81 protein-coding genes, 1 tRNA gene and 1 pseudogene (2 of these 83 cut by a window edge) are annotated in these 115,343 nt (G+C 63.2%); 24 read left to right on the top strand and 59 right to left on the bottom strand.

Annotated elements, in window-relative coordinates; all coding sequences use genetic code 11:
* The 3 genes in view from AD664_RS19745 to AD664_RS19755 are tightly spaced (each overlapping or abutting the next) and all read right to left on the bottom strand, a layout consistent with a single transcriptional unit that may run on beyond the window.
* Nucleotides 1-566, bottom strand: partial view of an efflux RND transporter permease subunit gene (locus AD664_RS19745; protein WP_053148891.1) — the 5' portion only. 2,482 nt of this gene lie to the left of the window's left edge; 566 of the gene's 3,048 nt are visible here — the first part of the coding sequence; the start codon lies at nt 564-566; the stop codon falls past the left edge of the window.
* On the bottom strand, nt 563-1,627 hold the full coding sequence (locus tag AD664_RS19750) for an efflux RND transporter periplasmic adaptor subunit (protein WP_053148893.1): 1,065 nt from the start codon (nt 1,625-1,627) through the stop codon (nt 563-565). Before AD664_RS19750 ends, AD664_RS19745 begins: the two co-directional genes overlap by 4 nt.
* On the bottom strand, nt 1,624-2,727 hold the full coding sequence (locus AD664_RS19755) for an efflux RND transporter periplasmic adaptor subunit (protein ID WP_053148896.1): 1,104 nt from the start codon (nt 2,725-2,727) through the stop codon (nt 1,624-1,626). Before AD664_RS19755 ends, AD664_RS19750 begins: the two co-directional genes overlap by 4 nt.
* Nucleotides 2,728-2,832: 105 nt before the next feature.
* Between AD664_RS19755 and AD664_RS19760 the strand changes: the two genes are divergently transcribed.
* Nucleotides 2,833-3,993, top strand: coding sequence for an AAA family ATPase (locus AD664_RS19760; RefSeq protein WP_042730285.1), 1,161 nt, complete (start codon nt 2,833-2,835; stop codon nt 3,991-3,993).
* Between the two features lie 294 nt (nt 3,994-4,287).
* Here the strand turns inward: AD664_RS19760 and AD664_RS19765 are convergent, their stop codons facing one another.
* The 4 genes from AD664_RS19765 to AD664_RS19780 form a co-directional block, all read right to left on the bottom strand.
* On the bottom strand, nt 4,288-5,070 hold the full coding sequence (locus AD664_RS19765) for a MetQ/NlpA family ABC transporter substrate-binding protein (protein WP_042730286.1): 783 nt from the start codon (nt 5,068-5,070) through the stop codon (nt 4,288-4,290).
* Nucleotides 5,071-5,350: 280 nt separating this feature from the next.
* On the bottom strand, nt 5,351-6,286 hold the full coding sequence (locus tag AD664_RS19770; RefSeq protein WP_053148900.1) for a sigma 54-interacting transcriptional regulator: 936 nt from the start codon (nt 6,284-6,286) through the stop codon (nt 5,351-5,353).
* 70 nt (nt 6,287-6,356) lie between these two features.
* Entirely contained in the window at nt 6,357-6,938 is a 582-nt protein-coding gene (locus AD664_RS19775) for an alpha/beta hydrolase (RefSeq protein WP_053148902.1), read from the bottom strand.
* 126 nt (nt 6,939-7,064) lie between these two features.
* Nucleotides 7,065-7,310 carry a DUF2789 domain-containing protein gene (locus AD664_RS19780; protein ID WP_042730289.1) on the bottom strand — a complete coding sequence of 82 codons (246 nt, stop codon included), beginning with the start codon at nt 7,308-7,310 and terminating at the stop codon, nt 7,065-7,067.
* A gap of 148 nt (nt 7,311-7,458) precedes the next feature.
* Between AD664_RS19780 and AD664_RS19785 the strand changes: the two genes are divergently transcribed.
* Nucleotides 7,459-7,983, top strand: a complete 525-nt coding sequence (locus tag AD664_RS19785; protein WP_053148905.1) for an NfeD family protein — start codon at nt 7,459-7,461, stop codon at nt 7,981-7,983.
* 1 nt (nt 7,984) lies between these two features.
* Nucleotides 7,985-8,746 carry a slipin family protein gene (locus AD664_RS19790; protein ID WP_042730291.1) on the top strand — a complete coding sequence of 254 codons (762 nt, stop codon included), beginning with the start codon at nt 7,985-7,987 and terminating at the stop codon, nt 8,744-8,746.
* 130 nt (nt 8,747-8,876) lie between these two features.
* Here the strand turns inward: AD664_RS19790 and AD664_RS19795 are convergent, their stop codons facing one another.
* Genes AD664_RS19795 through AD664_RS19815 form a run of 5 tightly spaced genes read right to left on the bottom strand, consistent with a single transcriptional unit; the run spans nt 8,877 to nt 20,292 of the window.
* The gene (locus tag AD664_RS19795) at nt 8,877-9,818 is read right to left on the bottom strand and encodes an aspartyl beta-hydroxylase (protein WP_053148908.1); all 942 of its coding nucleotides are present in this window, start codon (nt 9,816-9,818) and stop codon (nt 8,877-8,879) included.
* The gene (locus AD664_RS19800) at nt 9,806-10,588 is read right to left on the bottom strand and encodes an aspartyl/asparaginyl beta-hydroxylase domain-containing protein (protein WP_053148911.1); all 783 of its coding nucleotides are present in this window, start codon (nt 10,586-10,588) and stop codon (nt 9,806-9,808) included. The genes AD664_RS19795 and AD664_RS19800 overlap by 13 nt, the downstream gene beginning before the upstream one ends.
* 15 nt (nt 10,589-10,603) lie before the next feature.
* Complete coding sequence (locus AD664_RS19805) at nt 10,604-12,115, bottom strand: TolC family protein (RefSeq protein ID WP_042731897.1); 1,512 nt, start codon at nt 12,113-12,115, stop codon at nt 10,604-10,606.
* Between the two features lie 40 nt (nt 12,116-12,155).
* Nucleotides 12,156-19,394 (bottom strand): Ig-like domain-containing protein, encoded by a 7,239-nt coding sequence (locus AD664_RS19810; protein ID WP_053148914.1) that lies wholly within the window; start codon nt 19,392-19,394, stop codon nt 12,156-12,158.
* A 52-nt stretch (nt 19,395-19,446) separates the two neighbouring features.
* Nucleotides 19,447-20,292 (bottom strand): sulfotransferase, encoded by an 846-nt coding sequence (locus AD664_RS19815; protein WP_053148917.1) that lies wholly within the window; start codon nt 20,290-20,292, stop codon nt 19,447-19,449.
* A gap of 299 nt (nt 20,293-20,591) precedes the next feature.
* Between AD664_RS19815 and AD664_RS19820 the strand changes: the two genes are divergently transcribed.
* The 3 genes from AD664_RS19820 to AD664_RS19830 all read left to right on the top strand — a co-directional run bounded on the left by AD664_RS19820 (nt 20,592) and on the right by AD664_RS19830 (nt 22,303).
* Complete coding sequence (locus AD664_RS19820) at nt 20,592-21,179, top strand: phage tail protein (RefSeq protein ID WP_053148919.1); 588 nt, start codon at nt 20,592-20,594, stop codon at nt 21,177-21,179.
* Nucleotides 21,180-21,225: 46 nt separating this feature from the next.
* Nucleotides 21,226-21,537, top strand: a complete 312-nt coding sequence (locus AD664_RS19825; RefSeq protein ID WP_053148922.1) for a hypothetical protein — start codon at nt 21,226-21,228, stop codon at nt 21,535-21,537.
* Between the two features lie 178 nt (nt 21,538-21,715).
* Complete coding sequence (locus AD664_RS19830; RefSeq protein ID WP_053148925.1) at nt 21,716-22,303, top strand: phage tail protein; 588 nt, start codon at nt 21,716-21,718, stop codon at nt 22,301-22,303.
* 127 nt (nt 22,304-22,430) lie between these two features.
* On the opposite strand, the gene AD664_RS19835 is transcribed toward AD664_RS19830, so the two are convergent.
* The 4 genes from AD664_RS19835 to AD664_RS19850 are packed head-to-tail and all read right to left on the bottom strand — an operon-like array spanning nt 22,431 to nt 27,125.
* Nucleotides 22,431-22,922, bottom strand: a complete 492-nt coding sequence (locus AD664_RS19835; RefSeq protein WP_042732400.1) for a GNAT family N-acetyltransferase — start codon at nt 22,920-22,922, stop codon at nt 22,431-22,433.
* Nucleotides 22,923-22,931: 9 nt separating this feature from the next.
* Nucleotides 22,932-25,028, bottom strand: coding sequence for a biotin/lipoyl-binding protein (locus tag AD664_RS19840; protein ID WP_053148928.1), 2,097 nt, complete (start codon nt 25,026-25,028; stop codon nt 22,932-22,934).
* A gap of 1 nt (nt 25,029) precedes the next feature.
* On the bottom strand, nt 25,030-26,349 hold the full coding sequence (locus AD664_RS19845; RefSeq protein ID WP_042729565.1) for an efflux RND transporter periplasmic adaptor subunit: 1,320 nt from the start codon (nt 26,347-26,349) through the stop codon (nt 25,030-25,032).
* Nucleotides 26,346-27,125 carry an efflux RND transporter periplasmic adaptor subunit gene (locus AD664_RS19850; protein ID WP_053148931.1) on the bottom strand — a complete coding sequence of 260 codons (780 nt, stop codon included), beginning with the start codon at nt 27,123-27,125 and terminating at the stop codon, nt 26,346-26,348. The genes AD664_RS19845 and AD664_RS19850 overlap by 4 nt, the downstream gene beginning before the upstream one ends.
* A gap of 467 nt (nt 27,126-27,592) precedes the next feature.
* Between AD664_RS19850 and AD664_RS27220 the strand changes: the two genes are divergently transcribed.
* On the top strand, nt 27,593-28,282 hold the full coding sequence (locus tag AD664_RS27220) for an NYN domain-containing protein (protein WP_083454225.1): 690 nt from the start codon (nt 27,593-27,595) through the stop codon (nt 28,280-28,282).
* On the opposite strand, the gene AD664_RS19860 is transcribed toward AD664_RS27220, so the two are convergent.
* From AD664_RS19860 to AD664_RS19920, 13 genes are all read right to left on the bottom strand, one after another.
* Complete coding sequence (locus AD664_RS19860) at nt 28,263-29,756, bottom strand: efflux transporter outer membrane subunit (protein WP_083454226.1); 1,494 nt, start codon at nt 29,754-29,756, stop codon at nt 28,263-28,265. The genes AD664_RS27220 and AD664_RS19860 overlap by 20 nt on opposite strands.
* A complete protein-coding gene (locus AD664_RS19865) occupies nt 29,753-30,823 on the bottom strand; it encodes an HlyD family secretion protein (protein ID WP_053148937.1) in 1,071 nt (356 codons plus the stop codon). Before AD664_RS19865 ends, AD664_RS19860 begins: the two co-directional genes overlap by 4 nt.
* A gap of 15 nt (nt 30,824-30,838) precedes the next feature.
* The gene (locus AD664_RS19870) at nt 30,839-32,362 is read right to left on the bottom strand and encodes an MFS transporter (RefSeq protein WP_053148940.1); all 1,524 of its coding nucleotides are present in this window, start codon (nt 32,360-32,362) and stop codon (nt 30,839-30,841) included.
* A gap of 138 nt (nt 32,363-32,500) precedes the next feature.
* Nucleotides 32,501-33,421, bottom strand: a complete 921-nt coding sequence (locus AD664_RS19875) for a LysR family transcriptional regulator (RefSeq protein WP_042729571.1) — start codon at nt 33,419-33,421, stop codon at nt 32,501-32,503.
* Between the two features lie 50 nt (nt 33,422-33,471).
* On the bottom strand, nt 33,472-35,946 hold the full coding sequence (locus AD664_RS19880) for an alpha/beta hydrolase (protein ID WP_053148943.1): 2,475 nt from the start codon (nt 35,944-35,946) through the stop codon (nt 33,472-33,474).
* Nucleotides 35,939-36,415, bottom strand: a complete 477-nt coding sequence (locus AD664_RS19885) for a hypothetical protein (RefSeq protein WP_042729573.1) — start codon at nt 36,413-36,415, stop codon at nt 35,939-35,941. Before AD664_RS19885 ends, AD664_RS19880 begins: the two co-directional genes overlap by 8 nt.
* A gap of 150 nt (nt 36,416-36,565) precedes the next feature.
* Complete coding sequence (locus AD664_RS19890) at nt 36,566-37,432, bottom strand: ABC transporter permease (protein ID WP_042729574.1); 867 nt, start codon at nt 37,430-37,432, stop codon at nt 36,566-36,568.
* Nucleotides 37,433-37,443: 11 nt separating this feature from the next.
* Nucleotides 37,444-38,304, bottom strand: coding sequence for an ABC transporter ATP-binding protein (locus AD664_RS19895; protein ID WP_053149083.1), 861 nt, complete (start codon nt 38,302-38,304; stop codon nt 37,444-37,446).
* 5 nt (nt 38,305-38,309) lie between these two features.
* Nucleotides 38,310-39,335: an ABC transporter substrate-binding protein gene (locus tag AD664_RS19900; RefSeq protein ID WP_047736247.1), complete on the bottom strand. Its 1,026-nt coding sequence runs from the start codon at nt 39,333-39,335 to the stop codon at nt 38,310-38,312.
* 37 nt (nt 39,336-39,372) lie between these two features.
* A complete protein-coding gene (locus tag AD664_RS19905) occupies nt 39,373-40,284 on the bottom strand; it encodes a TauD/TfdA family dioxygenase (RefSeq protein WP_053148946.1) in 912 nt (303 codons plus the stop codon).
* Between the two features lie 462 nt (nt 40,285-40,746).
* Complete coding sequence (locus AD664_RS19910) at nt 40,747-42,114, bottom strand: HlyD family type I secretion periplasmic adaptor subunit (RefSeq protein WP_053148949.1); 1,368 nt, start codon at nt 42,112-42,114, stop codon at nt 40,747-40,749.
* Nucleotides 42,104-44,260: a type I secretion system permease/ATPase gene (locus tag AD664_RS19915; protein ID WP_053148952.1), complete on the bottom strand. Its 2,157-nt coding sequence runs from the start codon at nt 44,258-44,260 to the stop codon at nt 42,104-42,106. Before AD664_RS19915 ends, AD664_RS19910 begins: the two co-directional genes overlap by 11 nt.
* A gap of 36 nt (nt 44,261-44,296) precedes the next feature.
* Nucleotides 44,297-45,646 (bottom strand): TolC family outer membrane protein, encoded by a 1,350-nt coding sequence (locus tag AD664_RS19920; RefSeq protein WP_047736250.1) that lies wholly within the window; start codon nt 45,644-45,646, stop codon nt 44,297-44,299.
* A gap of 361 nt (nt 45,647-46,007) precedes the next feature.
* Between AD664_RS19920 and AD664_RS19925 the strand changes: the two genes are divergently transcribed.
* Nucleotides 46,008-60,149 carry a retention module-containing protein gene (locus AD664_RS19925; protein ID WP_053148955.1) on the top strand — a complete coding sequence of 4,714 codons (14,142 nt, stop codon included), beginning with the start codon at nt 46,008-46,010 and terminating at the stop codon, nt 60,147-60,149.
* A gap of 118 nt (nt 60,150-60,267) precedes the next feature.
* Nucleotides 60,268-60,606, top strand: a complete 339-nt coding sequence (locus AD664_RS19930) for a hypothetical protein (protein ID WP_042730632.1) — start codon at nt 60,268-60,270, stop codon at nt 60,604-60,606.
* A 220-nt stretch (nt 60,607-60,826) separates the two neighbouring features.
* Here the strand turns inward: AD664_RS19930 and AD664_RS19935 are convergent, their stop codons facing one another.
* The 3 genes from AD664_RS19935 to lapG all read right to left on the bottom strand — a co-directional run bounded on the left by AD664_RS19935 (nt 60,827) and on the right by lapG (nt 64,527).
* Nucleotides 60,827-61,198, bottom strand: coding sequence for a DUF6124 family protein (locus tag AD664_RS19935; RefSeq protein ID WP_053148958.1), 372 nt, complete (start codon nt 61,196-61,198; stop codon nt 60,827-60,829).
* Nucleotides 61,199-61,939: 741 nt separating this feature from the next.
* Nucleotides 61,940-63,889: a cyclic di-GMP receptor LapD gene (lapD, locus tag AD664_RS19940; protein ID WP_053148960.1), complete on the bottom strand. Its 1,950-nt coding sequence runs from the start codon at nt 63,887-63,889 to the stop codon at nt 61,940-61,942.
* Nucleotides 63,890-63,903: 14 nt separating this feature from the next.
* Nucleotides 63,904-64,527, bottom strand: coding sequence for a cysteine protease LapG (lapG, locus tag AD664_RS19945; RefSeq protein ID WP_371260973.1), 624 nt, complete (start codon nt 64,525-64,527; stop codon nt 63,904-63,906).
* Between the two features lie 269 nt (nt 64,528-64,796).
* Between lapG and AD664_RS19950 the strand changes: the two genes are divergently transcribed.
* The 5 genes from AD664_RS19950 to AD664_RS19970 all read left to right on the top strand — a co-directional run bounded on the left by AD664_RS19950 (nt 64,797) and on the right by AD664_RS19970 (nt 71,923).
* Nucleotides 64,797-65,489, top strand: coding sequence for a GntR family transcriptional regulator (locus AD664_RS19950; protein WP_053148963.1), 693 nt, complete (start codon nt 64,797-64,799; stop codon nt 65,487-65,489).
* Nucleotides 65,490-66,176: 687 nt separating this feature from the next.
* The gene (locus tag AD664_RS19955; RefSeq protein WP_042730636.1) at nt 66,177-66,953 is read left to right on the top strand and encodes a DUF3050 domain-containing protein; all 777 of its coding nucleotides are present in this window, start codon (nt 66,177-66,179) and stop codon (nt 66,951-66,953) included.
* Complete coding sequence (locus AD664_RS19960) at nt 66,950-67,882, top strand: diiron oxygenase (protein WP_053148966.1); 933 nt, start codon at nt 66,950-66,952, stop codon at nt 67,880-67,882. The genes AD664_RS19955 and AD664_RS19960 overlap by 4 nt, the downstream gene beginning before the upstream one ends.
* Nucleotides 67,883-67,892: 10 nt before the next feature.
* On the top strand, nt 67,893-71,429 hold the full coding sequence (locus AD664_RS19965; RefSeq protein WP_053148970.1) for a non-ribosomal peptide synthetase: 3,537 nt from the start codon (nt 67,893-67,895) through the stop codon (nt 71,427-71,429).
* 29 nt (nt 71,430-71,458) lie between these two features.
* Nucleotides 71,459-71,923, top strand: a complete 465-nt coding sequence (locus AD664_RS19970) for an SRPBCC family protein (protein WP_053148973.1) — start codon at nt 71,459-71,461, stop codon at nt 71,921-71,923.
* A 199-nt stretch (nt 71,924-72,122) separates the two neighbouring features.
* On the opposite strand, the gene AD664_RS19975 is transcribed toward AD664_RS19970, so the two are convergent.
* Nucleotides 72,123-74,003, bottom strand: a complete 1,881-nt coding sequence (locus AD664_RS19975; protein WP_053148974.1) for a methyl-accepting chemotaxis protein — start codon at nt 74,001-74,003, stop codon at nt 72,123-72,125.
* 254 nt (nt 74,004-74,257) lie between these two features.
* Between AD664_RS19975 and AD664_RS19980 the strand changes: the two genes are divergently transcribed.
* The 3 genes from AD664_RS19980 (at nt 74,258) to AD664_RS19990 (ending at nt 78,333) form a co-directional block, all read left to right on the top strand.
* Entirely contained in the window at nt 74,258-74,758 is a 501-nt protein-coding gene (locus AD664_RS19980; RefSeq protein WP_053148977.1) for a sigma-70 family RNA polymerase sigma factor, read from the top strand.
* Complete coding sequence (locus AD664_RS19985) at nt 74,748-75,743, top strand: FecR domain-containing protein (protein WP_053148979.1); 996 nt, start codon at nt 74,748-74,750, stop codon at nt 75,741-75,743. Before AD664_RS19980 ends, AD664_RS19985 begins: the two co-directional genes overlap by 11 nt.
* Before the next feature lie 85 nt (nt 75,744-75,828).
* Nucleotides 75,829-78,333 carry a TonB-dependent siderophore receptor gene (locus AD664_RS19990; RefSeq protein WP_053148980.1) on the top strand — a complete coding sequence of 835 codons (2,505 nt, stop codon included), beginning with the start codon at nt 75,829-75,831 and terminating at the stop codon, nt 78,331-78,333.
* Between the two features lie 141 nt (nt 78,334-78,474).
* Here AD664_RS19990 and AD664_RS19995 read toward each other — a convergent pair whose 3' ends face one another.
* Nucleotides 78,475-79,548 carry a fatty acid desaturase gene (locus tag AD664_RS19995; protein WP_053148981.1) on the bottom strand — a complete coding sequence of 358 codons (1,074 nt, stop codon included), beginning with the start codon at nt 79,546-79,548 and terminating at the stop codon, nt 78,475-78,477.
* Between the two features lie 101 nt (nt 79,549-79,649).
* On the opposite strand from AD664_RS19995, the gene AD664_RS20000 reads away from it, so the two are divergent.
* Nucleotides 79,650-80,654 carry an AraC family transcriptional regulator gene (locus AD664_RS20000; RefSeq protein WP_042732003.1) on the top strand — a complete coding sequence of 335 codons (1,005 nt, stop codon included), beginning with the start codon at nt 79,650-79,652 and terminating at the stop codon, nt 80,652-80,654.
* Between the two features lie 133 nt (nt 80,655-80,787).
* Here AD664_RS20000 and AD664_RS20005 read toward each other — a convergent pair whose 3' ends face one another.
* Nucleotides 80,788-81,474, bottom strand: a complete 687-nt coding sequence (locus AD664_RS20005; protein WP_042732004.1) for a Crp/Fnr family transcriptional regulator — start codon at nt 81,472-81,474, stop codon at nt 80,788-80,790.
* An 87-nt stretch (nt 81,475-81,561) separates the two neighbouring features.
* On the opposite strand from AD664_RS20005, the gene AD664_RS20010 reads away from it, so the two are divergent.
* A complete protein-coding gene (locus AD664_RS20010) occupies nt 81,562-82,086 on the top strand; it encodes a DUF962 domain-containing protein (protein ID WP_042732005.1) in 525 nt (174 codons plus the stop codon).
* A 10-nt stretch (nt 82,087-82,096) separates the two neighbouring features.
* Here the strand turns inward: AD664_RS20010 and AD664_RS20015 are convergent, their stop codons facing one another.
* The 7 genes from AD664_RS20015 to dibA form a co-directional block, all read right to left on the bottom strand.
* Nucleotides 82,097-82,615, bottom strand: coding sequence for a sorbitol dehydrogenase (locus AD664_RS20015; protein ID WP_256207113.1), 519 nt, complete (start codon nt 82,613-82,615; stop codon nt 82,097-82,099).
* A gap of 271 nt (nt 82,616-82,886) precedes the next feature.
* Nucleotides 82,887-83,876, bottom strand: coding sequence for a sulfate/molybdate ABC transporter ATP-binding protein (locus AD664_RS20020; protein WP_042732007.1), 990 nt, complete (start codon nt 83,874-83,876; stop codon nt 82,887-82,889).
* A 3-nt stretch (nt 83,877-83,879) separates the two neighbouring features.
* Nucleotides 83,880-84,749, bottom strand: a complete 870-nt coding sequence (gene cysW, locus AD664_RS20025; RefSeq protein ID WP_053148982.1) for a sulfate ABC transporter permease subunit CysW — start codon at nt 84,747-84,749, stop codon at nt 83,880-83,882.
* Nucleotides 84,750-84,761: 12 nt separating this feature from the next.
* Entirely contained in the window at nt 84,762-85,580 is an 819-nt protein-coding gene (cysT, locus tag AD664_RS20030; protein ID WP_013692011.1) for a sulfate ABC transporter permease subunit CysT, read from the bottom strand.
* Nucleotides 85,581-85,759: 179 nt separating this feature from the next.
* Nucleotides 85,760-86,773, bottom strand: a complete 1,014-nt coding sequence (locus tag AD664_RS20035; protein ID WP_042732573.1) for a sulfate ABC transporter substrate-binding protein — start codon at nt 86,771-86,773, stop codon at nt 85,760-85,762.
* A 108-nt stretch (nt 86,774-86,881) separates the two neighbouring features.
* Nucleotides 86,882-87,064: a sulfur starvation response protein OscA gene (oscA, locus tag AD664_RS20040; RefSeq protein WP_042732574.1), complete on the bottom strand. Its 183-nt coding sequence runs from the start codon at nt 87,062-87,064 to the stop codon at nt 86,882-86,884.
* Between the two features lie 238 nt (nt 87,065-87,302).
* Nucleotides 87,303-89,210, bottom strand: a complete 1,908-nt coding sequence (gene dibA, locus AD664_RS20045) for a phosphodiesterase DibA (RefSeq protein WP_053148984.1) — start codon at nt 89,208-89,210, stop codon at nt 87,303-87,305.
* Nucleotides 89,211-89,356: 146 nt separating this feature from the next.
* Between dibA and desA the strand changes: the two genes are divergently transcribed.
* Complete coding sequence (desA, locus tag AD664_RS20050; protein ID WP_053148986.1) at nt 89,357-90,541, top strand: delta-9 fatty acid desaturase DesA; 1,185 nt, start codon at nt 89,357-89,359, stop codon at nt 90,539-90,541.
* Between the two features lie 298 nt (nt 90,542-90,839).
* Nucleotides 90,840-91,829 (top strand): sensor domain-containing diguanylate cyclase, encoded by a 990-nt coding sequence (locus tag AD664_RS20055; RefSeq protein WP_053148988.1) that lies wholly within the window; start codon nt 90,840-90,842, stop codon nt 91,827-91,829.
* 23 nt (nt 91,830-91,852) lie between these two features.
* Here AD664_RS20055 and AD664_RS20060 read toward each other — a convergent pair whose 3' ends face one another.
* From AD664_RS20060 to gabD, 3 genes are all read right to left on the bottom strand, one after another.
* Nucleotides 91,853-93,067, bottom strand: coding sequence for an HDOD domain-containing protein (locus AD664_RS20060; RefSeq protein ID WP_053148990.1), 1,215 nt, complete (start codon nt 93,065-93,067; stop codon nt 91,853-91,855).
* A 129-nt stretch (nt 93,068-93,196) separates the two neighbouring features.
* On the bottom strand, nt 93,197-94,474 hold the full coding sequence (gene gabT / locus AD664_RS20065; protein ID WP_042731651.1) for a 4-aminobutyrate--2-oxoglutarate transaminase: 1,278 nt from the start codon (nt 94,472-94,474) through the stop codon (nt 93,197-93,199).
* Between the two features lie 171 nt (nt 94,475-94,645).
* The gene (gabD, locus tag AD664_RS20070; RefSeq protein WP_042731650.1) at nt 94,646-96,088 is read right to left on the bottom strand and encodes an NADP-dependent succinate-semialdehyde dehydrogenase; all 1,443 of its coding nucleotides are present in this window, start codon (nt 96,086-96,088) and stop codon (nt 94,646-94,648) included.
* A gap of 349 nt (nt 96,089-96,437) precedes the next feature.
* Here gabD and AD664_RS20075 point away from each other — a divergent pair.
* Nucleotides 96,438-96,514 (top strand) — tRNA-Arg (locus AD664_RS20075).
* 64 nt (nt 96,515-96,578) lie between these two features.
* Here AD664_RS20075 and AD664_RS20080 read toward each other — a convergent pair.
* From AD664_RS20080 to AD664_RS20100, 5 genes and pseudogenes are all read right to left on the bottom strand, one after another.
* Nucleotides 96,579-97,193 (bottom strand): hypothetical protein, encoded by a 615-nt coding sequence (locus AD664_RS20080; protein WP_053148992.1) that lies wholly within the window; start codon nt 97,191-97,193, stop codon nt 96,579-96,581.
* On the bottom strand, nt 97,190-97,762 hold the full coding sequence (locus AD664_RS20085) for an RNA polymerase sigma factor (protein WP_053148994.1): 573 nt from the start codon (nt 97,760-97,762) through the stop codon (nt 97,190-97,192). Before AD664_RS20085 ends, AD664_RS20080 begins: the two co-directional genes overlap by 4 nt.
* A gap of 104 nt (nt 97,763-97,866) precedes the next feature.
* Complete coding sequence (locus AD664_RS20090) at nt 97,867-99,537, bottom strand: VWA domain-containing protein (RefSeq protein ID WP_053148996.1); 1,671 nt, start codon at nt 99,535-99,537, stop codon at nt 97,867-97,869.
* 140 nt (nt 99,538-99,677) lie between these two features.
* Complete coding sequence (locus AD664_RS20095; RefSeq protein ID WP_053148997.1) at nt 99,678-100,259, bottom strand: hypothetical protein; 582 nt, start codon at nt 100,257-100,259, stop codon at nt 99,678-99,680.
* 176 nt (nt 100,260-100,435) lie between these two features.
* Nucleotides 100,436-101,436 (bottom strand): annotated as a pseudogene (locus tag AD664_RS20100) (zinc-dependent alcohol dehydrogenase family protein).
* Nucleotides 101,437-101,543: 107 nt separating this feature from the next.
* Between AD664_RS20100 and AD664_RS20105 the strand changes: the two are divergent.
* Nucleotides 101,544-102,422, top strand: coding sequence for a LysR family transcriptional regulator (locus tag AD664_RS20105; protein ID WP_053148999.1), 879 nt, complete (start codon nt 101,544-101,546; stop codon nt 102,420-102,422).
* A 38-nt stretch (nt 102,423-102,460) separates the two neighbouring features.
* Here the strand turns inward: AD664_RS20105 and AD664_RS20110 are convergent, their stop codons facing one another.
* The 3 genes from AD664_RS20110 to AD664_RS20115 form a co-directional block, all read right to left on the bottom strand.
* The gene (locus AD664_RS20110; RefSeq protein ID WP_053149047.1) at nt 102,461-103,774 is read right to left on the bottom strand and encodes an MFS transporter; all 1,314 of its coding nucleotides are present in this window, start codon (nt 103,772-103,774) and stop codon (nt 102,461-102,463) included.
* A 34-nt stretch (nt 103,775-103,808) separates the two neighbouring features.
* The gene (locus tag AD664_RS27695; protein WP_172679743.1) at nt 103,809-103,976 is read right to left on the bottom strand and encodes a hypothetical protein; all 168 of its coding nucleotides are present in this window, start codon (nt 103,974-103,976) and stop codon (nt 103,809-103,811) included.
* Between the two features lie 121 nt (nt 103,977-104,097).
* The gene (locus tag AD664_RS20115) at nt 104,098-104,658 is read right to left on the bottom strand and encodes a YbhB/YbcL family Raf kinase inhibitor-like protein (RefSeq protein ID WP_053149050.1); all 561 of its coding nucleotides are present in this window, start codon (nt 104,656-104,658) and stop codon (nt 104,098-104,100) included.
* A gap of 138 nt (nt 104,659-104,796) precedes the next feature.
* Between AD664_RS20115 and AD664_RS20120 the strand changes: the two genes are divergently transcribed.
* Nucleotides 104,797-106,329, top strand: a complete 1,533-nt coding sequence (locus AD664_RS20120) for an FAD-dependent oxidoreductase (RefSeq protein WP_053149053.1) — start codon at nt 104,797-104,799, stop codon at nt 106,327-106,329.
* 130 nt (nt 106,330-106,459) lie between these two features.
* Here the strand turns inward: AD664_RS20120 and pgaD are convergent, their stop codons facing one another.
* The 6 genes from pgaD to AD664_RS20150 form a co-directional block, all read right to left on the bottom strand.
* Nucleotides 106,460-106,966, bottom strand: coding sequence for a poly-beta-1,6-N-acetyl-D-glucosamine biosynthesis protein PgaD (gene pgaD, locus AD664_RS20125; protein ID WP_053149056.1), 507 nt, complete (start codon nt 106,964-106,966; stop codon nt 106,460-106,462).
* Entirely contained in the window at nt 106,963-108,318 is a 1,356-nt protein-coding gene (pgaC, locus tag AD664_RS20130) for a poly-beta-1,6-N-acetyl-D-glucosamine synthase (RefSeq protein WP_047736263.1), read from the bottom strand. Before pgaC ends, pgaD begins: the two co-directional genes overlap by 4 nt.
* Before the next feature lies 1 nt (nt 108,319).
* Nucleotides 108,320-110,317, bottom strand: coding sequence for a poly-beta-1,6-N-acetyl-D-glucosamine N-deacetylase PgaB (gene pgaB, locus AD664_RS20135; RefSeq protein ID WP_053149059.1), 1,998 nt, complete (start codon nt 110,315-110,317; stop codon nt 108,320-108,322).
* A gap of 12 nt (nt 110,318-110,329) precedes the next feature.
* Entirely contained in the window at nt 110,330-112,810 is a 2,481-nt protein-coding gene (gene pgaA / locus AD664_RS20140) for a poly-beta-1,6 N-acetyl-D-glucosamine export porin PgaA (protein ID WP_053149062.1), read from the bottom strand.
* A 240-nt stretch (nt 112,811-113,050) separates the two neighbouring features.
* Nucleotides 113,051-114,556 carry a YdgA family protein gene (locus AD664_RS20145; RefSeq protein ID WP_053149065.1) on the bottom strand — a complete coding sequence of 502 codons (1,506 nt, stop codon included), beginning with the start codon at nt 114,554-114,556 and terminating at the stop codon, nt 113,051-113,053.
* A gap of 159 nt (nt 114,557-114,715) precedes the next feature.
* A protein-coding gene (locus AD664_RS20150) for a hypothetical protein (protein ID WP_053149068.1) crosses the window boundary here: on the bottom strand, nt 114,716-115,343 show its 3' portion. 8 nt of this gene lie beyond the right edge of the window; 628 of the gene's 636 nt are visible here — the last part of the coding sequence; its start codon lies beyond the right edge, outside the window; its stop codon occupies nt 114,716-114,718.

The raw sequence follows: 115,343 nt of genomic DNA on the forward strand, positions 1-115,343 counted from the left end.
AGCACTTCGTCCTGCTCGCCGATCATCTCCACCTTGCCCAGGCCTGGCACGTCGCGGATTTCGGCGCGGACCTGCTCCACGTAGTCGCGCAACTGGCGCATCGACAAGCCGTCGCCGGTGAAGGCATACACCGAACCGTACACGTCACCGAACTCGTCGTTGAACCCCGGCCCTTGCAGGCCTTCGGGGAAGTCGCCACGAATGTCGTTGATCTTCTTGCGCACCTGGTACCAGATCTCGGGAATGTCCTTGGCACTGGTGGTATCGCGCAGGTACACGAACACCGTCGACTCCCCCGGACGGGTGTAGCTCTTGACGTAGTCGAGGGAGTCGAGCTCTTCGAGTTTCTTCTCGATGCGGTCGGTGACCTGCTTGAGGGTTTCCTCCTGGGTCGCACCGGGCCAACGGGTCTGGATGACCATGGTCTTGATGGTGAACGAAGGGTCTTCTTCGCGCCCCAGGTTAAGGTAGGAAAACACCCCCATCAGCAACGCGACGAACATCAGGTACCAGACGAACGACTGATGCCGCAGGGCCCATTCGGATAAGTTGAAAGGCCCTTTCATCGTGCGTCCTCGTCGAGTTTCACTTTCTGCCCCGGCTTGAGGCTGTTCACGCCGGCGCTGACCACGCGATCGCCCGGTTTGATGCCATTGGCGACCAGCACCGAGTCCGCCGAACGCTCGATGATCCGCACGTCGCGAGGCGAGACCGTTTGGTTCTGCGGGTCGATCAGCCAGATCCGGGCCTTGCCATCGACCTCTTGCAGCGCACTGAGGGGCAGCTCGATCCGCGGTTCAATGGCCGAACTCAGGGTGACGCTGATGGCCGTGCCCAGGCGAAAGCCCGGCGGCGTCTCGGCCAGCGTCAGTCGCGCGCGACGCGTGCGCGTTGCACTCTGGGCCTGGGGTTCGATCTCGCGGACGGTGGCGGTGGTGTGGGTGGCCGGATCCAGCTGCGCGGCAACTTCGAATACCACGCCGGTGGGCAGCCGGTCGACCAGGTCGGCCGGCAGGTCGATCACCGCTTCCTTGATGTCCGGGCGAGCCAGGGTCACCACTTGCTGGCCGGCGGTGACCACCTGCCCGGCTTCGGCATTCCAGGCCGTGACCACCGCATCGTGATCGGTGTGCAGCTCGCTGTAGTTGAGTTGGTCCCGGGCCTGTTGCACCGCTGCCTTGGCCTGTTCAAGCGAGGCTCCGGTGGTCTTCAGGTCGGTCTGGGCGATGTCCAGTTGTGCCTGGGCACCGACGCCACGGTCGAACAATTGCTGCTGGCGGCGGGCATTGGCCTGGGCATTGATGTACTGCGCCTCGATCCGCGCCAGGTCGCCCTGGGCGGCAAGCAACTGGTTCTGCTGGTCGGTGGGGTCGAGGGTGGCGAGCAGGTCGCCCTTCTTCACTTCGGCGCCGACATCGACATTGCGCCTGGCGATTCGCCCGGGCACGCGGAAACCCACGTTGGTCTCGTAGCGCGCCTGGATGTTCCCGGCAAAGCGTCCGAGGGCCTGTTGGTCCAGGGCCTGCACTTCAACGAACAGCACCGGGCGTACCGGCTCGGGCGGGGCTTCTTCCTTCGAACAGGCGACCAGCAGCAGCGCCATCAGGAGCGTCCATGGACCTTTCATGGCTGGGCTCCCGTCGGGGTTTTCGCGGCGGTGTTTTCAGCGATCTCGACGCGTACGCCGGGGTGCAGCAACTGCCCGCCGGCAGTGACGACTTTCTCGCCGCCCTTGAGCCCGTCGCTGACGATGACCTTGCCGGTCAGGTAGCGACCGACGGTGACCGAATGCAGTTGCGCCTTGCCCTCGCCGTCCACCAGCCACACGGCCGGCTCGCTGAGGTTCTTGGTCAATGCCGACCAGGGCAGCTCGACGGCGGTCTGACCCGCGGATTTGGCCGTTGCGCTGACCACCGACCCCAGGCGCATGCCTTCGGGCAGGTCATCGAGGGTGACCTTGACCTGCACCGTGCCGGTCTGGGCGGACACCGCCGGGGTGATTTCGCGCACCTTGCCCGTGGTCTGGACGGCCGGGTTGTCCAGCAGGCTGATGACAATCGCCGGATCCGAGGGTGGTTCACGCAACAGCGATTCGTAGATGTTGAACACCGCGTCGCGCGCGCCGTCCTGGGCCAGGCTGAAAATCGGCTCGGTGGCCTGCACCACCTGCCCCACCTCGGCTTGGCGCGCCGTGATGATGCCCGGCGCCTCGGCGACCAGTGCGGTGTAGCTCAACTGTTCGCGGGCGTTGGCCAACTGGGCCTGGGCCGCGGTCAAGGCACTCTGGCTGCTGCGCAACTGCGCCTGGGCCGCGTCGTATTCGCTCTGGCTGGTGTAGCCCTTGGGCAAGAGTTTCTGCTGGCGCACGAACGCTGCCGCACTCTGCTTGACCCGCGCCTGCTCGGCGGCCACCTGGGCCTCGGCGGAGTCGACGTTGGTCTGCAAGTCCCGCGGATCGAGGCGGGCGAGCACTTGTCGTGCCGAAACCCGGTCGCCGACATCCACCTTGCGCTCGATGATCTTGCCGCCCACGCGAAACGAAAGGTCGGTCTGCACCCGCGCCTGGACATCACCGGTCAGCGTCACCGAGGCCGCATATTCGCTGGGCACGACCTGCTGCACGAAGACCCGTGGCAAGGCTTTTTCAACAGGTTTTTCATCACCGCATCCCGCCAACAACGCACACAAGGCCAAGCCAACAACCCGTTTGATTCGAGGACCAGCCATGCAGACTCCTTGCATTGCACGAACGTGCCAGTGACGATACGACTGTGAGCTTAGAACAGGGTTCCACGGATGCACAGACGCTAACCCGACAGCAGGAAATCGCCCATGCTCAGAACACTCGCGGTGGCCAACTACCGCTCCATCAACAAGCTGGTGATCCCCTTGGGGCGGCTGAACCTGATCACTGGCCCCAATGGCAGCGGCAAGTCCAATCTGTACCGCGCCCTGCGCCTGCTGGCTGAAACCGCGCAGGGTGGCGTGGTCAACGCCCTGGCCCGCGAAGGTGGCCTGGACTCGACCTTCTGGGCCGGGCCGGAGGAAATCAGCCGACGCATGCGCAGCGGCGATGTGCCTGTGCAGGGCATCGTGCGCCAGGGCACCAAGCGCCTGCGCCTGGGCTTTGCCGGGGAAGACTTCAGCTATTCGATCGCCCTGGGCCTGCCGGAGCCCAGCCTCTCGGCGTTTTCACTGGACCCTGAAATCAAGCGCGAATGCATCTGGGCCGGCCCGGTCTTTCGTCCCGCCAGCCTGCTGGTGGACCGCAACGGGCCAATGATCCGTGCCCGCGAAGGCCGCGCCTGGGATGTACTGGCCCAGCACACGCCCACCTTCGACAGCCTGTTCGACCAGGTCGGCAGCTTGCGCTCCTCGCCGGAGGTGTTCCAGATGCGCGAATTCATCCGACGCTGGCGCTTCTACGACCACTTTCGCAGCGACGCCGACGCCCCGGTACGCCAGCCACAACTGGGCACTCGCACGCCGGTGCTGCACCACGACGGCCGCGACCTGGCCGCCGCCCTGCAGACCATCCTTGAGATCGGCGACGTCGAGGCGTTGCACGCCACCATTGGCGATGCGTTCCCTGGCGCCCGGCTGCACATCGAAAAACTCCAAGGTGGGCGTTTCGCGATCGCATTCCAGCAGCACGGCCTGCTGCGTCCGCTGTCCGCCGCCGAACTGTCGGACGGCACCCTGCGCTACCTGTTGCTGGTCGCCGCCCTGCTCACACCGCGACCGCCGTCGCTGATGGTGCTCAACGAACCTGAAACCAGCCTGCACCCCGATCTGCTACCGGCCTTGGCACGCTTGATCATCCGCGCCTCGGCCAATTGCCAGATCTGGGTGGTGTCCCATGCCACGCGCCTGATCGCCGCCTTGCAACAAGACGAGGACTGCAATTGCATCGTGCTGGAAAAAGACCTGGGACAGACCGCGGTGGTGGGCCAGGGAATGCTGGATATGCCGGCCTGGAACTGGCCGGATTGACCGGCAGGATTTGCACAAGCCTTGCAGGAGGACTATTTTCCTTGCGCTGCAGGACGGGTTTGATCGCCCGCCAAGGAAACGCAGCCAACCGCCAGCCTCTCTGGCGACACACACAAGGAGAATTGAATGGCCAACGTGAAAGCCCCCCAACCACTCGCCCCGCAAGACGTGGTCAAACTGCTCGTGGCCCTGCGCCGAGCGCTGAAGAACAGAGCTGCGTAGCGCAGCAGAATCGATGTGCCATTGTGGCGAGCGGATCAATCCCCTCGCCACAAACGCGTCAGCTTGGCTCGATCAGAACGCCGGCAATACCGCGCCACTGTATTTCTGCTCGATGAACGCCTTCACTTCAGGGCTGGTCAGGGCCTTGGCCAGTTTCTGGATGGCCGGGCTGTCCTTGTTGTCAGGACGTGCCACCAGGAAGTTCACGTAAGGCGAATCCGAACCTTCGATCACCAAAGCATCCTTGGCAGGGTTCAGACCCGCTTCCAGGGCGTAGTTGGTGTTGATCATGTCCAGGTCGACCTGGTCCAGCACACGCGGCAGCATGGCCGATTCCAGCTCCTTGAACTTGAAGTTGTGCGGGTTCTTGGCGATGTCTTTCGGCGTGGCCAGGGCGTTCTTCGGATCCTTGAGCTCGATCAGGCCCGCCTTCTGCAGCAGGATCAGGGCGCGACCGCTGTTGCTGCCTTCGTTGGGGATGGCAATGGTGGCGCCGTCTTTGAGCTCGGCCAGGCTTTTGACTTTCTTCGAGTAGCCGCCGAAGGGTTCGACGTGCACGCCGATAACGGTCACCAGGTTGGTGCCTTTGCCTTCGTTGAAGCTCTTGAGGTACGGCAGGGTCTGGAAGTAGTTGGCGTCCAGGCGCTTCTGGTCGACCTGTACGTTGGGTTGCACGTAGTCGGTGAAGACCTTGATTTGCAGGTCCACGCCTTCCTTGGCCAGGGCCGGCTTGATCAGTTCGAGGATCTCGGCGTGGGGCACCGGGGTGGCGGCCACGACCAGTTTTTCCGCCGCCTGGGCCAGGCCCGAAGTCAGGGCTGCCGCCAATGCGGTAAACAACAGAACCTTTTTCATGCAGTGTCCTTATCGAGAATCACCGTCGCCCGCGGCGACAGCCAGAAAGTGAGAGTGCCAGCGAAGTGCTATCGCTGGCGTGAGACGGACAATACCGATATTTTTTATGCCTTAACAATATCTTTTATTCAAGTTCATATTCATTTTGCTCATATAAATAACCGACCGTGGCGAGGGAGCTTGTTCCCGCTGGGACGGTCCGACGTCTCGGGCGAAGCGGCCCTGAAAATATTATGGCTGCTGCGCAACCGAGCGGGCGCCAGCGCCCTCGCCACAGGTTTTATAACGCTTGGTCCAGCCGGGCGAGCAGCGCTTTGAGCGCCGTGCGTTCAGTGTCGGTACCACGAGCAATGACCTGCGCCACCTGCTGCTCGATCAGCGCCAGCACCGATGGCTGCGCCGGCAGGTTCAAATGTTCCGGCAGGATCTCCTCCCCGGTGCTGACCAGCAGCGCAAAATGAATGACGTTCTCCAGCTCGCGGGTGTTCCCCGGCCAACTGTGTCGCTCCAACGCACGCTGGGCTGCCTCGCTGATCAGCGGCACCGCCAGGCCAAGGCGCTGGCTGTAGATGCCCAGGAAGTACTCGGCCAGGGACAGGATATCGCCCACCCGTTCGCGCAGGGCCGGCAGTTCCAGGTGCCCTTCACTGAGGTAATGGTAGAGCCGCTGATGAAACTTCCCGGCCTCCACCGCCTGCGCCAGGTCGATGCTGGTGGCCGCGACCAGGCGTACGTCCACCGGGCTGGGTTGGTGCGCACCGACGCGAGTGACTTCATGGTTTTCCAGGGCGGCGAGCAACTTGACCTGGATCGGCAGCGGCAAATCGCCGATCTCATCCAGGTACAGGGTGCCGCCGTTGGCCGAACCGAACCAACCGGCCCGGCTGCTGGCCGAACCGCTGTAGCTGCCGGCGGCATAGCCGAACAGTTCGGCATCGGCGTAGGTCGGGCTGATGGCGCCGCAGTTGACGGACACGAACAACCCGCCGCGCTCGCTTTCTCGATGGATGTGCCGGGCCAGCAACTCCTTGCCGGTGCCGGTTTCACCGCGTATCAGCACCGAGATCGCCCGCGGCGCCAGTTGCTCCAGGGCCTGGCGCAACTGGCGCGAACGTGGATCGACGAACACCAGCGCCTTGGCACGGATGCTCAGGGGGCTTTTTTCCGCCTCGGGAAAGGTCAGCAATGGCTGACCGAAGGTTTCATGCAAACTCATGGCAATCTCCGCGCCATACCGCCGGCAGACGGAGGGGCACTCTTGAATTCAGGGCAGATACAACGCAGCGTCAGGCGCGACGCAGGGCGTGATGCTCCATGCGGTTCTGCAGGCGATAGAGATAGGCGAAACCCTGCTCCCAGCGCTGGTGGCCGGACTTCACATTGATGTGCCCGGCCCCGCCCAGGATCCCGGCTTCGGCGCCCCAGTGGCGCGCCAGTTCCAGGGCCCGCGAGGCACTCACGGCAGGGTCGTTGTCAGAGCCCACCACCTGGCTGGGAAACGGCAGCAGGTCCATGGGGATCGGCGCGAAATTGCGCAACGCCGGGGTGCAGGCCGGCCGCTCGACATCCGCCGGGGCCACCAGCAACGCCCCGCGCACTTGCCGCAGGTACTGCGCTGGCGCGGTGGCGGCCCAATGGGCGACCGTGATGCAGCCCAGGCTATGGGCAATCAGGATGACCGGCGTACTGTCGCTGGCGATGGCCTCGGCCAGCGCCGCGACCCAGTCCTCGCGCCGAGGCGTCAACCAATCGGCCTGCTCGACCCTGACGCTGTTGGGCAGGCTGTTCTGCCAGTGGGTTTGCCAATGTTTTTCCGGCGATCCTTGCCAGCCCGGCACAATCAGGTAGCGAATCGATTCGTTGCGCATGGGGATGCTCTCCTGCGTGTCTGTTCCCGGACGAGTATAGGGAGGAGAGTTATATTATTTAAGGAATAAGAAGCTATTTATTAATAACCATAAAGAATAATTGTCATTTCCCACAGGTTTTCTGCATCACTCGCTGCGCCCCTTGCGCAACAACACATCCAACTGGTCTATCACTTCCGCCCAGTCCGCATCCTCGAGGAGCTCGTCGCGCAGCATCTGCCGCTGACCCTCGCTCCAGAAGAACGCATCGGCCAGGTGCAGCTCAGGCTTGAGGGGTGAATGGCTGGTTATAAATTGATCAATACCCTGAGCGTCATCGGGCAAGCCCAGTTGCTTGAATAATGAGGAAAGAGGGTGAATTGGGGTGTGCATACGGGCCTCCTGAACATCATGGGGATGGCGGGGTGTTTCTTCGCAGTCTAGCCCCTCGCCGACCGCCAGACTGATCAAAATTCAATCAGCCCCGACTAGACTAGACTTTGAATAAACATCCCGACAACGACACGTTGCGGAGGATCCCGTGAACATTCACTGGTTGACGGTTGCGCTGCTGGCGATCAGCGGGCCCGCGTTCGGTGCCGATGGCCTGGTGCCGTCGGGGGTCGATCCACTGGGCTTCTGGCTGATCGCAGTGGGCGTGGCCTTGCTGGCCGCCGAGGCGGCGCTGCCCAACTACGGCATTGCAGGACTGGGCGGGATTGTCTTGTGCGTGATCGGCGCAGTGATCCTGACCAACGCCGAGGTCCCGGTGCCCTTGATGATGGGCCTGGGCGTGATCAGCGCCCTGCTCTTGGTGGCGCTGGTGATCCGGGCGCTGAAAACCCGACCACGCCAAGCGGTCACCGGCGATGCTGCGCTGCTGGGCAACGTCACGACGGTGACCGCGTTGCAGGCCGGCAACCACCATCATGGCTGGGTCCAGCTGGAAGGCGAACGCTGGCAGGTGAACTGCGTCACGCCGCTGCGAACCGGGCAGGCGGTGCGGGTCATGGCCCGCAAAGGCCTGCTGCTGGAAGTGGCCCCGGCTGATTCACAAGGAGCATGAGATGGGTATGCAGATCGGTTTTACGCTGCTGCTGTTGCTGGTCATCGCACTGGCGGCCTCGACCTTCCGGATCCTGCGCGAATACGAACGCGCAGTGGTGTTCCAACTGGGCCGGTTCTGGCAGGTCAAGGGGCCGGGGCTGATCCTGCTGATTCCGGTGGTGCAGCAGATGATCCGCGTCGACTTGCGCACGATTGTGCTCGACGTGCCGCCCCAGGATGTGATCACCCGGGACAACGTGTCGGTGAAGGTCAACGCGGTGCTGTACTTCCGCGTGCTCGACCCACAGAAGGCAATCATCCAGGTCGAGAATTTCCTCATGGCCACCAGCCAACTGGCCCAGACCACGTTGCGCGCGGTCCTTGGTAAACACGACCTGGACCAGTTGCTGGCTGAGCGCGAGCAGTTGAACAGCGACATCCAGCAAGTGCTCGATGCCCAGACCGACGCCTGGGGCATCAAGGTGGCGAACGTCGAGATCAAGCACGTGGACCTCAATGAGTCGATGATCCGCGCCATTGCCCGCCAGGCCGAGGCCGAACGGGAACGCCGGGCCAAGGTGATCCATGCCGAAGGTGAGCTGCAAGCCTCGGAAAAACTCATGCAGGCCGCTGAAATGCTCGGGCGCCAACCGGGCGCCATGCAACTGCGCTACATGCAGACGCTGGGGTCGATCGCCGGGGACAAATCCTCCACCATCGTCTTCCCCCTGCCGATCGAGTTGCTCAAGGGCATGGCTGAGTTGTCACCAAACAAGCCTTGATGGACGACTGATAAAGCATCGGCGCCGGACCTGTGGCGAGGGAGCTTGCTCCCGCTCGGCTGCGCAGCAGACGCTGTTTTTTTGAAGAGGCCGAGCAAGCTCCCTCGCCACGGAAAGACTGCCGGCCCCGCTACGGGATCAACGTCTCCAGGGCCTCATACGCCCCCTGCGCCCACGCCTGCACCCGCTCGCGCAGCCATGGCGAGGCCTCCAGTCGCTTCTCTTCGCTATCCCCGGTAAACCCCTGCGCCGGCTGCTTGGCGTGTCGCCCCACGGTGGCGAACGCTTGCCTGCGCTGCGCCTCATCAAGCTGGAAAAAATCCGCTAGCCTGCCCGCCATGGCCTCGGGCAGCTCGGTGTAGTTCGCGGCCACTCCGGCGGAGGCCTGGCACTGCTCAAGCCCAACCTGCAGCAATTTCCCGACCCTGCGCGCAATGAAATCTTCCGGGCCGGCGTACGGCACGCCATCGTCCAGCACGCTCGGGCCGATCATTCCCGGCACCATGTGCATGCCGGGGCGGCGCAGGTGAGACACGGCGATTTCCAGCGGATCGCGGTACACGAACAGCCAGGGCGTGTCGGGAAAACACTCCCGCAGCCGCGACAGCTCACCAATGTTCCAGGCGTCGAGCTTGATCACCAATCGTCGCTCCACACCGCAACGAGGCTGCCCGTAGGCCGACAGCAAGCCCTTGAGCGCCGCGCAACGTTCGGCGGCAGGCAGGTCACTGCGCAGCAGCCGATCCAGCGGTGGCGGTTCGGAGATGACGATGTGATCGTCCAACTGCGCCAGCATCTGGCTGATCAGCGTCGAGCCGCAGCGCGAGGCATGGAAGATGAACGCACTGGGGGCGAGGCCCGGGCTCTGGTGCTGCCACTGGGCGAGTGCGTGCAAGGGAGTCTGGCGCCGGAACGCCTGGTTGAAGGGCAGGCGCAAGGCGTCTTCCACGGCATCGCCAAAGAAAGGTTGCGACAAGGGCTTGTCGCCGAACCAGCACCAGTCGACCCACCACTGCCCGGCCTCTTGCCACACGCGAATCGGCAGCCAGCCTTGCAGGTTCAGGCCTTCCATTGATCGCTCCACTGCCGTCGACCGTGGCGCATGGCCGTGCGCAATTCTTCCCGGGAGAAGTGCAAGCCTTGCCGGGCACCCAGGGCGAGGGCGCATTCGATGAACGCCTCGACGTCCTGCACGCCTTGCAGGGCCTGGGCGAGGTTCGGGTCGCCCGCCACGCATTGCTGGAACCGGGCCAGGTCGCTTGGCCCGTTGCCCGGCACGGGCGTGGTGGGCAGCCCATCGGCAATCTGCTGCTCCAGCCAGGGGCCGGGGCGACAATCGAGCACCAAGTGAACCCGCGGCCAAGCGCTGCGATTGACCACCCGATGAGGACGCGCCAGGTCAAGAAACCAGCACTCGCCCACCGCCATCGGAATGATTTGCCCCTCCAGCCAGAAGTCCACGCCCGGCGCGCTGAGCAACGGCACATGCAGGCGCAGGTCGGCGTCCGGCCCGCCCAGGTCATAATCGCGATGTTCGTGGATGCAGCCACCGGGCCCCAGTCGCAACAACCGGGCCGATACGATCTGAAGGGGCCAATCGCCCAGCGCCGCCTGCCATCGCTCATCCCTGGACCACGGCTCGCGGATCACGGGCTGGCCGCGCCCCGGCGACAACTCGGTCAAGGCATCCGCCGGCGTAATCAGCGCCACGCCACTCCAGTCACCGCTGTAGTAGGCGCTGTTGAAATGGCCCTGCCAGCGCGCCTCGGCAACACCTGCCAAGGCTTGCAACAGCAATGGCAGGTCAACCGTCAGCGGCAGCCGGGAAAACGCCGGGCGCATCCTGGGCGCGCGCCGTTACTTGGGCACCGCGGCCGTCGGTACGGCGATATTGCCCTGGGCCCACGCCGCTTCACGGCTGGCCAACGCCGTGGCAATCGACTGGACCTCGGTCGATTGCACTTCGTTGGGCAGTGGGTCGAGGCCGGCGCTGGCGAATATCTGGCCGTAGGCGTTGCGCAGGTCGGCATAGGCCAGGTCCCGGCGCAGATCAGCCTGCAAGGTGTTCAATTCGCCTTGGATCAGGTCCAGCTCGCCAATGCCCGCGGCCTGGTGACGGCTGCGCAACTGGCCGACGATCTGCCCGTCGATGTCCGACAGCTGCTGGCTGGTCTTGAACTGTCGCAGCGCCTCGCGATAGTTGGCGTTGGCGACGTACAACTGCGCCAGCACCGCGATCGACATCGCCTGGCGCCGCGCCGACGCCACTTCCTCGCCCGCCTTGGCGACGTCGATGGCCGCCGGGGCGGAGATCACGTTGAACAGGTTCCAGGTGACCTTCACGCCATAGTCGGCCCAGCCCTGCTCCACCAGGAACGAGTTGCTGTCGTAGTGCCCGCCGGCGGAGAACTCCAGCCCCGGCAACAGGCGCAGCATGGCCTTGCGGGTTTCAGCGGCGGTGATGCGCGTCTGGTAGTCCTGCTCGCGCAGTTCCGGGCGGCTGGCCAGGGCTTCCTGTTCGAGACGGGACAGGTCGACCTTGAGCTCCGGAATCTCGTACTCATCCTGGGTCGCCAGGGTCAGCTCGGTGCCCAAGGGCAGGTTGATTAAGGTTGCCAGTTCGGTCTTGGCCAACGACAGCGCCCGGCGCTGCTCTTCGAGCTGGCGGGTCGCCTGGATCAGCGAGCGCTGGTAACCCAAGGCCTGCACCGGGTCACCGATGCGTTGCTCGCTCATGCTCTGGCTGTTGCCGCGCGCCGACTCGACCCGCGCCATCAGGCTGTCGATCTGTTTGAGCAGCCGTTCGGCGGCCATGGCGCGCCAGTAGGCCGAGCGCACGTCCTGGACGATGGTGTTGATCACCTTGCGCCGGCGTTCCTGGACGATCAGACGCTGGTCGCCGGCCTGCTTGGCGCTGATGTAGCTCACGCCGAAGTCGAGCACGTTCCAGACCATGGTCAGGTCCGCCACCTCACGGTCGCGATCCTGGGAGGTCGACGGTTCCAGGGACTGGGTGCCGGTTTCGACGCTCTGGCTACTGGAGGCGCTGACATTGTTGCGGCCCACATAGCCGGCATCCAGCGCCATGCGCGGCAGCATGTCGAAACTGGCGAGGTCCAGCTGCCGCTTGGCCAGGGCCTCCTCCATGATCTTCAAGCGGCCTTCAAGGTTGTACTTCACCGCACGGGCCATGGCCTGGTGCAGGGTCAGCGGGCCACTGAGGGGCTCCTGGTCCTTGTACATGTTCTGCAGATCGGTCCGGGCGCGCTGTTCGCTGACGCTTCGATCGATCGGCTCACTGGTGACGGCACATCCGCTGACCACCAACGCCAGCGCACTGACTGCGAATAACTTCTGACTTCTATTCATTCCCTGGATTGCCCCTGGCTGCCCCAATTTTTTAGTTTTATCAGGCCTGCACCTGGCTGATGCCGACCTGTTGCAAAGCCATTGCCAGGCTATCCACCTGACGTTGTTCTGTGTCCTTGAGGTATTGCAGTTGCTGGCCCAAGGTCGGTGCGCCAAACATTCCACGCAGCCCCTGGGACACATCGCCACCCTGCATCGATGAATTGCCGAAGGCGTTCATCGACTCGCTGTCGGACGCGGAGTCGTGGTTGAACAGCGTCGCCAGCGTGCTGCTGCCGAATACGCCGCCATCGCCACCACCAAAGCCCAGGAACCCATGGCCCGAGCCATCGCCGGCAGCGTCGCTGCTGAAGACCTGGGCGATATAGCTCGGTGCCAGTTCACCGCGATTGATGAAAATATCGCCTATCGGATCCAGCCCACCGCCCACGTCCCGCTGTTCGAACAGCGGCGGGAAGCCCAGCGGCGAGCCCAGGTTGCCGGTGGGCGGCGTGAAGACCACCGGTTGCAACGGCACTTCGGTCGCAGGCACCACGGTGACCGGGTCCGAGATCAGGAACTCCGGTGGCGGCTTCACGTCGTTGGGCACCACGGTGTCGATCGCATAGTTGTTCGACACCGCCACGCTGGCCCCGGCGTTGCCGGACTGGTCACTGACGTTGCTGGTGTCCAGGGCGATGAAGTTGCTCGGGTCGGTGAGGTTCACCGTCGGCTTGAACGTCGCCGTCCAGGTCCTGCCGCCATCGCTGGTGGTCAGGTTGGTCAGTTCACCGTTGGTGACGCTGAGGTCCGACAGGTCGAAATTGGTCACCGCTTCGCTGAAGGTGAACGTCACCTGGGTCGTCTCGCCCACGGTCAGGTTCGAGTCGGCCACGACGATGGTCGCGGTCGGCCGGGTCGCGTCGAGGGCGTAGTTACTGGAGATCGCGACGCCCACACCGGCGTTGCCGGCAATGTCCTGCACCGTGCTGGCGTCCAGCAGGATCAGGTTGGTGGCATCGTTGACGCCCGCGGTAGGCGTCAGGGTCGCGGTCCAGGTCAGGCCGCCGTCGCTGCTGGCAAGGTTGGACAGCACGCCATTGGCGACGCTGAGGTCCGACAGGTCGAAACCGGTCACCGCTTCAGTGAAGCTGATGGTCACGGTGGTGGTCTGGCCGATGCCCAGGCGGGTATCGGCCAGAGTAATGGTGGCGCCTGGGCGCACCGTGTCGATCGCGTAGTTGTTGGAGTTCACCACCCCGACGCCACTGTTGCCCGAGACGCTGACCACGCCGGCGGTGTCCAGGCTGATCAGGTTGCTGGTGTCGGTGATGTTGCTCGCCGGCGTGAACGTCGCGGTCCAGGTCACGCCGCCATCGCTGGACGAAACGTTGCTCAGGGTGCCGTTGCTCACGTTCAGGTCGCTGTTGTCGAAGCCGCTGACCGCTTCCGAGAAGGTGATGGTCACCAGCGAGGTCTCACCGATCCTGAGGGCGTTGTCGGCCACCACGATCGTGGCGGTGGGCACGCGGGTCTCGACCGCGTAGTTGGCCGAATCGGTGGTTCCCGTACCCGCGTTGCCCGCCGCGTCGCTCACCCCGGTGTTGTCCAGGGTGATCAGGTTGGTGGCGTCGCTCACGCCCTGGGTCGGGGTGAACGTGGCGGTCCAGGTCAGGCCGCCGTCGCTGCTGCTGACGGCGCTCAAGGTGCCGTTGGCCACCGTCAGGTCGGCGTTGGTGAAACCGGTCACCGCCTCGCTGAAGGTGATGGTCACCTGCGCGGTTTCACCCGGCCGGAGCGTCGTATCGCTGAGCACGATGGTGGCGGTCGGCAACTGGGTGTCGACGGCGTAGTTGTTGGAGTCGGTGGTGCCGCTGCCCGCGTTGCCCGCCAGGTCGGCCACGCCGGTGTTGTCCAGGGTGATCAGGTTGCTGGTATCGGAAATGCCGGCACTCGGGGTGAAGGTCGCCGTCCAGGTGATGCCGCCATCGCTGCTGGTCAGGCTGCTGAGCGTGCCGTTGGCCACGCTCAGGTCAGCGTTGGTGAAACCGGTCACCGCCTCATTGAAGGTGATCGTCACCAGTGACGTCTGGCCGACGGCAAGGGCCGTATCGGCGACGACGATGGTCGCGGTCGGACGCACAGTGTCGATGGCGTAGTTGTTGGAATCGGTGGTGCCGACCCCGGTGTTGTTCGCGCCATTGCGCACGCCCGTGTTGTCCAGGGTGATCAGGTTGCTGGTGTCGGAAACGCTGGCGTTCGGGGTGAACGTCGCGGTCCAGGTCACGCCGCCATCGCTGGACGACACATTGCTCAGGGTGCCGTTGCTGACGCTCAGGTCGCTGTTGTCGAAGCCATTCACGGCTTCGCTGAAGGTGATGGTCACCAGCGACGTCTCACCGATGCTCAGCGACGGATCGGCCACCACGATGGTGGCGGTCGGTACCTGGGTGTCGATGGTGTAGTTATTGGAGCTGGTCGCGCCGGTTCCGGCATTGCCCGCCCCATCGCTCACGCCGGTGTTGTCCAGCACGATGAGGTTGGTCGTGTCCCGGATGCCTAAGGCCGGGGTGAACACCGCGGTCCAAGTGATACCGCCATCGCTGCTGCTGACCGCGCTCAAGGTGCCGTTGGCCACGCTCAGGTCCGAGTTGTCGAAACCTGTGACCGCTTCGGAGAAGGTGATGGTCACCAACGACGTTTCGCCAACGCTCAGCGCGTTGTCCGCCACCACGATGGTGGCGGTCGGGAGCAGCGTATCGACGCCGTAGTTGTTCGAGTCGGTGGTGCCGACGTTGACGTTGCCGGCCAAGTCAACGATGGCGCCGCTGTTGAGCGAAATGACGTTGCTGGTGTCCGTGACGCCCGCGGTCGGGGTGAAGGTCGCGGTCCAGGTGATGCCACCGTCACTGCTGCTCAGGCCGGAGATCACACCGTTGGCAACCGTCAGGTCGGCGCTGGTGAACGCGGTCACCGCCTCGTTGAAGGTGATGGTTACCTGTGAGGTCTGGCCAGCGGCAATGGCCGTGTCGGCCACGACGATGGTCGCCGTTGGGCGCACGGTGTCGATGGCGTAGTTGTTCGAATCGGTGGTGCCGACCCCGGCGTTGTTCGCGCCATTGCGCACGCCGGTGTTGTCCAGGGTGATCAGATTGCTGGTGTCGGAAATGCCGACGCTCGGGGTGAACGTCGCGGTCCAGGTCACGCCGCCGTCAGAGCTGCTCACACTGCTCAGGGTGCCGTTGCTGATGGTCAGGTCGCTGTTGTCGAAGCCATTCACAGCGTCGTTGAAGGTGATGGTCACCAGGGACGTTTCACCAATGCTCAGCGACGTATCGGCCACCACGATGGTCGCCGTGGGCACGTTGGTGTCGACCTGGTAGTTGTTGGAGTTGGTGGTGCCGGTGCCGGTATTGCCCGCCGCATCGCTGATACCGGTGTTGTTCAGGGTGATCAGGTTGGTGGCGTCGCTGACGCCCAGGTTCGGGGTCAGGGTGGCGGTCCAGGTGAAGCCGCCGTCGCTGCTGCTGACCGCGCTGAGCGTGCCGTTGGCCACGATCAGGTCCGAGTTGTCGAAACCTGTGACCGCTTCGGAGAAGGTGATGGTCACCAGGGACGTTTCACCAACGCTCAGCGCGTTGTCCGCCACCACAATCGTGGCGGTCGGGCGCAGGGTATCGACCGCGTAGTTGTTCGAATCGGTGGTGCCGGTGCCGGCGTTGCCCGCCCCGTCCACGACACCGGTGTTATCCAGGGTGATCAGGTTAGTGGTGTCACTGATGCTCGCGCTTGGGGTGAAGGTCGCGATGTAGGTGATGTTGTCACTGGTGCTCAGGCCGCTCAGGACACCGTTCGCCACCGTCAGGTCGGCCAGGGAGAAGCCCGTCACCGCTTCGCTGAAGGTGATGGTCACCAGCGACGTCTCGCCGATGCTCAAGGTGCTGTCGGCGACCACGATCGTCGCGGTAGGCCGCACGTTGTCGATGGCGTAGTTGTTGGAGCTGGTGGTACCGGTGCCAGCGTTGCCCGCGGCATCGCTCACGCCGGTGTTGTCCAGGGTAATGACGTTGCTGGCGTCACTGATGCTGGCGGTCGGGGTCAGCGTGCCGGTCCAGGTGATGCCGCCGTCACTGCTGCTCAGCGCGGACACGGTGCCATTGGCCACGGTCAGGTCGGCCGTGGTGAGGCCGGTCACCGCCTCGTTGAAGGTGATGGTCACCAACGACGTTTCGCCAATGCTAAGCGCCGAATCGGCCACGACGATGCTGGCGGTCGGGCGCTGGGTGTCGATGGCGTAGTTGTTGGAACTGGTGGTACCGCTGCCGGCATTACCGGCGGCGTCGGACACGCCTGTGTTCGCCAGCACGATCAGGTTGGTGGCGTCGGTGATGCTGGCGGTCGGTGTGAGCGTCGCGGTCCAGGTAATGCCGCCGTCACTGCTGTTCAGGCCACTCAGAGAGCCGTTGGCGACCGTCAGGTCGGCCAGGGTAAAGCCGCTCACGGCCTCGCTGAAGGTAATGGTCACCAGTGAAGTTTCGCCGGCCGACAGTGTAGGGTCGGCCACCACGATGGTGGCGGTCGGACGTGCCGTGTCGATCGCATAGTTATTGGAGTCGACAGTGCCCAGGTTGGCGTTGCCGGACAGGTCGACAACGGCGCCACTGTTGAGCGTGATCACGTTGGTGGTGTCACTGACGCTGGCGGTCGGCGTCAGGGTCGCGGTCCAGGTGATGCCGCCGTCGCTGCTGCTCAACCCGGTCACCGTGCCGTTGGCGACGGTGAGGTCGGCGGTTGTGAAACTGGTCACCGCTTCATTGAACGTAATGGTCACCAGGGACGTTTCACCGATGCTCAGCGACGGATCGGCCACCACGATGGTGGCGGTCGGGCGCAGGGTATCGATGGCGTAGTTGTTGGAGTTGGTGGTGCCCACGCCGGCGTTGCCCGACAGGTCGGCGACACCGGTCTTGTCCAGCACCACCAGGTTGGTGGTATCGGTGATGTCGGCGGTCGGCGTCAGGGTCGCGGTCCAGGTGATGCCGCCGTCGGCGCTGCTCAGGCCGGTGATCGTGCCGTTCGCCACCGTCAGGTCGGCAGCGGTGAAGCCGGTCACCGCCTCGCTGAAGGTGATGGTCACGGCCGAGGTTTCGCCGCTGGTGAGCGTGGTATCGGCCACCACGATGGTCGCGGTCGGCGCCACGGTGTCGTTGACCACATAGTTGTTCGAGGTGGTGGAGCCTACACCCGTGTTACCCGCCAGGTCCGCGACACCGGTGTTGTCCAGAGTAATCACGTTGGTGGTGTCGGCAATGTTGCTGGCCGCCGTCAATGTGCCGGTCCAGGTGATACCACCGTCGCTGCTGCTCAGGGCGCCAATGGTGCCGTTCTGCACCGTCAGGTCGGACGTCGTGAGACCCGTCACGGCTTCGGAGAAGGTGATGGTCACCAGCGACGTGCCACCGGAGTTCAGGTTGGGATTGGCCACCACGACAGTCGCGGTCGGTGGCGTGACGTCCGGCACATAGTTGGTGTTGATGGTCCCGCCATCGCCATAGACGTTCGCCACCGAGGCCGGCGAAGTACCCGCAGAGCCGGCACTGCCGCCGCCGGTACCGCTGCCGCCGACGTTACCCGACAGCGCCGCGAAGTTGGCGGCGGTGATCAGGATCGAGCCTTTGTTCCAGATGGCGCCAACGCCGACGCCGCCCGCGCCGCCGTTATGGGTGTAGCCACCGCCGGCACCGCCGCCACCGCCGCCGCCCCCGGCGCCGATGTTGTTGGAAATTACCGAGTTGCCGATGATGCGCAGGGTCGCGCCGGTGTCGTTGTAGATACCACCGACCGCGCCGCCACCCGCACCGCCCACGGCGTTGTAGCCGTCACCGCCACCGCCACCGCCAATGGACAGGCCCGCGCTAGCCGCCGTGCCGCCGGCCGAGCCGGTGCTGTAGCCCGGATACGCCGCACCACCGGCGCCGCCGGTGGAATTGCCGCCCCGCCCGCCCATATTGAAGAAGCCACCGCCGGCGCCGCCTTGTCCGGTCGACCCAACGGAGCCTGTGGCATTGATCGTATCGCCGCCCCGGCCACCCGTTCCGCTGCCGACCGCCCCGCCACCACCGCCGCCACCACCGGCATATTGCGGCGTCACGCCGCCACCGCCGCCACCGCCCGACGCAGCGTTCGCGGTGACCGTGACGTTGCGCAGGGTCAGGGTCCCGGCGTTGTAGATCCCGCCGGCCTTGGCGACCGCCGCATCGACGCCGCCATTGCCCCCGTCGCCCGCCACCATGCCGCGGGTAATCACCAGGCCATCGAGGGTCGCCGTCGTACCGGACGTCACGTTGAGGACCTGGGTGCGGAACTGCCCATCGAGGGTGACATCGGCCACGTTGTCGTTATTGAGGTCGCCGTCGATGGTCACGTTCTTGTTGACCACCAGCACCTGGGTCAGCGCGACGGTCATGCCGCTGCTGAAGGTCACGATGTCACCGTTCTGCGCCGAAGCCAGGGCCGCGCGCAACGAACCCACGCCGGTGTTGGCGTTATTGGTGGCGGTCCAGGTAGCGAGGCCCCACTGGTATTGGCTCATCGCGCTGGCGGACAGCACGTTGGTGCTTTCGATAGTGCCGGTGGCGATTTCCAGGTCCCAGTCGCCGCCCAGGCCTGTGCGGTCATTGGAGGCCGCCACGTCGCGGCCGGTCAACTGCGCCAGCGAATCGACCAGCGCCAGGCCCCGGTCGCCCTCGGCGGTGTAGCAGCCGTAGATCAGGATGTCGCCACCGACGTTCATGTCCTGGCCGATCTGCGCCAGCACTTCGCTGCGGGCCTGGACGTTGTCCGCCGACAGGTAGGCGTTGCCCAACCACAAGTCGCCGGCGTTGCCGTGGGCGATGATTTGCACCGAGCTCACGCCCTGGTGGCTGTCCAGGTAATCGGCAATCTGTTGCAGGCCGTCCTTGGTCGCATCGAGCTGCACCACCTGGGTACCGGCCGCGACGCCATCGAGCAGGCTGGCCGCGTCCTTGACCCGCGAATCGATGAACACCACGGACTTGCCCGGAACGGCCGCCTCGGTGGCATCCACCTGGCCCTGGGGCGCGTGGGTATCGGCAGGCTGATCGGCCGTCGGCGCCTTGGCGGCGTCCGCCGTGGGATGAGCCTCCGGCTGCGCGGCTTCGGCCACGGTCGCGGCCACCGCGCCGTCGAACAGCATGCGCGGCTCCAGCGACATGATCATTGGCGATGCCAGGGCCTGGGTGCCCTCGATTACCCGCGATTTACCTTTGCTCCACCACATGACGTTCACCTGGACTCGAACTGCTTGAACACGCAAATGAAAAAAACCGCGATCAGCTGAGCGCGGCGTCGGTTTTCATACGGATGACATTGGCCGCGCTGGCAGACCCATCGCGCCAGAACGACAACTCGGAAAATCTTTCGAACAGGTCCGGCGGCAGCAGGGTCCGCCGCACTTGCGGCGCAACCTTGGGCTTGACCTTGTGCAGGCCGGCAACGCCCAAGGCCTGGTCGAAGGCCGGTGCGTCGTAGGTCAAGTGATTGAAGTCGTGCTCGAACCAGGGCTCGCCGATGAACTCGTAGACCAGCCGCATCACCCGCTCGGGCGCCTGGCTCAGCAGGTCGTAATCGACGATCAACAGCGACTCGGCGTGCTCGCCGTAATAGGCTTCCTTGAGCGCCGTCCAGGCGAACCCCACCAGGCGGTTGCGCTGGGCCAGGGTTTCGCACCGGCTGTAGACGGTGTTGCGTTCGTCATCGTCGTTGAACAGCTTGGTGTTCTCGAAGGGATTGGCGCGATACAGCCGCTCCAGGCTGTCGAGCACCCAGGCGACGTTGCGCACGCAGGCGATGGTCTTGGCTTGGGGAAACAGGTCTTGCAGGGCCGGCAGGCGCGCGCACCACTGGCGATTGGTGTCGAAGATGACGGGTTTGTCGGCCTTGTCGGCGTAGTAGGAATCGAACAGCCCGCGCAACAGACGGCGGCGCAGGTCCGTGTCGATCACCGAACCAAACTCGCTGCCGGCGCTGCATTGTTGCAGCACACTGCTGAACAGCGAACCGACGGGGCTGGTCATGCCGGCGTGAAAGCGCGGGTTCTGCAGCAGAATCGCCGACAGCAGGGTCGAGCCTGAGCGCGGCAGGCCGGAAATAAAGTGAAACTGCGACAATCCCTTCACCGTGTGTAGTCCTTTTGTGTCCGAAGCGTAGCTTAGGAAACAAACGCCGCCTAGTAGTACTTTGATATCAAATTAACTTTGTCCTACAAAAAAGATGGGCGGTAGAAGCGCGGGCGCCACTGAATCGTTTTAGCCGATCCAGGAGAATTTTCCTCGTGTCTTCCCCGGCAAAATCAGACATCCCCGTCTACGCTCAGCCGTGCGTTGACAGGCCAGGGAATGGAGGCGTCGGGCTGATCGCTCCCTTCCCCAGCCTGGCGGGCACACGCCAGACCAATCACCTGAGGAATGAGGCATTTATGGAAGTATTCATCGGGACTATCCAACCCTTCGCTTTTAACTTCGCCCCCAGGGACTGGGCCCTGTGCAACGGGCAGACGCTCAGTCTGGCCCAGTACCAGACACTGTTTGCCCTGATCGGCGTGACGTACGGGGGGAATGGCCAGACCACCTTCCAGTTGCCCAACCTGCAAGGCCGCCTGCCCATGGGCCAGGGCAGTGGCCTGGGCCTGACGCCACGGGTCATCGGCACCATCGCCGGCACCGAGAACGTCACGGCGACGCTGAACAACCTGCCCAACCACACCCACGCCCTCACGGCGATCACCGCCGCCACCACCGTGCAGTTGGCGAACCCGGCCAGCAACCCGGCGAACGCACCCACGCCCACCAATTCGTTCATTGGCACCTCGGGCACCGGGCCGGGTGCGGCGAATATCTATTCCGACCAGGTCGGCGCCACACCGGTGCCACTCAAAGGCGTGACCACTACGGTCAGCGGCACGCTCGCCCCCACGGGCGGTAGCACGCCAATGCCGATCATGAACCCGTTCCTGGCGATCAACTTCAGCATCGCCCTCCAAGGTTACTTCCCGACCCGCAATTGATGACCTACCGCCGGGCCATGGCCCTGCGGTCCGTTGGAGTATCGACATGCTGCAAGCGGTTCATAGCCACCATTTCCAACCCTTGCTGGGCCAGACCAGCCGCCTGACCCTGCCCGACGGCAGTTGCCTGCCCATACAGTTCGAGACCCTCGATCAAACGCCCAGGGCCAAGATGCCGAACACCGAGCGCATGCCGTTCAGCGTGGCGTTCAACAGCCTGCAAGCCACCGAGTTCGTCGATGGCCTGTGTGCGCTGGACGTGCCTGAACTGGGCCGGCTCGAAGGGGTGTTCGTGTCACGGGTGCCCCCCATGGGCCGTGACCCCTCGCTGGGCTATTACTACATCGCGTTCAACTAGCCCTGTGGGATCTGTGGTGTACACAGGTCTTGCAGCGATCCGCCAAGGCCGCCGGCAGAGTGCCACAACCGCGTCTACGCTCAGCCGTGCGTGATCAGGCCAGGGAACAGGGAATCGGGCTGAACGCAATCTTCTTCTCTGGCCACACCAGACCAATAACCTGAGGGATGAGGAATTTATGGAAGTATTCATGGGCACTATCCAGTCTTTTGCCTTTAACTTCGCACCCAGTGGCTGGGCGCTGTGCAATGGACAGACGCTCGCCATTTCGCAGTACCAGGCGCTGTTCTCGCTGCTGGGCACCTATTACGGCGGCAACGGCCAGACCAACTTCATGCTCCCCAACCTGCAAGGTCGCCTGCCGATGGGCCAGGGCAACGGGCTGGGCCTGACCCCGCGGGTCATTGGCGAGGTCTCCGGCACCGAGAACGTCACCGCGACCCTGAACAACCTGCCCAACCACACCCACACCCTCACGGGCATCACCGCTGCCACCACCGTGCAGTTGGCGAACCCGGCCAGCAACCCGGCGAACGCGCCCACGCCCACCAATTCGTTCATTGGCACCTCGGGCACCGGGCCGGGTGCGGCGAATATCTATTCCGACCAGGTCGGCGCCACACCGGTGCCGCTCAAAGGCGTGACCACCACGGTCAGCGGAACGGTGGCTCCGACGGGCAATGGCCTGCCGATGGCGATCATGAACCCGTTCCTGGCCATCAACTTCAGCATCGCCTTGAACGGGCTCTTCCCTTCGCGTAACTGAGGCCGCCGCAAAGCTGTGCTTTTTGTGGAACGGGCTTGCTCGCGAATGCGGTGGTTCAGATAAAAATCTGCTGACTGACACACCGCTTTCGCGAGCAAGCCCGCTTCCACAGAAGCCGGTGTTTTTGTCAGTCGCCTTTCGGATACCACACCAGCCGCTCAGCCGCCGGGCTGCGCTCTTGCACCTCGAAGCCCAGCGCCAGGTAGTGCCGCCGGGCATGGGGGTTGCTGGTCCAGACCACAGTGGCCACCGGGCAGCGGATGTGTTGCGCGGCTTTCTGCACCCCTTGCAGCACCGTCCGGCCGTAACCCTGCCCCCGCGCCTGGGGGATGAAGGCCAGGTACAGCACGCGGATTTCATTTGGGCCGAAATCCGTGCTCAGGGCGCCGATGGCGGTGCCGAGCTTCTCCACCACGTAATGCATGGCATTGGGAAAGTTCTCCCCCAGGCCCTGTTCCTGCACCTGGAACTGCTGGGCGATCACCTGCTGCACTTGCTCGTGCTCGCCGTCGATCCATTGCAAATCCGGACGCGCCGCCTGGTAAAGACGCTGCAGGAACGGACCATCGCTGACCCGCGATGGCCGCACCACCAATCCGTCCGCCGCCACTGAATTCATGTTCGCTCCTTAAAATCCGCTTTCCCTCACGCCCAGCGCCGCCAACCGGCGCCAAGCCGCTCCCAGCACCGACTCGCCATGCCCCTGCAACACCACCACGCCACGCAGCGGTTGCAGCGGCGCAGCCCCGTCCTCGACCGCGCTCAAGCGCACGCCGTATTGCGCCTGCACGGGCTCGGCCCGCTGCTGCGAATCACGGCGCACCGCAATCGGTCCGTGATGATCGGAGGTCAGCGCCTGCTGCTCGACCCAGGCCACGCCATTGGTGTCGATCTCATCCAGTTGCACGGCAATCGACGGGTGCATCGGATCGTCGGCAATGAACCGCCCCGTGGCACCGGCACTGACTCGCCACAGCTCGGCCTCGGTCAGGTACCCACGCAGGCGAGAATCGGTCTGCACCACCCGCGCCAGCGGCTGCGTGGGCGACAGCCAGCGCCCCACCGAAAGTTGCGGCAGCAGGTCGCGCACTTGGCCGGCATGAGGCGCACGCAGCAACAGGCGCTCGCGCTGGGCGACCAGGCCCCGGTACTCCGCCACCGCCTCGGCCAACTGCTGCTCGACGATGCCGGCATCGGCGGCGGTCTCGCTGCGTCCGGCCTGACGACGCATCTGCAACTGCTGGATCTCGATTTCCCGACGCACGATGACCAGGCGCGAAGCCATGTCCGGCGACTCCAGTTCAATCAGCACGTCGCCTTGGGCCACGGTCTGGCCGTCGCGCACATTCACCTGTTTGACCCGCGCTGCCACCGGCGCATACAACGCACTGGCGCGCCCGGCTTCGAGCATCGCCGGCACCTCCACGGCGCTGCGCCAGGGCAGCAGCAACGCCAGCACCAGCGCGAGCAAGACCAGGCCGCTCAATAGCACCCGCGGCCCGTGGGCCTGTTCACGGCGACTCCACCATTGCCGCCATTCATTCACGATGGGCATAAAAATGAACCAGACCAATTCCACCATCATCAGGAAAATGCCCAGCACCTTGAAAAACAGGTGATAGACCGCCAGGGCAATGCCGAAAAACAACGCCGCCCGCCATAACCACGAGCCATATCCCCAGATCAGCAAGCGACGGCGCATCTTCGGCGACCAGGGTTCCGGGGCCGCCACGCCATAGCCGAACAAGGCTTCGCGCAAGCGCCAGCGACACAGGGCGAATGCACGCCCCTGGAGGTTATCCACCGCCCAGAAATCACTGAGCAGGAAATACCCGTCGAAGCGCATGAAGGGATTCAAGTTGATCACCAGCGTGGTGATCCAGGTGGCGCTGGCCAACATGAACGCGGCGGTGCGTGCCGGCCCGTCGGGCAACAGCGACCAGGCCAGCAGGGCGATGCACGCCAGCAGCAATTCGGCCAATACGCCACCGGCGCCGATCAACAACCGCGCCCGCCGGTCATTGATCCGCCAGGCGTCGCTGACATCGGTATAGAACATCGGCAACAGCACCATGAACGCCACGCCCATGCTCTGAACCCGACAACCGGCGCGCTTGGCCATGAACGCATGGCCGAACTCATGGCACAGCTTGGCAAAAAACAACGCCGCGCCGAACGCCAATGCCCCGCCCAGGCTGAACAGGTGCGGAAACGTCGCCAGGAACCGCTGCCAATCGCGCGACACCAGGAAAATGCCCAGCCCCAGGGTCAGCGGCAGTCCATAACGCAAGAGCTTGGGCCCAAAGCGTGCCAGCCAGGGCCAGGCACGATTGAGGAAGGCGTCCGGGCGCCACAGCGGAATCCGGAAAAACAGGTATTGGTGCAACAGCATCTGCCACAGGCTCTGGCGCCGGGCCGCCGTCTTGAACAGGTAGCTGTCGCGCTGTTGCGGGTCCATCGCGCTGATCAGATCATGGCCCCGCAGAAAACCCAGCAACTGCTCCAGCGACTCACCGTTGAGGGGCAGGCCCGGCTCGCGATTCGCTGCTTGCAGCACCCGCTCCGGGTCGCCCAGGGACCAATGCCGCAACATGCGCATCGCCGCCGCACCCAGCTTGAAATAACGCCCACGCACCGGGTCGGCGAGGGTCCATTGCGGAGAACCGTCGGGGTCTGGAGCCGCCGGGGACAATTGCAAGTCTGGCCGCAGGCTCGGCAGGTCCATGCTACAGGCCTACGCTCTGGCGCAGCCCGGCCAGTGGCCGACGCAACAGGTACAAGGCCAACGGGGCGCGCTCGCCAAAGACCTTGGCCGTTCCCCGCAGGCCGATGCGCGGCGCCGTGGCGTCGAAACGCGCATCCAGTCGGTAGGCCAGTTGGCCGCCCGCCGTGGGCTGCGCTTCATAAGCCGAACGTTCGAGCCAGGCCAGGTGCCGCTGCAACGGATCGCTGTCGAGAAACAGCGCCACTTGTGCGCCGGGCTCCAAGGCAATCGCATCGCCCACCGCCAGCTCGATGCGCAACTCGGCCTGGTTCGGATCGGCAATTTCCATCAGCCGCTCGCCGGTCTGCACCGGCTTGCCGAGCCAGCGCTCGGCATCGGCAAACACGGCAATACCGTCGCGCTCGGCACGTACCTCACTGCGTTTGAGCAGCTCCATCGCATAGTTGCGTTCGGCCCGTTTCTGTTCGACACGGGCGGCCAGCAGGTCCACCTTGGAACTGGACTCTGCATCGGCAAACGAGCGCTGGGAATTGGCCTTGAGTTCCGCTTCGGCCACCCCCAATGCCCGCTCGGCAACATCGGCCTGGGCCTTGAGGCTGGTGCTTTCGAAACGCAGCAACAGGTCGCCATTCTTCACGGCCTGGTTGGGCTTGACCATGAACTCGGCGATCACGCCGTCCAACGGTGCCGCCACCACTTGCCCGCCCAGCGGCACCACTTCGGCCGGGGCCAGGACCGATTGACGCACCGGGATCAGCAGGCCCAGCAACAGCACCGCGACCAGCGCCACCTGGCGCTTGCGCGTCCAGCGCAGGCGCCACGGCTTGCGCGGTTGCAGGGCCAGCCAGGCATGGCTGTAGGTGTCGCCCAGTTGCGACAAGAGCACTTGTTCAGACGGCGTCCACGGCAAGTCGCGGGCCAGCCACAAGCCGCCGAACACCTGGCCCTGATGATCGACCAACGGCAGCCAGAACACCTGCCCGGCCGACAGGCTGCGCCAATCCGCGCGGATGGATTCGCTGACCCCGTCGGCGGCGATCACCCGGGCCTGGTTCAGCAGCCCCTGCTTGAACAACTGGGCCACCGCCTGCTCGACGAACGCCACGAACGGCGCGTTGGGCTCCACGGCACTGACGCCCGTCACCGCGTGCACCTTGCCGGCAATCAAGAGCGCGGCATGGCGAAACCCGAACAACGCCTGGCCGTCATTGACCAGGCTGTAGCTCAACTGCGCCGGGGTACGGGCTGCCCGCGTCTGGCGCTCAAGGTCGAGAAAGCGGGCGAACACCTGCTCGGTGCTGCCCGTTATCGGCGCGTTCACTTGGGCTCCGCAAAACGCGCCGTACCGCTCATGCCGGACAACAAGCCGCTGGCATCCGGCACGCTCGCCACCAACAGCAAGGTCTGGCTGCCCTCATCGATGCGCGCGCCCAGGCGCTTGACCGTCGCCTGCAACGGCTTGCCGGTTTCATCGGGGATAAACGTAAACGGCTGGCCGGGCTTGAGCCGGTCCATCCAGCGCGACGGCACCAGCAGATGGATTTCCAGGGTGCGGTTGTCGACCACATCCAGCAACGGCGCGCCGGCCGCCACGCTTTCATAACGCTGGACCTTGCGCGTCACCACCTGGCCGTCGAACGGCGCGATGACACTGCAACGCTTGACCTGTACCTGGTACACCTGGGACTGCGCCTGCGCCTCGCTGACCCGGGCCTCGGCCCGCGACACTTCGAAACGCCCGACCGACTTCAATGCCTCCAGTTGCCGGTTATGCGCCAACTCTTCGTTGGCCCCACGGCTGGCCGCCTGGGCCGCATTGAGCTGGGCCTGATAGGCCGAGCAATCGAACCGCGCCAGGGTATCGCCCTTCTTGAACGACTCGCCCTCACTGAATGGCAACTCGACAATACGCCCGGCCAATTCACTCGCCAGCACCGCCTGGTCCCGCGCCCGAAGCACCCCACGCGCCTCATTGCCAGCCGGTGCACTGGCCGCCACGTTGCTCTCAAGCAACGGATCGCCTGCATCAGGCGTTTGCGCCTGAACGCCGCACGCTACAAAGGTCAATCCCACAACCCAACTACTCAAACGCCGCATGACCGTTTTACTCCCTGACGGATGGGCGGAGTCTACGACAGCGGTGGGGGGCGTCAAGGGAGCAACGGTGAGAGTGAGCAAACTCTTGTTTCAAAAAGGCTGGAAAAGAGCCATAAGAAGCTCAGCTCTTTTCCCGACATGGGCAGGGAATGGATCCTGCAAAAGATTAGGAGCCGTCATTCGTTCGAAAGGGTTTTCGGTGATGGATTTCTTTGATGGCTCCCAAGACGACGCCACCGCGAAACAACTGCTGACAGAACAGCTAACGAATGGTTTGACCTGCGGGCAGAAACACGCCCAACACTGTTCGGCCGGTGAGAAGAGGGAGGCCAGACAGGGGTTGACGTCATGAAAAGCCCAACCTAGGATGGCCCTACTCAACCCCGTACGCAGAGATTCAGTTCTCTGGCCGTTGGGGTGAAAAAACCGGCTCCGGCCGGTTTTTTCGTTTCTGGGGGATTGAGTCTGTGCGCACGGCATTTTTTGTTGATGGCTATAACCTGTTCTATGGACTGCTCGCAGGCACGCCTTACAAATGGCTGGATCTGCGAAGCCTGTTGTCACATATCGCGCATGTCGAAAACCCGTGTAGCACAATGGCGTCAGTCGATTACTTCACGTCGTCGATCAAACCCTCACTGGCTACCCGAGGCCGGATATCAAAAGAAGCTCAAGACGCTTACATCCGTGCACTGAAGACGACCTGCATCCGGGTCCACTACGGTCATCATCAGCTCGAACCTGCCAAGGCCCCTCGTTTTGTCGATAAAAAGACCAAAGCGTCTCGGACGGACAAAGTCGACATCTGGAAACTTGAGGAAAAGGAAACGGATGTCCACATAGCAATCAGCATGTACCGAACCGCGGCAAAGCAAACGACCTTGAAACAACATGACCGTCTGGAGCAATTGGTGCTTGTATCCAGCGACACCGATATGACACCCGCCTTGAGAGCCCTGCGGGAGGATTTCCCCGAAGTCACCATTGGCGTCATTCTTCCCCATCGTGCCGAGTTGAATCGTCCATCTCCAGGCTCCTTGAGAGAACACGCCCACTGGATGCGCCGCGTCGTCACTTGCGACGAGCTTCAATCCCACCAGTTCCCCGACCGGGTCCCCACGCGCAAGGCGCCGGCCATCAAGCCGGATTATTGGTAGCGCCCGCCGGGTACACCGACTCCCATCCCCCACCCAGCGCCTTGTACAACCCGACCATCGCCAACGACACGCCCGTGGCGCTTTCCACCAGTTGCTCCTGGGTGGCCAACAGCGCGCCCTGGACCGTGAGCACGGTGACGAAGTCCACCACGCCTTCCACGTATTGCTGTTGCGCGGTGCGCAAGGCGATCTGGTTCTGGCGCACGGCCTCGGCGAGGCTGTCGCGACGCAGTTGGCTGGCGTTGTAGGCGCTCAGTTGGTCATCGATTTCATGCCAGGCCTTGAGCACGGTCTGCTGGTAGGCGACCGCCGCTTCCTGTTGCTGGGCCTCGCGCAACTGCAGCATGCCGCGCAGGCGTCCACCGTCGAACAACGGCAGGTTGAACTGCGGGCCGATGCCGAATGCACGGGAGCCCCAGGAACCGAACTCACTGAGTTGCATGGCTTGGGAGCCCAGGTTGCCCGACAACGTGATGCGCGGGTAGAAATCGCCCTTGGCCACGCCAATGCTTGCGGTGGCGGCATGCAGCCGGGCCTCGGCCTGGCGGATGTCCGGGCGCCGCTCAGCCAGCTGGGAGGGCAGGCCGATGGCGACCTGGCGAGGCGCCTGGGGCACCGGGGCGTCGGCAGCGAGTTCGGCCTGCAACGCTTGCGGAGGCTGGCCCATCAACAGGCTGAGGGCATTGATCAGTTGAGCTTGGCGCTGCTGCAACGTCGGCAACCGCGCTTCGATGGCCGCGACCTGGGCCGCCGCTTCGGCCACGTCCAGATCCGTAGCGACTCCATCGGCCAGACGCAATTGGGTGAGCTTCAGGCTGTGGCGGGCCACGTCGAGATTCTGCTCGGTGACCGCCCGGGTGCTCTGCACGCCCCGCAGTTGCAGGTAGTCGTGAGCCGTTTCGGCGAGTACCGCCAACAGCACACCGCGCCGGTCGTCCTGCGCGACTTCCAGGTTGGCATCCGCCGCTTCGGCCTCACGCCGTACCCGGCCCCACACATCCAGCTCCCACCCCGCGGAAAAGCCCGCGTCCCACAGGTTGAAAGCCGAATCGCCGTTGTGGCCCGACGGGTCATTGAGCCCTTCACCGCTGTTGCGTTTGCGGCCATAACTGCCGCTGGCGGCGGTGTTGGGGTACTGCGCCGAGGTGATGACCTGGCGGGCCGCGCGACTCTGCTGCAAGCGACTGCCGGCAAGTTTCAGGTCGAGGTTATCGGCCACGGCACGACGGGTTAGCGCCGACAGCACCGGGTCATCGAAGACCTCCCACCAACGCTCGCTCATGTCCGTGGTGACCACCTGGCTGGCAGCGGCGTTGGCCGGCGTTGCCCATTGAGACGGCGAGGGTGCCACGGGGCGCTGGAAGTCCGGGCCGACAGTGCAGGCGCATAGCGCCGATGCCACACAGACCAGCAAGCCTTTGTGGCGAGGGAGCTTGCTCCCTCGCCACAGGGCAACTAAGGGGCTCGATTTCATCGCTGCGCCACCTCCCGCCCATCATCCTCCGAACGGGCGGTATCGATACTCGCTTCCACCGACATGCCCACCCGCAACCGCTGCGCCAGCGGCTGGTCCGGGTCCAGGACAATCTTTACCGGGATGCGCTGGACCACCTTGGTGAAGTTGCCGGTGGCGTTGTCCGGCTTGACCGCCGCGAACGTCACGCCGGTCGCCGGGGCAATGCTCTGCACACGGCCCAGCAACGCTTGCCCGCCGAAGCTGTCGACCCGCACGCTCACCCGCTGGCCCGGCTGCACATCGGTGAGCTGGGTTTCCTGGAAGTTGCCCACCACATAGGCCTGGGCCAGCGGCACCACCGCCAACAGCTTGCTGCCCGGCGTCACGTAGGCGCCGACCCGCACCGCGCGCTCACCGACCATGCCGTCCTGGGGCGCCACGACGCGGGTGTAAGACAGTTCAAAACTGGCGATTTCCAACGCCGCCTGGGCGCGTTTCAACCCACCTTCGGCGGCGTCACGCTGGGCCGTGAGAATCTCCACCTGCTTGCGCTCGGCCGCCAACACCGCCGTGGCACTCGCCAACTGCGCGGTGGCCTGGTCGATCCGGGTCTGGGCCTGTTGGGCGTTCTGCACGGTACCGGCCCCGACGCCGGCCAGGTGTTGATAACGGTTGCGCTCATGTTCGGCAAAAGCCATCTGCGCCTTGGCGGCGACCACATTGGCCTGGGCCTGGGCAATCACCGACGCCTGGCGCTCCAGTGTCGCCCGCGCGTTTTCCAGCTGGGCGCGGGCAACCAGGGTCTGCGCGTCGGCGGCCTGGGCGGCGGCGTGCAAGTCGCGGTCGTCGATCAAGGCCAACAGTTGCCCGGCCTTGACTTGCTGGTTGTCTTCCACCAGCACTTCTTTGATGAAACCGGCAACGCGCGGCACCACCAGGGTGTAGTCCGCCGAAACAAAGGCATCGTTGGTGCTCTGCTGCTCGCGTTTACCGAACAGTCCCGGTGCCAGCAGATAGGTCAGCCCGCCGAGCACGAGGGTTGCCGCGAGGGTCAGGGCTATGGGCTTTTTCAATTGAGTCATGATGGAAACCTTCAGGGTTCAGCGCGGCGCACGAGGCGGATAGATCCGCGTCGGCAACCAGAAAATAAGCAGGATCAGGGCGAGCGCGACGCCCGCCATGCACAGGTAAAGATCGGAAGAGGTCAGCACCACCGCCTGCTGGTGCAGGCGGTGGGCAAGCCCGGCGCTGTCGTTGTCCAACAGCGGGGAATTGCCGAGGCTGTCCACCAGCATCGTCGAATGAAAATGCAGGCGTGCGGTGGTCAACGCGTCCAACACGCCCGTGGCGATCACCGCCGCCATGCCCTTGACCGTGTTGAACCACGCCGAAGCGAACGGGCCTTCCAGGGGGGAAATACTCCCGGTCGACAGCATCAGCAGCGGCAGCACCGCCATGGGCTGGCCGAAGATCTGCAACAGTTGCAAGACGTAGAAATCGTCACGGATCCAAGCCGACGTCAGTTGCGAACCACCCAGGCAGGACAGCGCCAACAGGCCCAGGCCCAGCCCCAACACCCAGCGACAATCGACCCAGCGCAGATTGCACAGCGCCGCCACCAACGGCAGTGCGAGCAACTGCGGCAGCGCCATCAACAGCATCACCGGGGCGGTCTGGACCGGGCGATAGCCTTGGACCTGGGCCAGGTAGCTGGACGGAATGATGATCACCGCCAGCAGCACCACCAACACACCCGCCAGGGTCATCAGGGCGAAGGCCAGGTTGCGGATGCCGAGCATCTGCAACTTGAAGAACGGCACCGGCTGCGACCACTCGTTGACCAGGAACAGCACCAGCAACACCAGCCCGCCGCCGAGCAAGGTGCAGATCAGGCTCGACTCGAACCAGTCGAGCCGGTTGCCCTGCAGGATGCCGATCACCAACATGCAGATCGCCGGAAAACCCAGTAGCAGGCCTCGCCAGTTGAACTGCTTGAGGCGTTCCAGGCGCGGCGGGTCCTGGGGCAAACCATAGGCCACCGCGGCCATGGCAATCAGGCAAGGCACGATGATCTGCCAGAAGGTCCATTGCCAGCCGAGGTACTCGGTCCACAGGCCGGCCAAGGGCGTGCCCAGGCCAGGGCCGAACGTGGCGGTCAAGGCGTAGCCGGCCAGGCCGTAGAGCTTCACGCCCGGCGGCAAAAAGCGCAGGGCGACGGTCATCAGCATGGGTGGCAATGCACCGCCGGCCAGCCCTTGCAGGGTGCGCATCACCAGCAGGCTTTCGTAGTCCGGCGCAAACGGGCACAGCGCACCCAGCAGGGTGAACAGGCTGATGGCCCACAGCGTGAAACGGCGCAGCGAGAAGGTCACCGAGCACCAGGGCGCGAAGGCCATGGCGGCCACTGACGTCGCGGCGTAGCACGCCACCACCCAGGTGCCTTCGTCATACCCGATGGCCATGGCCCCGCGGATATCGGCCAGGGCCACCTTGGTGACCATCTCGTTCAGCCCCGACACCAGCACCGCCAGCAATACGCCCACCAGGCCGATGACGATCCTCGGGCCGAACGCCGGCGGCGCGGCCGCTGCCGTCGGTAGCGCCGTGGTTGTGAGGGATGTCATTGGGGTTAACACTCCAGTGAGAAATACCGGAGCAGTTTAAAAAGCAGCAGTGCTGACAAAAAGTGACTTATTGGCAGTTTATAAGTGCGTTTAACGCAGCAATTGAAACCCTCTGCCACCAACGCCAAAGCCTGGCGATCAACCCGTCTGCGCTTCCAGCCAGGTCTCGTCGCAACAGGCCTTGAGGGTTTCGCGCAGCCAGCGGTGGGCCGGGTCGTTATCGTAGCGCGGGTGCCAGGCCTGGGTCAGCATGAGCGTGGGCAACGGGACCGGCAGCGTGAAGGAGCGCAGGTGCAGCCCCAGGCGCCTGACGCTCAGCAACGCTTCCTTGGGCACCGGCAGGATCAGGTCCGAATCGGGCAAGGCGAACATGGCCGCATGAAAGCTCGGCGCGATGACCGCCACCCGCCGCTCCAGCCCCAACGCGTTGAGCGCGGTGTCGATGGGGCCGCGAGCAATGCCGCGGCGGGAGGTGCTGATGTGGGAAAACCCGGCGAACCGCTCGGCGGTGATCTCGCCATCGAGCAAGGGGTGGTCTTCGCGCACCAGGCCGACGAAGTGGGTGGAGAACAGGTTCTGCACCTTCACTTCCGGCATCACTGGCCGAGTGTTGCTGATGCTCAGGTCGATCCGCCCCTCACGCAGCGCCTCATCATCGCCGTCGCCTTCCGGGACATAGCGCAGCTCGCAATGCGGGGCCTTGCGTTCGAGGGTGTCGAACAACTTGCCGCCATAGACGCCGACGAAGAAGTCATTGGCCCGGACATTGAAACGCCGCCGCAAGGTGCTCAGGTCCACCGCATCGGCCGAACGGAAGACCAGCGCCGCCTGCTCCACCACGTCACGCACCTGCTCGCGCAGGGCCTGGGCCTTGGGTGTCGGCACCAGTCCACGGCCTGCGCGCACCAGAATCGGGTCACCCACGGCCTCGCGGATTCGCGTCAAGGTACGGCTCATGGCTGCGGGGCTCAGGTTCATCCGTCGCGCCGCGCCGACCACGCTGCCCTCGTCGAGCAGGGCATCGAGGGCGACCAGCAGGTTCATGTCCGGGAGTTGCATGCTGAGCACTCGTGACAGATCAACATTGATCCAGACGCAATGCTAGCAGATCACCCCCCGGCCGCTGGCGACTCGTCCAACAAGGTCAGCTCACCGTCGCGGTATACCACCTCCCGCCCGAGCCACGTGGCATCCACCTGAGGCAGTACCGCCGAAGGCTTGCGCAGTTCGCGCAACAAGGTCGAACCGTGGGACAGGCGACCGCCCATGCGCGCGATCACGGCCCGGGCACGCTGATAGTGCGCGTGGCGACCGGGGTCCAGGGTGTCTTCCAGCAGGATGTCCGCGCCCAGGATGCCTTGTGCCTGGCCCGGGTAGATCAGGAAGCCCGCTGCCTGCTCGGTGCCCTCGCGACCGTCCTGCCAAAAACTGCCGTCACGACTGCGAATGTCCGGGTGCGGCGCGAACCAATGGGCGCGGTCAGCCAGCGGCATGGCGTGGTGCAGGCGAAAGAACATTCGCATCAGGTTGTCGCGGTACCATTCGCGCACTTGCAGATAGTAGCCACGCAACCCCGGCAGCCCCGCCGAATGCGCCAGGCGTACGGGCAGGGACCAATGGGGAAAGGCTTGCAAGGGCAACTCGGTCGGGGCCGGACGCGGGGTGGCCGGGTCGGTTTCCCAGGGCAACCGATGCGGGGCGGATTCGAGGTTGTCATAGGCGGTGGGTGGCCGGCCGAGCCAGGCGCCACCGCTGCTGGCCAATGCCGTGGCGATGCACAGGTTGCCCTGCACCACGAACACATAGAAGCGGGTGAACCAATCGGCCAGTGACTGACCTCCGGCGCCCTGCCCGGCCAGTTGCGCAAGCTCATGATCGAAACGGCGCAAACCGGCTTCGAGCGTCAACAGGTGCCCACGGGCCATGTGCTGCATGCGCAGGAACAACGGCACTGATCGGACCAGGCGCAACGGTCGCCAGGACAACCGCGGGGTCGCCCCGCCGACCTCCCCCGCGTAGCTGCTGGAGCGGATGCCCCAGTCGGCGAGCCGGGCGAGAAACAAGTCGTTGTTGATGTACGACGCGCCGCCAAACACGGCCGTGAAAGGCTCGTTGTCTTGCAACACCCGTGCATCCCAGCGCGCCATGATCGCCGGGATGCTCGCCGCCGCACGGCGCTGGGCATACTCCACCAACACACTGGGTTGGGGCGGCAGAATTTCGGCGATGTTGGCCGCGGTCAGGTGCCGACGCCAGCCGTAATCACTGATCGGGCGGTACTGCAACAGCCAGAGTTGCTGGCCGTCCCAGGCCCATTCGATGTCACCGGGCACGTAATGGAAAACCCGCAGCACACCTTGCAGGAAGCGCCACAACTGGTCCGCGTCCAGACCGTGAGTGGGTTCGAACGCACCGCAGTTCCAGGCCGCTCCCAGGCGGGAAATGACCGCGCGCCGGGGGCTTGCGTGGCCATCGGCCAACGACTCGAGGTGCCCCTCGACCCACTCCAGCTCGACCGCCAGGTGACGCACGAAAGCGATTCCGGACAGCTGCGGCGTGATGAAGCGTTGCACCACCACTTCCTCGACGCCCATCGCCGTCAACTCAGCGATGCGCCCCGGCACCTGGCTCGCCGGCTCGCGCAGGAACGTACTGCTCAGGCCGGCGTTCGCCGCATCGGCTTGATCCTCGCCATAACTGGACGAGCGGACCGCCCACGTGGCGTGCGCTTGGCTGGCCAGAAACGCCGGCAGGCGCGGGTCGTGGCACTCATTGAGGGTCAGCGCCGGCGGCACCGCTTGCCCGGCCAACGCAGCCAGGCGCAAACGCCCGCCCTTGGTGTGCGCGACAAACCCACGCGCGCCCGACTCCAGCCAGGCGGCGAAATCGGCCGGCGCGTCGATCCAGGGGTAATGGCCCCAGCCTGGCTTCAGGCTGATGGTCAGGTCGGCGCGGGCGAGAATCGCCGACCAGGCCGCCGCCTGCTCGACACCCAGCATGTTGTCCTGGTCGCCCCAGACCAACTCGACCGGGTCGGTGATCCATTCCAGCAGCGGCAACGCGGTGTCCGCCCGCACCAGGTCCCAGTGCGGCACGAAGGCACGGCAGCGGGCGTAGCCAGCGCCCATGCGTAGGTATTGCGCAGGCGTCCAGGGCCGGTTGGAGAATTTGCGTGCAAACAGCGTCGGTTTGTTCGCCAGCAACCAATGGATGGTTTTGCGCACCGGCAATGGCGACATCAGTGCCGGCAGGCGCCGTTGCCACAGGAACGCCCCCACCGGCGCCAGCAATACGCTGCGCTGGAAGTGCCCGGGCTGACGTTGCAAGGCGTGCAGCACCAACAACGCATTCACCCCGACCGCGGTGATCGCGCTGCCCCTGGCCGTCATCGCCAACAAAGCCTCGGCGTAGGCGGCCAGGTCTTCGCAGGGCGCCTGTGGGTTGTCACCGAAACCGGGCAACTCCAGCGGCACCACCTGGTAGTGCGCAAAATACGGGAGCACGTCATCCCACCAATCGGCGGCGCTGCCGTTGCCCGCCAGCAGGTACATCAACGGTTTGCCTGCCGATGCCAGATCAACCATGGCGGGCCTCCCGGGCTGCACAGCCGTTGCCGTCGTGGCGATAGAGCCAGAGCAACGGCGGCAGCAGCAGAAGCAATGCCACGCCATCGAGCCACAGGTGCGACCACATCCGCGCCTGGGCGGAGATCAACATGTCCTGGGGCGCCCAGAGCAGGATGCCGGCGATGATCCAGCCCCAGGGCGCGGCGCGTTTCATTCGATGGCCGATGTGCACCAGGGCGAGCATGTACAGGGCATAGCTCTGCAACGTTGCGCCGAACAACGCCAGCCACCAGACCTGCTGCGCCCTGGCCGCCGCAGGCGCCGCGTCAGAGGCCCAGAACGCTTGTTCGAGGGTGAGCAAATAGTCATCGAACACGCCCGAATGCCCGGCCCAACTCAGCATGAAACCGGCGAGCAGATGCAACAGCGCCAAGGCATACAGCCAGGCGATCAGGGCTTTGCGAAGGGTGTGGCGAGGGCTTGGCATTCCGTGTCCCGAAGGCGTGCTTGAGGGCTGCAAGTCTAAAGGAAAAGGCCGCGGCTTTACCCGGCCGACGGGGTGCGGCCGATAAATAAACCTGTGCGAAGGCGGTCGCCCAAGCCCGGAATGCTTATCCGAACAGCTCGCCAGCACCGCTCAACGCTGCATCCCCCAACGCTTGACCGTCACCCGTTCCAAGCTGTCGAAGACCAGGTTTTCCACCAGCAAGCCAATCAGGATCACCACCGCCAGCCCGGCGAAGACCTTGTCGGTGTACAGCTCGTTGCGGTTCTGGAAGATGTACCAGCCCAGACCGCCCTTGCCGCTGGTGGCGCCGAACACCAGTTCGGCGGCAATCAGCGTGCGCCAGGCAAAGGCCCAACCAATCTTCAGCCCGGCGAGAATCGACGGCAGCGCCGCCGGAATCAGGATGAACAGCACGAAGCGCAAACCCTTGAGCCCATAGTTGCGCCCGGCCATGCGCAAGGTGTCGGACACCCCGAGAAAGCCTGCGTACATGTTCACCGCCAACGCCCACAGCACCGAGTGCACCAGGACGAAAATCAGGCTGTTCTGCCCCAGGCCAAACCACAGCAACGCCAACGGCAACAAGGCAATGGCCGGCAGCGGGTTGAACATCGACGTCAACGTACTGAGCAGGTCGCGGCCCAATTGAGTCGACACCGCCAGGGTGGTCAGGCCGAACGCCAGGACAATGCCCAGTAGATAGCCCTTGAGCAGCACCACCAGGGAAATCCAGACCTTGCCCAGCAGCTCGCCGCTGACCAGGCCCCCGTACAGCGCGCTGGCGGTTTGCAGGAACCCCGGCAGCAGCAGGTCGTTGTTCTGGTAGCGGGCCACGCTTTCCCAGAGCACCGCCAGCAACAGCAAAATCAGGCTTTTGCGCAACCACCCCTGCTGCCAGAGGCGCTGCCTCAACGGCAAGGCCCGCTCCAGCGGGATGTGGGTCAAGGGTTGCAGGTCGACTTCGTATTCTTCGCGCACAGGCGATAGATGGTTCATGGACGCTTCCCTCAGTACGCGATGCGAATGTCGGCGAAATCCAGCTCACGCTCGGTCTGCGGCGACTGGCCCGGTTCGAACAACAGCGAGTGGATCCGCCGCGCCGTGTGCTGGAACGCCCCACCCCCGAGGCTGTGCAGGTCGTACTGATGGCTGTGGATTTCTGCCCGTACGCGGCCCGGATGGGGCGACAACAACAGGATCCGGTTGCCCACCACCAGCGCTTCCTCGATCGAATGGGTAACGAACAGCAGGGTGAAACGCACCTCTTCCCAGAGCAGCAGCAATTCTTCCTGCATCTTGCGTCGGGTCAGGGCATCGAGGGCGGCGAAGGGCTCGTCCATCAGCAGGATTTTCGGTTGCATCGCCAATGCCCGGGCAATGGCGACCCGGGCTTTCATGCCCCCGGACAACGTATGTGGGTAGGCATCGGCGAATGCCGCCAGCCCGACCTTGTCCAGATAGTGCAACGCTCGCTCCTCGGCCTCGCGGCGCTTGAGGGTGTGGGACGCCAGCAACGCGAACATCACGTTCTGCTTGACGGTTTTCCACGGCGGCAACTGGTCGAACTCCTGAAACACCACAATTCGATCCGGCCCCGGAGCACTGACGCGCTGGCCCTGCAAGCGAATCTCGCCCTCGCAAGGCGCGATGAAGCCGCCGACGGCCTTGAGCAGCGTGGACTTGCCGCAACCGGACGGGCCGAGCAGGACAAACCGGTCCGCCGGATCGACCTCGAAACTCACCTGGTGCGTCGCCCGCACCACCCGTTGCGGCGTGCGGTATTCGAGGCTGACGCTGTTCACCGAGAGCAATGCCGCGTCGGTGCGACTGGGGTTGCTGGCCGCGTGGCCTTGCAGGGGGGCGTTCATGACCATCAACTCCCTTGCAACGGCTGGGCGTCCTGGAAGAAGTAGTCTTCCCACGACGCCGGCTTGTGCTTGATCGCGCCGACACGGTAGAGGAACTCCGCCAGCGGGTAGGTGTTCTTCGGCGTGACGGTGAATTCGATCTGCGGATTCTCGATGATCTTCAGCAACGTGGCCCGGTCGATCTTGGCCTGGGTGACGCGCAGATACGTATCCGCCGCCCCCTCTTTATCCTTCTGGGCGAACGCCGCCGCTTCCGTCAGGGCCTGGATAAACGCCTTGTAGGTCTTGGGGTTTTCATCGCGGAATTTTTCCGTGGCGAACAGCACGGTGGGCGAGTTCGGCCCGAGCACATCATAGGAATTGAGCACCACGTGAACGTTGGGGTTCTGCAGGGCCTGGTCCTGGAACGGCGGGTTGGAGAAGTGCCCGGTCAGTTCCGTCCCGCCGGCAATCAGCGCCGCCGTGGCGTCCGGGTGCGGCACGGCCAGGGTGTACTTGTCGAGGCGATTGAACTCCTTGTCGCCCCATTGCTTGGCGGCGGCGTATTGCAGGAAGCGCGACTGCACCGACACCCCCACCGCCGGCACCGCGATGCGGTCGTGCTCGGTGAAGTCGGCGATGGTCTTGACCTTGGGGTTGTTGCTCAACAGGTAATAGGGAAAGTTGCCCAGCGAAGCCACGGCCTTGACGTTCTGCTTGCCGCGCGTGCGGTCCCAGATCGTCAGCAGCGGCCCGACGCCAGCCCCGGCGATGTCGATGGAGCCCGACAGCAACGCGTCGTTGACCGCCGCGCCGCCGGACAACTGGGTCCAATCGACCTTGATGTCGAGGCCTTCCTGCTTGCCGTACTTCTCGATCAACTGCTGATCGCGGACCACGTTCAGCAGCAGGTAAACGATGCCGAATTGCTCGGCGATGCGAATCTCGCCCTCGGCCTGGGCGCTGGCGGGCGCCACCAGGCTGCCGGCCAGCAGGCTGAAACCCAGGCCGATGGCGGCGGCCAGCGGTGCAAAGGCAATGCGTTTGGACATGGTGATTCTCCGGGCTGTTTGCGCGAGGCGCGGCCGATCAGAAAGGGGCATCGCCCTGGATGGTGGTGCGGTACAACTTGCGACGCAGGTGACTCGGGCAACCGGCAGCCAGGTGGATCAGCGAGCGGTTGTCCCAGAACACCAGGTCATGGGGCTGCCATTGGTGGCGATAGATGTTCTGGGGCCGCACGCTGTGGGCATACAGTTCGGCCAGCAGCGCGGCGCTTTCATCCTCCGGCAGGCCGACGATGCGGGTGGTGAAGCCCTCGCTGACGAACAGTGCCTTGCGCCCGGTTTCCGGGTGGGTGCGTACGATGGGGTGCACCACTTCGGTGACCTGGGCCAGTTGCTCCGGGGTGAGAGTCGGGCGCCAGTTGCCTTCGAATTTGTTCTCGCTATAGCGCGCCGTGTAGGAGTGCGCCGCCGAACGGCCTTCCACGACCTTGCGCAAGGCCTCGGGCAAGCCCTCCCAGGCTTTGTGCATGTCGGCGAACAATGTGTCGCCACCCTCGCTCGGCAATTCCTGGGCATGCAGCATCGAGCCCAGGCTGGGCAGTTCTTTATAGGAGAGGTCGGAATGCCAGAACTTGCCGGCATCGCCGAGGCCGATGGATTGGCCGTTTTCGATGATGTTGGAGACGATCAGGATTTCCGGGTGCCCGGCCAGTAAAAACTGCTTGAGCACATGGATCTGCAGCACGCCAAAGCGACGGCTGAAGGCGATGTGTTGTTCGGGGGTGATGTGCTGGTCGCGAAACACCACCACGTGGTGATCCAGGTGGGCGCGATGGATGCGGGCAAAGTCGCGGTCGTTGAGCGGCCGGGACAGGTCCAGGCCGACGATTTCGGCACCGACGCTGTCGCCGAACGGGCGGATGTCGAAGGCCTGCGGCGCGATGTCGGCGGCACTTGAAGCAAGGTGATCCGGAGAATAGGAAACGGCTGGCATACATCACTCCCACGCACAGCGCGCTTCAATGGCGCGCGTCGATCAAAACTCACGGCGTTGCCGTGTCGGTTCGTGTCGTGCGGCGTGCCGATTGGTCGGCAGGTACGCAGGGGAGTGACTTTATAGCTATAAGAATTGAAATTTAAATACCGTTAACGAATAACGATATGGAGTTTTGGCAGGGGTCTGGTGGGGCGGGAGGCCCCCTTTCCACAGGACGTCAGTGTGCAAGCCGTGGCGAGGGAGCTTGCTCCCGCTGGGGCGCGCAGCGGCCCTGAACAGCGATGAGCGCTTCGCACTCAAGCGGGAGCAAGCTCCCTCGCCACAAGGGCCTCAAGCTCTCAGCTCTCAGCTCTCAGCTCTCAGCTCTCAGCTCTCAGCTCTCAGCTCTCAAGCCTCAAGCCTCAAGCCTCAAGCCTCAAGCCTCAAGCCTCAAGCCTCAAGTCGCTAGGGTCAGGGCGCCTATCGCTCGTGCAACGCCTCGGCCCGGGCCTTGATGATGGGCTTGAGCAGGTAGCTGAGCACGGTTTTCTTGCCGGTGATGATATCCACCGAGGCCACCATGCCGGGGATGATCAGCAGGGGCTTTTCATCGGTGCCCAGGTGGCTGCGCTCGGTGCGCAGCTTGATGATGTAGTAGGTGGTTTTCTTGTCTTCATCGGTGATGGTGTCGGCACCGATCTGTTCCAGCTTGGCTTTCAGCCCACCGTAGATGGTGTAGTCGTAGGCGGTGAATTTCACCGTGGCGTCCTGGCCGGGGTGCAGGAAGGCGATGTCCTGGGGGCGGATTTTCGCTTCCACCAGGATGGTGTCGTCCAGCGGCACGATTTCCACCAGGTCGCTGCCGGGCTGGATCACCCCACCGATGGTGTTCACCAGCATCTTGTTGACGATGCCCCGCACAGGCGAGGTGACCAGGGTCCGACTGACCCGGTCCTCCAGTGCCTTGCCGGTGGCCTGGGCCTTGTTCAGGTCGGTGCGCGCCTCGTTGAGCTGGGTCAGGGCCTCACTGCGGAATTTGCCGCGGGTCTCGTCGATCTTGCGCTGCACTTCCTTGATCGCCGATTCGGCGCGAGGGATCGCCAGCGTCGTCGCGTCCAGTTGCCCACGGGTTTCGACTTCCGCACGCTTGAGCCGCAGCACTTCCACCGGAGAGACAGCGCCCTGGGCCACCAGCGGCTCGGACATGTTGATTTCCTGGCGTTGCAGCGCCAGGCCGGAGCGGTACTGGGCCTGCTTGGACACGAACTCGCGCAGCTCCTGTTGGCGCTGGACCAGCTGTTCCTGCAAGCCGCCGATCTCGTCGTGCAACTGCTGGCGCCGGCTGATGTACAGCGACTCCTCGCTGGCGGCTTGGCCGGGCACGGCCTTGAGCACATCGGCCGGGAAATTCAGCGGTCGGTCTTCGACTTCGGCGCTCAAGCGCTCGACCCGCAGCAGCATGGACAAGCGATCGGCCTCGGTTTCCCCGACGTTGGAGACAAACCGTGTGTCATCCAGGCGAATCAACGGCGCGCCGGCCTCGACGATCTGCCCCTCCTTGACGAACAGCTCGGCGACGATACCGCCCTCCAGGTTCTGGATTTTCTGGATCTTGGACGACGGAATCGCCTTGCCATCGCCCTTGGTCACCTCGTCGAGCACGGCGAAGTTGGCCCACACCATCAGGAACACGAAGAAGCCGATGATCCCCCAGATCGTCAGGCGCACCACCCGCGGGGCGTCTTCGATCAGGGCCTTGTTGACCTCCGGCAGAGGCTGGCCCTGCAACGAGGCCGAGCCTTTGAAGTAACGACCGACAGATTCCTTGAAACCCGATTTAAGCAACACTGATCTGCCCCTTCTTCAACGCTTCCATCACGACCGCTTTCGGGCCGTCGGCCAGGATCTGCCCGCGATCGATCACCAGCAGGCGATCCACCAGCGACAGCAGCGATGCCCGGTGCGTGACCAGCAGCACCGTCTTGTTTTCCACCACGGCGGACAGGCGCTGCTTGAGGCGTTCTTCACCGGTGTTGTCCATGGCACTGGTGGGTTCGTCCAACAGCAGGATGGGCGGGTTGAGCAGCAGCGCCCGAGCCAGGGCAACGTTCTGGCGCTGGCCGCCGGACAGGTTCTGCCCGCGCTCACCCACTTGCAGCTCGTAGCCTTGCGGATGCAGGCGCGCGAACTCGTGCACGCCCGCCAGCTCGGCGGCCTGCAGCACCAGCTCGTCTTCCACGTAGCGGGCGCCGGAGGTCATGTTGTCGCGCAGGGTGCCGGCCAGCAACTGGATGTCCTGGGGTACGTAGCCGACGTTGTAGCGCAGTTCACTGACGTCGATCTGGCGGATGTCCACGCCGTCCACCAGCAACGCGCCGGCATCGGGCTGGTACAGGCCCACCAGCAACTTCGCCAGGGAGCTCTTGCCCGAGCCGCTGCGGCCGATGATGCCGATCTTCTCGCCCGGCTTGATCACCAGGTTGATGTTCTTCAGCGCCGGGTTCTGCTGGTTCGGGTAGGTGAAGTCCAGTTGGCGGCATTCGATGGCGCCCTGCAGGACCTTGCGGCTCAGCGGCCGCTCTTCGAAATTGCGCTCCTGGGGCAGCTCCATCATCTGGTCGACCGAGGTCATGGTGACCCGCGCCTGCTGGTAGCGGGTCAGCAGGCCCGACAACGACGCCAGCGGGCTGAGGGCGCGGCCGCTGAGCATGTAGCAGGCGATCAGGCCGCCCATGCTCAGATTGCCGGCGATGATCTGGTAGACGCCGAAGATGATCATGATCACACCGGCCAGTTGCTGGATCAGCAAGGTGATGTTCATCGCCAGGCCGGACAGCATCTTCACCCGCAGTTCGAGGCGGCTCAGGGTTCCGATGGTCTGTTCCCACTGGTACTGGCGCTCGCTCTCGGCGTTGTTGACCTTCACGGCGTCCAGGCCGGCCAGGGTTTCGATCAGGCTAGACTGACGCTCGGCGCCCAGGGCCATGGTCCGCTCCATGGTCGCCACCAGCGGCTTCTGCAACGCGTAGCCGATCAACAGGGCAATCGGGAACGCCAGGACCGGAATCCACACCAGGTGCCCGCCGAGGATCGCGATCACCAGGAAGATCAGCAGCGTGAACGGCAAATCGATCACGCTGGTCAGCGTCAGCGACGCCAGGAAGTCCCGCAGGCTCTGGAACTCATGGATGTTCTGGGCAAAGCTGCCGACGCGCGCCGGACGAAATTTCATGGCCATGCCGACGATACGCTCGAACAGCGTGGCCGAGATGATCAGGTCGGTTTTCTTGCCGGCCAGGTCCAGGCACAAACTGCGCAGCATCTTGAGGATCAGGTCGAACAGATAGGCGCCGGTGATACCCACGGCCAGTACCCACAGGGTCGATTCGGCCTGGTTCGGCACGACGCGGTCGTAGACGTTCATCACGAACAGCGGCGCGGCCATGGCAATGATGTTGATCAGCAGGCTGGCGGCGATAGCATCGGCGTACAGCCAGCGGGATCGCTTGAGGGTGTCGCGAAACCAGGAACGCGCCCGAGGGATCAGCGTGCCGTGGTTCACGTCAAATTTATGTTGCGGCTGCGCGAAGAAGACCTTGCCGCTGTAGTCGTCCGCCAGCAGTTCGCGGCTGATGGTCACTTCGCCGCCATCGCTTTCGCTGAGCAGCAAGCGCGCCTGGTCATCACCGACCCAGCCCAGCAGCACGGCACTTCGACCGTCCTTGAGCAACAACAGGGCCGGCATGGCAATGGTCGGAATCTGGTCGAGCTTGCGTTGCAGCACCCGCCCTTGCAGACCGGCACGGGCCGCCGCGCGCGACAATAATTCGACGCTCAACCGCTGCTTGGGCAACGGCAAGCCGGTGGTGAGCATCGCCGCGCTGGCCGGCTTCTGGTGGAGCATGCAAAGCGCCAGCAGACCGTCCAGCAACGGGTCATCGTGCAGCGTGCGCGGATCATGGCTGAGTTCGACTCGACTGACTTCTGATTCCACGCTCGGCACTCTTGCTGGTTAAAACGGATGGGGAGCTTAATTCATCCCAGGCAACTGGACCTTGGGTTTCACGTCGTTCTGCACAACCGATGCCAACGGCGCGACGACCCCCTGACTTTTGAGCAACTGGCCCATGGTCGCCTTGATCCGGTACTGGGTGAACAGCTGCACGTTCTTGATTTCCACCAGGCGCCGGGAGGCGGTGAACAGCTCGTTTTCGCTGTCGAGCAAGTCGAGCAGGGTCCGCTCACCGAGGCTGAACTGCTTCTGATAGGCCGTGCGCACGCTGGTGCTGCGGTCCACGTACTGCTGGGCGATCGGCACCTGGGCATTGGCGTTGTTCATGGCGTTCCAGGCCAGGCCCAACTCTTCGTTGAGCTGGCGCAGGGCGTTGTTGCGGATGTCCAGGGCCTGGTTGGACAGGTACGACTTGGATTCCAGGTCAGCCTTGTTGCTGCCGCCGGCATACAGGTTGAAGCGCATGCGCAGCATGGCCTGCCATTCATTGTTGTGGCCGTTCTGGCCGTCCAGGTCGTTGTCGGCGGTGCGGCCCAGCTCTGCATCGAAGCGAGGGTAGAAGCTCGACTTGGCGGCTTCGTACTGCTTCTCGGTGGCAACGATGTCCGCCTCGGCCGAACGCAGCACCGGGCTGTTTTCCAACATCTGATTGCGGGCTTCGTTGAGGTTGGCCGGCAGCAGCGCCATAAAATCGGCGGGGCGTTCCAGTTGGTCGGGCAGTTGGCCCACGGCGCTGAGGTAGTTGGTCTCGGCATCGGCCAGGTTGGTCTGCTCGGTGATCAGGTTGTTGCGCGCCTGGGCCATGCGCGCTTCCGCCTGGTCGAGGTCGGCGCCACTGCCTACGCCACGGCTGGTGCGCAGCTTGATCTGGTCGAAGATGCGCTCATGGCTCTTGAGGTTTTCCTCGGCCAGGCGCACGAATTCGCGGCGGGTCAGCACGTCCAGGTACACCTGGGCGACGGTCAGGCCGGTGCGCTCGGAGGTGTCCAGCAGCGAATACGCGCGGGCGTTGACGGTGGCTTGTTGACGCCCCACTTCGCTGGACGTCGCAAAACCGTCAAAAACCATTTGCGTCAGGCGCAGGCTCGACTCGCTACGGTTCAGGGTTTCCCAGTGATTGTTGCTGCCCGAGCGGGTGGTGACGCTGTCGGTGCCTTCGCGACCGTACCCGGCTGCAAGGTCCACTCTAGGCAGGTAGCCGCCCTTGGCCGCCTTGAGTTGATAGTCCGCCGCAAGACGACTGTTAACGCCAGCCTGAATTTCAGGATGAACATCCAGCGCCTGTTGCATGGCCTGCGGCAAGGTTTGTGCTTGTACGAAACTGGCGGCGAGGGCGAAGGGTAAAGCCTTGAACAGAGGCGAACGCATGGTGGGATTTTTCCTGAAACTCTTGTCGTGGATCACAGCGAAACGTGGCGCTGCATCGGATGATGGCAACCGGAATGACCGTATGTCGGAAAGTTCGAAACAGGAAACGAATCGTGCACCGAATTAACAGGTCGCCGCTTAAATATCAATGTGACATTACCGAAGCGATTGTTTAGGATGGCCGGCATAAGGTCAATAGTTTGGCATAAACAAAAAGCTCGAAAAAACCAGCCAAAATATTGACATAGTAGAGCGTCAAAACAACCCCTATTTGCGAAACAAGAACGTCCAGACCGCTGCTGCCTTACAGGCTGTCGGGTCCATGGAAGTCTACTGAGCGTGGCACCCGGAGAAGTCTTCAATGAGCAGTGTTATTGCCGTTGTCAAAAGCATTGTTGGTCAGGTTTTCGTCGTATCCCCCGAGGGCATTCGGCGTGTACTCATTGAAGGTGATCGCCTGTACACGGGCGACCAGTTGGACACCGGCCCTGCGGGCGCCGTCACGTTGGAATTGGCCGACGGCCGCACGCTCGACCTGGGCCGCGACACCCAGTGGAGCGCCAATGCACCCGACTCTTCCACCGATCTCGCCGCCGCCACTGCCCAGGCCGCGCCGTCGGTAGAAGAACTGCAGCAGGCCATCGCCGCCGGTGCCGACCCGACGACAGCCCTGGAAGCCACCGCTGCCGGCGCCACCGCCGCGGGGACGGGCGGTGCCGCCGGTGGCGGTCACACCTTCGTGGCGCTGGACGCCACCGCTGGCAGCGTCGACCCTACCGTCGGTTTTCCAACGGAAGGCCTGAGCACGGCCGCCGCCACCACCACCGACCTCACTGGCCTGGATACCAACGCCAATGCCAATACCACCGCCAACGCGGTGGTCAACGCGACGATGACCCTGAGCGCCACGCCGACCCTGACAGAGGCTGGTGGTGTGTTGGTCTACACCGCAACCGTGACCCAGGCGCCACAGACCGCCCTGACCGTGACACTGTCCAACGGCTCCGTGATCGTGATTCCAGCGGGCCAGACAACCGGCACCGTCAACGTTCCGCTGGCCCCGAACGACACGGTCTACAACGACCCCACCCAAATCAGCGTGACCGTTACTGGCACCACGGGCGGTACCGGCATCGCCGTGACCCTGCCTACCACGCCAGCCGTGACCCAGATCACCGACACCATCGACACCACTAACGTCACCCTGACCGCAGGCAACACGGTGACTGAAGGCGGCCAGATCACCTACACCGCCACACTGACCAACCCGGCTCAAACTCCAGTGACCGTGACCCTGAGCAATGGCTCGGTCATCACCATCGCTGCGGGCCAGACCGCCGGCACCGTCACCGTCGATACCCCGGCCAACGACGTCTACAACAATGGCAGCACCGTCAGCACCACCATTACCGGTGCCACCGGCGGCAACTTCGAGAACCTGGTGCCAAGCACCACGCCAGCAGTCACGACGATTACCGATTCGGCTGATACCACTGGCCTGACCCTGTCTGCCAGCAACACCATCACCGAAGGCGGCCAGATCACTTACACCGCCACCCTGACCAATCCGGCTCAAGCCCCGGTGACCGTGACCTTGAGCAATGGCTCGGTCATCACCATCGCGGCCGGCCAGACCGCCGGTACCGTCACCGTCGATACGCCGGCTAACGACGTCTACAACAATGGCAGCACTGTCAGCACCACTATTACCGGTGCCACCGGTGGCAATTTCGAAAACCTGGTGCCAAGTACCACGCCAGCAGTCACTACGATTACCGATTCGGCTGATACCACTGGCCTGACCCTCTCCGCCAGCAACACCATCACCGAAGGCGGTCAGATCACTTACACCGCCACACTGACCAACGCCGCTCAAACGCCGGTGACCGTGACCCTGAGCAATGGCTCGGTCATCACCATCGCTGCGGGCCAGACCGCCGGCACCGTCACCGTCGATACCCCGGCCAACGACGTCTACAACAACGGCAGCACCGTCAGCACCACCATTACCGGTGCCACCGGCGGCAACTTCGAGAACCTGGTACCGAGCACCACGCCAGCGGTCACTACGATCACTGATTCGGCTGATACCACCGGCCTGACCCTGTCCGCCAGTAACACCATCACCGAAGGCGGTCAGATCACCTACACCGCCACCTTGACCAACGCCGCTCAAACCCCGGTGACTGTGACCTTGAGCAATGGCTCGGTCATCACCATCGCTGCGGGCCAAACCGCCGGCACCGTCACCGTCGACACCCCGGCCAACGACGTCTACAACAACGGCAGCACCGTCAGCACCACCATTACCGGTGCCACCGGCGGCAACTTCGAGAACCTGGTGCCAAGCACCACGCCAGCAGTCACGACGATTACCGATTCGGCTGATACCACTGGCCTGACCCTGTCTGCCAGCAACACCATCACCGAAGGCGGTCAGATCACCTACACCGCCACCTTGACCAACGCCGCTCAAACCCCGGTGACTGTGACCTTGAGCAATGGCTCGGTCATCACCATCGCTGCGGGCCAGACCGCCGGCACCGTCACCGTCGATACCCCGGCTAACGACGTCTACAACAACGGCAGCACCGTCAGCACCACCATTACCGGTGCCACCGGCGGCAACTTCGAGAACCTGGTGCCAAGCACCACGCCAGCAGTCACGACGATTACCGATTCGGCTGATACCACTGGCCTGACCCTGTCCGCCAACAACACCATCACCGAAGGCGGCCAGATCACCTACACCGCCACCCTGACCAATGCCGCTCAAACGCCGGTGACCGTGACCTTGAGCAATGGCTCGGTCATCACCATCGCGGCGGGCCAGACCGCCGGCACCGTCACCGTCGACACCCCGGCTAACGACGTCTACAACAACGGCAGCACCGTCAGCACCACCATTACCGGTGCCACCGGCGGCAACTTCGAAAACCTGGTACCGAGCACCACGCCAGCGGTCACGACGATTACCGATTCGGCCGATACCACCGGCCTGACCCTGTCCGCCAACAACACCATCACCGAAGGCGGCCAGATCACCTACACCGCCACCCTGACCAATGCCGCTCAAACGCCGGTGACCGTGACCTTGAGCAATGGCTCGGTCATCACCATCGCGGCGGGCCAGACCGCCGGCACCGTCACCGTCGACACCCCGGCTAACGACGTCTACAACAATGGCAGCACCGTCAGCACCACCATTACCGGGGCCACCGGCGGCAACTTCGAGAACCTGGTACCGAGCACCACGCCAGCAGTCACTACGATCACCGATTCGACGGACACTACCGATCTGAGTCTGTCGGCATCCACCGAAGTGGCAGAGGGCGGTCAGATCCTCTACACAGCGACACTGACCAACCCTGCCGGTACCCCAGTCACCGTGACGCTGAGCAACGGCGCCGTGATCAACATCGCGGCCGGTGCAATCACTGGTTCCGTGGCTGTGGACGCGCCAAAAGACGACGTCTACAAGGACGCCGGCAAGGTCGAAGTCAGCATCGATAAAGCCGTTGGCGGTAACTTCGAAAACCTGGTTCCGAACACTGCCCCAGCAGTGACTGATGTCACCGACACCATCGACACCAGCACTGTCTCGCTCACGGCGACGTCGACGGTGGCCGAAGGCGGCACCGTCGTTTACACCGCTTCGGTTAATGCCCCGGTGACTGATGCTCCGCTGGTTGTAACACTGAGCAACGGCCAGACCATCACTATTCCCGTGGGCGCAAGCTCCGCGTCGGTAAACTTCGTTGCGCCAAACGATGCCCTCGCCGGCGGCGACAACTTGAGCGTCAAAATTGACGACGCTCAGGGCGGCAACTACGAAAATCTGGTTGCAGATAAAACGCCAGCTGAAACCTCGGTGACTGACGTACAGGACACCACCGGTCTTAGCCTGAGCGCTACGGGCACCGTTGCCGAAGGTGGCTCGATCGTTTACACCGCGACCCTGACTAATGCAGCCGGCACCCCAGTGACCGTCACGTTGAGCAACGGCGCCGTGATCAACATCGCGGCAGGTGCAACCACCGGCACTGTGACCGTCGACGCGCCGAAAGACGACGTCTACAAAGACGCCGGCAAGGTCGAAGTCAGCATCGACAAAGCCACGGGCGGTAACTTCGAAAATCTCGTGCCGAGCACTACTCCAGCGGTCACTGACGTTACCGATACTATCGATACGTCGACCGTCAGCCTGACCGCCACTTCGACCGTCGCTGAAGGCGGCACTGTCGTTTACACCGCTTCGGTCAACGCCCCGGTCACTGAAGCGCCGCTGGTCGTCACGCTGAGCAACGGTCAAACCATCACCATTCCGGTCGGTGCAAGCTCTGCGTCGGTGAACTTCGTTGCACCGAACGATGCCCTCGCTGGCGGCGACAACTTGAGCGTCAAGATTGACGACGCCCAGGGCGGCAACTACGAAAAACTCGCCATCGACGGTAAAACTGCTGACACCACCGTTACCGACACCCAGGACACCACCGGCCTGACGCTTTCCGCAACCGATACTGTGGCTGAGGGCGGCTCGATCGTTTACACCGCTACTCTGACCAACGCCGCCGGCACCCCAGTAACCGTGACGTTGAGCAACGGTGCGGTCATCAACATCGCCGCCGGTGCAACCACCGGTACCGTCACTGTGGATGCGCCTAAAGACGACGTCTACAAAGACGCCGGCAAGGTCGAAGTCAGCATCGACAAGGCAACGGGTGGCAACTTCGAGAACCTCGTTCCAAGCACTACCCCGGCTGTCACTGACGTTACCGACACCATCGACACCAGCACCGTTTCGCTTACGGCGACTTCGACGGTGGCTGAAGGTGGCACTGTCGTTTACACCGCTTCGGTCAACGCTCCAGTCACTGACGCGCCTCTGGTCGTTACGCTGAGCAACGGTCAAACCATCACCATCCCAGTGGGCGCAAGCTCTGCTTCGGTGAACTTCGTTGCACCGAACGACACGCTCGCTGGCGGCGACAACTTGAGCGTCAAGATCGATGACGCACAGGGCGGTAACTACGAAAAACTCGCCATCGATGGCAAAACTGCTGACACCACCGTTACCGATACTCAAGACACCACCGGTCTGACGCTTTCCGCAACCGACACTGTCGCTGAAGGCGGTTCGATCGTTTACACCGCAACCCTGACCAATGCGGCTGGCACACCAGTGACCGTCACGCTGAGCAACGGTGCAGTGATCAACATCGCCGCTGGTGCAACCACCGGTACCGTCACTGTTGATGCGCCTAAAGACGACGTCTACAAAGACGCCGGAAAAGTTGAAGTCAGCATTGATAAAGCGGTTGGCGGTAACTTCGAGAACTTGGTTCCGAGCACCACCCCGGCTGTGACAGATGTCACCGACACCATCGACACCAGCACCGTTTCGCTTACTGCGACTTCGACGGTGGCCGAAGGTGGCACTGTCGTTTACACCGCTTCGGTTAATGCGCCAGTCACTGACGCGCCTCTGGTCGTTACGCTGAGCAACGGCCAAACCATCACCATTCCGGTCGGCGCAAGCTCTGCTTCGGTGAACTTCGTTGCACCGAACGATGCCCTCGCTGGCGGCGACAACTTGAGCGTCAAGATTGACGATGCCCAGGGCGGTAACTACGAAAAACTCGCCATCGATGGCAAAACCGCTGACACCACGGTTACCGATACTCAAGACACCACCGGCCTTAGCCTGAGCGCTACCGGTAGCGTGGCTGAAGGTGGCTCGATCGTTTACACCGCTACTCTGACCAACGCCGCCGGCACCCCTGTGACCGTCACGTTGAGCAACGGCGCGGTGATCAACATCGCGGCTGGTGCGACCACCGGTACCGTCACTGTCGACGCGCCTAAAGACGACGTCTACAAAGACGCCGGAAAAGTTGAAGTCAGCATTGATAAAGCGGTTGGCGGTAACTTCGAGAACTTGGTTCCGAGCACCACCCCGGCTGTGACTGATGTTACTGACACCATCGACACTTCGACCGTCAGCCTGTCGGCCACCTCGACCGTCGCCGAAGGCGGCACCGTGGTCTACACCGCTTCGGTCAACGCGCCAGTCACTGACGCGCCATTGGTCGTCACCTTGTCGAATGGCCAGACCATCACCATCCCAGTGGGCGCAAGCTCTGCTTCGGTGAACTTCGTTGCACCGAACGACGCGCTCGCTGGCGGCGATAACCTGAGCGTCAAAATTGATGACGCACAGGGCGGCAACTACGAAAAACTCGCCATCGACGGTAAAACTGCTGACACCACCGTTACCGATACTCAAGACACCACCGGCCTTAGCCTGAGCTCTACCGGTACCGTGGCCGAGGGTGGTCAGATCACCTACACCGCGACCCTGACCAACGCGGCCGGTACACCTGTCGACGTGACCCTGAGCAATGGCGCCGTCATTCACATCGACGCCGGCAAAACCACGGGCACCGTCACCGTCGACGCACCGAAGGACGACGTCTACAAAGACGCCGGCAAGGTTGAAGTCAGCATCGACAAGGCAACGGGTGGCAACTTCGAGAACCTCGTTCCAAGCACCACCCCGGCTGTCACGGATGTTACCGACACCATCGACACCAGCACCGTTTCGCTCACGGCGACTTCGACTGTGGCTGAAGGTGGCACTGTCGTTTACACCGCTTCGGTCAATGCTCCGGTCACTGATGCTCCGCTGGTTGTCACACTGAGCAACGGCCAGACCATCACCATTCCCGTGGGCGCAAGCTCTGCGTCGGTGAACTTCGTTGCACCGAACGACGCGCTCGCTGGCGGCGATAACCTGAGCGTCAAGATTGACGACGCACAGGGCGGCAACTACGAAAATCTCGCCATCGACGGTAAAACTGCTGACACCACCGTTACCGACACCCAGGACACTACAGGCCTGACCTTGAGTGCGACGGATTCGGTTGCTGAAGGTGGCTCGATCGTTTACACCGCGACCCTGACCAACGCCGCCGGCACGCCAGTGACCGTCACGCTGAGCAACGGCGCGGTAATCAACATCGCCGCTGGTGCAACCACCGGTACCGTCACTGTCGACGCGCCAAAAGACGACGTCTACAAAGATGCCGGCAAGGTTGAAGTCAGTATCGATAAAGCGGTTGGCGGTAACTTCGAAAACCTGGTTCCGAGCACCGCTCCAGCGGTGACAGATGTCACCGACACCATCGACACCAGCACTGTTTCGCTCACGGCGACTTCGACCGTGGCCGAAGGTGGCACTGTCGTTTACACCGCTTCGGTTAATGCGCCAGTCACTGACGCGCCTCTGGTCGTTACGCTGAGCAACGGCCAAACCATCACGATCCCGGTCGGCGCAAGCTCCGCTTCGGTGAACTTCGTTGCACCGAATGATGCACTCGCTGGCGGCGATAACCTGAGCGTCAAGATTGACGACGCCCAGGGCGGCAACTACGAAAAACTCGCCATCGATGGCAAAACCGCTGACACCACGGTTACCGATACTCAAGACACCACCGGTCTGACCTTGAGCGCGACTGATTCGGTTGCTGAAGGTGGTTCAATCGTCTACACCGCAACCCTGACTAATGCTGCAGGCTCGCCAGTCACTGTGACGTTGAGCAATGGCGCCGTGATCAACATCGCGGCTGGTGCGACCACTGGCACTGTGACCGTCGACGCGCCGAAAGACGACGTCTACAAGGACGCCGGCAAGGTTGAAGTCAGTATCGATAAAGCCGCTGGCGGCAACTTCGAAAACCTGGTTCCGAGCACTGCCCCAGCCGTGACTGACGTTACCGATACCATCGATACGTCGACCGTCAGCCTGACGGCCACCTCGACCGTTGCTGAAGGCGGCACCGTGGTCTACACCGCTTCGGTTAATGCGCCAGTCACTGACGCGCCTCTGGTCGTTACGCTGAGCAACGGCCAAACCATCACTATTCCGGTCGGCGCAAGCTCTGCGTCGGTGAACTTCGTTGCACCGAACGATGCCCTCGCTGGCGGCAACCACCTGAGCGTCAAGATCGATGACGCACAGGGCGGCAACTACGAAAAACTCGCCATCGATGGCAAAACCGCTGACACCACCGTTACCGATACCCAGGACACTACCGGCCTGACCTTGAGTGCGACGGATTCGGTTGCTGAAGGTGGCTCGATCGTTTACACCGCGACCCTGACCAACGCCGCCGGCACGCCAGTGACCGTCACGCTGAGCAACGGCGCGGTAATCAACATCGCCGCTGGTGCAACCACCGGTACCGTCACTGTCGACGCGCCAAAAGACGACGTCTACAAAGATGCTGGCAAGGTTGAAGTCAGTATCGATAAAGCCACGGGCGGTAACTTCGAAAATCTCGTGCCGAGCACTACTCCAGCGGTCACTGACGTTACCGATACTATCGATACGTCGACCGTCAGCCTGACCGCCACTTCGACCGTCGCTGAAGGCGGCACTGTCGTTTACACCGCTTCGGTCAACGCCCCGGTCACTGAAGCGCCGCTGGTCGTCACGCTGAGCAACGGTCAAACCATCACCATTCCGGTCGGTGCAAGCTCTGCGTCGGTGAACTTCGTTGCACCGAACGATGCCCTCGCTGGCGGCGACAACTTGAGCGTCAAGATTGACGACGCCCAGGGCGGCAACTACGAAAAACTCGCCATCGACGGTAAAACTGCTGACACCACCGTTACCGACACCCAGGACACCACCGGCCTGACGCTTTCCGCAACTGACACAGTGGCTGAAGGTGGCTCGATCGTTTACACCGCAACCCTGACCAACGCCGCCGGCACCCCAGTGACCGTGACGCTGAGCAATGGCGCCGTGATCAACATCGCCGCAGGTGCAACCACCGGCACTGTGACCGTCGACGCGCCGAAAGATGACGTCTACAAAGACGCCGGCAAAGTTGAAGTCAGCATCGATAAAGCCGTTGGCGGTAACTTCGAAAACCTGGTGCCGAGCACTACTCCGGCTGTCACGGACGTTACCGACACCATCGACACCAGTACCGTTTCGCTTACTGCGACTTCGACCGTGGCCGAAGGCGGTACCGTGGTCTACACCGCCTCGGTCAACGCGCCAGTCACTGAAGCGCCGCTGGTCGTCACGCTGAGCAACGGCCAGACCATCACCATCCCAATGGGCGCAAGCTCTGCTTCGGTGAACTTCGTTGCACCGAACGACGCGCTCGCTGGCGGCGATAACCTGAGCGTCAAAATTGATGACGCACAGGGCGGCAACTACGAAAAACTCGCCATCGACGGTAAAACTGCTGACACCACCGTTACCGATACCCAGGACACTACAGGCCTGACCTTGAGTGCGACTGATTCGGTCGCTGAAGGCGGCTCGATCGTTTACACCGCAACCCTGACCAACGCCGCCGGCACGCCAGTGACTGTGACGTTGAGCAACGGTGCAGTGATCAACATCGCCGCTGGTGCAACCACCGGCACCGTCACCGTCGACGCGCCGAAAGACGACGTCTACAAAGACGCGGGCAAGGTTGAAGTCAGTATCGATAAAGCCACGGGCGGTAACTTCGAAAACCTGGTGCCGAGCACCACTCCGGCTGTCACGGACGTTACCGACACCATCGACACTTCGACCGTCAGCCTGTCGGCCACCTCGACCGTCGCCGAAGGCGGCACCGTTGTCTACACCGCCTCGGTCAACGCTCCAGTCACTGACGCGCCATTGGTCGTCACACTGAGCAACGGCCAAACCATCACCATTCCGGTCGGCGCAAGCTCTGCGTCGGTGAACTTCGTTGCGCCAAACGACGCCCTCGCCGGCGGCAATCACCTGAGCGTCAAGATTGATGACGCACAGGGCGGCAACTACGAAAAACTCGCCATCGATGGCAAAACCGCTGACACCACGGTTACCGATACTCAAGACACCACCGGCCTTAGCCTGAGCGCTACCGGTAGCGTGGCCGAGGGTGGTCAGATCACCTACACCGCGACCCTGACCAACGCGGCCGGTACACCTGTCGACGTGACCCTGAGCAATGGCGCCGTCATCCACATCGACGCCGGCAAAACCACGGGCACCGTCACTGTCGACGCGCCTAAAGACGACGTCTACAAAGACGCCGGCAAGGTTGAAGTCAGTATCGATAAAGCCACGGGCGGTAACTTCGAAAACCTGGTTCCGAGCACCACTCCGGCTGTCACTGACGTTACCGACACCATCGACACATCGACCGTCAGCCTGTCCGCCACTTCGACCGTCGCCGAAGGCGGCACCGTGGTCTACACCGCCTCGGTCAACGCCCCGGTCACCAACGCTCCGCTGGTCGTCACGCTGAGCAACGGCCAGACCATCACCATCCCCGTGGGCGCAAGCTCCGCGTCGGTGAACTTCGTTGCACCAAACGACGCCCTTGCCGGCGGCAACCACCTGAGCGTCAAGATTGATAACGCCCAGGGCGGCAACTACGAAAAACTCGCCATCGATGGCAAAACCGCTGACACCACGGTTACGGACACCCAGGACACCACCGGCCTTAGCCTGAGCGCTACCGGTAGCGTGGCCGAGGGTGGTCAGATCACCTACACCGCGACCCTGACCAACGCGGCCGGTACACCTGTCGACGTTACCCTGAGCAATGGCGCCGTCATTCACATCGACGCCGGCAAAACCACGGGCACCGTCACTGTCGACGCACCAAAAGATGACGTCTACAAGGACGCCGGCAAGGTCGAAGTCAGCATCGACAAGGCCACGGGTGGCAACTTCGAGCACCTGGTGCCAAGTACCACTCCAGCTGTGACCAATGTCACCGACACCATCGACACCAGTACTGTCAGCATCAGCGGCAGCACGTCGGTCACCGAAGGCCAGACCGCTACGTACACCGTCAGCCTGACGAACCCGGCGCAAACCGAGGTGACGCTCAAGATCGTCTACAGCGGCACCGCCGCCGACGGCTCGGACTTCACCGGCGTCTACACCGTGAAGATCCCGGCCAACGGCACCAGCGCCACCTTCAACGTGGCCACGCTGGACGACAAGATCACCGAAGGCACGGAAAACTTCGTGGTCAAGATCGACTCGGCCACCGGCGGCAACTTCGAGAACCTGGCAATCAGCGGCACCAATGGCAGCGTCAGCACCTCGATCATCGACAACGATGCGCCACCGGTACTCGACCTGGATGCCAACAACTCCAGCGGCAAGACCGGCGCTGACTATCAGGTGACCTTCACCGAAGGCACCCCTGGCCAGGGCGTATCGATTGGCGACACTGACCTGAAAATCACCGACCCGGACAGCACCATGCTGACCGGCGCCACCATCGTGCTGACCAACCGTCAGCCCGGCGATGCGCTGAACCTGGGCAACAGCGTCAATGGCATCAGCATCAACGCCAACAGCACCAACGGTACGGTCACGCTGACCCTGTCAGGCAACGCGACGCTCGCCGACTACATGCAGCAGATCAAGAACATCAGCTTCACCAACAGCAGCGATGACCCAAGCACTGTCCCGCGCATCATCACCGTGACCGTGACCGACGGCACCAGTTACTCCAACACCGCCACCACCACCGTGAACGTGGTCGGGGTCAACGATGCACCGGTGGCCACCGGCGGTGCGGTGACCGGTACCGAGGACACTTCGCTGGTCCTCGGCTGGTCGACCTTCGGCGTCAGCGACCTGGACAGCCCGGCAGCCAGCCTGGGCGTGAAAATCACCGGCCTGCCCAGCGACGGCAAGTTGCAGTACCTCGATGGCGCAACCTGGAAGGACGTGGCCAACAACCAGACCTTCACCAAGGCCGACATCGATGCCGGCAAGCTGCGCTTCACGCCGGATGCCAACGAATCCGGTGCCAACGGCAACCCGGCCGGCGTGGGCGATCAAAAGGCCGATTACGCACAGATCAGCTTCCAGCCCACCGACGGCCAGGCGCTGGGCACTACCGGCACCGTGAAGATCGACATCACACCCGTTGCCGACGCCCCGACCCTCAGCGTGGCCGGCAACAGCGTGACCTCCACCGGCCTGATCAAGGAAGTCTGGACCGGCCTGTCTGGCCTGGGCACCGATGGCAGCGGCGCGCCGTCCGGCACCCTCAAGTCGGTGATCGATGCTGCCGGCACGCCGAACAGCAGCAGCACCGTGACCAACGTGCAGTCCGATAGCAACGTGAACCCTGGCACGGCGTCGAAAACTTCCGGTCTGATTTACCTCGAAGCCGGCAAGACCTACACCTTCAGCGGCACCGGCGATGACAGCCTGTTGGTGACCGTCGGCGGCAAGGACGTGGCGGCGATTACCTGGGGCGCGGGCGGCAAGCTGAACGGCTCGTTCACGCCGACCACCAGCGGCTACTACACCCTGGACATCTACCACCACAACCAGACCGGTCCGGGCAGCTATGACGTGAACCTGTCGGTCAACGGCGGCACGGCGGTCGACCTGAGCAGTGCTGGCGTACCGCTGTACACCGGCGTGGCTGACCTGGCGAATGCGGGCGTGACGGTCTCCGACCTGCACGGCAGCAATGGCGAGGGTTACTACGACGGCTACAAGCTCAACGAAGGCGCCGAAGGCTCCAGCGTGCACCTGTCGAAGATCACCACCGCCCTGACCGACACCGACGGCTCCGAAAGCCTGAGCGTGAAAGTCGGCGGTATCCCTGAAGGCAGCGTGCTGACCGATGGCGCGGGCCACACCGCGACCGTGGGCAGCAGCGGCGAAGCCTCGATCACCGGCTGGAACCTGGGCAGCCTGACCTTGACGCCACCGGCGTACTACAACGGCAAGTTCAACGTGACCGTGACGTCGACGGCAACCGAGGCCCTGGGAGGCTCGGCGGTCACCACGGCCCAGATCCCGGTTACCGTGTACCCGGCCGTCTACAACGCCACCACCGCGACCTCCGCCAGTGACAACGTCGTCGGCACCGACGCCAACGACATCATTGTCGCCGACATCGGCGGCCTGACCGTGGTACCGGGCGTCAACTACAACATCGCCTTCATGGTCGACAGCTCCGGCAGCATGAGTTCCTCGTCCATCACCGCGGCCAAGGATTCGCTGACGTCGGTGTTCAACACCCTCAAGCAAAGCCTGGGCAGCAACTCCGGCACGGTGAACATCTTCCTGGCCGACTTCGACGCCCAGGTGAACAAGACCGTTTCGGTGAACCTCAACGACCCGAATGCCCTGACACTGCTCAAGGGCGTGCTGAACTCCATGGTTTCCGGCGGCGGCACCAACTACGAGGACGTGTTCAAGACCACGGCCAACTGGTTCAAGAGTACCGAGGCCATGGCCAACACCGGCGCGAAGAACCTGACGTACTTCATCACCGACGGCCAGCCGACGTTCTACCAGGCCGGCGAGCAGACGAACCCGACCCTGTATGGCGATGTGAAGCTGGACAGCCTCATCACCACCAACAACTACAAGCTTGGGCAAACCTTCAGCGCCGATCTGGACAGCAAGCACCGCGTGCAGGTCGATAGCAGCGGCAACGTCACGCTGCAGACCTGGCAGAAGTCGTGGGGCGGCTACTGGAGCAGCGAGGAACTGGGCACCCTGCATGCCCAAGGGGACGGCACCTATGAACTGTCCTACCTCAGCGGCACCGGCAACAGCACCGACTCGGCCACCAGCAGCAACTCCCTGAGTGCCTTTGCGCTGCTCAGCTCGGTGTCCGGCGTGGAAGCCATCGGCCTGAACCAGGGCGTGACCCTGGCCGACCTCAAGCCCTACGACTCGGACCAGACGCCGCAGACCAACATCGACCCGAAAAACCTGGCCAACTCGATCATCGGCCACACCGAAGCGACCATGCCGGGGGCCGACACCGTCAATGGCGGCGATGGCCACGACATCCTGTTCGGCGACCTGGTGAGCTTCAACGGCATTGCCGGCGAGGGTTACCAGGCCATCCAGGCGTTCGTTGCCCAGCAGAACGGCGTGGACGTCAGTAAAGTCACCACCAGCAACGTGCACCAGTACATCACCGAACACTACACCGCGTTCGATGTCTCGGGTGCCCACGATGGCAATGACACCCTGCTCGGCGGCGCAGGCAACGACATCATCTTCGGCCAGGGCGGCAACGACCTGCTCGACGGTGGCAAGGGCAACGACATCCTGCTCGGTGGCACCGGCAACGACACGCTGATTGGCGGCCAGGGCAATGACACCCTGATCGGTGGCTTGGGCGGCGATACCTTTGTCTGGAAGTCCGGTGACACCGGGACTGACGTGATCAAGGACTTCAAGGCCGCTGAAGGTGACCGGATCGACCTGCGGGATCTGTTGCAAGGCGAAAGCGGCAGCACCATCGACCACTTCCTGAAAATCAGCACGGTCGATGGGGTGTCGTCGCTGCAAGTGAGCAGCTCCGGCCAGTTCAACACCGGCAACGCCGCGGCGACGCCTGACGTAACGATCAAGCTGGAAGGCAACAACTGGTCGAGCGTCAACCTGAACTCGTTGATCGCCGGCAGCGACCCGACCATCAAGATCGATCACAACAACAGCTGAACCTGACACAAACCGGTGGCGAGGGAGCAAGCTCCCTCGCCACAATAAGTGTTCATACTCCCGCAGAGTTGGCCTATGCTGCCCAGCATGACGCCGCTTCATACATGAGGGATGCCCGATGTTTTATGTGCAACGCGATGCACAAGGCTTGCTGGTGCGCGTAGAAGCCATCGCCTATGCCGAAGCCACCGAAACCCTGCCGGCCGACAACCACGAGATCCAGGACTGGTTTGCCAACCAGGCGGTGGAAAACAGCCTCAAGCAGCTCAAGCAGAGCGACCTGGAGATGATCCGGGTACTCGACGACTTGATCCAGGTGCTGACCAGCAAAGGCGTCATCCGCGTCACCGACCTGCCACCGGCGGCCCAGGCCAAACTGATGGACCGCAACCAGGCACGGGTGGCATTGGGAGGGTTGAGCCGGTTGATCGATGATGATGAGAAGGGGTTGATCTAGCCCTGACTCTCAGGCTGACGCTACAGAGGCAGTACACAGCCTCTGTAGCGAGGGAGCTTGCTCCCGCTGGCCTGCGAAGCAGGCCCCGGCATATCTCCAGGCAGACCGCACTGTCCGCTCTTGCGACTGCTGCGCAGCCGAGCGGGAGCAAGCTCCCTCGCCACGGTCCTTGGGGTGTGTCTGATCCGACGAAGGCGGTTCTCAATCCACCACAGACCTGTCAGCTCGGCGCTTGCGCTTCCAGCCGATCCATCGCCCGCTCCACCAACAAATGCACCCCATCGGCCATTCGGCTGATCGCCAGGATCACGCTGCGGCGTGAGCCGTCGACGTCGTCAGCCAGGTCGGCGGCGATGGCGCTGATGGACAGCAAGTCTTCGGAGGCGTTGGCCAGGAGGGTTTCGGTGTCGATGTCTGGGGAGACCATGAAGAGCTGGGCGGTTGAGGGTTTTCCCGAGGCTTCATCAGTAGGTTTGGGATTGAGGTAGTAGTCGAGGGCACGCTCGGCGGCTTCGTCGAGTTTTTTGGATTTCGAGGATTTGTCGGAGGGGTTGCCAGAGGTGCCTGGCGGGTTTGGAGTAATTTTGTACATATTGTGTAGCTCCATCTGTAGTAGTGGAACCGACACCCTTTCGCTTGCACGCAAATAGAGGTGGCAGTTGTACGCAGGTGTGCAAGACCGGGCAGACGGAACCCCGGCAGACTTCCCCTCGCGAAGAAATCTCCCACGCACAACCGCCATAAAGCGCTTGTGCGTCGTCTTTTAACCGGCTTGCACGCCAGTGTCACCGTTTTTTCAGTGACAAACCCAGACTAGCCACGAGTCCGGTACCGGACAAGTTCACCAAATTCGCTACACCTTGAAGGAAATCTCCTAGGACTTGCTGGCTTTATGCACCTTCAAGAGCTGGATTGCCTGGGCCGCCGCCTTCGCGGGCAAGCCCGCTCCCACAATGGATCGGCGTACACCCGAGAGAGACAAGTCGGCCGTAAAACCGCCTCGCTTTGGCTTTGGCTTTGGCTTTGGCTTTGGCTTTGGCTTTGGCTTTGGCTTTGGCTTTTGATCTTGAGGCCCCGTTAACCACGCTGGCCGAACGCAGGCATTGCGCAGTGGGCACCTCGGCATGGATGCCGAGGTAGCCGCGCTGGGCCATGGATGGCCCTTCGCGGCGGGCCCACGGAGCAATGCCGGAGTGAGGGAACACCTCGCCCAAGCGAGGTGCCGAGTGGTGGGGCAAGCCTTTTTTGCTTACTTTTTTTGGCGCCTGAAAAAAAGTGAGCCGCCGTAAGGGCGGAACCATAAGCCGCCGTTACCGCAGCAACGGATATGTACTCAATTCCCCCAACGCCCAGGCTCCCCAACCAACCGCCCCTGCACCCCAAACAACCCCATCTCCCGAATCACCGCCAACTCCCCCTCGGTCTCCACCCGCTCGGCAATCAACGGCAAGTCGATACTGTGGGCAGCACGCTGGATCGCCTCGATGAACAGGCGCTTGTCACTCTCCTGGTCGATGGCGCGAATGTAGCCGCCATCGATTTTCAGATAAGCCAACCCCAACCGCGACAGGTTACCGATCATGCTGAACCGCCCACCAAAGCGCTGCAGGCTCAACGAGAACCCCAGCTCGCGCAGTTGCCGAGTCAGTTGCTCCAGCACCGCTTGCTCAGGCAACTGTTCCTCGCCGATCTCCAGGGTCAGGCGCGGCCCGAAGTTGGAGTGGGCCCGCAGGATCTCGAAGACCTTGTTCAACGCCTGTGGGTCGCCCAGGGTGGCGGAAGAGAGGTTCAGCGCCAGGGATTGATCGTGCCCGGCCATTTGCCTGAGCACCTGTTCGAGCATCAGGCGGTCCAGCCGCGCCGTCCAGCCGAAACGCTCCAGCCAGGGCAGGAAACGCCCGGCGGGAATGGTCTGGCCTTGCTCGTCGAGCAGCCGCGACAAGACCTTGTAATGCAGCACCATGGCGGTGTCCTGGGCTGCTACCACCGGTTGGAAGTACAACTCGAAACGCTGCTGGTTCAGGGCCTGGTCGAGCAACGTATGCCAGGCATGGTGATCGTCGGCCACACGCTTGACCGCACTGTGGTCCAGGCAGGCCCAGCTCGGTTCGCCTTGGCTTTCGGCCTGGGCCAGGGCCTGGTCGCCGAGCTGGAGCACTGCTTGCGGTGAGTCGCCATGGACGAAAGGCGCCAGGCCGATGGAAGCCACCGACGCCACGTCGGTCGCGCCGGTGGCATGCAGGCTGGCCAGCGCGTTTTCAAGGTTCTGTGCCAGTTGCAGCGCTTCCTCACGCACCAGGCCCGGCGCCAACACAGCAAATTCGCCACCCCGAATACGCGTCACCAGGTTCTGGGTTTCCGGGTAGCGCGCGCTTTCACGCAGCAACTGCTCGCCCACCGCCTTAAGCAATTGGTCCGTGCGCTGGCCGCCCAAGCGCTGGTTCAAACCGGCCAGGTCCTTGACCCGCAACAGCAACAGGTAACCGGAGCTGGCCTGCTCCGGGTTGCTCACCCGGGCGTTGAGCTGCATTTCGAAATAGCGCCGGTTAGCCAGCCCCGTGAGGTTGTCCTGATAAGACTCCACGCGCAGTTTCTCGCTGCGCTCGGCCTGCTCCTGGAACAGCGCCTTGAGCTTCTCGACCATCTGGTTCATCGCCTGGACCACGCGACGCAGCTCAGGGGTGCGCGGCAGCTCCGGCAAGCTGAGGAACTCGCGCCGGGCGATGGCGTGGGACTGGTGCACCATGTAATCCAACGGTTTGAGCTGACGCCGCAGCAGCAAGGCCCCCAGCACCGCGCTGACAGCGCCGCACAACAGCAACCACCCCAGGCTGCCCAGCGCGCTCTGCCACAGCTTGGCGAGGGCGAACATCGGGTGGCTGACCACTTCGACCCGCGCCGCCTGCTCCCAGCCGCGACTGACGATCGCATCGCCACCGGCCGGCTCCAGGCCGATGAGTTTGACGAACCACTGCGGCACGCTGCCGGCGTCCGGCGTGCCGGTGCGCTCGACCAGGGTCTTGTCGGTGGCCACGTCGACCACCCGGATGCTGGCGTAGTAGCCGCTGTCGAAGATCGAGCTGACCATCAACTCCACCATCGCCGGATCGTCGATGTTCGGTGTCAGCGACAGCGCCAACGCCGTGGCCGCATCCTGGGCATGGGAGCGCAACTGGTTGACGTACTGGGTCCGCGAGCTCTCGAGGCTGACCATGAAGCTGCCGCTGAAGGCAACCACCAGGAACAGACAGATAGCGATCAACAGCTGTTTGAACAAGGACATCTGAGCGCGCGCTCCTAGTTAGTCGTCTCGACCGGAAAACCTTCGGCCTGCATTTTTTTCAACACATCCTGCCACCGTGACAGGCGCTTGGTATCACCCACTTTCTTGTTGCCCTTGGCGCCCGGCAGCCACAACCCTTCGGCATTGAAAGAGTAGACCGGCAGCAGGTCGGTTCGCTGGCTGGCCGGCAGGATGCCGTCGACCAGGCTGTCGAGCACCAGCGGCATCGCCTCGGGCGTGGCGTAGTAGGTCAGCACCATGTGCGCACGGTTCTGCCGCAACGCCTTGACGTAGGTGATGCGCAACTTGTCACTGGAGACCCCGAGATGGCGCAGGCTGAAGTACTTGGCGATGGCATAGTCCTCGCAATCGCCGGCTCCTTTCCACAGGGCCTGGATCGGGGTTTCCCAGTAGTCCACCTCGTGCCACAGGTCGATGTCTTCCACGTAGCGCACCTGTTTGTTGAAGAACAGGTTCACCACCTTGAGTTGTTCCAGCTCGGGAATCTGTTTCTGGGTCGCCAGCAATTGCTGCCAGGCATCGATTCGCTGTTGCCCCTGCCCCAGGGGCCCGTAGAGCGCCTGGGCCCGTCGGCTGATCTGCGCGAAGTCCCAGTCGGCCTGCAGGCCGCCCAGCATGAGGCCGGCCAGCAACACTGCCGAACACAACCAACGCAAGGGCCTGGGAACAGGGAAAGGTGCAGCCAAGGGAAATACGTCCGAAAAGGGCCGTTGGAAATCGTTGGATGGTGAAGCCTGGCCCGGCAAAAGACAATGGCAGGATGCAATCACTCCAAGCAGACTAAACTGTAGTTCAGGATCCGACACCACAAGTCTTTGACGGCCCGTAAAGCTGTTACTAATGTTCGCCTGGATCCATTTTCAACTACTCGTCAGGATGCGTTGTCGTGACCCAGAAGCCCAGACCGCTCAGCACCATCCAGGTCAACGGACCCATTCCCGCTGACCGGGCACGTTCGATCATCGAAGAATCCCTGCGCGAAGCCATTCTCGACGGGCGCCTGCCCAGTGGCACGGCCCTGCGCCAACAGGAATTGGCCGATCTGTTCGGCGTGAGCCGCATGCCGGTGCGCGAGGCGCTGCGCCAGCTCGAAGCGCAATCACTGCTCAACGTGGTCCAGCACAAGGGCGCGGTGGTGGCGCCACTGATCACCAACAACGCGGTCGAGACCTACGCCCTGCGCTCGGTCCTGGAGTCCTTCGCCTTGCGCCTGTCCATTCCGTTGCTGGACGCCGACGACCTGGCGCACGCCGCCCAGTATATCGAGCAGTTGGAAGCGCAAACCGACCATGCCCAGATCGGCAAGCTCAACCGGCTGTTTCACATGTCGCTTTACCACAAGGCGCCCAACGCCAAGCTGCTGGACCTGATCGAACGCGAACTCAACGAAGAAGAGCGCTTCCTGCGTTTTCATCTATCGTCCATGGGCCTGGGCAAGCTGACCCAGGACGACCATCGCGCCCTGCTGGAAGCCGCGACGACCAGAGACATCGATAAGGCCGTTGCCCTGCTGGAACACCACCTGGAAAAAGCCTCGGTCACCATACGCCGATACCTGGAACAAACGTCGAAACGCTGACCTCGCGCCGGCGTCCGGGCCGGCGTATCAATTTCTTACATATCCTGCCTACCCAGCGAATTACCTGCCTGGCGCGGCGCGGCCGTGGCCGCGACGCTCCGCCCCATAAGCCCAATGGCACTGCCATCGATTTGGGCCCACTCTTGCGCTTGTCGATTGAAAAAACAGACCTGTCGCAGTCAGTGCCTGGCTGAAACCAGGCGAATCGAAGCCCACACGCAAGGAGCGTCGTCCAACCGGCGGGATGATCGGATGTCCGACCGACGTCTCTCCCCTAAACATAAGACTTCTTAACTTCCCGATCCCTGAAGTGCTCCGAGTGAGGCATTCACTCGACTGATTCGATTCTGATCCTTATCCATCGGAAGGAGCTTCTTCGCCTCAATAAAACTTACTCCAGAAGTTTTAATAACTTCCTTCGCGCCCAATAAATACCCAACTTTAAATAATTAAAAAATAACTTGCCGCCCGCTTGATACGTGTATTAGTTTTTTATTCGCCGGATTGTTACCGGCTGTTTAAAGAGCGCAACAACGCCTGAACACAGGCACCGTAGACTCGCAACACGCACATTAAGCGAATGCTTGAGCCACTTGGGTAATTCATGGATTCCGGTTCAGGCACCCGCTCGCCTATATAAAAATTCGAGCCACCTGCCGGACAAATATCATTGATGAGGACGTTCCAATGCAGCCAACCAAAGAACAACTATCTCTGAAAAAACACGAACTTGGCCAACACCCGGTTTTTTCCGAAATAACATCAATTGATCTGCTGCGCCGGTTTATGGAAAGCCACGTATTTGCCGTGTGGGACTTCATGTCCCTGACCAAGCGCCTGCAACGGGAACTGACCTGCGTGCATCTGCCCTGGCTGCCGCCGGCCGACCCACATTCGGCTCGCCTGATCAACGAAATCGTTTTGGGCGAAGAGTCGGATGATCGTCCTGGAGCGGGCTATTGCAGCCATTTCGAACTGTACCTGGACGCCATGCGCGAGGTGGGCGCGGACACCCGGGCGATCGAGCGATTCATCACCCTGCAACAGGAAGGCGTCAGCCCCGAAACCGCGCTGGAAAGCGTCGAAGTGGAACCGGCGGCGGCACGGTTCGTTCGCCAGACCCTGCACACCGCCCTGCATGCCCCGGCCCACAGCGTGGCCGCCGCGTTCGTGCATGGCCGCGAGAGCGTCATCCCGCAGATGTTCCAACGCATGCTGGACGCCTGGGGCATCGGCCTGGACCAGGCACCCACCTTTCGCTACTACCTGCAACGCCACATCGAAGTCGACTCCGAAGACCACGGCCCGGCCGCGGAGAAGCTGCTGGCGCGCTTGATCGACGGCGACCCGCAGCGCGAAACCGAAGTGCTGGCCGCCGCACTCGCCGCCGTGCACAGCCGCGCGGCCCTGTGGGACGGCCTGCGCGAAAGCATGAGCCAACCGGCCGCGCAGGTGACCCTATGAACGCCCTCGCCTACCAATCGTTCGCCGACGCCTGGGAAAGCCGCGCCACGATCCGCACGCGGCCACGCCGGCGGGTCGAGGACGACGACAAGCTGATCTTCCCCATGAGCCGCCAACCGCTGGTGCACAGCCAGACCTTTCTCAGCCACTGTGCGCCCCTGCGCGATTTCGTGCTGGTGCAGAGCCTGTACAAGTTCATCAACGACGTGGTGATTTTCGAGACGGAGCTTGTGGACCACACCGCCCGGCGCATCGCCAAGAATCGCTTCGGCATCGAGTTCCCGTTCCCGTGCCGCTACGACGCGATGACTGTGGTGGTGGACGAGGATTATCACGCGCTGGTGGCGATGGACTTCATGCAACAGACCATCGACATGACCGGCATCGCGCCGATCCCGTTGCCGGGGCAGATCGAGCTGAGCCGGGCGATACCGGCGACCCTGGCCCGGGCGCCGGAACATTTGCTCAGCGCCGTGGAGTTGATCTGCATCGCCATTGCCGAGAACACGGTGACCAACGAAGTCGCGGCCTTCGCCCGGGACGATTCGGTGAAGGCTTCGATCAAGGGGCTGATGGCCGACCATTTGCTCGATGAGGGCCGGCATTCGGGGTTCTGGACCCGGCTGGTGCAGATGTACTGGCGCACCGCACCCGAGGAAGACCGCGAAGCGATCGCACAGTTGATGCCCGGCTTCATCGCCGAGTACCTGGCGAGCGACCTGCAGCAGGCGTTCGATTTCGAGCTGATCGCCCACCTGCCCGTCGACGAATCGGTACGCCAGGCACTGCGCGAGGACGCCAGTGCACTGGCCTACCCCATCAATCGCTTCCATCCGCTGGTGGGCAATATCACGCGGTTCTTTCGCGGCAGCTCGATGCTCGCGTCCCCCTGCGTGCGCGATGCCCTCGCCGATTACCTGACCCCATGAGGACCTTTCCATGAGACGCCTCGACATTGCAGTGCCTGGCAGCAGCCAGGCCATGGCCGAACTGGCCAAGGAACTGGAACTGCACGGCCACGGTGTGGTGGATCTGCACGCATCGGCCGCCCCTGCCGCGCTCGACCTGTTGATCGACGACGGTACGCAGCGGTGCGCCGTTCAAGCCCGTATGCGTCTTGAGGTGCGCGTGGCGCTGCGCACGCTGCCCGGCGAACCCTTGCCGCAACCGACCGTGATTGTTCGCGACAGCGACCAGCAGGTGTTATGCCAGGAGACGATCGCCCCGCAACGCTGCGGCAATGGCCAGTCGCTGCGGCTGCGCACGCAGGCGGTGGTGGTCGAGCAGATGGCACACCTGGTCAGCCAGTTCTCGCGGGATGAAAGCTGCTTCGAGCATTGGCCCACGGTGCAGGACAGCGCAGTTGCCGAGCCGCTGCACGGGCTCGATGCGTTGGAGCCGCTGGCTTTCGAGCACCCTTTCAATCGGCCGCCGGTGCCCTGGCTGCTGGCCGCCGCCGACGTGCCGGTGATGCACGACATCGAACAGCGCATGCTCGACGACGGGACGCAACCGGCCCTGTGGGTCGATGGGCAATGCATCGACTACAAGGCCTTGCGCGGCCTGACGCTGAGGCTGCAGCAGGCGCTGCTGGAGCGGTTGGAACATGCAGACCCAGGGCAATCCAGCCCTGTGGGAGCAAAGCTTGCCCGCGATACAGACACAGCGGTACCCAACCAGACCAAGTCATCGTTTATCGCGGGCAAGCCTTGCTCTCACCAGCCTAGCTCGCAAAAGGTGATTGCGGTATGTCTGCCCAAATCCGCACACCTGTATGCAGCGATTCTGGCGGTGCTGGGTTGCGGCGCGGTGTACTTGCCACTGGACCCGCAACACCCGGCACAACGTCGGCGCTTCATCCTGGAGAACGCCCAGGCAGACCTGCTGTTGCATGCCGGCGACAGTGACCTGGGCGAGCTCGCGCTGCCGACGCTGGATGTGCTGCGCTTGCCGGCACTCAAGCCTGGCTTGCCGGCCTCGCTGATCCGCCGCGTGGTGGACGGCGACGAGCCGGCCGTCGCGATCTACACCTCCGGCACCACCGGCCAGCCCAAGGGGGTCTTGCTCAGCCATCGCAATCTCAGCCATTTCTGTGCCTGGTACGGCGATTACGTCGGGTTGCAGCGCGACAGTCGGGCGTTGCAGTTTTCCACCATCAACTTTGACGCATCGCTGCTGGATATCCTGCCAACGTTCATCCGCGGCGCCCTGCTGGTGGTGCCCAGCGAAGACCAACGCCGCGATCCGCAGCAGTTGGTCATGCTGATGCACGCCCGGCAGGTCACCCATGCCTTCCTGCCGCCGGCGCTGTTGAGCGTGATGCCCCTCGACGAACCCCTGGGCCTGTCGCACCTGATCACCGGCGGCGACGTCTGTGAGCCCTTCGTGATCGAGCGTCTCGCGCCACAGTGTGCGTTCCACAACATCTATGGCCCGACCGAAACCACGGTGCTGGTGACCACCCGGCCATTCGCGGTCGGCGACAGCAACCGCAACCTGGGCGTGCCCATCGCCAACGCTCGGGTGCTGATCCTGGACGAGCAGCTGCAACCGGTACCCCAGGACACGCCCGGCGAGCTGTACATCGCCGGGCCGGGGGTCGGCCTGGGTTATCTCAACGATCCGACGCTGACCGCGGCCCGTTACCTCGACCTGGCGCTGCCCGGCGGGCAAACGGTGCGGGTCTATCGCACCGGTGATATCGCTCAGTGGACCGCCGACGGCATCGAGCTCTGCGGCCGCCGGGACAACCAGGTGAAGATTCGCGGCTTCAGGGTCGAGCCAGAGGAAATCGAACACTGCCTGCGCGAGCGCCAGTTGTTTCGCCAGGTGGCAGTGGGCGTGGATGAGCGGCGACGGATCCTGGCCTTCCTGGTTCATCCCGAGGAGGACCGCCCCGGCGCCGCGCTCCAGGCCCTGCGCGAACATGTGCAGGACTCGCTGCCCAGCTACATGCACCCGGCGGCCTACGTTGAACTGCCGAGCCTGCCTTACACCAGCAACGGCAAGGTGGATCGCCGCGCCTTGCTCGCGATGTCGGTGCAGGTCCAGGTCGGCGGCCAGCGACGACAACCTCAGACCCCGCTGCAAACGCAGTTGCGCCAACTGTGGGCCGAGTTGCTGGAGGTGGCGGCCGAGGACATCGCGACGGATGAGAGTTTCTTCAACCTGGGCGGGCATTCGATCCTGCTGTCGCAACTGTTGCTGAGCATTCGCCAGACGTTCGGGCGCAGCCTGTCGATCAACCGGTTCATCGAGGCACCCACCTTGCTGACCTTGGCAAAATTGCTCGACAGCCCCGAGCAACACGAGACGTCGGCGCTCAGTCCCCAGGCGTTCATCGACGCCGAAGCCGAGCTCAACCTCGACCCGCTGCCCATCAGCCAGTGCGGTGACGTGCACAAAGTCGTGGTGAGCGGCGCCAACAGTTTTCTCGGGGTGCACATCGTCGAAGCATTGCTGGCCTGGGGCGCCACCGAAGTCGCCTGCCTGGTGCGCGCGTCTGCCGGGCAAAGTGCGGCGCAACGTTTTTCCCAGGCCTTGCAGGACAACCGCCTGACGCACCTGGACCTGAGCCGTGTCAGCGTCTACGCCGCCGACATCACCCAACCGCAACTGGGCTTGGCGGACGACGTCTACGCCCGCATCGACCGCACGTTCGGCGCGCTGGTGCACAACGCCGCCCACGTCAATCATGTACTCGACTACGAGTCGTTGGCGCGGGACAACGTGGAGCCGATTTTCGAATGCCTGCGCCTGTGCGAGGGGCGCAGTAAGAAAATCTTCAACTTCGTTTCCACGCTGTCGGCGTCCAGCGCCCTGGATGCCAACGGCCAGGTGCTGGAACAACCCGCCGCGCCCACGCCGCCGATCTACATCAAGAACGGCTACAACCTGTCCAAGTGGGTCGGCGAACGGATCCTGCAGCGGGCCCGGGATCGTGGGGTCTGGGTCAACCTGTTTCGCCCCGGCAACATCAGCTTCAACAGCCTGACCGGGGTCTGCCAGCCCCACAAGAACCGCCTGATGCTGATGCTCAAGGGTTCGATCCAGCTCGGCCAGGTGCCCGACCTGTCGCTCAATTTCGACCTGATGCCGGTGGACTTCCTGGCCCGCTTCATCGCTTTCCACGCCAGCCGTTACCAGCCGGCGCAAGCGGTGTTCAACCTGCACAACCCCGAGCCGTTGAGCTGGGATGCCTACGTGGCGTCGTTCCGCGACAGCGGCCGGGAGTTTTCCCTGGTGAGCGTCACCGACTGGCAACGGCAACTGGGCCGGGTCGATGCCGACAACGCGCTGTTCGGCGTACTGGGGTTCTACCTCAACGGGTTCGAGGAAGACATCGGCGATATCTCGCTGATCCGCCACGACAACGCCCGCACCGGTGTGCGGCAGATGGGCGCGCGCTACCCGGAAAAATCCCCGGCCCTGCTACGGCGCGGCGCCGAGTACCTCAAGGCCATCGATTTCATTTGAACCACCCCACTCACGCAAGGAGCAAGACCATGACTGCATTACAACCCGACACCCTGATCAAGAACCCTCACGCCTGCCAGGTCGAAACCTCGGTGGACGTAGCGGCCCCTGCCGCTCAAGTGTGGGACGTGGTAGGTGATTTTGGCGGCTTCAACCGTTTCATCCCGGCGCTGGCGCGCATCGAAATGACGGGCGAGGGCGAGAGATCGCTGCGCAAGAAGTTCTTCGCCGATGGGCAGAACCTGGTGGTGGAGCAGCTCAACAGCCGCGACGACCAGGCCATGCACATGACCTGGACGCTGATCTACAACACCCTGGGCATCGACAACCTGTGGGCGGCGATGCGCGTCGAACCTCTGGCGGACAACCGCTGCCGCGCCACCTGGACCATCATCGCCGACCACACCGACGCCCACACCCCGTCGGGCTTCAGGGACTTCCTGCAAGGCTTCGCCGACGAGGCGATGGGGAACGTACAGGCGATGTTCAAATAACCCCAGGCCACCATCTCCTGTGGGAGCGAGCTTGCTCGCGATGGCAATGGATCAGTGGTGGTGATGCTGGCTGGACTGACGCTATCGCGAGCAAGCTCGCTCCCACAACTGGTTCCGGGGTAGATCCGAGATCCGGGTCCACCCCCAATCCCCTGCGGGAGCGAGCCAGCTCCGAGCGGCGATCCGACGATGCGGTGGATCAGATCTTGAAGCTGTCCACCAGCTGTTTCAGGCGATTGGCCTGTTGAGACAGGGCGTCGCAGTCCCTCAGGGTTTCATTGAGGTTGGCCACGCTTTGCTGGTTCAGCAGGTTGATGTGGCTGACGTCCATGTTGAGGGTTTCCACCACGGCGGTCTGTTCCTCAGTCGCGGCGGCGACCGATTGATTCATGCCGTCGATCTCGCCGATGCGCTGCGTCACGCTGACCAGCCGCAGGCCGGCCTGGTTGGCAACTTCGACGCTTTCTTCACTGGAGGCCTGGCTGGCGTTCATGGTGGTCACCGCTTCGCGGGAGCCCACTTGCAGCGAGGTGATCATCTTGTGGATCTCTTCCGCCGACTCCTGGGTGCGGTGCGCCAGGTTGCGCACCTCGTCGGCCACCACCGCAAAACCACGCCCGGCTTCACCGGCACGGGCCGCTTCGATGGCCGCGTTCAGGGCCAGCAGGTTGGTTTGCTGGGAAATGCCCTTGATCACGTCCAGGATGTGGCCGATGTTGTCGGTGCTGGCGTTCAGGGTTTCGATCTGGGTGCACGACAGGCTGATCTTCTGCGACAGCTCGGTCATGGCCTGGATGGTTTTTTCCACCACCTGGCGACCATCGTCGGCCTGTTCGCTGGCACCACTGGCCTGCTGCGAGGCGTCGGCGGCATTGCGGGCGATTTCCTGGGTGGCGGCGCCCAACTGGTTGATGGCCGCCGCCACGCTGTTGGTGCGAGCACTCTGCTCATCCGAATCCACGAGTGAAGCGTTGGACGAGCTCATCACTCGCTGCGACAGGTCGTGCACCTGGCGGGTAGCGGAAGACACTTCGCTAATCGAGGCATGGATACGCTCGACGAACTGGTTGAACGAGCCCCCCAGTACCGCGAACTCATCCTTGCCCTGCACGACCAGCCGGCGAGTCAGGTCGCCTTCACCCTGGGCGATGTCCTGCATGGCGCGGCCCATGGTGGTCAATGGACGCATCAGCACCTGGATCAGCAGGCTCAGCAACAAGGCGATGGCCGCCACCGCGACAAACATCGCGATCAATGCGGAGGTACGGAACTGGCTCAGCGGCGCGTAGGCCTTGGCCTTGTCGATCGACAGGCCAATGTACCACTCGGCGCCCGGCAGGCCGGTGACTGGGGTGAACGAGAGAATCCGGTCCTGCCCGTTCAGCTCGACTTCCTGGATGCCCTTGCCGATGCGCACCGGGGTGCCTGGGTAGATGTCCTTGAGGTTCTTCATCACCTGGTCCTTGTCCGGGCTGACGATCACTTGACCGTCGCCGCTGACCAGGAACGCATGGCCGATACCGCCGAAATCCACCGAATTGATGATCTTCACCAGGGTATCGAGGCTCAGGTCGCCGCCCACCACGCCCAGCAGTTCACCGTTTTTCTTCACCGGCAGGGCAATGGTCACCACCAGGCCACCAACCGCGGCCGAGTACGGCGGGGTCAGCATGGTTTTATCGCTGGTCACCGCCTGCTTGTACCAAGGGCGCTGGCGCGGGTCATAGCCGTCAGGCATTTTGGCGTCGGGCCGCTGGGTGAAGACCCCGTTGGCCTGGCCCACATAAGTGAACTGGAAATTGGAAGTCAGCGCCGGTTGGTCAACCAGCCCCGCCAGGTCGGCGGCAGCCCCCTGATGCGCGATGTTCTGCCCCAGGTTCTCCAGCACCAGCACGCGCCCGCTCATCCAGTTCTGGACGCTGCTGGCCGTGAGATCGCCGGATTGCTCGATGGAGGACTCGAGGCTGCGGCCGATGGTGTTGCGCTGCAGATAGTCGTTGTAGAACGTGAACAGGGCAAACGCCAGCACCACCACACCGGAGGCGGCTAGAAGGATTTTGTGGCTGAACTTCAGATTCATCGACGAGGCTTCTTATGCAGGGAGTGGGGGTGCATTCCGGTTGCAACAATCCATGTAACAGCGCGGGCAGGACAGGTGGTCCGCTCCACTTTGGTGCACACATATCAGGCTGTCGGCCAACGCCTGAAAAAAATGAGCGCTTAACAGAAATGGGCGACGGAAGGCCATGGCGGGGCGAACGGTGGTTGCAAATTCATCGGACCATGATGACAATGCGACCTATTATCATTTGTGATACCAGGCCCGTCGCGTTCATGTCGTCTCCCGAGTTTGCAGTTCAGGCGCTCTACAGCAATCATCACGGCTGGCTCAACACCTGGTTGCGCACCCGGTTGGGCAATGCCGCCGATGCGGCGGACCTGGCCCAGGACACGTTCGTGCGCCTACTGCAACGCAGCGAACGCCTGGAGCTCAAGGCCCCGCGGGCGTTTCTGCGCACCATCGCCCATGGCCTGGTAATCGATCATTGGCGCCGGGAAGAAATCGAGCGCGCCTACCTTGAAACCATTGCCCACCTGCCGCCCGCCGAAACCCCGGGGGCCGAAGCCCAGGCCTTGATTCTGGAACTGCTGGAAGCCATCGCACGGATGCTCGAAGGTCTCAAGCCAAAAGTGCGCAAAGCCTTTTTGCTGGCCCAGTGCGAGGGCCTGACCTACAAACAGATCGCCGAACAGATGGGGATCTCGTTGCGATCGGTGGAACGTCATGTCGCCGATGCGCTGTACCACTGCTATGTGTTGCGCTATGAAAGCTGAACCCCTGGACACCCCCCGCCCCAGTGATCCGTCGCAACAAGTCGTCAGGCAAGCGATCAACTGGTTGCTGCGCCTGCGCAACCACGCCCCCGATCCTGTCCTGAGCCGACAATGCGACGCCTGGCGCGCTACCGACCCGGCGCACGAACGGGCCTGGCAACGGGTGCAATCGCTGCACAGCGAACTGACCACGAACCTGCGGGCAGTGCCCGGCGTCCACACGGCCCTCGATACCCTGGAAAACAGCGCCCAGCGCCTCGCTCGCCGCCAGGCCCTGAAGCTGCTGTCGGGCCTCGTGCTGGTGGGTGGTGTCGCCTGGCTGGGCAAAACGTCGCCATGGCAACCCTGGAGCGCCGACTTCGCCACCGCCACGGGCGAACGCCGCGGCTTCCAACTGCCGGACGGCTCCCGCCTCGAACTCAATACCCACAGCGCCGCCAACCTGGATTTCAACGCCGACCATCGCTGGGTGACCCTGGTGCGCGGGGAAATCATGCTCACCTGCAACCGCGACACCGCGCGGCCCTTGCGGGTACAAAGCCGACACGGCCTGTTCGAGACCGTCGAGGGGCGCTTCGTCGTGCGCCAGGACAGCGACTGCACGCGCTTGAGCGTCACCCGCGGCACGGTGGCGATCCGTTCCCACTCCAGCGGCAGTGGTGCGCCCCTCCAGGTGACTGCCGGGCAAAGCTATGTGCTCACCCCGTCGACCACAAAGCTGGCGGCCTCGCTGGACATGGACACCAGTGCCTGGGCGGACGGCTTGATCGTCACGCGCGACATGCGCCTGGAGGACTTTCTCAGTGAGGTGGGCCGCTACCGCCCGGGCTTGCTGAAGTGCGCGGCGTCCATCGCCGACCTGCGCCTGTCAGGGGTGTTTCGCCTGGAGGACACCGACACATTGCTGGCGGTCCTGCCCCGTACGCTGCCGGTGCAGATACGCTACCGAACCCGGTGGTGGGTCACGGTGGAACGGCTGGCTTGATTTTTTTTGGCGGGTTTCGAGCCGGTGTCCGGCTAGGACAGTAAGCAACGCTTATCTGCCTTCAGCGACTCCAATGGAACCCACAATGACTGAGCGCTTACTTCACCGCAATTCCTTAGGCCTGCGCGCGCAACCGGGCCTGTTGTGCCAGGCGGTCCACGCCGCGCTGTTCTGCACCGTGCTGGGCGTCGGCGCCCTGCCGCTGCTGGCGGTCGCCGCCGACCATGGCGTGACGGCCAGCCATCAGCGCTACAACATCGCGGCTGGCCCGCTGAGCGAGGTCTTGAATCAATTCGCCCGCCAGGCCGGCATCACCCTGGCCAGCACACCGGCCCACACCAGCGGTGTCCAATCGCCCGGACTCAAGGGCGACTATTCGCCCGACCAGGCCCTGAGCCACCTGCTCAGCGGAACGGGCCTGGTTGCGGTCAGCCAGGACGGCAGCAGCTACGTGCTGCAAGCCGCGCCCGCCGACAACGCCCTGGAACTGCCCACCACGGACATCAAGGGTTTCGCGCTGGGCAACGCCTTGGGCAGCATGGAAGGCTACAACGCCACCCACAGCCAGGTTGCCACCAAAACCAGCGCCGCCCTGCGGGAAACCTCGCAAAGCGTGTCCGTGGTTACCCGCGAACAAATGGACGACCAGGGCGCGCAAACCGTGTCCCAGGCCATGCGTTATAGCCCCGGCGTACTGACCAACCCCTACGGTGCGACTCATCGCTACGACTACGTGGCCATGCGCGGTTTCAACGACGGCTCGGTAGACAACATCTACCTCGACGGCCTCAAATCCATGGGCGACAGCGGGACCTACAGTTCCATACAGATCGACCCGTATTTCCTGGAGCGGGTCGATATCCTCAAGGGACCGTCCTCGGTGCTCTATGGCCGCAGCTCCCCCGGTGGCCTGGTGGCCCTCACCAGCAAGAAACCCTTGTACGAAGCCTATCGCCAGGTCCAGGCCACGGTCGGCACCCAGGGCCAGCGCGGCATGGGCTTTGACTTCACCGGACCGGTGGATGACGACAAACGCATCACTTATCGCCTGGTCGGCCTGGCGGACACCTCCGACACCCAGTTCGATCACAACCAGGAAAAGCGCTTCGCCCTCGCCCCCACGGTGAACATCGACTTCAGCGAAGACACCTCGCTGACACTCCAGGCCTACCTGCAGCATGACCCGGAGGGCGGCTACCACGGCGGCATGCCGGCCGACGGCACGTTGCACTCGCGCAACGGCCGGCGGATTTCCGAACACTTTTTCGAGGGCGAGCCGGGCATCGATGGGTATGAACGGGACCAGCAGTCGTTCGGCTACCAGTTCGAACATCGCTTCAACGACGTCTTCACGGCGCGGCAGAACTTCCGATACCTGGATTCGGAGGTCAAGAACGACCAGGTCTACGCCTACGGCTGGACCACCCCCACCAGCAACGAGCTGAACCGCTACTACAGCGGCGCCGAGGAAAAACTCCACGCCTTCATCGTCGATAACATGCTGCAAGCCGAGTTCTTTACCGGCGCGACGAAACACACCGTGCTGATGGGTGCCGACTATCAGCGCCGCAAGACCGTGGTCGACTGGACCAGCGGCAGCCTGGCCCCGATCAACGCCTTCGATCCGAGCTACGGCAACGCCGCCATCACCTATTTCAGTCCCACCAGCTACCTGCGGCGCCTGGAGCAGACCGGCGTCTACCTGCAAGACCTGATCGAAATGGACCAGTGGCGCTTTTCCCTGGGCCTGCGCCAGGACTGGGTCGAAACCTCCGATGAAAACCGCATCGCCGAATCCGGTCGCCCGCAAGGCACCGAGATCAACGACAAGCGAACCAAGCTCACCGGTCGCGCCGGCGCGCTGTACCTGTTCGACAACGGCCTGGCCCCGTACATCAGCTATTCGGAGTCGTTCAACCCCAACTCCTACGCCGACAGCGCCGGCAACCCACTGCCACCCACTGACGGCAAGCAATGGGAGCTGGGCTTGAAATACCAACCGCCGGGCACCGATGACCTGTACACGGCCTCGCTGTTTCGCATCGACCAGGAGAACCTGGCGACCAAGCTGCCCCAGGAAAACTTCTACCGCGCCGTCGGGGCCGTGCGCTCCCAGGGCCTGGAGCTTGAAGCGCACCTGCAACTGACCGAGCAGCTCAAGGTGCTGGGCAGCTACACCTTTACCGATATCGAATACTCGAAGTCGATGATCAGCACCCTCAGCAGCGCCACCGACATCATCGAAAACAAAGGCAACTCACCGACCCAAGCGCCGCGGCACATGGCCTCGCTCTGGGCCGACTACCGGTTCGACAGCGGCGCGCTCGACGGTCTGCGCCTGGGCGGTGGCGTGCGCTATGTCGGCTACAGCTGGGCCGACGCGGAGAACACCACGAAGGTGCCGTCCTATACGCTGTTCGATGCCTCGGTGGGGTATGACCTGGGCAAGGTCGGGCTCAAAGGGGTCGATGTGCGCCTGAATGCGAACAACCTGACGAACGAAAACTACGTCGCCTCCTGCGCCAGCCTGAGCTATTGCTACCTGGGTGAGGAGCGCAATGTGGCGGCGACGGTGAGTTATCGGTTCTAGCCATACCCCTTCCTGTGGCGAGGGAGCTTGCTCCCGCCGGACGCGCAGCGGCCCTGTTTTTTTTTGGGGGCTGCTGCGCAGCCCAGCGGGAGCAAGCTCCCTCGCCACGGGTTACCCCACCGCTTTGGGGACGGGTTGGCCTCAGGCCCGGACCGTATCCGCACCTTCCCTGGCTACGCTGTGCTGACGCACAAACCGGTTCGCCCGGCCAAAGGTGCCGAAATCATTGAACCGCACACCCATCTCGCGCATCACCTTGTGGGCCACTGGCACCGTCAGTTGGCGAATGTAGAACGGCTCTTTCACCACGAAATGATGGATCCCGTGGCTGCTGCCAAAATTGAAGCAGAACGCCTGCAAAGGCCAAAGCCACCAGGGATTGAGCACCTGGGTCTGCTGGATCACGTTGCCTGGCTCGACGTCGCCGTAGTAATGCATGTTCGAACTGATGAAGTGCAGGCAGAAGGTGCGCAGCACATTGGGGCCGATGATCACCACTGCCGCGATGTCGATCACCCGCATCACCGCCAGCGTGTCCGCCGACCAGTCGATCGAGGCGCCGAGCAGGCCCGCAACGGCATTGGCCCCGTGAAAACCGAGGAACACGTACCAGGCGCCCCAATGCAGCAGCGCCAACGGAAAATAGACCTTCAGCGTGCGCTTGAGGATGCCGCGCTTGTGGGCCCAGCTCTTGGCCCGCAACAGCCGGATGAAGGCCGACATCACGTTGTCGCCGACCATCAGCAACCGCGCCAAGCCCCAGGGCTCGCCGTTGGTGATCGCGCGCTCCTCGAGGTCGGCCTCGCTGCCGGACACCTTGTGATGGTTCAGGTGCAGGTGGCGACGGATCCACGGGTTGATGGTGCTCGGACGCGCCAGCCACACCAGGCCCATCATCAGGTTGTGAGGCAGGCGTTGCTTGCGAAAGTACATGCTGTGGATCAGGTCATGCTCCAGCTCGTGGGTCAGCGAAGCGAAGAACGCATTGAGCAGCAGGCACGCCCATCCGGCCAGCGCCCCGTTGAGATAGAGCAGCGCCGAACCGATCATCCCCGCCAGGGCGAACGCCAGGATGCCCGCGCCGATCGCATCCTGGTGCCGCAGGATCGGGTAGCGCTGGCGCAAGTGCTCGCCATGGGCCAACACCACCTGGCGAATATGGGCGGATCGTTCTTGTGCATTCAATCGCTCGGGACTTGCGCAACGGCCTTGCATGGCTTACATCCTCTAGTTATCGATGTGCTCATCCTGCCGGGCGTTGTCCCATGGGGTGGTAGCCGTATACGCCAACCTGTTGACCGCAAGCGCCAATCGTCATGCCTGAACCGACCTCACTCGCCAGCTGGACCCGCGCCCTGCGCAAACAGCTCGATGCGTTGGGCCTGGACAGCCATGCCTTGTGCCTGGAGGCCGGCCTCGACCCGCAATGGATGGACGACCCGAACGCCCGTTACCCGCTCTCGGCGACGACGCGTCTGTGGGCGTTGGCGGTACAGGCCAGTGGCGACCCGGCGATCGGCCTGCGCGTGTCGCGCTTCGTCAGCCCCACCACGTTTCACGCCCTGGGTTATGCCCTGGTCGCCAGCGGCAGCCTGCGGGAAGTGTTCGAGCGGATCGTGCGCTATCACCCGGTGGTCAGCGACGCCCTGACCCTGCAATTGAGCCGCGGCGAAGACCGCTACCGCTTCAGCCTCGATGTGCCAGCGTGCAATCCGGCGCCGGCCTACGAAGCCATCGACGCGTTCGTCGCGATCTATGTGCGCACCTGCCGCAACCGACTGGGCCGCGACTACGCACCGCTGGCGGTGTACCTGCGGCGCCCGGAACCGGCAGACCCCGGCCCCTGGCACAAGGTCTTGCGTTGCCCCGTGCACTTCGCCGCCGCCCAGGATTGCCTGGAGTTCGACCTCAATGATTTCGACAGCCACCTGGACGACGCCAATCCGGAGCTGGCCGAACACAACGAAGCGGTGCTTGAACGCACCCTTGCCCAGCTCAAGCCACTGACGTGGGAGCGCAAGGTGCGTGCGGCCATCGAGGCCCAGTTGCCCGAAGGCGAACCCAGCGCCGAACGCATCGCCCAAGCCATGCACCTGAGCCTGCGCAGCCTGCAACGGCACCTGGCCGACGAAGGCTGCCGCTTCGACGCGCTGCTCAACGAATGCCGCGAAAACCTGGCGCTGCTGCACCTGCGCGACCCGCATTGCTCGCTGAGCGAAGTCAGCTACCTGCTCGGCTTTGCCGACACCAGCAGCTTCAGCCGAGCATTCAAACGCTGGACCGGGATGACGCCCGGGCAGTTTCGAGAGGGGTTGCGCTAGCGTTTGCGGCGATTGATCTGGCCCCTTCGCGGGCAAGCCCGCTCCCACATGAGATTTTTGCCAGGCACAGATCCCCCTGTGGAAGCGGGCTTGCTCGCGAAGGGGCCAGGCCCGTCAACAGACAGAGCGGCGTTCAAGGCGCCGTCAGCGCCCGCAACCGTTCGATGTCGAGGATTTCGATCTCGCCATAACCGAGGTGAAGAATGCCCTGGACCTGCAGGTCCTTGAGGATCTGGTTGGTGGTCTGGCGCGACAGCGAGAGCATCAGCGCCAGTTGTTCCTGGGGCAGTTGCAGGACCCGGCGGGCCGGTTCGATTTCGCCGTAGCCTTCGGCGATCAGCAGCAGGCGATGGGCCACGCGGGCCGGGGCGGGCATCAGGCTCAGGTGTTCGAGGTTGATGAAAGTCAGGCGCAACTTGTGGCTCATCAGCAGTGCCAGGTGCCGCCAATACATCGGTTGTGCCTGCAGGAACGCCAACAATGGCGCCTGAGGCAAATGCAGCAGCGTACAGTGCCCGACACCGACCGCGTCGTGGGTGCGTGGCTGACCGTCGAACAGGCAGATCTCGCCGAACCAATGGGGCGCCTCTATAACGCTCAGCAGCGCTTCCTTGCCTTGCTCGCTCACCGAACCGACCCGCACCGCGCCTTCCAGCACGGCGTACAACCCGCAGGGCGGGTCGCCGCGCCGGAACAACGCATGCCCCGCCGGCACGCGGCGCACCCGCGACATGTCCAGCAGGCTATGCTGCAACTCGACGGGCAGATGGCTGTACCAGTGGCCGGCCATCAGGTGCGAGTGCCAGGGATGCGAATTCATGGAGACTCCGGGACAAGTGTCGGCTAGCTGACAGAACACCGCGTCGAACCTGGGCATCATGCAGGCATCACCTCAGGAGGAACAACAATGAAAAGCCTCGTCGATCATCTCAGTCAATACGCCGCCTACCACCGCGACCCGCGCAACATCGCCAGCCATTTCATTGGCATTCCGCTGATCTTCGTCGCCGTGGCCGTGCTCCTGTCGCGGCCAGGCTGGCCAGTGGGTGCGGTCCTGGTCTCGCCGGCGCTGCTGGTGGCCATCGCCAGTGCCTGGTTCTACCTGCGCCTGGAACTGCGCCTGGGGGTGCTGATGACCGTGCTGCTGGGCCTGGCGGTATGGTTCGGCCAATTCCTGGCCGCCCAGAGCACCTCGGTCTGGTTGGCCAGTGGCCTGGGAATGTTCGTGGTGGGCTGGGTGATCCAGTTCGTCGGCCATTACTACGAGGGCCGCAAACCGGCGTTCGTCGATGACCTCACCGGGCTGATCGTCGGGCCGTTGTTCGTGGTCGCGGAGGCAGGGTTCCTGCTGGGGTTGAGGCACGACCTGAAACACGCCATCGAGAAACGTGCCGGACCGGTGGCCGTGCGTCAGCAACGTTCGGCCGCCTGAGGCCCAACCCCTAGCGCTGGCCGAGGCCAGGCTCGGGGTCGCGAGGTACAAGGCCTGCGCGCGAGGGTCGATGGGCCGACGGCAGGTCCCAGCGGCCGAGCGTTACCTCGCTGTAATCCCTGGGACGGGCCTGAGCAATTTTCCAGGCCCAGCTCTGGATGTACGCCTGGTCGGACACCACCGTCGAATCGGTCGGCTGGTGGAGCCCGGCAGCATAAGGCTGGTACCAGACGCCCAGCAGCCACAACTTCATGATCGAACGCGCGGCCTGTGCGGGTCGGGTGACGGCCGGGCGCGATCCGTTCATCAACACGGCCTGGGCAATCTGACCCGCCGGCCGGTGTTCGGCCGCCATCCGGGCGTACTGCGTCAACAGGGTGTCGAGCACTTCGGGCGTGACGCGTGGGGTGATGAACTCGAGGAAGATACGCGGCAGGCCCATCGGGTCGATCGCCGGCGCCAATCGCTCGCAGGGAATACCGGTCAGGGCCGATGACAGGCCGATGAAGTTATCCAGGTCACTGTTCATGCTTTCTCTCCTTGGCATCAAGACACCAGGAGATAACACCGGCCCGTCATTGGACCTTTACAACGCCTCCTGGCCCATCAGAGTCTAGGTAGGGAGACGCCTGGAGGTAGAACCGATCGGCGCAAGACTGCGCGCGGTTATTCAGATTTGAATGGGGTGAAGGTGAAGTCGTCTTCGCGAGCAAGCTCGCGCTCACAGAAGGAACTGTGGTGACGGCGCAATGAGCGGCCACCTCAGGTCCATCGTGGGAGCGAGCTTGCTCGCCAAGCGCTTAAAGGCTGGCGACTTTCTGCCAGACCTTCGGCTTGAAGAACAACGTCTCGCCCTTCGCCAGGCCCACCAGGCTGTCGTGGTCCTTGACCACTTCGGCTTCGATCAGCTCGCTCTGGCCTTCCACCTTCAAGGTCACCCGCGTGGTGGCGCCCAGTGGCCGGATATCGCGCACCTCGGCGGCGTGATGGTCTTCCAGTTCCGAGCGCGACAGCGAGACCTCATGGGGGCGGAACAGCACGTGCTGGTCCTCGCCCAGGTGCAGGCGGTTCGAATCCCCGAGGAAGTGATAGACGAAATCGCTGGCCGGGTTCTCGTAGACATCGCCTGGCGAACCGATCTGCTCGATCACGCCCTTGTTCATCACCACGATCCGATCGGCGACCTCCATGGCCTCTTCCTGGTCGTGGGTCACGAACACCGACGTCAGGTTGATGTCCTCGTGCAACCGCGCCAGCCAGCGGCGCAGCTCCTTGCGAACCTTGGCGTCGAGGGCGCCAAAGGGCTCGTCGAGCAACAGCACCTTGGGTTCCACCGCCAGGGCGCGGGCCAGGGCAATGCGCTGGCGCTGCCCGCCCGACAGCTGCTCGGGGTAGCGGTCGGCGAGCCAATCCAGTTGCACCATGTTCAGCAACTCATGGACCTTGGTTGCGATCTGGCTTTCCGTTGGGCGCTGACCCTTGGCTTTCATGCGCAGGCCGAAGGCGACGTTGTCGAACACCGTCATGTGGCGGAACAAGGCGTAGTGCTGGAACACGAAACCGACATTGCGATCACGCACGTCGTGGCCGGAAACATCCTCGCCGTGGAACACGATATTGCCCTGGTCCGGGGTCTCGAGGCCGGCGATGATCCGCAGCAGCGTGGTCTTGCCACAACCCGACGGGCCCAACAGTGCCACCAGCTCACCGCTCTGGATGTCCAGGCTGATGTCGTCCAGTGCCCTGAACGCGTTGAAATTCTTGCTGACGTTACGAACTTCGATCGACATGACTTATTCCTCCGCGGCGCTGGCGCGCAGGCGGTTGATTCGGTTTTCGCTCCACTGCTTGAGCAGCAGGATGAAGAGCGCCAGGATCAGCAACAGGCTCGCCACGGCGAACGCGGCCACGTGGTTGTATTCGTTGTAGAGGATCTCGACGTGCAACGGCAGGGTGTTGGTCACCCCGCGAATGTGCCCGGACACCACCGACACCGCACCGAACTCGCCCATGGCCCGGGCGGTACACAGCACCACGCCATAGATCAGCCCCCACTTAATGTTCGGCACGGTGACATGCCAGAACATCTGCCAGCCATTGGCGCCCAGCAGGCGCGCGGCTTCCTCTTCCTGGGTGCCCTGTTCCTGCATCAACGGGATCAGTTCCCGGGCCACGAACGGCACCGTGACGAAGATGGTCGCCAGGACAATGCCCGGCAGCGCGAACACGATCTGGATGTCGTGATCCGACAGCCACGGTCCGAACAGGCCCTGGGCGCCGAACATCAACACATAGACCAGGCCGGCGATCACCGGCGACACCGAGAACGGCAGATCGATCAGCGTCACCAGCATGCTTTTGCCACGGAACGAATACTTGCTCACGCACCACGCGGCGCTGACGCCGAACACCAGGTTCAGCGGCACCGAGATCAGCACGGCGATCACCGTGAGCTTCAACGCCGACAGTGCGTCGGGTTCGAAGATCGCCGTGAAGAACGCCCCCAGCCCGAGCTTCAGGCCCTGGGACACCACGATGAACAGGGGCAACAGCAGGAACAGTGCAAAAATCAGCCAGCCAAGGCCAATCAGGATTCGCCGCGAGCTCGCGCTGCCGCGACGGGCCGCATTGGTGGAAGCGGCGGCAATGGACGATTGGGACATGTTCGCGCCTCCTTATGGGGTTTCGATGCGCCGCTGCAGCAAGTTGATCAGCAGCAACAGGACGAAGGAAACCACCAGCATCAGCACACCGATGGACGTGGCGCCGGTGTAGTCATACTGGTCGAGCTTGACCATGATCAACAGCGGCAGGATCTCGGTTTTCATGGGCATGTTGCCGGCGATGAAAATCACCGAGCCGTACTCGCCGACGCCACGGGCAAACGCCAGCGCGAAGCCGGTCAACCAGGCTGGCAGCAACGCCGGGACGAGGATGTGGCGAAACACCTGCCACGGCTTGGCCCCCAGGCACGCGGCGGCTTCTTCGACTTCACGGGGAATATCGGCGAGCACCGGCTGCACCGTGCGCACCACGAACGGCAACGTCACGAAGGTCAGCGCCAGGGTGATGCCCAACGGGGTGTAGGCGATCTTGAAACCCAGGTCGGTGGCGAACTGGCCAACCAGGCCGGTCGGCGCGTACAACGCCGTCAAGGCGATACCGGCCACGGCGGTGGGCAGAGCGAAGGGCAGGTCGATCATCGCGTCGATGATCTTGCGACCGGGGAAGGTGTACCGCACCAGCACCCAGGCCAGCAACGTCCCGATCACCCCGTTGATGATCGCGGCGTACAGCGCGGTGCCAAAGCTGAGCTTCAGGGCCGCCAGCACTCGCGGCGCCGAAATGATCGCCCAGAACTGTTCCCAGGTGAGCTGGGCGGCATGCACGAACATGGCCGCCAGGGGTATAAGCACAATCAGACTGAGGTACACCAGGGTGTAGCCCAGCGTCAGCCCGAAGCCGGGTATGACGGGTGAGATGCGACGCGACATAGAAGTCCTTGGTTGATTGTGGCAAGGGAGCAACTGTGGCGAGGGAGCTTGCTCCCGCTGGGCTACGAAGTAGCCCCAGAATCCTGGGAGCGCTTCGCACTCCAGCGGGAGCAAGCTCCCTCGCCACAGCAAGCACCCTTGCCACGATGAATCAAAATTACGACCTGAATCGGAGCAGCTTACTGCGCCTGATAGATCTGGTCGAACACGCCGCCATCGTTGAAGAATTTCGGCTGGGCGCTTTTCCAGCCGCCGAAGTCCTTGTCGATGGTCACCAGCTCCAGTTTCGGGAACTGCTGGGCGTACTTGGCGGCCACGTCCTTGTCACGCGGACGGTAGAAGTTCTTCGCGGCGATTTCCTGTCCAGCCGGGCTGTACAGGTGCTTGAGGTAGGCTTCGGCGATCTCGGCGTTGCCCTTCTTCTCGGCATTCTTGTCCACCACCGCCACCGGCGGTTCGGCCAGGATCGACAGCGACGGCACGACGATGTCGAACTTGTCGGCGCCACCGTCTTCCTTCAGCGCCAGGAACGCCTCGTTTTCCCAGGCCAGCAACACGTCGCCCTGACCGTTGTTAACGAACGTAATGGTCGAGCCACGGGCACCGGTGTCGAGGATCGGCACGTGCTTGAACAGCGTTTGCACATACGCCTTGGCCTTGGCTTCGTCACCGCCGTTGGCTTTCAGGCCATAGGCCCAGGCGGCCAGGAAGTTCCAGCGAGCACCGCCGGACGTCTTCGGGTTCGGCGTGATGACCGACACGTCGTCCTTGATCAAATCGCCCCAATCCTTGATGCCCTTGGGGTTGCCCTTGCGCACCAGGAACACGATGGTCGAGGTGTAGGGGGTGCTGGCGTCCGGCAGGCGCTTCTGCCAATCCACCGGCAAGGTTTTACCCAGTTTGGCGATTTCATCGATGTCACCGGCCAACGCCAGGGTCACCACGTCGGCACGCAGACCGTCGATCACCGCCCGGCCCTGCTTGCCCGAGCCGCCATGGGACTGCTGGATCTTCACACTGTCGCCTGGGTGCGACTGCTTCCAGAAATTCGTGAATTCGGCGTTGTAGTCCTGATACAGCTCGCGGGTCGGGTCGTAGGACACGTTGAGCAGTTCGTAATCCTTGGCAACCGCGGAACCTGCAAAAACAGCACTGGCCAGGGCGGCCAAGGCATAACGGCGAATCGACGACATGGTGAAAGCTCCTGGAATTCTGGTTTCTTATGGCTTCAAGAATCAAACGGCCCTGAAAAATCCCCGCCCTGTGGGAGCAAGGCTTGCTCCCACAGCCCCAACGGTTCTTCAGCCCGGTTTATGGCTCGGCTGCTGCAAGCGGAATTTTTCCTTTCGCTCGATCTGGACCACCTGGGCGTTGTGCACGGTGATTTCCACCGCGCCGAAACGCAGATCGCGCAAGGCGCTCTGGATTTCACGCAAGATGGTTGCTTCGTCCTGGCCGTCAACGCTACGTAGGGATGCGCTCATGCTGCTGCTCCTTGAATGAATGCCTGGCAGTGGGCGGCACTGCTTGCGGCGTGGGAGCAATACTAGATAAAGCCAGATATTCTTAAAAAGACTATTTAAGAATTTTTATATAACCAAAATAACATTCGATCGGTGCCGGTCTCCGTCGATGCGAGCCTGCTCGCGAAAACCGCGGCGCAGCCGGCTTTTCATCAGTGCAGCCCATCGCGAGCAGGCTCATTTCCACGACGGTTTGCCATCAGGTAATTGCAGGGGCGTGCGCCCAGTCCAGTTGCGGCGCCGGCACCGGCCGTCCAAACCAGTAGCCCTGCCCCAGCTCGCAGGCCTGTTCGAGCAGGAAAGCCGCCTGCTCGCGCTGCTCGATGCCCTCGGCGTGCACCTGCATGCCCATGCTGCGGGCGAGGGCCACGATTACGCGGACGATCGCCACGTCGTCCTCGTCCCACGGCAGCCCGGCGACAAAACCCTGGTCGATCTTGAGCTTCTGCACCGGCAGGCGCTTGAGGCGCAGCAGCGACGAATAGCCGGTGCCGAAATCATCGATGGCCAGCCGCACGCCCAATTCCCGCAGGCGGTGCATCTGCTCCAGCGCCACTTCCGGGTCTTCCATCACCGCGCTTTCGGTCACCTCCAGCTCCAGGCACGCCGGGTCCAGCCCCGTGTCATGCAACACCCGGGCGACTTCGTCGTACAGCTCGCGATGAGCGAACAGCCGGCTCGAAACGTTGACCGCGACGAACTCCAGCACCACGCCAGCCTGTTGCCAGCGGCACATCTGTCGACAAGCCTGGTCCATGACCCAGGCATCGATCCGGGCGATCAAACCGGTACGTTCGGCGATGGGAATGAACTCGGCAGGCGAGACCAGCCCACGGGAGGGGTGCTGCCAACGCACCAACGCCTCGACCCCGACCAAACGGCTGCTCGCCAGGTCGTGTACCGGCTGGTAATAGACGCGCAACTCTTGCTGCTCAAGGGCGCGGCGCAGTTCGAAAGCGATTTCGACCCGCTGCTGGGCGTGGGCCGTGAGCTCTTCGGTGTACAGGGCGTAGCCGTCACGCCCGGCGCTCTTGGCCTTGAACAGCGCCGAATCCGCGTTGCGCAGCAATTGCCCGGCGCTGCGGGCGTCGCTGGGAAACAGGCTGATGCCCACGCTCGCATTGATGAACAAGGCGTGGTCGTCGAACCGCAGCGGCTCTTTCAAAGCGTCGAGGATCCGGCGCGCCAGTACCGCCGCCTGGCCGGGTTGCGAGCAGTTTTCCACCAGGACCGCGAACTCGTCACCGCCCAACCGAGCCAGGGTCACGCCCGGCGCGAACAGCCCGCGAAACCGTTCGGCCACGCGCTTGAGCAACTCATCGCCGACGTTGTGGCCCAGGCTGTCGTTGATGTTCTTGAAATGATCCAGGTCCACCAGTAACAGGGCGCAGCCGCGCTTGTGAAGCTGCGCCGAGGCCAGGGCCTGCTCCGTGCGATCGGAAAACAGCAAGCGGTTGGGCAAGCCGGTCAGCGGGTCGTGATGGGCCAGGTGCGCCAGTTCGTGTTCGGAATCCTTGATCGCACTGATGTCCGAAAACACCGCGACGTAATGGCTGACCTTGGCGTCATCGTCGCGAATCACGCGGATCGTCTGCCATTGCGGGTAGATCTCGCCGCTTTTGCGCCGATTCCAGATCTCGCCACTCCATTCGCCCACCTCTGCCAGGGCGGTGAACATGGCGCGGTAGAAATCCGCACCATGGCGGCCGGACTTGAACAGATTTGGACGCTGCCCCAAGACCTCGTCCTCCTCGTAACCGGTGATCGCCATGAAGGCGCGGTTCACGTGCACGATCAGGCCGTTACGGTCCGTCACCAGCACCCCTTCGCGGGTGCAGTCGAAGACCGCCGCGGCCTGGCGCAGGCGCTCGCGGTCGGCGCTTTGCCCGGTTTTTGCAAAACAGCGCGCAATGCGCACCCGCGCCAGGAAGATCAGCCCGGCGCTGACCAGCACCCAGGCGTAACCGTTGATCAGGAGCCAGTGCTGCTTGTCGACGAATTTATCGAAGAAACTGCTCAATAAATAACCAACGAGCTGCAACCAGATGACTGAAAACAGGAGATAAAGCAGCGCCGTACGCAAGGCACCGCGTTGATGGGCAGTCATTCGGTCGTCCATGTCCCTACAGAGAGGCGGGAATTATAGAGGAAGAAACATCCTGCCACTCTTATCTGAAAGGCCGACTGGTTTTATCTGTGGGGCCGGTGATAATGCAACGGCTGTTTCTATCTTTATCGAGGGCCCTACAGCCTATGTGGTACGAAGGTTTTCTTGGCTTGTCAGCCTGGTCGCTGGTGGCAGTCACCCTGCTGATGACCCATGTCACGATCATTGCCGTCACGGTCTACCTGCACCGTTATTCGGCGCATCGCTCCCTGGAGCTGAACGTCGGCCTCAAGCATTTCTTCCGTTTCTGGCTGTGGCTGACCACGGCCCAGAACACCCGCGAGTGGACCGCCATCCACCGCAAGCACCACGCCAAGTGCGAAACCGTCGATGACCCCCACAGCCCGGTCATCAAGGGCTTGTCCACCGTTCTGCGCAAGGGCGCCGAGCTGTACCGCGCCGAAGCCGAGAACCCGGAAACCCTGCGCATCTACGGCAAGAACTGCCCGGACGACTGGATCGAGCGCAATCTCTACAGCCGCTTCCCGCTGCTGGGTGTCGCGATCATGGGCGTCATCGACCTGCTGCTGTTCGGCACCATCGGCATCACCATCTGGGCCATCCAGATGATGTGGATTCCGGTCTGGGCCGCCGGCGTGGTCAACGGCCTGGGCCACGCCGTGGGCTACCGCAACTTCGAATGCCGCGACGCGGCGACCAACCTGGTGCCCTGGGGCATCCTGATCGGCGGCGAAGAGCTGCACAACAACCACCACACCTACCCCAACTCGGCCAAGCTGTCGGTTCGCAAATGGGAGTTCGACCTGGGCTGGGCCTGGATCCAGGTCTTCAGTTTCCTGCGCCTGGCCAAGGTCCAGCGTGTCGCGCCGATCGCCCACCGGGTCGAGGGCAAGGGGCACCTGGACATGGACACGGCCATGGCGATCCTCAATAACCGCTTCCAGATCATGGCGCAGTACCGTCGCCTGGTCATCGCGCCGCTGGTCAAGCAGGAGCTGGAAAAGGTCGATCATTCCGTGCGCCACCAGTTCCACCGGGCCAAGCGCCTGCTGTCGCGGGAAACCAGCCTGCTGGACGACCGCCATCACCTGCGCATCCAGAACATGCTCGAACACAGCCAGGCGTTGAAGGTGATCTACGAGAAACGCCTGGCCCTGCAACAGATCTGGATCAAGACCAGCAGCAACGGCCACGACATGCTCGCCGCCATCAAGGATTGGGTCCACGAAGCCGAGGCCAGCGGCATCCAGTCCCTGCGCGACTTTGCCGACCAGCTCAAGACCTATTCGCTGCGGCCTGCCACGGCCTGACATTCCTCATACCAGGGTCGTAAAGAAGCTTTTTTGTGGCGAGGGAGCTTGCTCCCGCTGGGCTGCGCAGCAGCCCCTTTCTTGTGAGCGCTTCGCACTCAAGCGGGAGCAAGCTCCCTCGCCACAGGTTTCACCCATGGCCGCTCATGACTGACCTGAATCTGCCCCCGCCCTTCGTCGCCTGAAAAGGAACTTCGACCACAATCCCCTATCTCAAAGAGCACTTCGCCATCCAGGCGGGCTTTGGAGAAAGCGCGTGCGAACCTTCAGCAGTGCACGCTCTTTGAGATTTGTGCCGATGGTCGACAAGAACCTACAGGATTCATCCCTACCTCACTGGCCCGAGGCGGCCCAGACGCTCATGGCGCTGATGCACGCCCAGGGTGAAGTGGCGCGCTTGAGCGAACGTGAGCAGTTGTTCAGTTCGCTGTTGGTGAGCGTCAATGCCGTGCTCTGGGCGTTCAATTGGGAAACCCGGCAAGTGCTGTACGTCAGCCCGGCCTACGAACGGATCTTCGGCCGCCCAGCCGGCCTGGTCCTGGCCGATTTCAACGAATGGCGCGACGCGATCTATCCCGACGACCTGGAATACGCCGAGCGAAGCCTGGCCGAAGTCCTGGTCAAGGGCGCCGTCGAGGACCGTGAATACCGGATCATCGCCGGCGATGGCCAAATCCGCTGGTTGAGCGACAAATGCTTCATCAATCGCCAGGCCGAACCGGGGCAACCGGTGATCGTGGTCGGCATCGCCGAAGACATCACTGAAAAGAAGTTGCTGGAAAGTGAGCTGCAGCGCCTGGCGACCACCGATGTGCTGACCCAGAGCAGCAATCGCCGGCACTTCTTCGAATGTGCCCACCGCGAGTTCGAGCAGGCCCGGCTCCAGGGAATCCCCATGGCGTTCCTGCTACTGGACATCGATGACTTCAAGGTGATCAACGATACCTACGGCCACCAGGAAGGCGACACGGTGCTGCAGCGAATCGCCGAGAGCGGTCGTTCTGTGCTGCGCCGTGGCGATCTGTTCGGCCGGATCGGCGGTGAAGAGTTCGCCGCCGTGTTCCCCGGCTGCGCCCCGGACATGGCGTTGCAGGTGGCCGAGCGGTTGCAACGGGAAATCCAGCGCCTGACGTTCCGCAGCGGCGAGCAGAGCTTCGGCATCACCGTCAGCCAGGGCCTGACCAGCATCACGGCCGAAGACCAGAGCCTCGACAGCCTGTTCGCCCGTGCCGACGCCGCCATGTACGAAGCCAAGCACCAGGGCAAGAACCGCATCATCGCCGCCTGACCCTGTGGGAGCGAGCCGGCAGGCTACTTTTTGCGCAAGCGCGTCAGCTCCGGCAAGCCGACCTTCAGCAAACGCGCCGTGCGCCCCCGTGCCAGTTCCTCAAGCCCTTCGTGCGCGGGCAGGCGGGCCATTTGCGCGGCCATGTTCATCACCAGCGCCTCGCGCGAATACACCCCGCCTCCCAATCCGTAGACCGCTGCGATCAACTCGCGCAATTCCAACGGCAGGCGCCAGCGGGTCCGCAGCGCCGAGCCAAAGCCGGCACCGAACCGTTCCAAGCAATCCCCCACTTCCTCCGGCTCGTCCAGCTCGCCGCCAGCCTGCTTCCATTCCTCCAGGCAACGCAGCACCGCCAGGTCACCCAAGCGATGCAAGAGCCCGGCGCAATAGCAGCGCTCCTGCTCCAAATCCAGCAATCGCGCGATCGTCCGGGCGTATTCGGCCGTGTACAGCGACAGTTGCCAGTAGCGCTCGGCGTAATGCGCCAGGCCGGGAACGCTGAGCCGGGCGCAACGCTTGAGGGTCAAGCCGAGGATCAGGTTCATGCTCGGGCCGCTGCCCAGCTGGTACAGCGCCTGGGCCACGGTCTGCACCGGGCCGCCACTCTGATGCTGGGCCGCGCTGTTGGCCGCCGCGATCAGCGCGGCGGTGATCTGCGGGTCCGTGCGGATCTCTTCTTCCAACTGTTTCAGGTCCAACCCCTTGGGATTGAGGCTGCGCTTGACCGCCACTTGCACGTCGGTCATCAATGGCGCGCCTTGGGACTGGTCCCGGCGACGCTCGAGAAAGGCAGCCAGGGTCAGGCCCGGTTCCAGGGTGGGCGCGGCGTCCGCCGCTTCAGGGCCGCCCAGCAGCAATCCCTGCAAACGCTGGATCAGGTTTTCCCGGTTCAGGGGTTTGCTCAGGTAGGCCGTCGGTGCCAGCGGCAAGACCTCACGCACACTGGCGCTGTCATTGCGCCGACTCATCAGGATGAACGGCAGCACGGGCGTACGGGGTTGCTGGCGAAGGCCGCGCAAGAGGCTCAGGCCATCGACACCCGGCAACTCCCAGTCGGCTACCACCAGGTCGTAAGGATTGCGCCCCAGCAGCTCCAACGCCTCCCGGCCATCGCTACAGCTGTCCACCTGAGCGTCACAGCGCACATGTGACAACACCTCCTCCAACAACTCCCGGGAGGCCGGATCAGCCTCGGCAATCAACACTCGCGGTACAGCGGGTAACACCACAGCAGTCATTGCGCATCTCCCTTGCCATACTTTCACCTTAGCCAATGACAGCCGTTCCAGACAGCTCAAAAGCGGCCACACCGTTTGGCGGGCATGAAAAAACCCGCCGAAGCGGGTTTTTTGTGAATCAAGCCACAATCAGAGTTCGCGCAAGCACTCTTCGATGATTGCCAGGCCTTTGTCCAGTTGCTCATCCGGCGAGGTCAGCGGCACCAGCACACGCAGGACGTTGCCGTAGGTGCCGCAGGACAGCAGGATCAGGCCCTTGTCCCGCGCCTTGGCCACGACCTGGGCCACAGCCGCGGCGTTCGGCTTGTGGGAATCGCCGTCCTCGAACAGCTCCACAGCGATCATCGCCCCCAGTGCACGCACTTCACCGATGACCGGGTATTTCTTCTGCATTGCCTTGAGGCTAGTCACCAGGCGCTCGCCCACGGCCTTGCAGCGGTCCAGCAGGTGTTCTTCTTCGAACACTTGCATCACCGCCAGCGCCGCCGCACAGGCGATCGGGCTACCGGCATAGGTACCGCCCAGGCCGCCCGGAGCGATGGCGTCCATGTACTCGGCCTTGCCGCAAACGCCGGCCAGTGGGAAGCCGCCAGCAATGGACTTGGCGAACGTGGTCAGGTCAGCCGCAACGCCCATCTGCTCCATGGCGAAGAAGGTGCCGGTACGGCCGGCGCCGGTCTGCACTTCGTCAGCAATCAGCAGGATGCCGTGCTGGTCGCACAGGGCGCGCAGGCGCTTCATGAACTCCTTCGGCGCGACATAGAAACCACCCTCGCCCTGCACCGGCTCGATGATGATTGCAGCGATGTCACGCGGCTCGGCGTCGTTCTTGAAGATGCGCTCGATGCTGGCGATGGAATCGTCGATGCTCACGCCGTGCAGTTCGTTCGGGTACAACGCGCGGAAAATGCCGCCAGGCATCAGGCCCATGCCGGCCGAATACGGTACAACCTTGCCGGTCAGGCCCAGGGTCATCATGGTACGGCCGTGGTAAGCGCCGGTGAAGGCGATCACGCCGGCACGGCCGGTGGCGGCGCGGGCGATCTTCACGGCGTTCTCCACCGCTTCGGAACCGGTGGTTACCAACAGGGTTTTCTTGGCGAAATCGCCGGGCACCTTGGCGTTGATTTTTTCGCACAGTTCCACGTACGGCTCGTAGGCCAGGACCTGGAAGCAGGTGTGGGTCAGCTTGTTCAGCTGGTCGGTCACGGCGGCGATGATTTTCGGGTGCACGTGGCCGGTGTTGAGCACGGCGATACCACCGGCGAAGTCGATGAATTCACGGCCTTCAACGTCGGTTACCGTGGCGTTCTTCGCCGATTCAGCGAAGATCGGGTGGATCTGGCCGACGCCACGTGGAACGGCAGCGGTACGACGGGCCATCAGGTCAGCGTTAGTCTTGCTCATTACAGTCCTCATTCGCCGCTCATCGGTCGGCGTAGTCCAAGGAATACATGGCGGGGAGGCAACTGCGACAGCATGCGATGATCGACTGCCGCAGCGTTCCGGCCACAAGAAACAGAACAGGTGGAACACGCAAAGGACAGCGCTCTCGTGCCCTTTGCGCTTGCAGCAGGATCAGATACCCAGGCAGAGGTATTTGATTTCCAGGTAATCCTCGATGCCGTACTTGGAGCCTTCACGGCCCAGGCCCGAAGCCTTGATGCCGCCGAACGGCGCGACTTCGTTGGAAATCAACCCGGTGTTGACGCCGACCATGCCGTATTCCAGGGCCTCGGCCACGCGGAACACACGGCCCAGGTCACGGGCATAGAAGTACGAGGCCAGGCCGAACTCGGTGTCGTTGGACATCGCGATCACTTCGGCTTCGTCTTTGAAGCGGAACAGCGGTGCCAGCGGGCCGAAGGTCTCTTCCTTGGCCACGGCAGCGGTTTTCGGGACGTTGGTCAGGATGGTCGGCTCGAAGAAGTTGCCTTCCATCGCCTTGCCACCGGCCAGTACGGTCGCGCCTTTGCCGACGGCATCGGCGATGTGCTCCTGGACCTTGGCGACGGCTTTCTCGTCGATCAACGGACCGGTGGTGGTGCCGTCTTCCAGACCGTTGCCGATCTTGAGCTTGGCCACCGCGGCCTTGAGTTTCTCGGCGAACGCGTCGTACACCGAATCCTGAATGTACAGGCGGTTGGCGCAGACGCAGGTCTGGCCGTTGTTGCGGTACTTGGAAATGATCGCGCCCTCGACGGCCTTATCCAGGTCCGCGTCGTCGAACACGATGAACGGCGCGTTGCCGCCCAGCTCCAGGGAGACTTTCTTGATGTCCTGGGCGCATTCGGCCATCAGTTGGCGACCGATCTCGGTCGAACCGGTGAAGGACAGTTTGCGCACGATCGGGTTGCTGGTCAGCTCGCCGCCGATGTCGCCGGCACTGCCGGTGACCACGCTCAGCACGCCTTGCGGAATGCCGGCACGGTGCGCCAGCTCCACCAGGGCCAGGGCCGAGAACGGGGTTTGCGAAGCCGGCTTGATGACCATGGTGCAGCCGGCGGCCAGAGCTGGGCCGGCCTTGCGGGTGATCATCGCCGCCGGGAAGTTCCACGGGGTAATGGCCGCGGTCACGCCGATCGGCTGCTTGATCACGATCAGGCGCTTGTCGGGCTGGTGGCCAGGAATCACGTCACCGTAGATGCGCTTGGCCTCTTCGGCGAACCACTCGATGAAGGACGCGGCATAGACGATCTCACCCTTGGCTTCGGCCAGGGGCTTGCCCTGCTCCAGGGTCATCAGGCGACCCAGGTCGTCCTGGTTTTCGATCAGCAATTCGTACCAGCGGCGCAGCTTGTTGGCGCGCTCCTTGGCGGTCAGCGCACGCCAGGCCGGCAGCGCCTTGTCGGCGGCTTCGATCGCGCGGCGGGTTTCGGCAGCGCCCATTTTCGGCACCGTGCCCAGCACTTCGCCCGTTGCCGGGTTGGTGACCTTGATCGTCTGACCATTGTCCGCATCGACCCAAGCGCCATCGATAAAGGCTTGCTGGCGGAACAACTGGGTGTCTTTAAGCTGCATGTCGGCTTTCCTTAACAGCACCGCGCGCACGCGGAGCGAATTAGAGTTGTAGAAAGGCGCCTTATGGGCTGCCGTCAGGGAAATCATCCACCGGGCTGAAGCACAGAAATAACGCACATAAGCATAGACGTGCGGTTCAGCACCCAGACAAGAGCGTTTGAAATCTCAAACGAATCCTAGGGCCGATAGGGGGAGAGGACAATAGGCTGTTCGAAAAAAAGAACGAAAAACCGCCATTTGTCCGTTTTTTCTGATCAGCGTAGCCGACGCCCGCCCAGCCTTGGGAAAACAACGGCAAATCAGCAGCATGGACGCCCGCCCAGCATATGAGTATCATGGCGCCCGCGCTGCACCAGTAGCTCAGCTGGATAGAGTACTGCCCTCCGAAGGCAGGGGTCGTGGGTTCGAATCCCGCCTGGTGCGCCATACAGATGATCAAAAGCCCCACGTCGCAAGACGTGGGGCTTTTTTTTGTGGGCGTTTGGGTCACTCAACGCTTTTGCAACGCCTCCAGCCGGGCCGGCAAGTCTTCCTTGGGGAAGCGCTTGTGCAGCGCCAGCAGCTTTTCATCCGCCGCCTTGGTGTCTCCTGCCCGACGCAAGCGCAGTATTTCCTGCAGGCCTTGTTCCAGGGACGCTGGGGCAACGGCCGCGGACTTGCTCATCCGGGCCTTGGGCTCGTCCGCCAGGGACTGCACAGGGCTCGCCGGCGCTGGTGCCAGGGCCATTTCGGCCTGGGGGGCGGTGCGGGCCATCGGCGCGGGGGCCGGCTTCGCGGGCGCGGCGGCCACGACGGGGGCCTGGCTTGCGGACTCGTCCAGCGAGGCCGGCGCGGCCAGTTCTTGCTGGGGTACCGGCGAGCGCAGCACCAGGCCGATCATCAGCGCGACACCTGCCACCGTGGCGAACGCCATCTGCCAGCGCGGTCGTTGGCAGGCCAGCCACCATCGCTTCCACAAACCTGGCCGTGGCTGAGGGGCTTCGCGTTGGGCAGCGGCCAGGATGAAGGCATCCATGGACGTCGGCGGCTCGCCGCGGGTGTATTGGCGGAAATGCTCGATCAGCGCTTCGTCGGCGGGATCCGGGGTCTGTCGGGAATCGATCATGCGGGTACCTCCTCGGCCAGCAGTCGCTGCAACTTCTGCTGGGCGTAACGCAAACGGCTCTTTACCGTTTCCAACGGGACGCCGGTCAGGGCGGCGATCTGCGGCAATTCAAGGTCGCCATGCAGGCGCAACAGGAAGACCTCACGCTGGTCCTCGGGCAAGGCTTGCAAGGCGGCCTCCAGACGCGCGTGGTCGCGACTCAGGCTCAACTGTCGCTCGGGGCTGGCGGTGTCGTCGGGTTGGACGTGTAGCTGTTCGTCGTAGCTGTCATGCAGTGGATTATGAACGCCATGCTTGCGCCAGTGGTCGATCAGGCGATTACGGGCAATCTGGAACAACCAGGTTCGAAAGCTCGCCCGGCCTTGTGGCTGGGTCGCGCTGCGAATCAGGCTCAGCCAGGTGTCCTGGAACACTTCCTCGGCCAGCTCGGCCTTGTTGCTCAAGGACACGAGGAAACGGTAAAGCCCCTGCCGATGCCGCGCATACAGGATCTCAAAACTGGCGCCATCACCGTTGCGGTAGCGGGTCAGCAACGATTCGTCGCTGACTGAGTCAATCGGGGTGGGCATTTGGGCGGCGGACTCCTTCCAATTGAAATGCGATCCTGCAAACAACTCCGATCCATTGTGGAAGCCGGGCAAGCCCGGCTTCCACAGGTTGATCCCATGACTCTTCAGGAGCCGCGCTTGACCTCGGGCTTGAGGCTCTGGGCGAGCTCGACCAGTTGCACGAACTCGGCGCGCAACCCGAACGGGTCGTCACCGCGGGCAGCGCGGGCCAGTTGCGCGGTGTCCTTCAAGCTCATCGACCCAGTGTAGCGCCCATCTCCCTTGAGCTGCTGCGCAAACGCCGCCACGGCCGCCGCGAACCGCAGGTCATCGCTGGCCTTGTCTTCGGCCTGCGCGCTGGCGATCGGGTGCTCGATCAGCCGGCTGCTGCCGCCTTCAGCGGGCTTGTAGCGCACACGCAGCATCGCCATTTCCCCGGACGTGCCTTCCTTCTTTGCCTGCGGGTTGGCATAGCGCAGCGGTTCCAACCAGCCCTTCTCGCCCTTGGGCACGATTTCGTAGAGCGCCGTGACCGTATGCCCGGCACCGATCTCACCGGCATCGACCTTGTCGTTGTTGAAATCCTCACGCTTGAGCGCCCGGTTCTCATAGCCCAGCAAGCGGTATTCGCTGACCTGGGCGGGGTTGAACTCCACCTGCAACTTCACGTCCCGGGCCACCACGGCCAGGGTCGAGCTGAGCTGGTCCACCAACACCTTGCGCGCTTCGAGCAGGTTATCGATGTAGGCGTAGTTACCATCCCCCGCATCCGCCAGTTGCTCCATCAGGTGCTCGTTGTAGTTGTCCACGCCGAAACCCAGGGTGGTGAGGGAAATGCCGCTCTTGCGCTGGTCCACAGCCATCTGCTTGAGGCTGTCGAAGTCGCTGATGCCGACGTTGAAGTCGCCGTCGGTGGCCAGCAGGATGCGATTGATGCCGTTGTCGATGAAGCTCTCCCGCGCCATCTGGTAGGCCAGCTCGATGCCCGAGGCTCCGGCGGTCGCACCACCGGCGTTCAATTGATCGATGGCGTTGCGGAGGGTGGCCTTTTCACGTCCAGACGTGGGCTTGAGCACCACTCGGGATTCGCCGGCATACACCACCAGAGAGACCCGGTCCTGGTCGCGCAGTTGATCCACCAGCAGCTTCAGCGTGCTCTTGACCAGCGGCAGGCCTTCGCGGCGGTCCATGGAGCCGGAAACATCCACCAGGAACACCAGGTTGGCCGGCGCCAGGTCAGCCACGGCGCGGTCGGATGCCTTGATGCCAATGCGCAGCAGCCGGGTGTGCGGGTTCCACGGCGACGGAGCCACTTCGGTGGTCACGCCAAAAGGCGAACCATCGGTGGGCAGCGCGTAGGTGTAGGGAAAGTAGTTGACCATTTCCTCCAGCCGCACCGCCCCTTCCGGCGGCAGGCTGCCCTGGTTGAGGAAACGGCGCACATTGGCGTAGCTGCCGGTGTCGACATCCACGCTGAAGGTCGAGACCGGCGTTTCGGCGACGCTGTGGATCGGGTTGTCCGGCAGTTTTTCATACTGTTCGCGCGGCTCGCTGCGGTAGTCCGGGGCCATTGCATCACTCGCCACCATCGGCGAAGGCATCGGGGCTGGCGCGATCCTGTACTTGGCCACGGAGGGCTGCACGGCGGCCGCCTCGCGTTGCAGCTCAGGCTTGTCGGCCACGGAGGCGGGGCCGGCGGTCTCCCGTGACGACAACCCACAACCGGCCAGCGAAACCAATAAGGTCACGGCGAAGCCCTGGGCAGCAGGACGCAGGAAGGGGAATGGACGAGACATGGGCAGAACCTCGTGAGTGGATGATCCGTTCACAAGCTCAGACGAGGAGGATTTTCGGTTCGGGTTAAGGACGGCAAAATTTTTTTGTGGGGTGAAACAGCAGCGCCTGGTCACCCAGGATGTCCAGGCGCAAGACACGGCTAGCGAGAGGGAATGGCTTGCAGATCATCGACGATAAAGCGGCTCAACACGCCGGTATAGTAACCCTCCACATCGGAGTTCCCCTTGTTGGTCAGCGCGCCCAGCATGCTCTTCATGTTTTGCATTTGCCCCATCGCCCCGGCCGGCATCAGTCCCTCACGGGCCTGGGCAAAGTGCAACACCTCGGCGCCGTCCTTCTTCACTTTGACCTGATAGCTGAAATCAACGCTGGCAAGGTACGTACCGTCGGCAACGATCTTGTTCATGAAGCCGCCCTGGGTGTCCTGGATGCGGCGCGCGTAAACGGTGTTCACGTCCAGCAGATAGTCCGCTGTTTCCCGGCTGGAGGCATAGCGATGGGCATCGAGCAGGCGCAGGACCAGATCGCTGTTCAATTGCTCGCGAACGGTTTCGTCAGGCAGGAAGCGTTCATTCTTGCCGACGACTTCAACGTTGAAGGTGTCGATCCAGTAGGTGGCTGTCTTGGGGATCGCGACCGGCGCGGGAGAAATGTAGTAATCAGGCTTGGAGGCACAGCCCGCCAGGAAGCAGAGGGTCAGGAATGTGGCGAGAAAACGCATATCAGGATTCGTCCTTGAAGAGTGGATTGTAAACGCGGCGGATTCTACGGAGTCTGGAGGGCTTCTCAAGCTGGTTACCGGACTGTGTTGCCAAGACGCTCCTCCCCAGAGGCCAGGGCCCCGGTCGTCAGGGACCGAAGCTTTTCCTGGCACATGACCCACAACGGGGGATCCAATCATTCGACGCCAATTTCCACCACCGTTTTCCCTTGCCCGCGCCCTTCGGCCACTTGCGCAAACGCGTCATTGACCTGGCCCAGGCCAAACCGCGTGGATCGACCTTGATCCGCAGCTTCCCGGCCTCAACCAGCTTTGCCGCCTCCCGCAAGATCTGGCCATGGCGCTCGCGGCCTTTGCCGGTCAGCAAGGGCATCAAGGTGAAGACGCCGGAATAGCTCGCGCCACGAAACGACAATGGCGCCAGGCTGTGTTGTCCCCAGCCCAGGCAACTGAGGACGTGGCCGGTGTAGGTCTTCACCGCGTTGAACGACGCGTCCAGGGTCGAGCCGCCGACGGTGTCATACACGATGTCGAAGCCTTCGCCATCGGTGTGCAGGCGTACGTAGCTGGCAGTGTCCTCGGACCGGTAGTCAATGGCCGTCGCGCCCAGTTCGCGAATGAAATCCAGGCTGGCGATCGAGCCGGTGGCATACACCTGCGCACCTCGCGCCTTGGCAATCTGCACAGCCATTTGACCGACACCTCCCGCGCCACCATGGATCAGCACTTGCTGGCCGGCCCGGACGTTGGCCCGATCCACCAGCCCTTCCCAAGCCGTGATGAAGACCAGCGGCAGTGCCGCTGCTTCCCGCATGCTCAGTGAAGCGGGTTTGGGGGCGATCAGGCGAGCATCGACGACAATGTATTCGGCCAGGGCACCCTGGGCACCACCGATACCGCCCGCCATGCCGAAGACCTCCTGGCCGGGAATAAAGTCATCCACGCCCTCGCCCAGCTCCAGCACCGTCCCGGCCAGGTCAATTCCCAATACAGCGGGCAGCGGCTGACGAGCATGGGCACCACCGCCTGTCGCGATCTTGGTGTCCAGCGGATTGATTCCTACAGCTTGAACCTTGATCAGGACCTGTCCATTACCCGGAACAGGCCGGGGAATGAAGCGCACGGCCAGCGGCGCCTGGGCAACTTCGGCAATGGCAGCAGACATGGTGTTGTTCATGACGGGTAAACCTCCAATGAGTGGGTAGGTTTATAGTGCGAGCGCCGAAGCATTCCGATAAGTAAGCAATAATGGATAGGATTTATTCCTCATAAAGGCCAAATCCCATGGATCTGTTCGAGGCAATGCAGGTGTTCGTACGGGTGGTGGAACGCGGCTCGTTCTCGGCCGTCGCCAGGGAACTGAACCTGGGTCAACCGGCGGTGAGCAAGCAGATCCGCGGATTGGAGAAACATCTGGGTGGGGCGCTGTTTGCTCGCAGCACCCGCCATCTGGCGCTGACCGACCAAGGCCAGCGCTTCTATGCCCAAAGCAAGGACATCCTCGCCAGCCTGGACACTGCCCGGCTCAGTTTCGCCAGCGGACAGGAGCAGGTCGCCGGCCCGCTGCGCGTGGCGGCGCCGGTGAGTTTCGGACGGTTATGCATTGCACCTTTGATCGGTGACTTCCTGGCGCGTCATCCACAGGTTCGGATCGACCTGAGGCTGAGCGATCAACAGGAGGACGTGCTGAAGGAAAATATCGACGTGGCCATCCGTATCGGCCAGGTCAAACACGAAGGGCTGGTCGCCGTGAAGCTCGGCGAGAGCACGCGCCAGGTGTATGCCTCCCCCACCTATTTGCAACGGCACGGCACGCCACTCGAACCGTCCGACCTGAGCCGCCATAACTGTCTGGGGTTTACCCTGCTGGAGCATTATGACGTCTGGCAGTTCGACCACCTTGGCGAGCCCCATCACGTGACGATCAAGGGCAACGTCACCAGCAACAGCAGCGAAGCGATCCGGGAAATGGTGCTTGCCGGCTTAGGGCTTTCGCTTTCGCCACACTGGTTGTTCGCCGCCGACGTTCGCCAGGGAACCGTGACCAACGTGCTTACCCATTATCTGCCAATGGCATTGCCCATCCATGCCGTCTTCAGCCAGGATCGACGCCGCTCGGCACGCACCCGGGCTTTCGTGGACTTCTTGCGTGAACGCCTTTGAAGGCCGGTCACCCAACCTGCGCAGGCGCCTGGGCAAAACTAGGCATCACAGGCCAATGAAGGCTGCGCCGACGTCATGGGACGACGCGAGAAATACATCGCCGCCGCGACGCCCACCGCCCCCATCACCACGCTATACCCCACGCACACCCACGGGCTCCACGGCACCAGCGCAATCAGCAGCAACGGCGTCATGCTGGCCCACAACGCATAGGCGATGTTGTAGGTGAACGAAATACCGGACACACGGATGTTCGCCGGGAACAGGCTCACCATCACCGAAGGCACCGCACCGACCACGCCACAGCCCAGGCCGGCGATGGCGTACGCCAGGCCCAGCCAGGCGCTGCCGCTGATCAGGCTGGCGTAGAGCACGGCGATGCCCAGGGGCAGCAACAGGCTGTAGAGCATGACGGTGCGCCAGGCACCGATGCGGTCGACGATGAGCCCGGCCAGGACGCAGCCGATGTTCAGAAAGACGATGCCCAGGCTGCTCAGGGCGAAGGTGTGGCCGGGGGTCAGGCCGAAGCTTTTCTGCATTACGGTGGGGGTGATGACCACGAACACCACCACGGCGGACGTCAGCACGCAAGTCAGGATGACAGCGGGCAGCAAGGCCTGGCGGTGCTCGCGCAGGACCGTGCGCAACGGCAGTTCAGCCGCCCCTTCGCGATTGGCCTGCAACGCCATGAAGATCGGCGTTTCGCTCAGCCAGCGGCGCAGCCAGACGCCGATCACGCCAAAGAGGCCGCCCAGCAGGAACGGCAGGCGCCAGGCGTAATCGAGAATCTCCTGCGGTGTGTAGATCCGCGCCAGCGCGGTGGCCGTCAGGGCGCCCAGCAAGTAGCCGAACGTCAGCCCGGCCTGGAGGAAGCCCAGCGCGTAGCCGCGATGATGCAGCGGCGCGTGCTCGGCCACGAACACCCAGGCGCTGGGAACTTCGCCGCCCACCGCGGCGCCCTGCAGGATGCGCAACGCCAACAATAGCAACGGGGCGAAATAGCCGATTTGCGCGTAGGTCGGCATCACCCCGATGAGCAGGCAGGGCAAGGCCATCATCAGGATGCTCAGGCTGAACACCCGCTTGCGCCCCAGCCGATCAGCGAAGTGCGCCATGAGAATGCCGCCCAGAGGCCGGGCCAGGTAGCCGGTGGCAAAGATCCCGAAGCTTTGCAGCAAGCGCAGCCAATCGGGCATTTCCGGGGGAAAGAACAACTGGCTGAGGGTCAGGGCGAAGAACACGAAAATGATGAAGTCGTAGATTTCCAGCGCCCCGCCCAGGGCAGCGAGGCCTAGGGTCTTGTAGTCGGATCGGCTGAATCGCTCGCCTGGTAAATGAGTGTTGGCAGTCATGGGCAGATTTGAACAGTTGGGAAAGGGCGACGGCTCAGCTGTCGCGAGGGTCCACGGGTTGGGCCGGCGCGGCCACTTCGGCTTCGTCGGCCTCATCGGCGGGCAGGAAGTCCTTGCGGCTCTGGGCGATGGCCCGGCGTATTTCATCGCCCTTGGTAGGGCAGTTCTTGAGGCGGGCGATGCCGTCGGGTTTCTGCGTCATCGCCATCCTCCGGCATGAGTGAACATGGGCCTCGATAGTGCTCGCTTTTGGTCCGTGATGCCAATCTTGAGGTTCGGGGGGCCGCTCTGGCCCCTCCGATAAATTCCCTCGCACGGGCTGATCAGCGGTGGTAGCGCCGCACGACGCTGCTGTTGCGCAGGACATGGCCGTTGATTTTTTCCATCAACTGGGCGCGCGTCAGGCCCGTGGGCAAGGCATCCGGCGGCAAGTCCAGGGCGAAGAGCTGGATCAGGTAATGATGCGCGCTGTCACCAATGGGTGGGCACGGACCGATGTAGCCACGGGTGTTCTTGCTGTTGATGCCGCTCATGCCTTCCAGCGTGGCCTTGGTGCCGGCGCCGGCCGGAATCTGCCGCGTGGAGGCCTTGATGCCGTAATGGACCCAATGGTCGACGCCCTGGCCACGTTGACCGTCCGGGTCCAACATGACGATGGCATAGCTGAGGGTACCGGGCGGGCCGGCGTTCCAGCTCAGGGCCGGGGAAATGTTCTTTCCGCCACAGTTGTTGGCGTCACTGGCCGCGGCGGCGGTGAAGAGGCGGTCGTCCGACACACCGGGGATGTTGAGCGTGAAGCGCTCTTCGGCCTGGGCAACGCCTTGTGCGCACAGCACCAGGGCGACGGCCGCCAGCCAGGGAGTCAGGGAGTTCAATCGGGTCATACCGGGCACCTTATGCGGATCAGGCCATGGACGGCCTGCGAACTATAGCCGCAGCGCCCATCCGGTTGCAGTGACAATTACGCTGAACCTCGTTCAGATCCTGAGACTCCAACGGCAAATGCCTGCCGGAGAACGACCATGCCTATGCATCAAGTCGCCCGCTTCGCCGATGTGCGCGAAGACCGCGGCCTCGAAGTCAAACTCGGAGAAACATCCATCCTGCTGCTGCGCTCAGGCGATCAGGTGCGGGCTTTCCAGGGCAAATGCCCGCACGCCGGCGCACCGCTGGCCAAAGGTGCGGTGTGCCATGGAAGGCTGATCTGCCCTTGGCACAAGGCGGCGTTTCGCCTCGAAGACGGCGCCCTGTGCGAACCGCCGGCCCTCGACAGCCTGGCCCGTTATCACGTCGAGGTGCGCGGCGCCGATGTCTGGGTCGACGACCAACCGCTGCCGGCCGATAAAACTCCGCCCGCCGACGACCCTCGCACCTTCGTCATCATCGGCGCCGGTGCAGCCGGCACGGCAGGCGCGGCGGCGTTGCGGGAGAAGGGATTTGGCGGCCGAATCCTGTTGATCGACCGAGAGGCCGAAGCCAGCTACGACCGCACGGTACTGAGCAAGTACGTGTTGGCCGGCGACATGGCCGTCAACGAGACAGTGCCGCTGCGCGATGAAACTTACTTCACGCAGCAACGCATCGAACGGCTCCATGGCGAGGTCACCCATCTTGACCCCCATGCCCGACAGATCCAGCTCGCAGACGGCCGGCGCCTGGACTACGATGCCGCGCTCATTGCCACGGGCGGGGAGCCGAAGACCCCCGCGCTGCCCGGCATCGATCTGCCGCAGGTGTTCGTGCTGCGCTCGATCGCCCACGCCCGGCAGATTCTCGACACGGTCCGACCCGGGCAGCGAGCGGTGATCATCGGCGACAGTTTCATTGCCATGGAGGTCGCCTCCTCCCTGCGCAAACGCGAATTGGAGGTCACCGTCGTGGCCCGGCACCCGGTGCCCTTTGCCGCACAGTTGGGCGAAAGCGTCGGCAAGGCGATCCTCGCCCTGCACCAGGCCAATGGCGTGGTGTACCGCACCGACGGCGAAGCGGCCGGAATCGAGGGCGCGCACAAGGTCGAAGCCGTGGTCCTGGATAACGGCCAGCGTCTGGCCGCCGACCTGGTGATCATCGGCGTCGGCGTGCGCCCGGCCACCGAGCCGTTTGCCGACCTGCCACGGCAACCGGACCTGTCACTGAGCGTTGATGCGAGTATGCGGGTGGCGGATGGATTGTGGGCCGTCGGCGATATTGCGACCTTTCCCCTCAACGGTCAGCCCCAACGCATCGAGCATTGGCGGCTGGCCCAGCAACATGCGCGCATCGCCGCCGCGAACATGCTCGGTGGCGACGAGCATTACCTGGACGTGCCGTTCTTCTGGACCTATCACTTCGGCAAACGCTATGACTACCTCGGCCACGCCGAACACTGGGACGAGGTGGAATTCAAGGGCACGCCGGAACATCCCCCCTTCATCGCCCTGTTGGGCAAGAACGGCCTCGTGGCCGCCGTCGTGGCGTGCGACGAAGGCCGGGCCATGGCGGCATTGGCACAGCGCATGAAACAACCGTTGCCGGTGGACGAGGCCTGGCGACTGGTGCGGGATTTTTCGTCGTAGGCTTGCCCACATCTACCCCAATCCACTGCGGGAGCGAGCTTGCTCGCGATAGCGGTGGGTCAGTCGACGTCAATATCGATGAACCGTCCCCATCGCGAGCAAGCTCGCGCCCACTGTTTTGTAGCGTCTATCAGTGCACCGACTGATCGGCCGGCAGGTGGATGATCCGCGGCCGCTCCAACGGGGCCAGGGGCGGTGGTTGCAGGTCAGGGCCGAGCAGGTGGAAATGCGGCACGACGTGACTGATATCGCCGTCCTGATTATTGTGGATGATCTTCGAGCCCGGCTGGCGCAGCGTTTCCAGGCGTTCGTCAGTCAACTTGAAGCTGTCGCTCAAGCCTTGGTCGTCCACCACCGGCGCCGGCAGCCGCCGCTGGGCAAAACTGCGGCTCTTGCGCTGCTGATACCGCGCCCAGGCGATCAGCAACACCGCGTTGACCAGTGCGATCCAGCCATACACCTGCAAGGTCGCGAGGGTATCGACCAGCGAGCCGCCCAGGTGCGGGCCGGCGTGGCTGTCGAACAGCGGCCAGAGCCCGTTGACCAGCAGGTACAACAGCCCGACCCACGCCAGCACGGTAATGAACGCATCGATGACCACCAGAAAAGGTCGCTGTCGGGTCCTGATAATTTTCATCGGATCACTTCCTCTTCCTGATCATCGAACGGCTTGATACCGCGGTCCGGGCTGACCCAGCGCGCCCGCTTCTGATGCTGGCCGAACAGCACTTTCGGAAAGCTCACCAAGGTCGTGAACAGGCTGATCAGCCAGAACACCAGCGGGTACCAGACCACCCAGAACATGATGTGCCACAGGCCTTTTTCGTAGCGGCGATCGATCAGGATGCTCACCCCGAACTGCATCAGGCACACCACCGCCAGCAGCAGCCCGGTGAAGGCCGGTGGCATGAGGTGATCGACGGCAATGGCCGCCGGCAACGCCACGAACTTGCCAACGCCCCAGAAGATCACCGACAACAGGAACGTGAAGGCCCAACCGGTGGACAGGCAGTATTCGAACAGCAACGGCCACAGATAACGGTGCCGGTACTGCCAGATGCCACGGATGTTCTTGAACAGCACTTCGGCACCACCCTGGGCCCAGCGCAAGCGCTGTCGCCACAGGCCGCGCAGGGTTTCGGGCATGAGGATCCAGCACAGCGCACGGGGTTCGTAGAAGATGCTCCAGTGGTCCAGTTGCAGCTTCCAACTGATGTCGATGTCTTCGGTGATCATGTCCGGGCTCCAGTAGCCGACCCGATGCAGGGCCGTGCGTCGGAAGGCGACGATCACGCCGGAGACGGTGAAGATCCGCCCGAAAACCCGTTGGGTGCGCTTGATCAGGCCGATGATCGAGGAGAACTCACCGACCTGGACCCGGCCGATCAAGGTCGAGCGGGTGCGGATACGCGGGTTGCCGGTCACCGCGCCAAGGCGGGCGTTCTCCAACATCGGTGCCACCAGGTAGGCGCAGGTGTTGGGCGCCAGCAACGCGTCACCGTCGATGCACACCAGGTACTCACTGCGCGCCGCGATGGCCCCCATGCGCAGTGCCACGGCCTTGCCCTGGTTTTCCGCCAGGTGCAGCACGCGCAGGCGCGGGTCCTCGGCGGCCAGTTGGTCGAGCATCTGGGCGGTGTTGTCCTTCGAGCCATCGTTGATGGCGATGACTTCGATGTTCGGATAATGCTGGCCCAGCGCCGCGTGAATCGTGTCGGCGACGTTGTCACCTTCGTTGAAGCACGGGATCAGGATGCTGATCAGCGGCTCGCCGGCCAGGGGCGGCGGCAAGGTGTCGTCCTGCCAGGGCCAGTGACGCTCCCAGTGCAGCCAGAAATACAGGCCACCGGCGATCCACAGCCCGGACATGAACAACGGATAGAAGAACACGAAGTCCATCAGGAATTGCCCGGTGACCAGGAAGATCAGGCCCAGGGGCACCCCAAGGACGATCGCCAGCACCAGCAGGGCGAGCAGTCTGTCGAGCATGTCAAGGATTCCACTTGTTGGAGAGCGCCGGCCGCACGGTTTTCACAGCGGGCTGGTCTTCGATGAAGTTGTCCGGGTAGTAGCCGAAACTGGTCACGCCCTGGCGCTTGAGGCGCCCCATCCAGTCGGCGAGCAGTTCGCCGTCGATGTCGGCCACCGGCTGGCTGTCCCAGTCACGCGCCTGCAATTCGAACACGGTGCGCTTGAGGGCTCCGGGGCGGGACTTGACCGTCTGGACCAGGCGCTCCAGCCAGGGGCCGGATTGCTGGCGCGTCTGTTTTTCCATCAACGGCATGGCCATCGGCGCCGTCCAGTCGTAGGCATTGAGGAAATCGTCGAGGTTCTGGGCAAACCAGGCTTCGCTCGAAGGGTTGAGCATCGGCTCGGCAAAGAGATTGCGCGCCGTCAGAACCTGCGGGCCTCGAATCGCCCGGACCTTGGCGGTGAGTTCATGGGTGAAGTCGATCAGGTAACGGCTCTTGAAACGAGTCCAGCGCTGCATCGTCGCCGGGTCGTCCCGCAGGGCCGCCATGGACGTCGGCAAGCCGTTGGCCGCGTAGACTTTCAGCGCAGCGGGGCCGGCGTCCTCGAAGTCGGAGAACACCGCATCGTCGTGGTACAGGACCCCATCCAACGAGCTCATCCGCGCCAGGTCTTCGTAGATTTCGCCGACGACCTTGCGCACCGCCGGGTCGAACGGCGACAACCGTACGTACTGGTCCGCAGCGACCTCGGTCTTGCCGGTCTCGGGATTCCAGCGCTGCACCCGCGGCAGTTTCGCGTCCAGGGCGAAACTGAGCACCGGCATCCAGGCGTAGACCTTGGCATTGGCCCGGGTGCGCAGTTGCCAGGCCACCCGGTCGAACAGATCGGCCCGCACCGGCAGGTGACGGTTGGGGAAGTACAGCGAATGCACCAGGCCGTCGCCCTTCGGATCGGCGAAGGCCTGCAGGAACACCGTGTTGGCGCCCAAGTCGGAAATGCGCTGGATCAACTTGCCGACGTTGGCTTCCTGCTGCACCGGGTCCGGGTCGTAGACGTAATCGAGGTCGACATGGACCACGCGCATCGGGTCCATCGTCTGCACGGACACCACGCTCTCGGCGAAATGGGCGCCATCCGGGTCGGAAGCCACCAAAAAGCGCGGGCCGCTCATCAGGTTATCGAGGCTGTCGAGTCCATCCTCCAGGGTCAGGGCCATCTGATAACCCTCGCTGCCAATCACCTGCAACGCAGTGCCGTCGGCTTCCCCGTAAGGCCAGACCCAGACCCGTGGGCTATAGCCGGTGACCTTGCGGATTTTTTCGGAAATGGCCACGACGTCCTTGCGCAAGCGCGCCTGGAAATCGGCCTCGGTTTCATAGCGACCGGTGGCGGGATCGTAGCGGCGGGTGGTCGCCGCCGGTTGCTGGTTGCCTTGCGGGTTGGCGAGTACGCCCTTGTGGTTGGCGTCGGTGTGGGCGGCGATTTCCACCAGGCCCGACTTCGACACTTCGCGAATCTGCTCCCAAGTCAGGAACTCGGAACGCTTGCGCGGCACCCCGGCGAAATCCACCGGTCGATCCAGCGGTGTGTCGACCCAGCTGCCGACCGGGGCCAGGATCGCCGGCCAGTTGTAGGCGCGCAAAATGGGCATGACGCGGGTGTAGAAACTCGAGTAACCGTCGTCGAAACTCAGCAGTACCGCACGCGGCGGCAGTTCAGGGCCACCATTGCGAGCGGTGATGATCTGGTCCACGGTCACCGGCTGGTAGTTGTTTTCCCGCAGCCAGGCCAGTTGCTCGATCAGTCGCTCGGTGCGCACCGCCACCAGGGCCTGGTCCGGGTCGAGGTCCTCGACGTCGTGGTAAGCGATGCCGAGCACGTGGTTCTTCGGCCACGGCGCATCGTTGGCGGCCACGGGGCGTTGCGCGGGCGGCGTGAAGGCCGGGGCCTGCTGGGCACAAGCGCTGATCAGCAAGACCCCCAGCAGAAGGATGAATCGCGAAATGACAGGCATCTTCAAACTCTTCTAGAAGCGGTAGGTGAGGTCGACAAGCAGGCGCAGGTCGCTTTCGCGATCGCCGTCGTAAGGGCGGTTGAGCCAGCTCAGAGCGGCACCGGCCTCGACCACGTCGTTCCAGATGAAACGCTGACCGTAGCTGAGCAATCCCGTGGCAGCGGTGCTGTAGTCACGCTGGCTGTAGGCCCCCGCGCCGACCTGAAATTGCTGACTCCAGGTGGTTTCGTAACGGCGATACAGCACATGGTTGGCGAGCACCGTCGGCATGACGCTCAAGTCCGACTTGGGGTTGAAGTAGGGCACTTCGTTGGAACCACTGTTGCGGCTGGCCGCCACCTCCAGCCCCAGCTCCACTTGCAGGCGCGGCGCGCTGTAAAGGCCCTCGCGACCGGTCAACTGGGTCTCGAGGCGGTTATTGCCATCGCTGAAATGAGACGGGCTGACAGTCAGTCGCCATTCGCGGCTTTCATTGGCCCGCCAACGCACGAAACCACTGCCGCCATTGGCCCGGACGCCGCTGTTGAGCGCTCGCAAGGGGGTGTTCGCCGAGAGGTAGTCCAGGCTGCCGCCGTACTGCCAATGATCATTGACGTCCAGGGCCATCGCCAGGCGCGCGCCCTGTTTGTCGCCGGAACCGTAGTCGTGGTTGGACACCTCGGCTTCCAGCGTCATGTCACGCGTGCGCCGCTCCACGCCCAGGCGTTGCCAGCGGTGATGGCCGGTGCCTTCCTCGAAATCACCGGTGGCGTAGCCGGTGCCGCCGAACAGCCGCCAGTCTTCGTCGATGGGCGGGCTGTAGAGCAGCGTTTCGATGCCAAAGTCCCGGCTACCGGTGACGGCCCCCGCGTCACCGTTGCCGCCGCCATAACTCTTGCCGGTGTAGGCTTCGATACGCAGCTCGGCCATGTCGTGCACTTCGCGCTGGCGTTGCAGGCGTTTGACGTGGGCGTTTTCCGGGTAGCGCGCGACCACGTCGTCGGTCAGCGCATCCAACTGCCGCCACTCCTGCAAATCCATCGCGGCACGGGCCTGGGCAATTTCCAGGTCACGGTTGCGCGGGATCGTCGCCTCGATTTCCTTGAGCAGGCTTTCCGAACGGCGTGGCCAGTCACGGGCCTGGTACAGATCGGCCTGGGCCAGGCGCATGCCGGTGTTGCCGGGACCCTGGCTGACCAGGTTTTCCAGGCGAGTCTCGGCCGAGGGCAGATCAGCCCCGTAGGTTCCGGCCTGGGCAGCCAGCTGCTGGGCGTCCATCCATTCGTCGTTGGGGTTGCCGATCGGCAAGCCCTTGAGCTCGATGCGCGGGCGTTGGGACTTGGCCATGTCTTCGGCCAAGGCGCGGGCTTCTTCGGACTGCTCACTTTCCAGCAGCGCGTAGTAGAGCGCGGTGCTGTCTTCGAAGCGGTCCGCCGGATCGGCATCCGGCGCCGCGAGTATCCGTCGGTACAGGTCGACGGCGATCTCCGGCTCCCGCTGCTCCAGGTACGAGGAAGCCACCCAGCGCAAGGCATAGGTCGGAATGCCCACCCCTTCCGCGAGCAGCTTCTGGTATTCGGTAATGACTTCAGCACGGCGGGCACGGGCATTGAGGGCGCCCATGCGGTCGATTCGCCAACGCACCACGTCGTCGTGGGCCTCCGCCACCGGGGTCCAGGTGGCGAGCAGCTTGTCGTAGTCGGCCAGGGCGCGGTCGGCAATGACGAAACGTTCCTGTTCGCCGCGGCTGGTCATGTCCGACAGGCGTACCCGTTCGGCCGCCACATCGCCTTCCAGGCGGCGCTGTATGCCCCGGTCGATCAACCCTGGTTGCAGGCGGGCCAGGCGCAGCGCCGGCTCGGGCAAACGCGCCCGTTGCAGAGCGACGATGTATTCGCGGGCGACTTCGGGGTTGTGGCCGGCGCGCGCGAAGGCCTGATCGTATTCGAACAACGCCTCGTGGGGATTGTTGGCCCGGGTCAGGGCGTAGCCCAGGGCCATTCGGCGCATCGGGTCCGCTGGCTTCGCTTGGACCAGAGCCCGGGCGCGGCTGACGGCTTCATCGGGTTTGCCGCCATCGGCCTGGGTCAGGGCCAAGCCCAGTTGCAGGTCCGGGTTCTGTGGGTCGATCCGCAACGCCTGGCGATACACCTGCGCCGCCGCGTCCCAGCGTTTGAGATCGCGATAGGCGCGGGCCGTTGCGCTCAGTGCCTGGACCGGCAGGTCGCGATAACGGCCTTGGGTTTCATAGACGTCGACCACCTCGGCATCGAGGCCGGCCCAACTGGCGATCTGCAGATGATCACTGATTTGCCCGGCGCTGGCCTGGCCGGCCGGAACCTGGCGCAACACGGTCAAGGCGGGCGTGTAGTGACCCGCACGGGCATCGAGCACCTTCTGGTCATAAGCCGTGTCGGCAAACGCGAGCATCGGCCAGCACAATTGACCGCACAGCGCCATGCGAAACAGCGGGCGTAAACCACGTTGAATAAAGGGACCCACGGTACGCGGCATTCGTCAGCATCCTTACATGGCCAGCCGGGTCGCAGTGCCCCCTTGCCCATCAAACAGGAAGCCGGATCAAAGGAATCCAGCCAAGCTCTAATGGGCGTAGTTTTGCACTGTCCGAGCGGTCATCTTTCGCAACGCCACAATTCTTCAGAATCGATTCAGATTTCCACGAAGGTTTCGCGGGCGAAAAAAAACCGGCCCGTGTGCAGTGCACGGGCCGGCCTGGATGCAGCGCGAGGCGGTTTACTGGACCGCGACGCCACCACCAATCTGGTTCATCACGAACGCGGTGAATTGCTCCACTGTCATCTTCTGACCGTTGAAATCCACCTGATTGTTGGCGTAGTGCAGCTTGGTCACCACGTCATTGCCATCAAGCGTCGCCAGCTGCGTGCCAACGGCCATGGCGCTGAACATATCGCTGGTGGCGGCGGCCTGGTCGGCGATCATCTTGGCATCCGTCTGGCCTTCCATCTGGGCCTGGACAGTGATCAGGTCCGCCAGCATCGGCTTGGACACCTTGAGGTTGAACTCCAGCAGGGCGAGCAGTTGGCGGCCCAGCTCATCAGGCGGCAGGTCCATGGATTGCGGCTTGGCCAGGTCGACGACCAGGCTCGCACGGCTTTCACCGTTGGCGGTACTGAACGACAGGTTCTCCAAAGCGATTTGCGGGGCGCCGGCCAGGATCTTCTCCAGATCGGCCTTGACCTGCGCTTCCTCGGCTTCGGTCAGGTTCAACTCAGGCGTTGGCTCGCCGGCAGCAGCGGCTTCGGCGGCGGCTTTCTCGTAGGGTTGCAGCTTGGTCTGGTAGAGCTGCATGAGCGACATCGTGGCCGGAATGTCCAGGTTCTTCAGGCTCACGGCCATCTGCGCAGCACCGATGGTCTTGTCGTTGTACGACAGCTCACCGATCTTGTAGTCGGCGCGGCCAGAGGCACTGGTGCCGTTTTCGGAGCTGCTGTTCTTCATCTCCAGGTTTTTCAGGCCCAGCACCGACTTCGGTTCGCCAAAGGTGGACTTGATGTTGCTCAGCAACACGGTGTTGTCACCCATGTAGTAGCCATAGGTGCTTTTGCTCAGGTTGCTGGCCAGCGTCAGGCCGTTTACCTCGACGTGCACCGGTGTCTGGTCTTCGCTGACCGTGTTCAGCTTGATGCTGTCCATGTAGCCATCAGCCTTGACCTTCTGCCCTTGGGCACTGGCGGCCATATCGATTTTCAGGCCAGAGAAGATCAGCTGGGTTTTCTCATCCAACTTGGTGTCCAGCGGCAACAGTTCATAGGTGCCGTTGAAGGACTCGTCATAACCCAGGTTGGTCACGCCCTTGAGCGGCGACTTGCCCTGGGTGGCGGCGAACCACTTTTCAGTCAGCGGGTTGGGCTCCAGCTCGGTATGGCTGGTGGCCATGACCGGCAACCACTTGAGCGTTACCAGACGCGAGAACGGGATTGGACCGTGTTCGATCTTGTCGACGAGCAGCAGCTCGACCGGCTCACCACCAAACACCTCGCCCTCACCCTTGAGGCGATAGTGAGCGGTGCTGCTGAACGTGCCACGCTCCATGGAAACCAGCTCCAGGACGGCGGTGCTATTGGAACCTGCCATGGCCGTTTGCATTTGCTTGTTGCTGTCGACAATCGCTTTTTGCAGCACGCCTTCGAGCTTGGTGCCGGTGTACCACGCGCCCCCCGCGCTGATCGCACCGACCGCCACGACGATACCCAGAAGTACGCTTGCTGATTTATTCATGAGTGACCCGATTGATATCCATGGTTGAAGAAAGCCGTCGTCTTCCCTGACCCGCAAAAGGGGTGTGGCTCGACGCCGTGAAGTGGAGCGGAGATTACCATCACGCAGGCCTTCGGGCCCAATGTTTAAAGGGGTAAAAACCTTTTCTTGAGAGGTGGTCTACGAATATTGGACTTCAATTTCATCGAGTTGATGGTCGAAGGTCTTGAGCCGGGCGCTCCATGTGTAGACCAGAACTTCGAAATCACGGTTGATCACCGCGGCGCCAGGTGAGTCAGCCCGCGAGTCGCAGAAATCCAGCTGGTAGCGCTCCCGGGCCATGGCGTTAGCGACATCACACAGCTCACGCGCGTTATTGAGCCAATGCCAACCGTCCTGGGTGACTTGCTTGTCCAAGGCGGCGCATTGGACCTTCAGAGCTTCGAGACTCTTTTCCAGCGGAGTGCCGGTGAGCTCTCCCATGACTTCCTGGAAAGTGCGGCCCGGCTGCCAGTAGCTGCCCCAGAAGTATCGGTCGAACACTGTCTCCACTCGCCGCAGTGCCACCTTGGTGTCCCAGATCAGCACCAGGGTCTTGCCTTGCTCAAGGTGTTTTTTCTTGATGCGTTGGCCTTGCAAGGACGCCCAGGCCACGGTTGCAATGGAGATCACACCGATCAACGCTGCCGCGCTGTCCAGGAAGAGCAGCGCCTTGTCGATCTGGTGAGTGAGCATGACGCCATAGAAATAAGTGGCCGAGAGCAGCAACAACGCCGCAATTGCGCACCAGAAGCCAGGAGCATAAGGG

The sequence above is a fragment of the Pseudomonas sp. P97.38 genome (assembly GCF_001269745.1).
Classification (GTDB): Bacteria; Pseudomonadota; Gammaproteobacteria; order Pseudomonadales; family Pseudomonadaceae; genus Aquipseudomonas; species Aquipseudomonas chlororaphis_E.

Coding starts and splice junctions, on each gene's coding strand:
- AD664_RS19750 (WP_053148893.1), bottom strand. CDS start 1,627: ATGAAAGGTCCATGGACGCTCCTGATGGCGCTGCTGCTGGTCGCCTGT.
- AD664_RS19755 (WP_053148896.1), bottom strand. CDS start 2,727: ATGGCTGGTCCTCGAATCAAACGGGTTGTTGGCTTGGCCTTGTGTGCG.
- AD664_RS19760 (WP_042730285.1), top strand. CDS start 2,833: ATGCTCAGAACACTCGCGGTGGCCAACTACCGCTCCATCAACAAGCTG.
- AD664_RS19765 (WP_042730286.1), bottom strand. CDS start 5,070: ATGAAAAAGGTTCTGTTGTTTACCGCATTGGCGGCAGCCCTGACTTCG.
- AD664_RS19770 (WP_053148900.1), bottom strand. CDS start 6,286: ATGAGTTTGCATGAAACCTTCGGTCAGCCATTGCTGACCTTTCCCGAG.
- AD664_RS19775 (WP_053148902.1), bottom strand. CDS start 6,938: ATGCGCAACGAATCGATTCGCTACCTGATTGTGCCGGGCTGGCAAGGA.
- AD664_RS19780 (WP_042730289.1), bottom strand. CDS start 7,310: ATGCACACCCCAATTCACCCTCTTTCCTCATTATTCAAGCAACTGGGC.
- AD664_RS19790 (WP_042730291.1), top strand. CDS start 7,985: ATGGGTATGCAGATCGGTTTTACGCTGCTGCTGTTGCTGGTCATCGCA.
- AD664_RS19795 (WP_053148908.1), bottom strand. CDS start 9,818: ATGGAAGGCCTGAACCTGCAAGGCTGGCTGCCGATTCGCGTGTGGCAA.
- AD664_RS19800 (WP_053148911.1), bottom strand. CDS start 10,588: ATGCGCCCGGCGTTTTCCCGGCTGCCGCTGACGGTTGACCTGCCATTG.
- AD664_RS19805 (WP_042731897.1), bottom strand. CDS start 12,115: ATGAATAGAAGTCAGAAGTTATTCGCAGTCAGTGCGCTGGCGTTGGTG.
- AD664_RS19810 (WP_053148914.1), bottom strand. CDS start 19,394: ATGTGGTGGAGCAAAGGTAAATCGCGGGTAATCGAGGGCACCCAGGCC.
- AD664_RS19820 (WP_053148919.1), top strand. CDS start 20,592: ATGGAAGTATTCATCGGGACTATCCAACCCTTCGCTTTTAACTTCGCC.
- AD664_RS19825 (WP_053148922.1), top strand. CDS start 21,226: ATGCTGCAAGCGGTTCATAGCCACCATTTCCAACCCTTGCTGGGCCAG.
- AD664_RS19830 (WP_053148925.1), top strand. CDS start 21,716: ATGGAAGTATTCATGGGCACTATCCAGTCTTTTGCCTTTAACTTCGCA.
- AD664_RS19835 (WP_042732400.1), bottom strand. CDS start 22,922: ATGAATTCAGTGGCGGCGGACGGATTGGTGGTGCGGCCATCGCGGGTC.
- AD664_RS19840 (WP_053148928.1), bottom strand. CDS start 25,028: ATGGACCTGCCGAGCCTGCGGCCAGACTTGCAATTGTCCCCGGCGGCT.
- AD664_RS19850 (WP_053148931.1), bottom strand. CDS start 27,125: ATGCGGCGTTTGAGTAGTTGGGTTGTGGGATTGACCTTTGTAGCGTGC.
- AD664_RS19860 (WP_083454226.1), bottom strand. CDS start 29,756: ATGAAATCGAGCCCCTTAGTTGCCCTGTGGCGAGGGAGCAAGCTCCCT.
- AD664_RS19870 (WP_053148940.1), bottom strand. CDS start 32,362: ATGACATCCCTCACAACCACGGCGCTACCGACGGCAGCGGCCGCGCCG.
- AD664_RS19875 (WP_042729571.1), bottom strand. CDS start 33,421: ATGCAACTCCCGGACATGAACCTGCTGGTCGCCCTCGATGCCCTGCTC.
- AD664_RS19880 (WP_053148943.1), bottom strand. CDS start 35,946: ATGGTTGATCTGGCATCGGCAGGCAAACCGTTGATGTACCTGCTGGCG.
- AD664_RS19885 (WP_042729573.1), bottom strand. CDS start 36,415: ATGCCAAGCCCTCGCCACACCCTTCGCAAAGCCCTGATCGCCTGGCTG.
- AD664_RS19890 (WP_042729574.1), bottom strand. CDS start 37,432: ATGAACCATCTATCGCCTGTGCGCGAAGAATACGAAGTCGACCTGCAA.
- AD664_RS19895 (WP_053149083.1), bottom strand. CDS start 38,304: ATGAACGCCCCCCTGCAAGGCCACGCGGCCAGCAACCCCAGTCGCACC.
- AD664_RS19900 (WP_047736247.1), bottom strand. CDS start 39,335: ATGTCCAAACGCATTGCCTTTGCACCGCTGGCCGCCGCCATCGGCCTG.
- AD664_RS19905 (WP_053148946.1), bottom strand. CDS start 40,284: ATGCCAGCCGTTTCCTATTCTCCGGATCACCTTGCTTCAAGTGCCGCC.
- AD664_RS19920 (WP_047736250.1), bottom strand. CDS start 45,646: ATGCGTTCGCCTCTGTTCAAGGCTTTACCCTTCGCCCTCGCCGCCAGT.
- AD664_RS19925 (WP_053148955.1), top strand. CDS start 46,008: ATGAGCAGTGTTATTGCCGTTGTCAAAAGCATTGTTGGTCAGGTTTTC.
- AD664_RS19930 (WP_042730632.1), top strand. CDS start 60,268: ATGTTTTATGTGCAACGCGATGCACAAGGCTTGCTGGTGCGCGTAGAA.
- AD664_RS19935 (WP_053148958.1), bottom strand. CDS start 61,198: ATGTACAAAATTACTCCAAACCCGCCAGGCACCTCTGGCAACCCCTCC.
- lapD (WP_053148960.1), bottom strand. CDS start 63,889: ATGTCCTTGTTCAAACAGCTGTTGATCGCTATCTGTCTGTTCCTGGTG.
- lapG (WP_371260973.1), bottom strand. CDS start 64,527: ATGCTGGGCGGCCTGCAGGCCGACTGGGACTTCGCGCAGATCAGCCGA.
- AD664_RS19955 (WP_042730636.1), top strand. CDS start 66,177: ATGCAGCCAACCAAAGAACAACTATCTCTGAAAAAACACGAACTTGGC.
- AD664_RS19960 (WP_053148966.1), top strand. CDS start 66,950: ATGAACGCCCTCGCCTACCAATCGTTCGCCGACGCCTGGGAAAGCCGC.
- AD664_RS19965 (WP_053148970.1), top strand. CDS start 67,893: ATGAGACGCCTCGACATTGCAGTGCCTGGCAGCAGCCAGGCCATGGCC.
- AD664_RS19970 (WP_053148973.1), top strand. CDS start 71,459: ATGACTGCATTACAACCCGACACCCTGATCAAGAACCCTCACGCCTGC.
- AD664_RS19975 (WP_053148974.1), bottom strand. CDS start 74,003: ATGAATCTGAAGTTCAGCCACAAAATCCTTCTAGCCGCCTCCGGTGTG.
- AD664_RS19980 (WP_053148977.1), top strand. CDS start 74,258: ATGTCGTCTCCCGAGTTTGCAGTTCAGGCGCTCTACAGCAATCATCAC.
- AD664_RS19985 (WP_053148979.1), top strand. CDS start 74,748: ATGAAAGCTGAACCCCTGGACACCCCCCGCCCCAGTGATCCGTCGCAA.
- AD664_RS19990 (WP_053148980.1), top strand. CDS start 75,829: ATGACTGAGCGCTTACTTCACCGCAATTCCTTAGGCCTGCGCGCGCAA.
- AD664_RS19995 (WP_053148981.1), bottom strand. CDS start 79,548: ATGCAAGGCCGTTGCGCAAGTCCCGAGCGATTGAATGCACAAGAACGA.
- AD664_RS20000 (WP_042732003.1), top strand. CDS start 79,650: ATGCCTGAACCGACCTCACTCGCCAGCTGGACCCGCGCCCTGCGCAAA.
- AD664_RS20005 (WP_042732004.1), bottom strand. CDS start 81,474: ATGAATTCGCATCCCTGGCACTCGCACCTGATGGCCGGCCACTGGTAC.
- AD664_RS20010 (WP_042732005.1), top strand. CDS start 81,562: ATGAAAAGCCTCGTCGATCATCTCAGTCAATACGCCGCCTACCACCGC.
- AD664_RS20015 (WP_256207113.1), bottom strand. CDS start 82,615: ATGAACAGTGACCTGGATAACTTCATCGGCCTGTCATCGGCCCTGACC.
- AD664_RS20020 (WP_042732007.1), bottom strand. CDS start 83,876: ATGTCGATCGAAGTTCGTAACGTCAGCAAGAATTTCAACGCGTTCAGG.
- cysW (WP_053148982.1), bottom strand. CDS start 84,749: ATGTCCCAATCGTCCATTGCCGCCGCTTCCACCAATGCGGCCCGTCGC.
- cysT (WP_013692011.1), bottom strand. CDS start 85,580: ATGTCGCGTCGCATCTCACCCGTCATACCCGGCTTCGGGCTGACGCTG.
- AD664_RS20035 (WP_042732573.1), bottom strand. CDS start 86,773: ATGTCGTCGATTCGCCGTTATGCCTTGGCCGCCCTGGCCAGTGCTGTT.
- oscA (WP_042732574.1), bottom strand. CDS start 87,064: ATGAGCGCATCCCTACGTAGCGTTGACGGCCAGGACGAAGCAACCATC.
- dibA (WP_053148984.1), bottom strand. CDS start 89,210: ATGACTGCCCATCAACGCGGTGCCTTGCGTACGGCGCTGCTTTATCTC.
- desA (WP_053148986.1), top strand. CDS start 89,357: ATGTGGTACGAAGGTTTTCTTGGCTTGTCAGCCTGGTCGCTGGTGGCA.
- AD664_RS20055 (WP_053148988.1), top strand. CDS start 90,840: ATGGTCGACAAGAACCTACAGGATTCATCCCTACCTCACTGGCCCGAG.
- AD664_RS20060 (WP_053148990.1), bottom strand. CDS start 93,067: ATGACTGCTGTGGTGTTACCCGCTGTACCGCGAGTGTTGATTGCCGAG.
- gabT (WP_042731651.1), bottom strand. CDS start 94,474: ATGAGCAAGACTAACGCTGACCTGATGGCCCGTCGTACCGCTGCCGTT.
- gabD (WP_042731650.1), bottom strand. CDS start 96,088: ATGCAGCTTAAAGACACCCAGTTGTTCCGCCAGCAAGCCTTTATCGAT.
- AD664_RS20080 (WP_053148992.1), bottom strand. CDS start 97,193: ATGATCGATTCCCGACAGACCCCGGATCCCGCCGACGAAGCGCTGATC.
- AD664_RS20085 (WP_053148994.1), bottom strand. CDS start 97,762: ATGCCCACCCCGATTGACTCAGTCAGCGACGAATCGTTGCTGACCCGC.
- AD664_RS20090 (WP_053148996.1), bottom strand. CDS start 99,537: ATGTCTCGTCCATTCCCCTTCCTGCGTCCTGCTGCCCAGGGCTTCGCC.
- AD664_RS20095 (WP_053148997.1), bottom strand. CDS start 100,259: ATGCGTTTTCTCGCCACATTCCTGACCCTCTGCTTCCTGGCGGGCTGT.
- AD664_RS20105 (WP_053148999.1), top strand. CDS start 101,544: ATGGATCTGTTCGAGGCAATGCAGGTGTTCGTACGGGTGGTGGAACGC.
- AD664_RS20110 (WP_053149047.1), bottom strand. CDS start 103,774: ATGACTGCCAACACTCATTTACCAGGCGAGCGATTCAGCCGATCCGAC.
- AD664_RS27695 (WP_172679743.1), bottom strand. CDS start 103,976: ATGACGCAGAAACCCGACGGCATCGCCCGCCTCAAGAACTGCCCTACC.
- AD664_RS20115 (WP_053149050.1), bottom strand. CDS start 104,658: ATGACCCGATTGAACTCCCTGACTCCCTGGCTGGCGGCCGTCGCCCTG.
- AD664_RS20120 (WP_053149053.1), top strand. CDS start 104,797: ATGCCTATGCATCAAGTCGCCCGCTTCGCCGATGTGCGCGAAGACCGC.
- pgaD (WP_053149056.1), bottom strand. CDS start 106,966: ATGAAAATTATCAGGACCCGACAGCGACCTTTTCTGGTGGTCATCGAT.
- pgaC (WP_047736263.1), bottom strand. CDS start 108,318: ATGCTCGACAGACTGCTCGCCCTGCTGGTGCTGGCGATCGTCCTTGGG.
- pgaB (WP_053149059.1), bottom strand. CDS start 110,317: ATGCCTGTCATTTCGCGATTCATCCTTCTGCTGGGGGTCTTGCTGATC.
- pgaA (WP_053149062.1), bottom strand. CDS start 112,810: ATGCCGCGTACCGTGGGTCCCTTTATTCAACGTGGTTTACGCCCGCTG.
- AD664_RS20145 (WP_053149065.1), bottom strand. CDS start 114,556: ATGAATAAATCAGCAAGCGTACTTCTGGGTATCGTCGTGGCGGTCGGT.